We start from the raw sequence: 114112 nt of genomic DNA, 5'->3' as shown, positions 1-114112 counted from the left end.
GCCCTGGTATGCCCGGCTTGCCCGGGCGGAAGTGCTGGTGCTGCGCGGCCAGCCCTATGTCGAAGCGGCGCGGCTTTCCGGCGTTTCGCATCCGCGCATCATTCTGCGCCACATCCTGCCCGCCACCGGTCGGCCGCTCACCGTGCAGGCGGCGCTCGACGTCGGGCCGGCGCTGCTCACCGCCGCCGCCCTCTCCTTCCTTGGCCTCGGCGTGCTGCCGCCCATCGCGGACTGGGGCCAGATGGTCGATGCGGGCCGGAAATTCTTCCCCGCGCGCTGGTGGTATTCGGCCATGCCCGGCATGACGATCTTCATCATCGCTCTCGCCTTCAGCGTACTCGGCGATGCCCTGCGCGACCACAAGCGAGGTGCTGCCCGTGCCTCTGCTTGATATCAGGAACCTCTCCGTCAGCATTCCGACGCCGGAGGGCGACGTGCATGCGGTGCGCGCGGTCAACCTCGAAATCGAGCGCGGCGAGATCCATGGCGTCATCGGCGAATCCGGCTGCGGCAAGACCATGACCGGCATGGCCGTTCTCGGTCTCGTGCCGAAGGGCGCGCGCATCACCGCCGACCGCTTCCATTTCGATGGCGAGGACCTGCGCGACAATGCAGTGCGCCTGCGCGGCCGGCGGATCGGACTGATTTCGCAGGACCCGGCGGCAGCGTTGAACCCGGTGCTCTCCATCGCCCGCCAGATGGACGACGTGATCCGCGCCCATCGCGACATGCCGCGGGCGGCCCGCCGCGCGGAAGCAACCGCCCTCCTTGCCGCAACCGGCCTTCCCGATCCGGAACGGGTGCTGAAAAGCTATCCGCACCAGCTGTCGGGCGGCATGCAGCAGCGCGTGGTGATCGCGCAAGCGTTGGCAACCGGCGCCGATTTCCTGATCGCCGACGAGCCGACGACGGCGCTCGATGTGTCCGTCGGCGCGCAGGTTCTCGCGCTTCTGCGCAAGCTGGTCGCCGAGCGCGGCCTGACCGTGCTGATGATCACCCATGATATGGACGTGATTGCGGAGGCCTGCGACCGCGCAACGGTGCTCTATGCCGGACGCTCCGTGGAGACAGGGCCGGTCAAGGCGGTGCTGCAAAGCCCCGGCCACCCCTATACGCGCGCCCTGCTTGCGGCCCTGCCCGATGCCGGCCCGCATGGCGCGCGCCTTGCCGCCATCGAGGGCTCCATTCCGCCGCCGCGCGTTGCGATACCCGGCTGCGCCTTCGCCCCGCGCTGTCCGAGTGCCATGCCGGTCTGCGCGGCCGAACCGCCGCCGGAGCGTGCCAGTGCCGCCCATCGCTGGCTGTGCCACCTGCCGGAGGACGCGGCATGACATCCACCCCGATGCTCAACGTCGACAGGCTCGTCATCCGCTACCGCGCCGGCCTTTTCGCGCCGCGCCCGAAACCTGCCGTCAACGGCGCGAGCTTCCGGCTTGCACGGGGGGAGACCCTCGGCATCGTCGGGGAAAGCGGTTCGGGCAAGACGAGCCTGTTGCGCGCCATCCTGCGCCTGCTGCCGGTGGAGAGCGGAACGGTCCGCCTTGACGATCAGGACTGGCTGGCGTTGAAGGGCGATGCACTGCGCCAGGCGCGCCGGAAGATCGGCGTCGTCTCGCAGAACCCGTTCCTCTCGCTGAGCCCCCGCCTCACCATCGCCGAGATCCTTGCCGAGCCCTTGCTGGCTGCCGGCGAGCGGCAAGGCCCCGCCATGCGCGAGAAGATCGCGGGTCTCCTCTCCGACTGCGGCCTGCCGGCGGACTTCCTCGACCGGCGTGCGCGCGAACTCTCCGGCGGCCAGGCCCAGCGCGTGGCCATCGCCCGGGCGCTAGCGCTGGAGCCCACCCTCCTCATTCTCGACGAGCCGACCTCGGCGCTCGACGTCTCCGTGCAGGCGCAGATTCTCAATCTTCTGTCGGACTTGAAGGAAAGCCGTGGCCTCTCGATGCTCTTCGTGACCCACAACCTGAAGGTCGTCGCCCACATTTCCGATACGCTCCTCGTCATGCGCCGGGGCGACATCATCGAATTCGGCCAGACGGAGGACGTCATCCGTGCGCCGGCCGAGGCCTATACCCGCGAGCTGTTGTCCTTCGGCCGCAACGCGGCAGCGGACTGAGGCAGCCGGAACGGCATCAGTGGATGGGCGCCCAGCGCGGCGGCAGTTGCCGTGAGAGTAGGCGGGCGCTCAGTTCCGCCGGATCGGGCGCGGGCGTGCCTGCCGCTACTTTCGGCCGGCCCACCTCGTCTGCGATATTCCCCACCGGCTGGGGCCTGCCATAAAGGAACCCCTGAGCCTCCGCACAGCCTTCGGCTTGCAGGAAATCGGCCTGTTCCTGCCGCTCGACCCCCTCCGCGATGACCGACATGCGCAGGCTGGCCGCCAGTAGGATCGTCGCCTTCACGATCGCCGCCGAAATCTCGTTCGTCGTTACCCCCTCGATGAAGGAGCGGTCGAGCTTGACCTTGTCGAAGGGAAAGGTCTGCAAGGTCGACAACGAAGAATAACCCGTGCCGAAATCGTCCATGGCTATCGTGACGCCCAGCGCCTTCAACTGGCGGATGACATGCAGGGTGCGGTCGCGGTCCTCGATGAGGCTGGCTTCGGTGATTTCCAGTTCGAGCCGCGATGCCGACAGTCCGGTGGCGATCAGGGTCTCGTGCACGATCTTTGGAAGGTTCGCCTGGGTCAATTGCGCGGATGCGATATTCACGGCGATCCCGTAGGGCTTGGCCCATCCTGCCACCTCGGCGCAGGCCGTGCGCAGCACCCATTCACCGATCGGGATGATCAGGCCTGTCTCCTCGGCAATCGGGATGAACTCGGACGGCGGGACGAAGCCGCGCGTGTGGTGCTTCCACCGCAACAGGGCCTCATATCCCCGAATCTGGCCGGTACGGATGTCGAGCTGCGGCTGGTAATAGAGTTCGAACTGATCGCGCTCGATGGCGTAGCGCAGCTCCATGGCAAGCGAGCTGCGTTCGCGGCGGCCTTCATCCATCGACGGTTCATAGTAGCAGATCGTGTCGCCAAGCGACCGCTTCGCCCGGTACATGGCGAGATCAGCCCTGCCCAAAAGCTCTTCCGCCAGCCCGGAATCCCTGGGGGAAAGACTGATGCCGACGCTTGCACCCACCGACAGCGCGGTGGCACCGCATTGCACCGGCGCATGAACGCAGGCAACCAGACGGCGCGCGAATTCATCCACCGCGGCCCGGTCCATGACCTGTTGCTTGATGGCGATAAACTCGTCGCCACCGACGCGGGAGACCAGTTCATCCGGTCTCAGACACAGCGCGAACCGTTCGGCCAGCGTCTGCAACAGCAGATCGCCGGCATGATGCCCGTGGACGTCGTTGATATCCTTGAACCGATCGAGATCGATGACGAGGACGGCCGTCAGCTTTCCGAATTGCTGCTCCTGCATCAGGATGGCGGGCAGGTATTCGGACAGGAAGGCGCGGTTCGGCAAGCCGGTCAGCGGATCATGCCGCGCCGCATGCCGGAAGCTCTCGATCAGCTCGCGCTGCGAGCGTGTGTCCATCACATAGAGGATCAGGCCCGCAACAACCGCCATCGTCGCCAGGATAAGCACGGCGAGGAATTCGTTCGGCACGGCATTGGGTGAGACGGCGACGGATGGGTCCGGCACCAGGGTCGCCGCCCCCATTGCCGTGAAATGCATCGTACAGATGCCCAGCACAAGACTGAGCATTGCCATCGGCCGGCTCCAGCCGGCTGTGTATCTTGCGAGCAAATGGACGGTCAGAGCGCCGAAGCCGAGTGCAAACATCACCGATGCGAAGACGAGGTTGCCATCCCACTCGATGCGGCCGGCGCTGTTCAGTCCAGCCATTCCGACAAAGTGCATCGCAACAATGCCGACGCCCGTCACGAGACCGCCAGTCTCGGCGGGCAGGCTCCTGGGCGGCTCAACGGCCAGATAAAAACCGCAAGCCGTAGCTCCGATTGCAATCACCAGCGAGGCGATCGTCAGCCCCACATGGAATGCATGATCTACGGGAATCTGGAAACCCAGCATCGCGACGAAATGGGTCGTCCAGATCGCTGCGCCCCCCGCCATGCCGGACAGCACGATCCAGGAGAGGCGCCGACCGGACGGGATACGCCCGGCACGATCGAAAAGGCGCACTGTCATCACCGAGGTCATGACACATACGATCGCCGCCGCAATGACGAAGGTATAGTCGTGTTCGTACGCCAGGCACGAAATAACTCTCAGCATAGGACGCCCCACTATCTGGTGTGCCAGTCAAGGCTAACCTACATGTGGAAACAAACCCTAAAATCCTTCTGGCCAATTTCATTGGCTCGCGCAGGGCCTTGCAGCGCCTCCACCATCGAGATTGCCGTGCGACCGCAGGCGACATTGAGCCGCCCGCGTGACACGGTGTGACTACAACTGGCGGACGACGATCTCTTCTTCTCCGGCGACGGCAAGGGGATTGCGCAGCGGCAGACCGAAACCGTCCGCGCCGATCTCGAACACGTCACCCTCCTGCGTGCGGATGCCGTCACCGAAGGACAGCGTGGCGGTGCCGAACATGTGGACGTGGATGTCGCCGGGCGCGCGGAACAGCCCGTACTTGAAGTGGTGGTATTCGAGGTTGGCGAAGGTGTGCGACATGTTCGCCTCGCCCGAGACGAAGGGCTTTTCCCACAAAACTTCGCCGGCACGGATGATGCGCGAGAAGCCACGGATATCGTCGGGGGCCGCACCGACCCGGATTTCAGGTCCGAAGCTTGCCTGCCGCAGCTTCGAATGGGCAAGGTAGAGATAGTTGATGCGTTCCGTCACGTGATCGGAAAACTCGTTCGACACGGCAAAACCGATGCGGAAGGGCGAACCGTCTGCGGCGATGACATAGATGCCCGCCATTTCCGGCTCCTCACCACCATCGAGCGCAAAGGATGGCGAGGTGAGCGCGGCGCCCGGCGCGACGGCTTGCGTGCCGTTGCCCTTGTAGAACCATTCGGGCTGCACGCCCTTTTCGCCGGCCTTCGGCTTGCCGTTCTCAAGGCCCATGCGGAACATCTTCATCGAGTCCGTCAAAGTCTCTTCGGCGGCTTCCGTCGTCTTCTTGTGCATGGAATCGCGTGTTGCGGCCGAGCCGAGATGAGTGAGGCCCGTGCCGGTCAAATGCAGGTGCGCGGCATCCGGGTGAGTGATCGGGGACAGAAGACGACCGGCCGCATAGGCCTCTTCCAGATCGACCTCGTCTCCGAGACCCCTGGCGTCGATAACGGCCTTCAGGGAGCGGCCGCTATCGGCAGCTTCAAGCGCGAGCGCATGGACGCTGGACGCGCCCTGTACAACACGACCCTTGCCGCCGTCCTCGCGGCAGACGACCGAGATGGTGCTGTCGGAATTCCTCACCTGGGACAAAAGCATCGCCAAACCTTCCTTCATATGAAACCCTGCCGGCAAGGCGTTCTGGTGCCTTCACGCGCATCGCAAACCAGCTGATGGCACCTAACACGTCGGAATATTGCCTGCAATAGTCATTATTTTGAGCCACTCAGATGATGAAGCTGGTGGCGTCAGGCCGGCAGGTTCTGCGCACCGTTTCCGCCCGCTCGACCACCTTGGGCTGCGAGGCACGGATATGGCTGCGCATGGCCAGCACCAGTCCTTCCCGATCCCGCCGCCGCATCATGCGGAAAACAGCGATATGCTCGGCCAGGAAAGGCTCGTATTCCGGCATTTCCATCTGGATGCCGAGCACATGCTTGTTGAGGGTGAGGACGCAATGGGTGCGCTGCAGGACCTTGAGCAACTCCTTGTTCGGGCACGGCTCGATGCTGCGCACGTGAAGATCGAGTTCCAGATCGTACATTTCGGCGGCCGATACGTTCGGATAGGCCGCAAGCGACTGGGAAAGCCGCGACAGCATCCGATCGATCCACTCGTCGGAAAGAGCGTCCATCGCGTGGGCCAGCGCCGCCGGCTCGATATATTCGCGCATTTCGTAGAGGTCGGCTATGCGCTGCTCACCCAAGGGAACGATCGCCCAGCGGAAGCTCTCGTCCTTCTCGATGATGCCAAGGGATTCGAGCTTGAGCAGCACGTCGCGCGCGACGGTCCTGCCGACGCCGTAATGCCTTGCCAGTTCGATCTCGCTGATGCGGAACCGGCCGAAAAAAGAGCGATTGACGACCACCCGCTCGACATCCTCGTACAAGGCCTGCCAGGCGAACATCGGCCGGTCCTGCGCCTGGCTGAGATGGCCGAGGCTTTCGGCAAGATCCACCCGCCGCGCCGGCGTTCCGGCAGGCCCGACGACAAATCCCCTACCCTCGAAGCGGCTGATCAGGCCGTCTTCGGCGAGAAGCTGAAGCGCTTGACGAACCGGCGCACGGCTGCTTCCCAAAATCTCGGCCAACGGGCCTTCGGTCAGGACAATGCCCGCAGGAACGCGGCCTTGCGAAATGTCGCTCTTCAACCGCTCATGCAGTTCCTCGTAGAGAGATCGCTTTCTCGAAGCGATTGAAGGCTCAAGAATGCCGTCCGTCATTGTCGCAAGAATCCCGTTCGCTCGCCGCCGCACAAGCCTAGAAAATAATGCATATTGCGCGCAATATCTATTTCCTGACAGAAGCCGGCGCATCCTGACGCCGCCTCTTTGAGATCAGTCGTAGAGATGCTGGTGGAGATCGCGCAGCAGGTTCTTCTGCACCTTGCCCATCGTGTTGCGCGGCAGTTCGTCGACGATGAGAATCCGCTTGGGCAATTTGTAGCGCGCGAGCCGTTCGCCCAGCATGGCGAGCATATCCTTCTCGACGAGCGACGCACCGGGCTTTACGACAACCGCAGCCGTCACGCCCTCGCCGAAATCCCTGTGCGGAACACCGAAGACAGCGCTCTCGAAAACGCCGTCTATCTGGTCAAGCTCGGTCTCGACTTCCTTCGGGTAGATGTTGTAGCCGCCGGAAATCACCAGATCTTTCCCGCGCCCGACGATGTGGACATAGCCCCGCTCGTCGATGATGCCGAGATCACCGGTGATGAAGAAGCCGTCGTCGCGGAATTCAGCCTTGGTCTTTTCCGGCATGTTCCAGTAGCCCTGAAACACGTTCGGCCCCTTGACCTCCAGCATCCCCGTTTCCCCGGCCGGCAACGCGTCGCCGGTCGCCATGTCCACGACACGAACGACAACGCCCGGCAAGGCAGGCCCGACCGTGCCGGCGATCCTGTCTCCGTCGTAGGGGTTGGAAGTGTTCATGTTGGTTTCCGTCATGCCGTAGCGTTCCAGGATGGCATGCCCCGTCTTTTCCCGGAACGTGCGGTGGGTCTCGCTCAGAAGCGGTGCGGAGCCGGAGATGAACAGCCGCATGGCCGCCGTGCTCTCACGGTTCACCCGCGCGTCCTCGCACAGGCGGACATAGAATGTCGGCACGCCCATCAGCACCGTTGCCCGCGGCAGAAGCGCAACGATCCGCTCGAGGTCGAACTTCGGCAACAGGAACATCGACGCGCCGGAAATCAGCGTGACATTGCTGGCGACGAACAGGCCATGGGTGTGGAAGATCGGCAGCGCGTGGATGAGGCGATCGGCAGCGGTAAAGCGCCAGCTGTCCTTCAGCGTCCGCGCGTTTGACAGCAGATTGTCATGGCTGAGCATGGCGCCCTTGGAGCGCCCGGTGGTGCCGGAGGTATAGAGGATGGCGGCAAGATCGGCCGGTCCGCGGTCGACATCGCTGAACGTATTGCCGGCCTCCTGCGCGCGCGCCATCAGCGTGCCGCCGCCCGTATCGTCCAGGGTTTCGAGCACCGCGCCGCAGGCGCTGACGACGGCTGCAAGCTTGTCCGCATCCTTTGGCGTCGCAACGACCAGCGCAGGCCTTGCATCGCCGAAGAAATAGTCGAGCTCGGCGACCGTATAGCCGGTGTTGAGCGGCAGGTAGACCGCACCGCAGCGCAGGCACGCCAGATAGAGCACCAGCGCCTCGGCGCTCTTTTCCACCTGCACCGCAACACGGTCACCCGGCGTCACGCCACGTTCGACCAGCACATTGGCAAGGCGCGCCGACAAACCCAGCGCATCCGCAAAGGTCCACACGCCCCCTTCCGGCGTTTCGATGAAAACGGCTTGCGGTGCGGTGATCGCATTGGCGAAGGCGTCGAACAGATGATTGGGCATGCGTTTCCCCGGGATTTGCAGGTTCTGGCTGGTCTGCACGGAAGGCCATTTGCGGACATCCGGCGAAGCGCCGACGCTCGCCGAACATGGCCTCATCGTCAAGGCCATCCTGAAGGGCATTGCCATACAGCAGGACCGTCAGTAACCACTTGGTCACATTGTTCCCGGCAAATAGTCCCTCATCGGTAAAATCAATTGGACGCCTGGCCTGTTTGCTTTCTATAGCGGATGACCGCACCGAAAGGGTGCGAAATCTGATGCAAACTCAATCACAGCGATACATCGTGACAGCATAATGACAGACATTCCCGTAATCGAGACCGAACGCCTTCTCCTGCGTGATTTCCGGCCTGACGACCTCGGCGCGATGACGGCGATGTGGGCCATGCCCGAGGTCGTGCGCTTCATCGGCGGCACGCCGCTCTCTCGCGAACAGTCCTGGCAGCGCCTCGTGCGCCAGATAGGCATGTGGCGCATCATGGGCTTCGGCTTCTGGGCGATCATCGAGAAGAGCAGCGGCGCGCTTATCGGCGAAGGCGGCTTTCACGAGATGCGCCGCACCCTGACCCCGAGCATAGAAAACACGATGGAGGCCGGCTGGGGCCTGATCCCCGAGGCGCAGGGGCGCGGCTATGCCAGCGAAGCGCTGAGCGCCATGCTCGGCTGGGCCAAGGCGACCCATCCTGGCCACCCCATCACCTGCATCATCGACGAAGACAACGAGGCGTCCCTCAACTTCGCCCGCAAGCACGGCTTCGAGGAATTCGCAAGGACGCAATATGCTGGCTCGGAGGTCAAGGTACTGAAGAAGAAGGCCTGACTGGGCCGCCGTCAGCCCAGGAGGCCCTCCACCGCAGCGGCGACGGCAAGGACGCGCGCGTCGCTGTTCTTCGGCCCCGACAGAAGGAGCCCGACGGGCATGCCCGCCGCTCCCGTGCCGCAGGGCAGCGAGACGCCGCACCAGTCGAGGAAATTGCCGACCAGCGTGTTGCGCAATGTCTTGCCGTTCGTCTGGAAGAACAGGTCCTCGTCGTCGATCAGCGGCTGGACCAGCGGCGCGACAAGGGGAAGCGTCGGGCTGAGCAGGATGTCGTTCGGTCCGAGCTGCGCCTCGAAGGAAGCCGTCAGCGCCTCGCGGACGGCCAGCGTTTCAAGATAGCCCGAGAGCGTGATCTTCTCGCCGAGCAGCGTGCGCTTGACGACGCGGGGATCGATCTCGGCCGCCGCCGGGCCGGTGATGCGCTCGCGGTGAAGCACGAAAGCCTCGGCGGTGACCAGCGCGCCGTGCTTTGCCATCACGTCGAAGATCGCGGAAAATTCCGGGAACGCCTGCCGACGGATGCGTGCGCCCGCCTTCGCCAGTTGTTCGACGGCCATCTCGAACGCGGCGACGACTTCGGGCTCGGCCCCGTCGAAGAACACGGTCTCGGGAACAACGAAGGAAAGGTCGGTCGGGCTCGGGCGTAAAAGCGCCTCGGCGGCCGTCAGCCCGCGCATGGCGGCATCGATCCAGACCGCGTCCTGCACGGTGCGGCAGAGCGGACCGAGGGAATCGAGGCTCCTTGCCAGCGGGAAGACGCCCTCCATGGAATAGCGCCCGCGCGTCGCCTTGTAGCCGACGATGCCGTTGAAGGCGGCGGGAATGCGCACCGAGCCACCGGTATCCGTGCCGATGGAAACAGGCACAAGACCTGCTGCGACCGCAACCCCAGAGCCGGACGAGGAGCCGCCCGGAATGCGGTGCTCGCCGGCGGGCGAAGCCGGGTTGCGCGGCGTGCCGTAATGCGGATTGATACCAAGGCCGGAAAAGGCGAATTCGCTCATGTTCACCCGTCCGACGCTGACCATGCCGGCGCCGGAAAGCGCCCGCACCACCGCCGCATCGCGGCTTGCCGGCGCGCTGTCCTTGAGCACGGTGGAGCCAGCGGTCGTCGGCAGGCCTTCGATATCGAAAAGGTCCTTCCAGGCAACCGGCACGCCATCCAGCATGCCGAGCGAGCGGCCTTCACGAAGCCGGCGGCTGGCGGCCTGCGCTTCCGCCATCGCCCGGTCTTTCAGGAGGCAGGTGAAGATGGCCGCGTCCGGATGCGCCTCAATGGCGGACAGGGTTTCTTCCGCCAGCGCGACGGGATCGAGCGCGCCGGATTGCAGGAGCACGGAAAGCCGGGCGATAGAGCGCGGTTCTGTCGTCATCGTCAAGTATCCTTTTCTGCTCGTGCGACGCAGTGCATCCAGCGATGGCAAGACCCGCCACCGGCGACGGCCTTCCCGGCCAGCGCGGAGGCATTGAAGGACCGTTTCAACAGGTTCGGATCGGGACCGTCAACAGGAAAGAAGCACGGCCGGTCGCTGCGTATCATATCCGGCAAAGGGCATATGCCCTCATCCAAAAAGCCGCGTCAAAGTCCGCACGGAACGGCCCTAGGATGCGAAAGGGCGGAGCAACGCCCGGCAGGGGGCCAGAATGCAGATCGTCAACATCATGCAATGCACGGAACTCGGCGGCATGGAGCAATCCGCCTTCCGTTTGATGCGCGGTCTCCAGAGCCGGGGACATCAATGCAGCGTCGTCTCCCTGACACCGCTCGGCAAGCTCGGCCCCTATCTGGAAGAGGCGGGCATACAGGCGATCGGCCTTGCCTATAGGGGCAAGCTCGGTTGGCGCAGCTTTCCCGAACTGCGGCGCACCTTGAAAAGCCAGAATGCGGATGCCCTCATCATGACGGGGAGCAATCTTCTCGCCATGTTCGCGCTCGGGCGTCTTGCGGCGGGGCGGCGATTGCTGGCCATGCATTTCCATCACGGCGTCCGGCCGGCTTGGCAATGGCACCTGTTCTACCGCATCGCGTCTTCCCGCTTCGACGCCATCAGCTACCCCTCCGATTTCCTGCGCACGGAGGCCGTGGACATCGCTCCCTTCGCCTCCTCGATGTACCACACCATCCGCAACCCCTTTGCAGCGCCGGACATGCCGCAAGAAACCGAGAGACAAAGGGCACGGGCGAGCCTCGGCCTACCCCGCAATCTGCCCCTCGTCGGCAATGCCGGCTGGCTGATCCCGCGCAAGCGTTTCGATGTCTTCCTCAACGTTGCGGCAAGCGTCTCCAAGGTCATGCCCGCCGCCCGGTTCGTGATCGCCGGAACCGGTCCGGAAGAAGATCGGCTGAAGGCCCTCGCGCAGGAATTGGGTATAGCCGACAAGGTAATCTGGCTCGGCTGGGTGGAGGACATGAAGAGCTTCTACATGAGCCTCGACACCCTCCTGTTCAATTCGGATTGGGATGCGTGGGGCAACACGGCCGTGGAGGCCATGGCTTTCGGGGTGCCCGTCGTCGCCTCGGTGCTGAACGGCGGCCTGAGGGAAATCATCAGCCTTCCGGCCTACGGCACGCTCCTCGACGTCCATGATGTCAAACGCCTTGCCAGCGGCGTGCTCGCCCAGCTTCGAGGGGGAGACGGCAACACGGGTGCGGACGGCCGCAAGCGCTCTGTCGGCATGAGCGATCAGTCGCGTATCGTGGGTGAAGTCGAGAGCCTGCTCAGGCTTGCGGCCTGACGGCGCCCAGCCTGCGTGCCGGGCGTGCGGATCCGCGCGAACAGCAGGCACGGCAGCATGAACATCGTGATGTGCAGCCAGGCGATGACGATTTCGTTCGTGAAATGCGTCACCACAAGCATGGCTGGCATCGCGGACAGCATGTAGAGCAATTGCATGGCCGTGTTGCCCTGCATCGCGCATCCGTAGATGCCCGCGAGCACTGCCGCCACCAGGGCAAATTTCAGGCAGCCGAAATACGAGAACGATCCGAACGCATCCATCATGCCCATCGGCGTCGAACCGGCGGACGGCTCATAATCGAGCGAATAGTGCAAGGGCGTACTTATATACAGGGATTCCTTGAGCCCGGATCCGAAAATCTGGGCGGGGAAATAGGAATGGACCAGCGTGTTCCAATGGGTTGCGCCGAAATCATAGGCGTTGTTTTCCGACACGTAGGACATGGAGAAGGCGAGGTTGCGGAACTCGGGGCCGCCCTCCTCGATGAGCTTGCGCCAGTTTTCCGCGGGATTGATCTCAAGGACTGCCTGCCAATCCGGTTCGCCGCCGCCATAATAGGTGGCCGCACGGTATTCCCCCGCGGAAAGCAAACCGGCAACGGTAAAAACCAGGCTCAGGGCGACGACGGAACGAGGGACAGCGCGACGGCGCTGAAACCACAAGGCAAGGGCGACCATCAGGGCCAATTCCGCCGCATCGCCGCGGCGTCCGGCGATGACGATCCGGTCGAAATAAAAGATGCCGTCGAACAGAATGATCCAGAGCGCCGCCAGCGACGGACGGCGCGCAAAACAAAGAAGCGCGATTGCGAGCCCATAGGTCAGCAATTTGGCGAAGAAGAGATAGGCGACCGCGGTGCCCGTCAGAAAGCCCCGCAAGCGTTCCTCATCGGCAAGCTGGCCAAACTTGTGAAAGAAATAGGCGCCCACGAGCGACAGAGCACCGGAATAGATCAGCAGCCTCTTTTCGCTGAATGCGGTATCCCAGCCGATTCGAGAATGCCGGCCAAGCTCCCAGCCGACCGCGCACATCACAAGGCACAACCAGGAGAAGAATACGGCGCGCGTCATTGCACCGTCCTGCGGCATGAAGCGGTCGTTGATGAGCCCGGGAATCTGCGGCAGAACGAATGTGAGAAACATTGCCGCGGCGAGGAACGGAAAGCCATAAAATCCGCCGCGCTTCCACAGCCCGCTGCCGAGAAGGGCAATGGACGTCAGCAAGAGAAGCACTGTGCCGATCCATACCATGGCAGACCTCTGGCCGTTGGTATCGGCATGATTGCCGCGTAGCGCCGGCCGGGGCAACACGGCCGTTAGGCGTAGTGACTGGCCGATCGACGGCCAGCGCTATCGCCAGCGTTGCGAAACGTCGCCGCGCCCGGCGGGGCGGCGCTTCCTTTGCGGTTGCGAAGAAGATCGAGGGAGAACTACGCGGCCTTGACCACCGCATTTTCCGCGCGACGCTCGACATGGGCGATCAGGTCTTCGATGGTGACGAGCGGTAGCTGGTGCAGCTCGGCGAAGGCGATCAGTTCGGGCAGCCGGGCCATCGTGCCGTCGTCATTGGCGACCTCGCAGATGACGCCCGACGCAACCATCCCGGCAAGGCGGGCGAGGTCGACGGCGGCTTCCGTGTGGCCGGGGCGCCCGCGCACGCCCTGCGGATGGGCCCGCAGCGGGAAGATATGGCCTGGACGCGCGAAGTCTTCGGGTGCCGCCGCGGGATCCATCAGCGCCAGAACGGTCGCTGCGCGATCAGCGGCGGAAATGCCCGTTGTCGTGCCGGGCAGGTAGTCCACGGAAACGGTGAAGGCCGTCTTGTGATATTCGGTGTTCTGCGGAACCATCAGGGAGATGTCGAGCGCATCGAGCCGCTCGCCCTCCATCGCCACGCAGATGAGGCCGCGGGCATGTTTCATCATGAAGGCGATCGCCTCCGGCGTCACCGCTTCGGACGCGACGATGACGTCGCCTTCGTTTTCGCGGTTTTCATCATCGACGACCACGATCATGCCACCACGAGCGAGCGCCGCGACTGCGTCTTCAATTTTCGAGAGTGCCATTTCATTGCCTTTCAAGGGTTGCCGCTATCGGCGTTTCATCCCTTGGGCGAACAGACCCGCACCCCGCTCCCGAAAGAGCGGTTCTGCAGACATGTCCTCTTCCATCCGGACTCTAACCGTCGGCTCCGGCATCGCACCGGATCTGCTGACCTTCCATTCTCATGGAAGCGCTCGCGGGCTCCCGGATTGCTCCGGATACCGCCGGTGGGGAATTTCGCCCCGCCCTGAGAACAGGCCTAGATAAGTAATTCCCACGGCATAATGCAAGAGGCCGGTTCGTTGATAGTCGTGAGCGCGTCCCGCGAGCCTCTTCCCGGTACGCATTGAGGTGCTACAAGGCATGTCAAACTGGTCCCGCTCGTCCGGGACGATCATGCGTCGAGAAGCGGGAATGGAATCGATGACCTTGGATATCAGGCTGCCGGAGAGTGACCTCATGGCTCTGGCGAACGATTTTCTTGTGGCGCAAGGGCTGAATGCACCACAAGCCCGGTCACTGGCCGCAATCCTCGTCGCCGCGCAGCGCGATGGCAGCTGGTCGCATGGGCTGCAACGGCTGCCGGGGACGCGGGACACGATGGCGCATCCGCAGTTCAACAAGCAGGCCGATCCGCAGCCCGAAAGCGTCTCTCCGGCTGCGGTGCGGGTCGATGCCAGGTTCGGCTTTTCATGCCTTGCCGCCGAGAGGGGCATCGCCGTCCTGATCGAGAAGACCAAAGCCCTCGGCATTGGCCTGCTTGCCGTCAACAACGGCTTCCATTCAACTGCGCTGTGGCCGCTTGTCGAACGCATTGCCGATTCTGGCCTCGTCGGTCTTTCCATGAACCCGACCCATGCCTGGGTCGCTCCAACGGGTGGCACAAAGGGTCTGCTGGGCACCAATCCCCTCGCCTTCGCCTGGCCGCGCAAGAACAATCCGCCTTATGTGTTCGATTTTGCCACCTCGGCGGCCTCCCGCGCCGACATCGCCATGCGCCGCAACAATGGCCAGGATATCCCAGATCACTGGGGATTGAACGCGAAGGGCGAGCGAACGACCAATCCGGCTGAAGTGCTCGCCGGTGCCATGCTTCCGTTTGGCGGGCACAAGGGCTCGGCGATCGCAACGATGATTGAACTGATGGCCGGCCCCCTCATTGCAGACCGCACCAGCCGGCAATCGCAGGTCTTCGATGAGGGCGTCAGCGCGGCTCCGTGCCATGGCGAACTGCTGCTGGCCTTCTCCCCCGATATTCTGGGAGGAGCGGATGCCTTTGCCGACGCAGAGACGGTTTTTGCCGGATTTTCTGAACAGGGCGCACGCCTGCCCGGTGATCGGCGCTACCAGAACCGGATGAAAAGCGCTGTCGAAGGCATTTCGATATCCCGTGAACTGCTGGACCGCATCCGTGCGCTAATGGGGTAAGACGACGCCTGTTCATTGCGCCTCTGCGCCGGCGGCGAGAATCACCCTCTTTACGTGCATTTCCGGCACAGATCCGCCGCGAGCGCGCAAACAACACCGGCCTAATCACGCCGGTGGACACTCCTTGCTTCCCGCAGGCATGCCGGCGCCAGGTGCCGCATCGGCGCGGCCGTAAGAGACCAGCATATCACATTGATATTATTTTATTTTGCATTCAATCCTCGCGTAACCGTTTAAAACAAAATGCAATCATCAAGAGAATATTCTTGCATGTACCCTTTATAGGTTAACTAATTTCCTATCTTCGACTTAACTCCCTCGGTAGCATATGCTATATAAATTCAACCGGAGGTGATATCTCAATGGTCGAATCCGATAGAGACGCGAAGTACGGAAGCTCTGCGAGTAATACACCCTATGGTAGAGAATTATTGACGCCGCCTGCCCTTTGCCCGGCTTCGGATATGGAGGCTGCGCTGGAGGGAGCGGCAACGGTGAGCGCAAGGGAACTACCGCCGGTCCCCCGGGCTTTGGTCGGCGGGCTCGCCATTGCGGCAATCGACCGTCAGGCAGCCACAGCGCTGATGATCGCGGCGGCGCGGCGGCGTGGCAAACGCCCCTTCTACTTTACCTCCGCCAATGGCGAGGTCATCGCCCGGGCTCATTCGAGCAGCCACATTGCCGGGCTTTTCTCCGAGGCTGACCAGATCCTGGCGGACGGACAGCCGCTGGTCTTCGCCTCGCACTGGCTGTGCCGCCACAGGCTTCCCGAACGGGTCGCCACGACCGATCTCTTTCACGACGTGGCAAGACGGGCGGAGCGGGAGGGGATCAGCTTCTACCTTCTGGGCGCAGGCGAGGTGAGGTTTCCCGGCCTTGGCGGGTTCGGCCCCTTTGGCATATTTCGGCCCGACCCCCGCAAAATAGCGTCCGACGAGACCCGGCACCGGCGCACAGGCATCCACGATGCCGAACAACCTTCCGCTTCGCAGCAAATGACGCCCGAGCGCGCCGGCGCAGCGGCCGAGATCCTAATGCGACCGGCAATAGATGACCTGGCTGCATGGCACGAGCCCGCGCAGCACGCGCCGCTGCTTGAAGACGAAGGGATGGACCGCCCCTTCTTCAAGGCAGATCAGGGCATCGCAGCCAAGCGCGGCATGTTCCAGGAGAATGAAGCGCTCGCTTTGCGTCAGCCCCTCCAGTTCGGGAAGGTCCGGCCTTGCCGCCAGCACCCGTGCGCCCTGTCGCGCCGGGCTGAGGATCGGCATGAAGGCGTGCTGGCCGTCGGCAAACCGCTTGAACCGCAAGGCTTCCGTCACTTTCAAGGTCACGGGTGCTGGCGTGATGCTGAGATAGGTCACGTCGCGGCGGCGCATCGCCGTCATGACGAGCTTGCCGGCATAGGCGCGAAAATCCTCGTCGACCGCCCAGCTCGACAGGTTGCATCGGATGGGCGTTCCCGCCTCGCCCGAATGGCGGAAGAACAGCGTCAGCATGACGCCGACAATGTGTTCCCTGTTTTCCAGCGCATAGCCGTAGCGCGGCAGGTCGTCCACCAGCGGCCGCCCGGCCATGCGCGCCAGCGCGTCCCGCCAGTGTTGGCGTGGGCGATCTGGAAAGCCTCTTTCAAGACATTCGACAACTCCGGCAAGATCCGCTTCCCCGATCGGGCGACAGACAAGACCTTCCGGAAGCGCTCCCAGGATGCTCATGGTCGCTCCATATTAAATGAAATCTCAGGTTGTATTTATTCATGCTGCCACTTTCTCTACAGCTCGCAACCGATTTTCCTCGCTGCGCGTCACCGGCAGACGCGCAGAAATGGGGTGTGGAATGCACGAAAGCGCAACGAATGCGACGGGGCCTACGGCGAAAGGTCCTGGCATAGGCCGATTGCACGAGGGCGAGCATGCCGACTCTGTCTTGACCGGGCCTGCCAATGCGCGCAATGCCAATCGGCATGACGCGCGGGCCGAGCGGCAACGTCGCTGGCAGGGAGGCAGACTTGACCGACATCACCATCATCGGCGGCGGCATCGTCGGCATAGCGACGGCCTATGAGCTACTGCGCCGCTTTCCGGGCATTTCGCTCGAAGTACTCGAAAAGGAAAGCCAGCTCGCCCTGCACCAGACCGGTCGCAACAGCGGTGTCATCCATGCGGGCATCTACTATGCGCCGGGCAGCCTCAAGGCGGATTTCTGCCGTCGCGGGCTCGAGGCCACACTCCGCTTTTCGGCCGAGCACGGTATCGCCTATGAACAGCCGGGCAAGCTTCTGGTCGCAACCTCGCCCGTCGAAATGGAGCGCCTTGCCGCGCTGGAGGGGCGGGCGCGGACGAATGGCCTTGCGGTGCGCCGCGTCGATGTGGCGGAACTGCGCGAAATCGAGCCGAATATCGTCGGCCTCGGCGCGCTGCTGAGCCCGACGACCGGCATTGCCGACTACGGCGCCATCGTGCGGCGCATGGCCGCGCTGGTCGATGAACTGGGCGGGCAAGTGACGTGCAAGGCGGAGGTGCGCAACATCGAGGAGCGGGCGAACGACGTTCGCATCACGCTTGCCGACGGCAGCATCCGCACGACGCGGCACCTCGTCGTCTGCGCCGGCGTCATGGCCGACCGGCTCGCCGCCATGTGCGGGCTCGGCGGCGACTTCGCCATCGTGCCGTTCAAGGGCGAGTATTTCCGCCTTGCCGCCCGGCACGACCATGTCGTGCGACACCTCATCTATCCGGTGCCCGACCCCGCCCTTCCCTTTCTCGGCATCCACCTCACCCGTATGATCGGCGGATATGTGACGGTAGGGCCGAATGCCGTGCTGTCTCTTTCACGCGAGGGCTATGGAAAACTTGCCGCAGACCTGCGGGATCTACGCGACATGGCGCGCTTTCCCGGTTTCTGGCGGACATTGCGGGCCAATCTTTCTTCCGGGCTCGGGGAGGCCGCCAATTCGGCGTTCCGTCACCATTACCTCAAGGCCTGCCAGCGCTATTGCCCGTCGCTCGAGCTGGAAGACCTGTTGCCGCATCCACCGGGTATTCGCGCGCAGGCAGTCCTGCGCGACGGCACGTTGCTGCACGATTTCCTGATCCGCAATTCGGCCCGCACGATCCATATCTGCAATGCGCCCTCGCCCGCCGCGACCTCGGCAATCCCGATAGCCGGGCACATCAGCGACCGGGCGGCCGACGCCTTCGGTCTGAAGCCAGAAGGTGCGCTGTCTCGTTAACCTTTTGTTAACCATCCTCTCCCACCCTGCCCCTGGGGCACCATGATGTGGAAGAGAGAAGAGACCCATGAGGCTCATCACGGTACCGGACAAGATCGTGCGCAACAATCATCACACGTTGCTCGTCATGCGTGACGGCAGCACCTGCCAGGTGGTCTGCGTGGTGAACGACGGCGCGATCGGCGATGTCTCGTCCAAGCTCGGCCTGATCGAGACGATCGCCAGCCGCAAGCTCGACGGCGGCGAACTCGCCTTCGACGGCCGCGTCTGGATCACGCCGGCCGACATGCCGGCAGCAATGCACACGCGCCGCCATTGAGACAGAGAGGCTTCGGCCTCGTTCAACCGGGCGGCCCGCCAGCCCTCGCGATCATGCGACGATGGCGGCCAGCACGCTGACGCAGTCGCCGGGTTTGACGAGGCCCGGGAAATGCCGGGCGGCAAGGATGCCGTCCATCCTGGCCTTCACCTCCAGCGGCGCCGCGCCCGTGCGCCCCAGCGGATAGATGCGGGCAACGACCTCACCGCTCTTCACCGCATCGCCGAGGTCGAACAGCGGCTCGATCAGCCCGCCATCCTCGGCGAAGGAGAAGCAGTTGCCATCCGGCATATCGAGCCAGATGGTCTTCGCCGCCGCGACCGCGCCTTTGAGGATACCCGCCGCCTTCAGCACGTTCGCAACGCCCGTCCTGGCGATGCCCGCGCTCTTTGCCGTCGCCGTGCCGCCACCGCCCAGTTCGGTGGTGATGAAGATCTTGCCCATTTCCTCGGCCGCCGTGTCGTACATGCCGACTGCATCGATCTCCAGCATCTTCATCGACCAGGGCGCGCCGAAGGCGCTGACGAGATCGAAGGCCCTCGCCTCCTGCGCCTTGTCGGGCAGGATGTGCGCGGCGCAGAAGGGCAGGAAATCCAGCGTCTTGCCGCCCGAATGAAAGTCGAGAACGATATCGGCAAGCGGCAGCAGTGTGCGCTGGAAATAGTCGGCGATCTTGGGCGTGACCGTGCCATCCGGTGCGCCCGGAAAGCTGCGGTTCATGTTGCCCCTGTCGATCGGCGAGGTGCGCGTGCCGGCAAGGAAGGCCGGGTAATTCATCGCCGGCACGATGATGACGCGGCCGGAAACATCCTCCGCCTTCAGCGTGCGCGCGAGATCGAACAGTGCGATCGGCCCCTCATATTCGTCACCATGGTTGCCGCCGGTGAGAAGGGCCGTCGGCCCCTCCCCGTTCTTGACCACCGTCACCGGGATCATCACCGAGCCCCAGGCGGAATCGTCGCGGCTATAGGGCAGGCGCAGGAAGCCGTGCTGCACGCCTTCGGCCGAAAAATCGACCGTGGGGGTGATCGGCGACGGGCGCAGGGTGCGTTCCGTCATGGCTCAATCCTTCACGAGAAGCTTGCGCGGCACGTCAGCCAGGCATTCAACGCCGGTTTCCGTGATCAGGATGCTTTCCGTCGTCTCGAAGCCCATGTCCTCCAGCCAGAGGCCAGTCATGAAGTGGAAGGTCATGCCGGGCTTCAGCTCACTCCTGTCGCCGGGACGGAGGCTCATGGTGCGCTCGCCCCAGTCCGGCGGATAGGAGACGCCGATGCCGTAGCCGGTGCGGTTGTCCTTGACGATGCCGTACTTCTTGAGCACCGCGAAGAAGGCGTTGGCGATGTCCTCGCAGGTGTTGCCGGGTTTGGCGACCGCAAGCCCCGCCTCCATGCCTTCGAGCGTCGCCTTCTCCGCATCGAGGAAGGCCTGCGTCGGCTTGCCGAGGAAGACGGTGCGTGACAGCGGCACGTGGTAGCGGTGGTAGCAGCCGGCGATCTCGAAGAACGTGCCTTCACCCGATTTCATCGGCCGGTCGTCCCAGGTGAGATGCGGTGCGGACGCCTCGACGCCGGACGGCAGCAGAGGCACGATCGCCGGATAATCGCCGCCGATGCCTTCCACACCGCGCGTGCCGGCATCGTAGATTTCCGCCACGAGATCGCATTTGCGCATGCCGACCTCGATCTTGTCGAAGATGCGCTGGTGCATCTTTTCTACGATGCGCGCCGCGTTGCGCATGTACCTGATTTCCGTCTCGCTCTTGACCGCGCGCTGCCAGTTGACGAGCGCGGTGGCATCGACGAAGCGGGCATTCGGCAGGTGCTTCGTGAGCGAGGCGAAGGCGGCCGCGGAGAACCAGTAATTGTCCATCTCGACGCCGATCGTGAGCTTGTCGAGGCCGCGCTCGGCAAGCTTGGCCGAGAGATAGTCCATCGGGTGACGCTCGGTGGATTGAACGTAATGATCGGGATAGCCGATGATGTTCTCATGCTTCAGATAGGCGGTGAACTTGGCACCGTTGGCGTCCTGCCCGCGGCCGTACCAGATCGGCTCGCCCGTCGGCGGCACGACGACGCACTGGTGCACGTAGAACGACCAGCCGTCATAGCCCGTCAGCCAGTTCATGTTCGACGGATCGCTGCAGATCAGCACGTCGATGCCCTTGGCTTCCATGGCTTTGCGCGTCTTCTCAAGGCGCGCTTCATACTCCGGAAGTGAGAACTTCAGGTTCGCTTGTTTCATTCTATTTTCCTCTATACCCGGCGAGAAGCCGGTCTCAACTCTCGAAGGTCGTGCCGGCATCCGTTGCGGCCGCGCGGGCGGCGGCAAGGGTTGCGATGGCCGTATCCTGGATGCCCGTGCCGGTGAGATCCGCCACGGTGATCTGCTCGGGGCCGGTGCGGCCCGGTTTGCGCCCGGCGATGATCTCGCCGAGCTCTGGAAAGCCTGTTCCCTCCGTCACGAGGCCGGCCGCAATCGCATGGTGCAGCTCGCCGAGCAGGCGCGTCTGCCGGAGGCTGTCGGCGACATAGAGCCCGGCGCCGGTGATGATAGCGGGCTCGATCTCGTTCTTGTGCTCGGCATCCGAGCCCATCGCGGTGACATGCTGGCCGGGCCGGAGCCATTCGGCCTTGAGGATCGGCGTTTCGGAAGGCGTGGTGGTGACGATGATGTCGGCGCCATCGACCGCCGCACGGCCATCCGCCTCCGCGCGAACGGCAAAGCCGAGCTTCTCCGTCAGCTCCTCGGCCGCCGCTTCAGCCTTCGCGACATCGCGCGCCCAGATACGGGCCTCGCGGATGGGGCGCACGAGGCTCAGGGCTTCAAGCTGCAACTTCGCCTGCATGCCCGCGCCGAAAATAGCGGCGACGGAAGCATCCGGCCACGACAGGTGCCGGGCCGCAACCGCTCCGGCGGCGGCCGTGCGCACGTCCGTCAGGTAGCCGTTGTCGAGCAGCACGGCCTGCACGAGGCCGGTCTTCGTCGAGAACAGCACCATCAGGCCGTTGGTGCTCGGCAGGCCGATCTTCGGATTGTCGAAGAAGCCGGGGCTGATCTTGATAGCAAAACCGTCGAGGCCGGGCACATAGGCGGTCTTCACATCCACCTCGCCCCGCTGCTCGGGCATGTCGACCCGCAGGATCGGCGGCATGGCGACCGCCTTGGTGGCAAGCGCATGGAAGGCATCCTCCACGCAGGAGATCGCCTCGAGGTCGAGCGGCACGATGCGCCGCAGTTCCGCCTCGGTGAGGATTTTCATCTTCGTCATGCCGCGTCCTCCGCAAACGGATCGGTCTCGCCATTGATGGCCCGCCGGTGCAGGCGCATGTCCACGTTGCGGCCGGACAGGATGACGGCGACGGGTCCTTCCAGCCGTCCGAGCCGGCCGGACAGCAGCGCCGCGATGCCGACCGCTCCCGCGCCTTCGATCACCTCACGCTCTTGCGTATAGGCATGGCGCATGCCGGCGGCGATCTCTTCCTCGGAAAGCAGGATCACATCGTCGAGCAGGGCGCGGCACATGGCGAAGGTCACGGCATTGGCGAGACCGATGCCGCCGCCAAGGGAATCGGCAAGGCTCGCCACTTCCTCCACCTGCACCGGCCGGCCAGCTTCGAGGCTCGCCATCATCGCCGCGCCGCGCTCCATGGTGAGGCCGATCACGCGGGCCTTCGGCAGGCGGCCCTTGACCGCCGCCGCAACGCCCGCCGCCAGCCCGCCGCCGGAGAGCGGCACGAGCACGGTCGCGACATCGGGCATAACATCGACAATCTCCAGCCCGAGCGTACCCTGCCCCGCCACGACGGCGGTGTTGTCGAAAGGCGGCACCATGACGAGGCCGTCCTCAGCGACCAGACGATCGGCCTCCAGCTGCGCTTCGTCCTGCGACCGGCCGACGATGCGGACCTTCGCGCCGAGCCGGCGGATTTCCGCCACCTTGTTTTCCGGCACCAGCCGCGACATGCAGATCGTCGCAAGCGATCCTTCTGCCTTGGCGGCATGGGCGAGCGCCCGGCCGTGATTGCCCGTCGATGCCGCCACAACGCCTCGCGCCCGCTCATCCGACGAGAGCGACAGCACCGCATTCGTCGCGCCGCGCAGCTTGAAGCTGCCGGTCGTCTGATGGTGTTCGAGCTTCAGGCCGACCGGCACGCCGCAGCGTTCGGTGAGCGACGGCGAGAGCGTGAAGGGCGTGCGCAGGACGCGCCCTTCGATGCGCCGGGCTGCCACTTCGATATCCGCTAATGTCACGGGAAGGGTTTCGTTCGCCATGACTTACAGACCCGGATAGACAAGCGTCATCAGCCGGCCGAGCTCAGGCCTTGCGGTCGCATCGCCGCAAAGGCGCAGGCAGGCCCAGGCGGTGGCGAGATTGCTGGTGACGACCGGCTTGCCGATGGCCGCCTCGATCTTAGCCGCGACGCCCGCCGCCCGCACCGCCGTGCAGGAGATGAAGAGCGCGTCAGAATCCGGCGCCATCGCTTCCTTCGCGAAGGCGACGATCTCGGACAGGGAAATGCGCGCCATGTCGCGGTCATCGGTGAGACCAAGGCAGGTGAAGCGGGCGATGTCGAAGCCGAGACCTTCGAAATAGTGGGCCATCGGCCTGCTGGTTTCGAGCGTATAGGGCGTCAGCACGGAAATGCGTCTTGCGCCGAGCGCCTTGAGGCCGGAAACCGCCGCGGCGGTCGGCGTCACGACGGCGGCCGTCGGCTTGGCGGCCTTCACCGCCGCCGTCACCTGCCCATTACCGATGACAACGGAGGCGGAGGTGCAGGAATACATGACGACGTCGAGCGGCTCGTCCGGCAGGATGAGCGCCGCGCCGGATGTCAGCGAGGGCTGCATGGCCCGCAGGTTCTCCGGCGTCACCGGATTGGCATAGGGGATGCGGGTCGCGTAGACGCCGATGCGGTCGCTTGCAACCATGCGCTGGAAGTCGACTTCCGTCGTATGGTCTGTCGCAAGGATGATGAGGCCGATGCGCTTTGCCAGCGGACGGTCGTCCAGCTTCGGAGCGCGGGAGGCAAGGGAAAGGTCGAGCGTCTTCATCAGCGTTCCTCCACGCGGGCGTAGCGTTCCTCCAGCCAGCGCAGGAAGACGACGGAGATCAGGCTCATGATCAGGAAGAACACCCCAACCAGCGTCATCGGCTCGATATAGCGGTAGCTGCTGTTGGCCACGATTTTGGCCTGGTTCATCAGTTCGAGCACCGTGATGGCAGAAAGCAGCGGCGTCTCCTTGAACATGGCGATGAGATAGTTGGCGAGCGCCGGAATCATCGGCGGGATCGCCTGCGGCAGGATCACATGGATCCAGGTCTGTCGGCCCGTGAGGTTCGTCGCCTTGGCCGCCTCCCACTGGCCGCGCGGCACGTTCTGGATGCCGGCGCGATAGACCTCAGCCGCATAGGTGCCGTAGTGCAGGCCGAGGCCGATGACACCGGCGAGCAGCGCCGGCAGGCGGATGCCGATATCCGGCAGCACGAAGAAGATGAAATAGAGCTGCACGAGCAGCGGCGTGCCGCGAATGAACTCGACGATGAAGCCCGTCACCCTGGCAATCGGCTTCGGCGCGGTCATGCGCAGGATCGCAAAGACGAGACCGACGACCGCCGCGACGGCGGCACCGAGCAAGGTGGCCAGAAGCGTGATCTTCAGGCCCTGCAGGAGGGTCGGCATGATTTCCCAGACGAAGTTCCAGTCCCATTCCATCGTCAGGTCCTCACACCGTCGAGGCCGCGGGTGACCCGGCGTTCCAGCCAGCGCATGCCGTAGGAGATGGCGAGCGCCATCAGGAAATAGAGCACGAGGATGACCGTGAAGGGGATCAGCGTGCTGCCGGTCTGGGCGCGCACGACCTGCGCCTGGAAGGTCATGTCGGTCAGCGAGATCAGCGAGACGACGGCGGTGCCCTTCAAAAGCTCGATCGCATTGTTGCCGAATGTCGGCAGCATCAGGGGCAACGCCTGCGGCAGGATGACGTGGCGCATCGCCTGGCCGCGCGTCAGGTTCAGCGCAATGCATGCCTCGCGCTGTTCCCGGCCGATGGCCTTGACCGCACCGCGCACAACCTCCGCCCCGTAGGCCCCGACATTGAGACCGAGCGCCAGCACGCCGGCCTGCAGCGGCGAGAGCGTGACGCCGGCAAAGGGCAGCACGAAATAGACCCAGAAGAGCTGGACGAAGATCGAGGTGCCCCGGAAGAACTCGATATAGGTGGTGGCGAGCGCCCTGACCGCCATGAAGCGGCTGACGCGGCCGAGCCCGGCGACAAACGCCATGACGACGGCTAGCACCGAGCCCATCACGGTAAGCTGAAGCGTCACGAGCGCCCCTTGCAGGATCAGCCCTATATAGCCGGACCAGTCGGTCATCGTCTTCCCGTTCGAGAATAGTTGGAATAGCGCACTCCCTTGGTAAGGGAGTGCGCGACGTTGGGGTCGCCGCTCTACTGCGCCGCGCAGAGCTTTTCGCGGGTCGTCGAGATCGCCGCCGCCGCGGAGAAGCCGTAAGGCTCGATGAGCTTGGCGAACTCTCCGGACTCCTTCAGCTTGGCAAGCTCGACGTCGAAGGCGTCGCGCAGCGCCTCGTTGCCCTTCTTGAAGGCCGCGCCGTCGCAATAGACCGGCGCACCTTCGACCGGGGCCACCACTTCGATATTCGGATCGTTCGCCTTGGAAACGAGGTCGTTGATCGACAGAACCGGCAGCGAATAGGCGTCGATGCGCCCATCCTGCAGCATCTTCAGGCCGCTCTGACCATCCGGCACCACGATGACGCGATCGCGCGGCACGCCGGCTTCGAGCGCCAGCTTCTCTTCCGTGCCGCCGCCCGGCGCGCCGATCTTGGCATCCGGATTGTCGGCAATGTCCTTGTAGCTCTTCAACCCGAGCGGATTGCCCTTCTTCAGCGCGAAGGCTTCCGCGTCACACAGGATCGGCTCGGAATAGGCGACCGCCGCGCAACGCTCCGGCTTCATGAAGAGGCCCGCGGTGATGACATCGTGACGCCCGGCCTGGAGGCCCGGGATCATCGCGCCATATTCCGAGATCGAAGCGACAATGTCCTCAACGCCGAGGCGCTTGAAGACTTCGCGCGCCACATCGGGCGCGGCGCCCGAAACCTTGCCATCGGCGGCGACGGCCGTGAACGGCGGTTCGTTGGCGATGGCGACACGGGCGAAACCCTGCTCCTTCAGCGCCTCCAGCTTGCTGTCATCGGCAAAAGCCGGCGCGACGGCGACGGCTGCCATCAGCGCGCTCGCGCCGGCCGCCATGGTCAAAAACGTCCTCATGCTCATTGTTCCGAACTCCTCTGGCTGTCCTTGGTTGTTGTTTGGGGCTTTGTTTCCGAGCGGACGAACCACTCAAACGCGGTGCCCTGCCGCGATGATCTTGCGCAGGAAGGTCTGTGTGCGCTCCTGCCTGGGATTGTGGAAAATCTCGTCCGGCTTGCCTTCCTCGACGATCTTGCCGCGGTCGAAGAAGAGCACGCGATCGGCAAAATCGTGGGCAAAGCCCATCTCGTGGGTCACGAGCAGCATGGTCATGTCGGTCTCGGCGGCAAGCTTGCGCATGACGTTCAGCACCTCCTCGACCAGTTCCGGGTCGAGCGCCGAAGTCACCTCGTCGAACAGCATGATCTTGGGCGAAAGTGCGAGCGCGCGGGCGATGGCGACGCGCTGCTTCTGTCCGCCGGACAGTTGGGCGGGCATGTTCTTCGCCTTGTCGGCGAGGCCCACCATGTCGAGAAGCTCCATCGCCCGCGCCTCGGCCGCCGCCTTCGCCACGCCCTTGGTCAGCATCGGCGCAAGCGTGACATTGTCGAGAACGCATTTGTGCGGAAAGAGGTTGAAGTGCTGGAAGACCATGCCGATCTTCTCGCGCATCCTGTGCAGGTGGCGGTCGTCCGCCGGTACGAGGCTGCCGTTCTTCGGCATGTGGTAGAGCTGCCTGCCGTCGACCTCGATATGGCCGCCGCTGATCGTCTCCAGCGTCATCAGAATGCGCAGGATCGTCGTCTTGCCGGATCCGGACGGGCCAATGAGGGCGAGTTTTTCGCCCGGCAGCACCTCCATCGACAACCCGTCGAGCACGGTCAAGGCACCGTAGCGCTTGGTGATGTTGTCGATGCGAATGATCGGTGCGGCCATGCATGCCTCTCCCTGTTGAGACAGTGAGGCCTAACGATGCGCGGCGATCTAAATCATGTCAATCCGAATAATAATATCATTACAATTATTGTTTCCGTGCCCTTTTCGCAGGCATTTCTCTCAGATCGCGAGCAGCAGCGCCTCGGGATTTCCGCTGGCGAGCGAAGCCAGGATACCGAGGCCGGTGCGAAGTTCCTGCTCGGTCGTGGAACCGAGCGAGATGCGCACCGCCGGGTGCCAGGACTGGTCGCAGGTGCGGAAAGACGAACCAGGCGCGATGGCGACGCCCCGCAGGCGCGCCTGCGAAACGAAGCCCTCCTCCGTATGCCCCTCCGGCAGCGGCAGCCAGACATGCAGGCTCTGCGGATGCGTGTGATAGGGCAGGCCCGCAAAGGCCTCCTGCGCGATGGCGTGGCGCAGGGCCAGCGCCCCGCGCTGCCAGTTGACGAGTTCCATGGCCGTGCCGTCGCTGACCCAGCGCGTGGCGATCTCGGCAATCGAGGGCGTCGCTATCCAGTTGGAGACGAGGTGCCGGTTGGCGACCGCCGCGACATAGCGGTCGGGCGCGGTGAGATAGCCGATGCGCAGGCCCGGCACCGTGATCTTGGTGAAACTCGTGATGTAGAGCGTGCGCTCCGGCGCATAGGCCGCCAGCGGCGGCGGCCGATTTTCCACCAGCGGGCCGAGGATATCGTTCTCGATGATCGCGATGTCGTGCCGCCGCGCGACCTCCGCCAGCGCCTGCCGGCGCTCGGCGCTCATCAGCGTTGCAGTCGGATTGATGACGGAGGGCTGCAGGAAGACGGCGCGAATGACGCCCGTGCGGCAGGCTTCGTCGAGCGCTTGCGGGATCATGCCGTCGTCGTCGATCGGCAGACCCTCGAGATGCAGGCCGAGATAGGAGGAAAGCGGCACCAGCGTGTGATGGCTGATCGCCTCCGTCGCGACTGTCGCGCCGGGCGGGGCGACGCTCATCAGCGCCACCGTCATGCCCGAGGTCGCGCCGTTGGTGAGGTTGATGTTGAGCGGCGAGATGTCGAGGCCGCAGCGCGCCAGCCATTCGGCCCCGACGGCCCGATGGCGCGGGAAAACCATGTTCGGCCTGAAGGAGAGCGCCGAACTCGACGGCAGATTTTCCGCAAGCCACCCGAAGGCCTCGCGCATGCGCTCCAGATGGAGCTGTTCGCAGACCGGCTTGAGGATCGACAGGTCGACCAGTTCGCCGAGACGTTCCGGCAGATAGGGTGGATCGGGCTCCTTCGGCCGGGTCTGCACGAAGGAACCACGGCCGACCTCGCCGGAAATGAGACCGCGCCGGATCAGCTCGTCATAGGCCCGGCTGACGGTCTGCACGGAAAGTTTCAGGTCGTCAGCGAGCTTGCGATGCGGCAGAAGACGTGTACCGTTCGGCAGCAACCCTTCCTGGATGGCGCGGGCGATCTGCTCGGCCAGGGAGAGGTAGGCCGGCCGGCGCAATTGGGAGATATCGGGTCGCCAACTTGTCATGATTTCAACACTGCTCAAATTCAGTTCAATTGACAACGTCAAAATGCCTTTCCATTGTCTTTTTCCAAGCCTTGACATGATTTCCGCCCGGAGTGCGCTTCTATGAAACTCGACGCCATTGACCTGCGCATTCTGGAGGCGATCCAGGAGAATGGTCGCATCACCAAACTGGCGCTGGCGGAAAAGGCGGGCCTCTCGCCGACGCCCTGCTGGCTGCGCCTGCGCAAGCTGGAAAAGGCCGGCATCGTCTCGGGCTATCATGCGCGCATCGCGGTGCGGCGCGTCGCCCCCGTCGCCAGCGTGATGATGGAGGTGACGCTCTCCAACCACCGGCAGAGCGATTTCGACCGTTTCGAGCGGGCCGTGGCCGTGACGCCGGAAATCGTCGCCTGCTGGTCGGTCGGCGGCGGCGTCGATTACATCCTGAAGATCATGGCGGCCGATATCGACGCCTATCAGCGCCTCGTCGACAGCCTGCTCGATCGCGAACTCGGCATCGACCGTTACTTCACCTACATCGTCACCAAGACGGTGAAGGAGGAGATCGCGCTGCCGCTTGCGACGCTCCTGCCCGCCTCCGGGTAGAGAGATTGTCTACGGATGCCCGGGAATTTGGCCAATGTCTCTGCGGCCTGCCCCGGCAATAGACAATCTGTCGCCCGTCCTCTGGCAGACTTCCTCCACACAGCCAGAGGAGGCCGCAATGACCGCCCTATTCGCCCGGACCACGTTCCACGATGCGCTCACGCGCCTCGCCGACCCTCACCTGCTGCGTGGTCTCTCCTATGTCGGTGGCCGCTGGGTGGCGGGCCGCGACGGCAACAGTTTCGAGGTCACCGATCCCGCCACCTCGGCGACGCTCGCCTGGGTCGCCTCGCTCGACGGCGACCAGACTGCGGAGGCGGTCACGGCCGCGTCGAATGCCTTCCCGGCCTGGCGGGACATGCTGCCGCAGCAGCGCGCCACGATCCTGCGCAAATGGCACGGGCTGATGCTGGAGGCGCGCGAAGACCTCGCGCTGCTGATGACACTCGAACAAGGCAAGCCGCTCGCCGAATCGCGCGGCGAGATCGACTATGCCGCCTCCTTCATCGAGTGGTATGCCGAGGAAGGAAAGCGCCTCAATGCCGAAGGTGTTACGAGCCACCTGCCCGGCGCAGAAATGATCGTGCGCCGCGAGGCGCTCGGCGTTGTCGGCATCGTCACCCCGTGGAACTTCCCGTCCGCCATGATCACCCGCAAGGCCGCCGCGGCGCTTGCCGCCGGCTGCACGGTCGTTGCCCACCCCTCCAGCGAAACGCCGCTCTCGGCGCTTGCCCTTGCCGAACTCGGCGAACGGGCGGGCCTTCCCGCCGGCGTCTTCAACGTGGTGACGGGGGACGCCGCCACCATCGTCGGCCGGATGAATGCGGATGCTCGCGTACGGGCCCTCAGCTTCACCGGCTCGACGCAGATCGGCAAGCTGATCGCCGGCCAATGCGCGCCGACCATGAAGCGCCTCGTGATGGAGCTTGGCGGCCATGCGCCGCTGATCGTCTTTGCCGATGCCGATATCGACAGGGCCGCCGACATCGCCGTCAATGCCAAATTCGCGACCTCCGGCCAGGATTGCCTCGCCGCCAACCGCATCTATGTCGAGCGCCCGGTGCTCACCGCCTTCACCAAGGCCTTCAAGGCGCGCATCCAGGCACTGAAGGTCGGGGGCGGGCTTGAGGCAGACGTCGAGATCGGTCCCCTGATGCATGAGCGCGCCATCGCCAAGGTGGAAGAACAGGTCGCCGATGCGCTGAAGCGTGGCGCAAGGCTTCTTACCGGCGGCAAGCGCCACGCGGCCGGCGCGCTGTTCTTCGAACCGACGCTGCTGGCAGATGTCGCCGACGACGCGCTGATCATGCACGAGGAGACCTTCGGCCCGGTCGCCGCCGTCAGCGTCTTCGACAGCGAGGCCGAAGTGGTCGCCCGCGCCAACGACACCGAATACGGTCTCGTCGCCTATGTCGTCACGGAAAACGGCGCACGCCAGATGCGCCTTGCCCGCGCGCTGGAATACGGCATGGTGGCGATCAACCGCGTGAAGATCACCGGCGGGCCGATCCCCTTCGGCGGCTGGAAACAGTCCGGCCTCGGCCGCGAGGGCTCGCGCCACGGCATGGAGGCCTTCACCGAACTCAAATATCTCTGCATCGACACGGCTGCCTGATCCCGGGCACCGAAATACCGAAAGGAAAGACCATGTCCGACAGACGCAATGAACTCACCGCCTGGGACCGCGATCACTTCTTCCACCCCTCCACCCATATGGGCATGCATGCCCGCGGCGAGACGCCGACGCGCGTCATCGACGGCGGTGAAGGCGTCTATATTACCGACACGAACGGCAAGACCAGCCTCGATGCCTTTGCCGGCCTCTATTGCGTCAATGTCGGCTATGGCCGTCAGAAGATCGCCGACGCCATCGCCGAGCAGGCCAAGAACCTTGCTTATTACCACGCCTACGTCGGCCACGGCACGGAAGCCTCGATCACGCTTACCAAGATGATCATCGACCGCGCGCCGGAAGGCATGAGCCGCGTCTATTTCGGCCTTTCCGGTTCCGATGCCAACGAGACCAACATCAAGCTGATCTGGTACTACAACAACATTCTCGGCCGGCCGGAAAAGAAGAAGATCATCTCGCGCTGGCGCGGTTATCACGGCTCGGGCATCATGACCGGCTCGATGACCGGTCTTCACGTCTTCCACAATGCCTTCGACCTGCCGCGCGCGCCGATCCTCCATACGGAAGCGCCCTATTTCTTCCGCCGCCCGGATCGTTCGATGGACGAGGAGCAGTTCTCCCAATATTGCGCCGACAAGCTGGAGGAAATGATCCTTGCCGAAGGGCCGGACACCGTCGCCGCCTTCATCGGTGAACCGATCCTCGGCACCGGCGGCATCGTGCCGCCGCCGAACGGCTACTGGCGAAAGATCCAGGCCGTGCTCGACAAGTACGACATCCTTCTCGTCGCCGACGAGGTGGTGACGGGCTTCGGGCGCCTCGGCACGATGTTCGGCTCGGACCATTACGGCATGAAGCCGGCACTGATCACCATCGCCAAGGGCCTCACCTCCGCCTACGCGCCGCTGTCCGGCACCATCGTCTCGGACAAGGTCTGGGACGTGCTGGTGAAGGGCTCGGATGAACTCGGCCCCATCGGCCATGGCTGGACCTATTCCTCGCATCCGATCTGCGCCGCCGCCGGCGTGGCCAACCTGGAACTCATCGACGAACTCGGCCTGGTGGAAAATGCCGGTTCGACGGGTGCCTATTTCCGCGCCGAACTGGCCAAGGCCGTCGGCGACCACAAGCATGTCGGCGAAGTGCGCGGCGACGGCCTGATGGCCGCCGTCGAATTCGTGGAAGACAGGGACGACCGCGTCTTCTTCGATCCGGCCCGGAAGATCGGCCCGCAGGTCTCCGCCGCCCTGCTGGAGCGCGGCGTCGTCGGCCGCGCCATGCCGCAAGGCGATATCCTCGGCTTCGCTCCGCCGCTGTGCCTGACGAAGGAAGAAGCGGATATCGTGGTGAAGGCGACAGCTGAAGCGGTGAAGGCCGTTTTCGGCTGATCCGGCTTGCAATGGGCGGGGCAGCGGCTACGTTGCCCCGCACCGCTTCCTTCTCTCGACAAGGCTTGCCATGACATCCCCAAACGATCGAATCATCACCGCCGTCGACCGGCTTTTCGACGATCAGGTTCGGTTCCTGGAAAGACTTGTGGGCTTGCGGTCGCTGCGCAACGAGGAAGCGGCAGCACAGGATTTCATCGAGGCGGCGCTGCAGGAGCGCGGCTATGACGTCAGCCGCTTCCGCACCGATGCCTCCAAAATCGGTGAGCACCCGGCCTTCTCCCCCGCGACGGTGGATTATGCTGAAAGCTGGAACGTTGTCGGCCGCAAGGCAGCGACGGGCACCGGCGGAAGGTCGCTTGCCTTCAATTCCCATGTCGATGTGGTTCCGGCGGGGAGCAACCATCGCTGGACCTCTCCGCCCTTCGAGCCCTTCCGCGACGGCGACTGGCTCTATGGCCGTGGCGCGGGCGACATGAAGGCCGGCCTCGTCGCCTCCATCTTCGCGCTCGACGCCATCGCCGCCGCCGGCCTTTCGCTGCGCGGCGAGGTTCAGGTGCAATCGGTCGTCGAGGAGGAAATCACCGGCAACGGCGCGGCGACCGCCTTTGCGCTCGGCTTTACCGCCGATGCCATTGTCAGCCCCGAACCGACCGACGAGCAACTCGTGCGCGCCAATGCCGGCGTCATCAAGTTCCGGCTGGAAACCAAGGGTCGCCCGGCCCATCCGCGCGAGCCGGAATCGGGACAGAGCGCCATCGACCTGATGATCCGGCTGATCGGGCATCTGCGCGGCCTCGAGCAGAAGTGGATCGCCGAACGGCAGGACAAGCCGCTGTTTCGCGACATCGCCAATCCGGTCGCCCTGACGATGGGCACAATCAGCGGCGGCGACTGGATCGCCTCAATACCGAGCGATTGCGCGGCGGAAGGTCGGATCGGCTTTTATCCGGGTGAGGACCCCAAGGTCCGTGCCGCCGAATTCGAGGCCTTCCTCGATCGGATCCAGACGGAAGACCCCGCCTTCGCCAGCGAGCGACTGGTGAGCCTCAGCTGGGTCGGCGTGATGCATGCCGGCTATGAACTGCCGGAGGGCACCGACGCCGAGGCGAGCCTTCGCGCCGCCCATGCGGCCATCCATGCGGGCAATGAACTGCCGTCCTACGTCATGGCCTGCTATCTCGACGCGGCCGTGTTCTCGGTGCACGGCAATATACCCTCGCTCGTCTATGGCCCGATTGCGGAAAACATCCACGGCATCGACGAGCGTGTCAGCCTTGCCTCGCTGCGCCGCGTCACCAAGACCCTCGCCCTGTTCGCAGCGGACTGGTGCGGGGTTCAGGAAGCCTGAGGCCCTGTAAAAATCCGGCGGAAAACACCTGTCTCGAACCGGAAAAAGCGATAAGCATCACGCGCGGATTCCTCATCGTGTTCGCCAGCCCGGCCCCCGCCAGCCGGCAAGGACAGCATACGCCCGGAAAGAATGCCCATGGCCCGACCCGACTTCATCTGCATGCTGACGCGCAACGACCGCACGGTCCCGGACGCGCTGGATCACCTTCCCTCCGTGCTCGCCGCCGGCGTGCGTCATATCGGGTTCAAGGATGTCGGCCTGCCCTTCGAGGCGCTTGCCGGCCTCAATCGGGCCATCCGGAACGCGGATGCGAAAAGCTATCTGGAAGTGGTGTCATTCGACCGCGACAGCGAAGTGGCCTCGGTGCGGGCCGCCATCGAGCTAGGTGTCGACTATCTACTCGGGGGAACCCATGTCGATGACGTGCTGCCGCTCCTCAAGGACACCGCTATTCGATATTACCCCTTCCCCGGCCGCGTAACCGGCCATCCGAGCGTGCTTGAAGGGTCCATCGAGGAGATCACCGCCAGCGCCCGGTCGCTTGCCGCCCGTGACGGCGTGCACGGACTGGACCTGCTTGCCTACCGCGCCGCCTGCGATGTTCCCGCATTGATCGCCGCCGTCTGTTCGGCCGTGGAAAAGCCCGTCATCGTCGCGGGCTCGATCGACCGGGCAGAACGCATCGCGGCGGTCAGGAAAGGTCGTGCCGCCGGCTTTACCGTCGGCACCGCCGCGCTCGATGGCGCCTTTCCCGCCGCTGTCCCCGGCCTCACGCAGCAATTGCGGGAAATCGCGTCACTTGCTGCGAAGGCGGGGTAGCGCCAGACAGGAACCTTACGCGGCCTTGCGCCTGCGGAACGGGCCATGCGGGATTTCCGGCGGTGCAAAGCTTTCGGCGCCGGCGCGATCCCAGCGATCATGCCAGTCGGCCAGCTCCGGGATTTCCCCGCCCGACACGAGGAAGCCCTCGGGAAGATAGGGATAGGCTTCATTGCCGTCGAGGAACTCGTTGTCCTTCTGCCGGAACATGAAGTGGTAGGGCATGAAGTCGCTGGGATTGCTGAGGCCGGCTGCGCCCGCGATCTCGCCCAGCGCCCGCATGGTGTTGCGATGGAAGCGGGCGACGCGATCGCTCTTGTCGCCGACATCGATGGCGCGCTGGCGCAGGGGATCCTGCGTGGCGATGCCGACCGGGCACTGGTTCGTATGGCAGGACTGCGCCTGGATACAGCCGATCGCGAACATGAAGCCGCGCGCCGCGTTGCACCAGTCCGCGCCGAGAGCCAGCGTGCGGGCGATATCGAAAGCGGAGACGATCTTGCCCGCCGCGCCGATCCTGACCTGGCTGCGGATACCCGCGCCGCGCAGCGTGTTGTGAACGAAGGTGAGGCCTTCCAGCATCGGCATCCCGACACGGTTCGCGAATTCGACCGGGGCTGCCCCTGTCCCGCCTTCCGCGCCATCGACCACGATGAAATCGGGAACGATGCCGGTCTGAAGCATGGCCTTGACCATGCTCATGAATTCGCGCCGATGGCCGATACACAGTTTGAAGCCCACCGGCTTGCCGCCGGAAAGCTCGCGCAACTGGCCGACGAACTGCATAAGGCCGATCGGCGTCGAAAATGTGCTGTGCGCGGCAGGGGACGTACAGTCGACCCCCATCGGAATACCACGCGCCTCAGCGATCTCGGGCGAGATCTTCGAGGCCGGCAACATACCGCCATGACCGGGCTTTGCGCCCTGGCTCAGCTTGATCTCGATCATCTTGATCTGCGGATCGGCGGAAAGGACGGCGAATTTTTCCGGCGAGAACCCGCCATCGTCGCCGCGGCAACCGAAATAGCCCGATGCGACCTGATAAATCAGGTCGCCGCCGCCCTGGCGATGGTAGCGGCTGATGCTGCCTTCACCCGTATCATGGGCGAAACCGCCCTTGCGCGCGCCGTTGTTGAGGGCAAGGATGGCATTGGCCGATAGCGAGCCGAAGCTCATAGCCGAGATATTGTAGAGGCTTGCCTCGTATGGCTGCCTGCAGGCCGGGCCGCCGACACGCACGCGGAAATCCGTATCGGCGATCGTGACCGGCGTTGCGGAGTGAGTGAGCCACGCATAACCGGACCCGTAGACATTCTCGATGGTTCCGAAGGGGCGCTTGTCTTCAGCGCCCTTGGCGCGCTGGTAGACGAGGCCGCGATCCTGACGATTGAATGGCACGGCGTCGTTATCGCTCTCGATCATATACTGGCGGATTTCCGGGCGGATGCTCTCCAGGATGAAGCGCAGATGTCCGACCACCGGGTAGTTGCGCAGGATCGAATGCTTGTGCTGGCGCAGGTCGTGCAGACCGAGACCGAACAATGCGCCGCAGATCGCGGCAAGAATGAAGAACCAGCCGCTATATTGCAGAGCGGCCCAGAGCGAAGCAAAAGCGGCCACTCCAAAACCGAGAAAAATTGCATAGCGCTGATAGGAAACGAGAGCCTTTACCATGATGTCTGGTCCGAGATTCGCAGGTATCGAGGGAGAATCGGTGTATCGGGGCGCTCGCACGAACACGGCAGCGAACGACGCAGTCACCCCGATAACATCCTTCTGTAACCGAATGTTTATCGGAAGGTCAAAGAAACCCGTCGTTCGCCGCCAGTTCAGGCGCTTAGAAGCTTGCGCCTTCCAGCTTGCCGATCAACGCAACGCGATCCTCGGCCGATTTCAGGCGCACCGTCAGGGCCGTGCTCTTGACCGGGACCTGCGGCGGCAGGGACACGGCGACGCCCGGCAGGTTCTCGAGCGCCCACTGCTTGAAACGGGGCAGCTTGTTCGGGCCGCTGATCGGGAACGTGTGGAGATACTTGAAGCTCATTGCTGGTTCTTTCTGAAAATGGGCAATGAACCGGCGCATGGAAGCGTCCGGCATTGCTTTGCAGGTTTCAATCTCGGATTGGGGGCTCATCCTGGCGCCACTCTTGCTGTCGCAGTTAGTGACGCCAGGCTGTCAGCGTTCGAGGCTGACCCTGCGAAACAGGAGGGTGGGGTTGCGCCGGTGCCGTCGCCGGCGTGCGAGGGGACCTGCCGAGAACATCGACATTCCCTTATCTCGTGCCTTCCAGCCGCTCGCCGGAGGAGCGCTTCAATCGCGTCCAGCCTTCGGTCGGCTTGAGACGCGCCGGCGTGGCATCGAGTGTCCGCACGAACGCGGCAAGTTCCTCGTCGTCGAGCCTGTCTGCCGCCGCATCGAGGGAAAACCACCGCCGCTGCCTTTGCGCCTTCTCGCGCCAATGGCTCAGCGTGCCGCGCACGTTCATGCCGAACACGGTGACGCGACAGGGAACCTGCGAGCCGTCGTCCAATACCTTCATGTATCGATACTCGATCATCGGCGTCGGGCCGATATCGCCGACGATCCCGGCCTCCTCAAAGGCTTCGCGCGATGCCGCGCCAACCAGCGAGCGCCCCTCCATGGGCCATCCCTTGGGCACGATCCATCGACCCTGCCTGCGCGAGGTGATGAGCAATATCATCGGCTTGCCATCCCGCCGGATGCGCCAGGGAAGAACCCCGACCTGCTGCAACTCATCCGTGGCGCCGGCTTCAAGGGCGCGGTCGGCGATCTTCGTTGTGCTGGTCATTGGCCACCCCCTTCGCAAAGCAGGGATGACGCCGGACCGCGCACCGGACGACCGCGAGCGGCGCCGGAACCGGAGGAAACGGCAATGACGAGAACGGGCTTCTTGCACCACGGGCAACGGCTCGCCGCGCGCGGAAGGTGCCGGTCACAGGTGACGCAGATCGGGCGGGATCGAAAGAATGGCATGGATACGCTCCATCAATACGCCGCACGGAGGCGACGTGAATGAACCGCGCTTGTTCGATAGCGTGGGTTCCCGGAGCGGCGAGATTTTGTGGCGGCGTTTACAGGTTCAAGGCAGCCAGCTCCGGGTCAGGGAGCACGCTTGATCGCGAAGCCTCGAAGTTCTGATAGAAGTTTCCATGCACATGGCCCTAATCTGGCCATTCACAGAGGTAATTTCAAGAGGGGCGCTACTTTCCGTCGCAGGCCCGGAATACTGCAAAATCAACCCTAGCGTTCATTTTTTCCACACTCGCCTCAATATTTGACGAATTTCCTGCCGCAAAACGTTCATCTATCGTGGAAAACGCTGCATCTCTGATGAATCAGCGCATTGCGAAGTGCGTTCATCAGCTATAGGTTTCCTTCGCGGCAATGGGCTGTTGAATCGTTAAGGATAAGCATATGGCGACTGGTACTGTTAAGTTTTTCAATGGCGAGAAGGGTTTCGGGTTCATCACGCCTGAAAATGGCGGAACGGATGTATTCGTGCACGTGTCCGCTCTTCAGGGTGGCTCTCTCAGCGAAGGCCAGCGCGTAAGCTACGACGTGGGCCAGGATCGCAAGACTGGAAAGTCCAAGGCGGAAAACGTCCGGGTACTTTGACCTGCAAGTTCTCTTCAGGCGTCCATTGCGGCGCCTGAAGAGAATTCCGGCCGGGCGAGCAGGGCTTGTCGGGCCAAAGACAGACATATCGTCGTCAGGTCAGCGCAATTTCCCGCAGGTTTGACGAGCGCTTTTTCTATGCCGGCTTTTTATAGCCTCGGTGTATTCCGGCATGCCATGGTATGGCCATGCCGCTCATATCGCGCCATCACAGGCGTTCTCTGATCACACAACCATTGAAGCCAGCCACGCCCTCGCTTTCCTGCGCCGGCCCCTGCCCTCGGTGAACCCGATAGCCGGAACCATTCCGGCTCGTTCAGGTCCCGCCTCATCAAATCAGACGCCCCGATCTCCAGCCTTATGACGGATCGGCCGGCATGGGGCTCCATGCCGGCCGATCCACGTTTCATGTCAGGGGAACCCCTGGCTCAATGGACGCTGGGGGTGTTCATCACCCCGGCGAAATCCTCGGCGACCAGTTCGCTGACAGCGATCAGGATTTCCTCGCGCGAAAAGCCGGTCTTGAGTGCACCTGCAATAAGGTCCTGCAAATCCGGCTCGATGACGTCGCGGCAATCTTCCAGTCGCTCTTCACAAATCGACAGGCTGCTCAGTTCTTCCATTCATTCATCCTTTCAGGAATGCTTTTGCCGAAAGCGTTCAGCCGGTCGGCGGAGGTCCGGGCCTATCGCGTGGCAACCTTGCGCTTCGGCCCCGGGATCAACCCTTCGCGCTGCATTTGCTTGCGCGCGGCCTTGCGATGGCGGCCAATGGCCTGCGCCTTTTCCCGGACACGGCGTTCGGACGGCTTTTCATAGGCGCGGCGTTCGCGCATTTCGCGAAACAGCCCTTCGCGCTGCATTTTCTTTTTCAGAACCCTGAGAGCCTGCTCAACATTGTTGTCTCTGACGAGTACCTGCATCATGTTCTCCTTGTGGCTAAGCTTTTGCCGTTCAGCCGAGTTGATCGGCGACCAGATCCTGCATTTCACGGCGCGTGAGCAGGCAGGGATACGGCTTCCAGTTCTTGTCCGGCCGGTATCCGGCCTCGCCGCACTCTCGCGGCTTCACGGCCGCGGACGCGGCAGCGATCATCATCGTATTCAATTGGTTTCCTTTGCCGGCCCAGAAGGCGGGCATTGTCGTTGTTGCAGCAGATGGCCATCTGTGTGCCATCGGGGCATCAACAGACGAACAACCCGTCTGGCGGGCCAAGAGCTGCCTGGGTTTTTTAGTATCCCGACAATATAGGCCCCCGACGCGCCTATTTCAACCTTCAGGGGGCCAATGGCGGCCGCCGCACGAATTTCGAGCAGTCAGGGGTCGAAAATGAAAAGGCGCTCGACCCTTTCGGGGAGCGCCTTTCCGGCCCGGACAACCTCGAACGCGCGGCAATCGCCACTGCAGGAAGCTATCGAAACGGGCAGAGCACACTAGATGAGGTGCCGATGCACCGAATTCAAGGCCGGCGGCGCGCCGACAGCCACCACAATGCCGATAGTCGCTGCCGTAAAATCCGCCGTCCATTGCCTGTTTTTTGCGCAAGTCGCTCCTTCCTTGCGCGAACGAGCAGCGCCGCCAGCCTTCCGTCCCCATAAAAAGGTGATTTTCTCAAGGGTCGGACGAGAGACTTCAAACTGGCACGGTTCCTGCGTGTTCTGTAGCGATTGCCGGTCGATGCCCGGCGGCCCTTGAATCCAGCACGACGTGAGAGAACGACATGACAAAGTACAAGCTCGAATACATCTGGCTCGACGGTTACAAGCCCACCCCGAACCTGCGCGGCAAGACCCTGGTCAAGGAATTCGACGCCCTGCCGACGCTTGAACAGCTTCCGCTCTGGGGCTTCGACGGCTCGTCGACGATGCAGGCCGAAGGCAACAGCTCCGACTGCGTGCTGAAGCCGGTGGCCGTTTATCCCGACCCCGAGCGCAAGAACGGCGTGCTGGTTCTCTGCGAGGTCATGATGCCGGACGGCAGGACGCCGCATCCGTCGAACACGCGCGCGGCCATCCTTGACGATGAGGATGCCTGGTTCGGCTTCGAGCAGGAATATTTCTTCTACAAGAACGGCCGTCCGCTCGGCTTCCCGGAAGTCGGCTTCCCCGCCCCGCAAGGCCCCTACTATACGGGCGTCGGCTACAGCAATGTCGGCGATGTCGCCCGCAAGATCGTCGAGGAACATCTCGATATCTGCCTCGCCGCCGGCATCAACCATGAAGGCATCAACGCCGAAGTCGCCAAAGGCCAATGGGAATTCCAGGTCTTCGGCAAGGGCTCCCGCAAGGCTGCCGACGAAATCTGGCTCGCCCGCTACCTGCTGCAGCGCCTCACCGAAAAGTATGGCGTCGATGTCGAATATCATTGCAAGCCGCTTGGCGACACCGACTGGAACGGCTCGGGCATGCATGCCAATTTCTCGACGAAGTACATGCGGGAATTCGGTGGCAAAGCCTATTTCGAGAACTTGATGGCGGCCTTCGCGGAAGCGCGCGCCGACCATATCGCTGTCTACGGACCGGACAACCACATGCGCCTGACCGGCAAGCACGAGACCGCCTCGATCCACCAGTTCAGCTACGGCGTGGCCGATCGCGGTGCATCGATCCGCGTTCCCCACAGCTTCGTCCAGAACGGCTATTGCGGCTACCTCGAGGATCGCCGCCCGAACTCCAAGGGCGACCCCTACCAGATCGCTTCCCAGATCCTGAAGACGATCTCTCTGGTTCCGACCGACATCGAGAACCGCGCAGCCGCCTGATTTCCGGCAACCGGCAATAGAAGACACCCCGCAGCTTGCGGGGTGTTCTGTTTCAGACGCGGCCCGCCTACATCTTGGTCCGCAGGGCCTTGGGATCGTAAGCCGGCACAAGATGCGCCGTCACCTCGAACCGCTCCCCGGCAAGCTCCACCTCGAAACGCCCCGTCTCCAGGAAGGCCTTGTCCACGCCGTCCTGATGCTCGATGAGCGCCAGGGCGACAGAGCGGCCGAGCGTGTGGCCGTAGGCGGCCGAGCGAACCTCGCCCACCGGCTTGCCATCGCGCAGGATCAACTCGCCGCCCCAGAGCATCGGCTCGGAAGCGTTCACCGTGAACTGCACGATGCGGCGGCCGGGAACACCCTTCGCCTTTGCCGCAACGAGGACATCCCGGCCGATGAAGCCATCGGCCTTGTCGAGGGAAACCGCGAAGGCAAGGCCGGCCTCGTAAGGCGTGATGTCCGGCGTCAGCTCGCGGCTCCAGGCACGGTAGCCCTTTTCCAGACGAAGCGCCTCGAGCGCATAGTAACCGCAGTCGATGAGGCCGAAACCGGCTCCCGCCTCGTGCAGCGCCTCGTAGACACCGACCGCGAACTCCGTCGGCACGATCAGTTCCCAGCCGAGTTCGCCGACATAGGTCATGCGGTTGGCATAGGCGGTGGCATAGCCGATATCGATTTCGCGGATCGTCGAGAAGGGGAAGCCTTCGTTGGAAAGATCGGCGGAGGTAAGGCCGGCAAGAATATCGCGCGACTTCGGCCCCATGAGCGCCAGTACGGAATAGGCCGACGTAACGTCGGTCAGCGTGACATGTGCATCAGCCGGAATGTTCTTGCGGATCCAGTCGGCATCATGCACCGCCTGCGCCGAACCGGTGACGATGAGGAAACGGTCTGCTGCAAGGCGCATCACCGTCAGGTCGCTTTCATAGCCGCCCCGCCCGTTCAGCAGGCCGGTATAGACGGAACGGCCGACCGGGACATCGATCTCGGCGGCGCAGAGACGGTTGAGCGCCGCCACCGCATCGCGCCCCTGCACGAGCAGCTTGGCAAAGGAGGTCTGGTCAAAGATGCCGGCCGCCTCACGCGTCGCCGCCATTTCGCGCTTTACCGCCTCATGCCAGTTCTGCTTGCCGAAGGCGTATTCCGTCACGGGTTTTTCGCCTGCGGCGGCAAACCAGTTGGCGCGTTCCCAACCCATCTTCGAGCCGAAGCAGGCGCCGCGCGCGGCAAGCCGGTCATAGAGCGGCGAGCGGCGGAAGGGGCGCGCCGTGTCCAGCTCCCGGTTCGGCCAGGGCATGGCATAGTGCAGGCCGAGGGTTTCCTTGACGCGGTCGTGCAGCCAGCGCGGATTGTTGTTGAAATTCGCGAAGCGACGGATATCGACGGGCCAGAGGTCCATGGTCGCCGCACCGTTGACGATCCATTCCGCCAGCGCCCGCCCTGCCCCGCCGGCGCTGGCGATACCCATGGAGTTGAAGCCGGCGCCGACATAGAAATTCTTCAGCTCCGGCGCTTCGCCGAGGATGAAGTTGTTGTCCGGCGTGAAGCTTTCCGGGCCGTTGTAGAATTTCTTCACTTCGCTGGTCGCCAGCTGCGGCACGCGCTGCAGCGCGCTGTGCATGAGAACCTCGAACTGGTCCCAGTCGTCCGGCAGCAGGGCGAACTCGAAATCATCAGGAATACCCGCCATGCCCCACGGCTTGGCCTCCGGCTCGAACCCGCCCATGACGAGGCCGCCGACCTCTTCCTTGAAGTAGATGTAACCGTCCGGGTCGCGCATCACCGGCAGATCGGGATGGACGCCCTCGATCAGGCCAGTGACGATATACATGTGCTCGGCCGAGTGCAGCGGCACGGAGACGCCGCACATCTGGCCGACCTTGCGCGCCCACTGGCCCGCGCAGTTGACCACGATCTCGGCCTTGATCGCCCCACGATCCGTCTCGACGCCGGTGGCCACGCCGTTGGCGACGGAAATGCCGGTGACCCGCACCCGTTCAAAAATGCGCGCCCCTCGGCTGCGCGCGCCCTTGGCAAGCGATTGCGTCAGATCGGTGGGATTGGCCTTGCCGTCGCCGGGCAGCCAGACCGCGCCGGCAAGATCGTCGATCGCCATGACAGGCCAGAGATCCTGCGCCTCTTTCGGCGAGATCACTTCGATCTCGACACCCTGCGCGCGGGCGGAAGCGGCGGTGCGCTTCAGCACGGTCATCCGGTCCGCCGTGCGCGCGACGGAAACCGAGCCGCAGTTTTTCCAACCCGTGGCAAGCCCGGTCTCGGCCTCCAGCTCGCTGTAGAGCTGCGTCGAATATTTGATGAGGCTCGTCATGTTGGCATGGCTGCGCAGCTGGCCGACGAGCCCGGCCGCGTGCCAGGTGGTGCCCCCACTGAGCTGACCCTGCTCCAGCAGGACCACGTCCCGCCAGCCGAGCTTGGTCAGGTGATAGGCGACCGAGCAGCCGATAATACCGCCGCCGACAATGACGACCTGTGCCTGTGTTGGAAATTCCTGCGCCATGTGGCGACCTCCCCGAAACCATGGAAGACCGCACGATATCAAAACGCCGCCAAAGAACAAGACAAAAGGTTACATATTCTTACATTTTACGTCGCGACAATCAGACTCGGGCCCCGGCGCTCCAGCGCCTCGCCGATTGCCGCTGGTGGAGGCCGATCGACGATCACGCCGGCCGCCAGCTCGAAACGCGGAATGCGCAGGGGCGTCAATCGGCCGAACTTGGAACTGTCGAGCAGGAAATAGGCCTTGGCCGCCGTCGCCGCCATGCGGGAGCGCTGCTCGGCGCCGTTGCGGGTGAAGTCGGTGATCTCACCGTCCGGCGACAGGCCGCCGCCGCCGAGAAAGGCGACATCGACCCTGAAATGGCTGATCGCCTCCAGCGCATCGATGCCTACGGCGGCTCCTTCGTCTGGATCGATCTCACCGCCAAGCATATGCACGCGCACCAGCGGCTGGCGGCACATCAGCAGGGCGATGGAGAGCGAAGTGGTGCAGATCGTAAGGTTTTTCCGTTCCGTCAGGGCCTGCGCCACGGCCAGCGTCGTCGTACCGGAATCGAGGAAAACCACCATGCCGTCGCGCACCAGGTCGGCGGCGGCCCGGCCGATTGCCGCCTTCGCATCGGCATTTTCCTCCTGCCGCTCGGTGAATGCCGCTTCGGTCGGCTCGAACAGGGTGGCCCCGCCGTGGACGAGATCAAGCTGACCACGATCGGCGAGCAGCTTCAGGTCTCGCCGGATGGTTTGCCGCGACACATCGAAGAAATCGGCAAGCTCCGTGATGCTTACCGTACCGTCGGCGGCAAGACGGCGCAGGATTTCGCCATGGCGGCGCGGTGCGAGGGCTCGGGCGCTTTGAGAGTCTGACATCCGGCTATCTGCGTCCATTTTTGTTGCTTTGACAAGTCAGGCAGGAAAATTGCGACATTCGGGCAGGCTATGAACCTCCAGAATGGTGACTTCACCGAAGATGGATCGATTTTCGCCTTGGCAACGTTCTTTTATGTTGCATAATGTAACTATTCTTTCCATCCTGTATCGAGCGCCGCTTCACGGCGAAGGAGGGGACAATGCATCAGGCGGGGCATCAGGCGAGCGCGCAAGGCAGCCGTTTCACCTTCTATCTGCTCGATGGCTTCGCGCTGCACGCTTTCTCCGCCGCACTTGAGGCGCTGCGCCTTGCCAATGACGTCGCGGGTATTGCCGCCTATGACTGGCGCATCGTGACGGCGGACGGGCGGCCGGCGCAGTCCTCCTGCGGCATGCGTGTCGCGGCCGACTGCTCGCTCATCGAAGAGCGGGATCGGGTATACCAGACCGGACGGCCACGGTTCGTCGCCGTTTGCGGCGGCAGCACGGTGCCGGCGTCGGACCGGTCGCTGGAGGCCTGGCTTCGGCTTTGCCGGCGCAACCGGGTTCCTCTCGCCGGTTTTGCCGGCGGCCTCTACGCGCTGGCGCGCTCCGGCCTCGTCGATGGGCACCGATGCGCCGTGCATTGGGAGCATTTTCCGGATTTTTCCGAACGGTTCTTCACCGCGAAGGCGCGCCAGAGCGCCTTCGAGATCGATGGAGATCTCTACACCTGCGCCGGCGGCAACGCCCCGTTCGACATGCTCCTGCGTATCATCGAGGCGGAGCTTGGCACGGACGTCGCCAACCGCATTTGCGAGATCGCGCTCTGCGAGCGGCTGCGTGATGCCGGCGAGCGCCAGCGCCTGCCGCTGCAGGCCCGCCTCGGCATCGACAACATACTGCTGATCCGGATCATCGAGCAGATGGAGGCAAACCTCTCCGAACCGCTGAAACTGGCCGACATATCACCGGCTGGCGGCATGTCCAGACGCCAGATGGAGCGCCTGTTCCGCAAGGAAATGGGTCGCACGCCGGCACGATACTATCTCGATATGCGGCTGGAGCGGGCACATCTGCTGCTCGTCACCACCTCCCTGCCCGTCATCGAGATCGCCATGTCCTGCGGCTTCTCCACCGCCTCGCACTTTTCCCGAACCTATCGCGAGCGCTACGGCTGCACGCCGCAGAAGGCACGCATGACGGAGACCGAGCGGCGCAATGCCAGCTACCGGGGCCATGATGCCGGCCGTCATTCAGCCGAGGAGCGGCGCGTCGCTTGACGAGGACGCCTAGCCGCGCCGCGCCCGGCCTCCAGCAATCGACATTCCATTCAGGCGCAACGAAAAAGACGAATTCCCGCGATCCGGGGCGTAGCTCCGGAAGCGCGGGAAATCGCTATTGGCAGGCCCGGCAAGGGCCGGCAGGCGATGGAACCTATCGCCAGGCCTGGGTGCGGGCGAGCAGGCTGCGCGCGATCAGCGCATGGATGAGCTTGGCCGCGACATTCGTGTAGAAAATCATCATGCCCATGGCCGCCGCCGGGGCGATGTCGCCTGCATCGTCCATGTTGAGCACCGCGACGGAGGCCAGCTTCGTGTCGGTGGAATAGAGGAAGACCACCGCCGAGACCGTCGTCATCGCATTGACGAAGAGATAGATCGCGATGTTGAGGATCGCCGGCAGGCAGACGGGAACGGTGACCCGGAAGAACAGCCGGTGGAAGGGCTGCTTCAGCGAGGCGGCGACGGATTCGAATTCCGGGTCCATCTGCTTGAGGGCCGTCAGCGCCGTCAGGTGCGCGACCGTGTAGAAATGCGTCACCGTCGAGACGACGAGGATCGTCATCGTGCCGTAAATCGTGTTGAGCGGATTGGCCGGGTTGTTGAAGAAGAAGATATAGGCAAGGCCGAGCACCATACCCGGTACCGCCATGGGCATCATCGCCAGAAAATGGAAGATGCCGCGACCGAAGCGGAAGCCATCCGCCTTCTCGACCATATAGGCGCCGGCGAAGACGACGACGGAACCGAAGAACGCCGTCAGCAGCGCCAGCCGGATCGAGTTGCCATAGGCCGCCCAACCGCCGCCGTCCATGAGATCGAAGGCGAAATTCTTGGTGGTCAGCGAAAGGTCATAGGGCCAGAACTTCACGACGGCGGCGATCTGGCACATGGCGATCATGCCGAGGATGAACAGGCTGATGAAGCAGGCGAAGGCGAAGCAAACCGCATCCGTGCGGGCGTTGGGCTTTGGCGCGTAAGGCACCGCGCGGGCCGAGAGCAGGGCCACCTGGCGCTTCTGCATGTGCCGGTCGACAGCGAAGGCCAACACGGCCGGCACGAGGAGGATGACGGAAACCACCGCCCCCATCTCGAAATTCTGCTGGCCGATCACCTGCTTGTAGATATCGACGGCGAGCATGCCATATTGTCCGCCGATCACCTTCGGCAGGCCGAAATCGGTGATGACGAGCGTGAAGACGACGAAGGCCGCCGAGACGATGCCGTAGCGCGCGCCCGGAACCGTGACGGTCGTGAAGGTGCGCCACTTGCTGGTCTTGAGCGAGGCGGCCGCCTCGTAGTGCCGGGCGTCGGCAATGGACAGCGCCGTCAGAATGATAAGGAAGGCGTGCGGCAGGGTGAAGAAGACCGAGCCGATGACGATGCCGATCGGACCATAGATGGAGTAGCCCATCAGCCAGTCCTTGAAGATGCCCTGATTGCCGAAGAGATAGACCAGCGCGATACCGGGCAGCAGCGACGGCACGAGGATTGGGATCGTCAGGACGCCACGGAACAGGCCCTTCAGGGGCATGCAGCTTCGTGTCAGCCCGAAGGCGAGCGCAAAGGCGATGGAGACGGTGAATACCGTGCTGATCGCCGCCATGAGCACGGAGTTGTAGATCGACTGGGCCAGCGCCGGCGTGGAGAAATAGGTCGCGAAATTTTCGACGCCGATGGCGCGGGCCGGCCGCAGCACGACGCGCCGGAAAGTGCCGGAATCGTATTCGCGCCACTCGGTGCCTTTCTCCAGCGTCGAGCCGACGAGGAAGGCGGTCGCGTCCGTCGTACCGCGAATGCGGTAGTGCACAGGGCTGCGGAAACTGAATTCCGGAAAGAATTTGGTCGCGGCGAGCCGGCCGTCCGAGCTGGTGGAAAGCTCCTCTCGCGTGACGGCGTTGAGCTGCCGGTTCAGTTCCGCCGCGCTGACCACCGGCCCGAAGTTCGCGCCGGTCTCGTCACTCACCTGGAATTCGAAGGCGGCAAGGTCGAACCGGTAGGTCGAAAGCGACTTCGACAACATGATGGCAAGCGGCGCGCCAAGCGCGATGATCAGATAAAGGCCGATGACGGCCATGAAGCCGAGCTTGATGCGATCATCACGGGAAGTTTCCTGCCGCAGCCGTTTTCCGGTGGGCAGCAGGAGCGGTGCTTCGAGGGCAATGTTCATTGTCACGCGTTCCTCGGATAGAGCAGCAGGCGTTCGCGCGGAATTTCCACCTGGATGACACCGCCCGTCTCGATGCTAAGGCGGCGGACAGCGTTGACGGAGAAGTCGGCTACGAGCGTGCGCTCGCCGAGCCGTGGCGCAGACAGGCGCGTGCGCCAGAACATGCCGAGGAACTCCATTTCCCGCACTTCTGCATCGATCAGATTCTGCGGCGTCGTCGGCCGGTCGGTGGCGTTGACGGCATGGGCATCCGCGCCGTGCGGGATAATGTCGACCGGACGCACGACGGCTGTCGCCGTCTCGCCTGTCGAGAACTCCTCCGTCGAGCAGCAGAAGGCCGAATGGCCGATCTCGACCTCGCCATCCTTGAGAATCTGCGCTGGGAACTGGTTGGTCTCGCCTATGAAGTCGGCGACGAACAGGGTTTCGGGATGGCGGTAGATATCGGTAGGCGAGCCGACCTGCTCGATGACGCCGTGGTTCATCACGACGATCCGGTCGGCCATGGCGAGCGCCTCCTCCTGGTCATGCGTGACCATGATGGTTGTGACGCCGAGCTTTCGCTGCAAAGCCTTGATTTCATGGCGAAGGTGCACCCGGACCTTGGCGTCGAGCGCCGAGAGCGGCTCGTCAAGCAACAGCAGGCCCGGCGAAATGGCGATGGCGCGGGCAAGCGCGATGCGCTGCTGCTGGCCGCCGGAAAGCTGGGCCGGATACTTTTTGCCATGCGCCGTCAGGCCGACCGTCTCCAGCAACTCGGCGACGCGGGCGGCAGTCTGCGCCTTCGAGCGGCCGGCATTTTCCAGGCCGAAGGCGATATTCTGTTCAATGGTGAGGTTCGGAAACAGCGCATAGGACTGGAAGACAATGCCGTAGTCGCGGCCGGAGGCCGGCAGGGTCGAAATGTTGCGGCCAGCCTGCAGGATGGTGCCCTGCGACTGGAGATCGAGGCCGGCAATGGCCCGTAGAAGCGTCGTCTTGCCGCAGCCGGAAGGCCCTAGGAAACAGATGAACTCGCCTTTGGCGATGCTGAGCGATATGTCGCGCAACGCGACGAAATCGCCATAGGCCTTCCAGAGATTGGTGATTTCCAGATAGGGGGCCGACTGCGCGTCTGTATGATCGGCGGCGCCGGGAAGGCTCGTGGGCGTCGTTTCGATCGACAGGGCATGTCTCATCTGCAAGCTCCGCTGGCTTCAGGAATTTCTTGGCAATGCGAAGGGCGGAGCACCAGCGTGCCCCGCCCGGTCGATTGTCAGCTCTTGGGCTCGGACTTGGCGTCGTAACGCTTCTGCCACTCCTTCAAAATGGCGATGCGATTGTTCGCAGCCCATTCGAAGTCGTTGTCGATCATCTTGGAAGCGATGTCGTCGGGCAGGTGTTCGACCTTCTTGGCCACGCCCGGATAGGCGACGACGGAATAGCCGACATTGTACATCTCGTTGGCTTCCTTCGTGACCGACCAGTCGACCAGCGTCTTGGCGGCATCGAGGTTCGCCGTGCCGGCGATGATGGCCGTTGCCTCGGCCTCCCAGCCCGAGCCTTCCGACGGGAAGATGATGTCGATCGGTGCACCGGCGCTCTTGGCTTTGGCGCCCGGGAACTCGAAGGAAACCCCGATCACCGCCTCGCCGGCGCCCGCCATCTTGCAGGGCTTCGAGCCGGAATGGGTATAGGCGGAAATGTTTTCATGGAGCTTGTCCATGAAGCCCCACGCCTTCTCCTCGCCCCACATCTGCATCCAGCCGGAAACATCGAGGAAGCCGGTGCCGGAAGACGCCGGGTTCGGCATCACGACATGGCCCTTGTATTCAGGCTTCGTCAGGTCTTCCCAGCTCGTCGGAGCGGTCAGGCCGAGCTTTTCGCCTTCCACCGTGTTGTAGCAGAGCGCAGCGACATAAGCGTCCATGCCGACCCAGCTCGGCGGGGAATCCTTGTCGACAAACTTCTTGTCGAGCGCTTCGACACCCTTGGGTGCGTAGGGCTCCAGCATGCCTTCCGTCTTGAGCAAAAGCAGCGAGGTGGCGGCAACGCCCCAGACAACATCGGCCTGCGGATTGTCCTTCTCGGCAAGCAGTTTTGCCGTCATGACGCCGGTGGAATCGCGCACCCAGTTGATCTTGATACCGGGATTGGCTTTCTCGAAGGTCTCCTTGTAACGATCGAGATCGACGGCTTCGACTGCGGTGTAAACGGTAAGCTGGGTTTCAGCCAATGCAATGGCGGGCAGCACGGCGGACATGGCGCCGGCAAGCATAAAAAGCATGCGTTTGTTCATGATTGAAAATCTCCTCTGAAGGCCTGGAAAAAGCTCCGGGAAGCACGGCGGACGATCTTGAGCGTCGTCCTTGTAGATCGGCTTCGGGAGGCATTCTGCGCAGGGGTTTTCGGTAAGTAAAATTTATTATTCTTATCGTTCGGAAGAAAAAATCTATGAGTAATTCCGCCCTTGGAACAGGCGGTTTCGCACCTGTCGCCGACACAGATGGCAGCTTCTGCACGAACAGTAGGCAATAAAAAAGGGAGCTGCACGAGGCAGCTCCCGGAAGGGGTGATCATGCATGGGGATTGCTCGGATCACCAAGGCAGAGAGAATGTCTTGACGTTCGTGAAGCTCTTCATGGCCTCGATGACACCTTCCTTGTAGCCGTTGCCGGAATCCTTGATGCCGCCGAAGGGGCTCATCTCGATGCGGTAGCCGGGCACCTCCCAGATGTTCACCGTGCCGACCTTGAGACCGGCAATGTATTTCTGCATGCGGCGGAAGTCGTTGGTGCAGACGCCGGAGGACAGGCCGAAGGCGGTGGAGTTGGAAAGCGCGATCAGCGCGTCATCATCATCAGGCGCGCGGACGATCGGGATGATCGGACCAAAGGTCTCCTCCATCACCAGCTCGCTCGAATGGGACACCCGGTCGACGACGATCGGCGGCAGAAGCGCACCCTTGCGGCCGGGATCGTAGAGCACGTCCGCCCCCTCTTCCGCCGCCTTGTGAACGCGCCGCTCGAAGATTTCCGCAGCCTTGGCATGGACGACCGTGCCGAGGTCCGTCGCCCGGTCCATAGGATCGCCGAACTTCAGCTTCTTCGCACGCTCCAGCACCATCGGCACGAACCGGTCGGCTACGCGCTCCTGGCACAGGATACGCTTGACGGCGGTGCAGCGCTGACCGGAATTCTTCGTGGCACCGGCCACCGCCAGATCGGCGGCGCGTGCCAGATCGTCGTCCGACAAGTCGTTGAGGACGATCAGTGGATCGTTGCCGCCGAGCTCCAGCACCTGGCGCTTGTAATGCGCATGGGCCGCGATCAGCTTGCCGACCGGCACGGAGCCGGTGAAGGTGATCAGGTCGAAGTTCGGATTGGTGATCATCTCCATGCCGATATCGCCCGGCCAGCCGGTGACGACGGAGAGCATTTCCGGCGGCAGGCCCGCCTCGTAGAGGATGTCGGCCAGTACCAGGGCCGTCATCGGCGTCAGTTCCGTCGGCTTCAGCACGACGCAATTGTTCGTCGCGATGGCTGGCGCGATCTTGTGCGCCACCATGTTGAGCGGGTGGTTGAAGGGCGTGATCGCCGAAATGGCGGTCAGCGGCTCGCGGGTGGTGAAGATCTTACGCTGCTTGCCGTGCGGCGTGAGATCGCAGGAAAATATCTCCCCGTCATCATGGATGCACATCTGGCCCGACAGCGTGAAAACGTCGAAGGCGCGGCCGACCTCGTAGAGCGAGTCCTGCTTGGAGATACCGAGCTCCAGCGTGATCAGGTCGGACATTTCCTCCTTGCGGGCGACAAGCAGTTCGGCCGCCCGGAGCAGGATACGCTGGCGCTCGTAGCGCGTCAGCTTCGGCTGGTAGGCGGCGGCGATCTCGAAGGCCTTGCGGGCGTGCTCGGCATTGCCGGCCGGAACGGTGCCGATGACGGCATCGTTCCAGGGATAGTGCACATCGATGACGCCTTCGGTATCGACCATCTTGCCGGCGATGCGCATCGGCTCGTGGCGGATGGCGAATGTCGTTTCCACTTTGGTCATCGCCCCCTCCTATTGCGCCGGCTGCGCCGCCGCGGCGAGCGCATAGAAGAAGGCGTCGAAGTTGCGCAGCGTACCGGCCGAAAGCAGTTCGGGCAGCTTGCGGTTGGCGATGAAAGGCACTTCCTGCTCGGTAAGGCCGCCGTGGGAACGCAGCGGCTCGTTCAGCGCGGCAAGGTCATGCCGGTGCTCGCTGGTGCCGAGCGTCTTGTTCTCCGAGGAGACGAGCACGATGTCGCCGATGCGGTCGTCCGGCAGTTCGAAGCGCACGCAGGCCTCCGGCCGCGACAGCACGACATCGATGCCCTCGATCACCTTCAGCCGCTCGATGATCTCCTCCTTGTCCGTACCCTCCGGCAGATAGGCGGTGGCGAAGGAGCCGAGCGCGCCGTGATGCACGACATAGGGATCGGTGATCGGCAGGATGACACGGGCGGCGTCCTTGCCGAGCCACTCGTCGAGCAGATCCTGCACATAGACGACGTCCGGCGTGCCGTCCGCCTTGTGCTTCGGCTTCATGCCGTGATCGGCGGTAACGATGATCGCCGCGCCGAGCGCATCAAGTTCCGTCAGGTACTTGTCAAACATCTCGTAGAAGTCGTTCGCCTGCTTCACGCCGGGCGCATATTTGTGCTGCACGTAGTCGGTGGTCGTCAGGTACATGACGTCCGGGCGGAATTCCTTGAGCAGTTTCACACCCGCGGCGAAGACGAATTCGGAGAGGTCGGCCGAATAGACTTCCGGCACCGGCAGGCCGAGCCAGGCAGAGGCGTTGTCGATGCCGTGTTCCGCCTTGGTCGACTTGTCGGACTTCTCCGAGGAGAAGCAGACCGCACGACCGTCGTCGAACTTCAGGCCGTGGCCGAGCAGAGCGCGCAGCTTGTCCTTTGCCGTCACCACCGCCACCTTGGCGCCGGCATCGTAGAACGCCTTGAAGATGGTCGGCGCGCGCAGGAAGCGCGGGTCGTTCATCATCACTTCCTTGCCGGTCGCCGGCTCATAGAGATAGTTGCCGCAGATGCCGTGGATCGCCGGCGGGCGGCCGGTGGCGATGGACAGGTTGTTCGGATTGGTGAAGCTCGGAATGACGCTGAGCGCCGTGCGTTCCGTGCCCGTCTTGCGGATACGCTCCAGCGTCGGCATCAGGCCGGCCTTGATCGCCTCATCGAGATAGGCCGGCTCGCAGCCGTCAAGGCAGATCGCAATGGCCGGAACGTTCGGCCAGGGATAGGCGCGACGGTTGGCGGTGACGGTGACGGTGAGCTTGGACATCTGGTTCATCGGGAATTCCATTCTTCGTTAGGCGGCAAGACGGCTGCGTTCTTCAAGGGCGATGGCCGGTGGGGCGGCGCTATCGACGCCCATTTCGGCAAGCGAGGAGCGGGCGGCGTCGACCACGCGGCGCATGACATGCTCGTCCATGCGGCCGATACAGCCGACGCGGAACGAATCGACCACCGTCAGCTTGCCCGGATAGATGATGAAGCCTTTGTCCTTCATGAGACCGTAGAAGCGATCGAAGGCGAAGGCCGGATGGGCCGGGCTGAAGAAGGTGACGATGATCGGCGAGAGCCAGCGGTCTGCCAGCAGCGTCTCGAAGCCGGCCTCGCGCATGCCGGCCACCATGACGTCGCGGTTGCGGGCGTAGCGTGCGCCGCGGCCGGCGACGCCGCCCTCTTCGCGGTGAAGGCGCAGCGCTTCGAGGAAGGCCGCGACCACATGGGTCGGCGGCGTGAAGCGCCACTGGCCGGTCTTGTTCATGTAGTCCCACTGCGCATGGATATCGAGGCTCAGCGAGTGGCTGCGGCCCTTGGCGGCTTCCAGTTCGCTTTTGCGGGCGATGACGAAGCCGAAGCCGGGCACGCCCTCGATGCATTTGTTGGCCGAGGAGACGATGGCCTCATAGCGGAAGTCGGCAATGCCGGCCGCGACTGCGCCGAAGGCGCTCATCGAATCGACCAGAAGCTTGCGGCCGGAAGCATAGACAGCCTCGGAGATTTCTTTCAGCGGATTGAGGATGCCGGAGCTGGTTTCGCAGTGAACCACGACGACATGGCTGATGGCCGGATCGGCGTCGAGCGCAGCTGTGACTTCCGGGCCGCGCGGCGGCATGTAGTCGCCCTTGTCGATCGTCACATGATCGCGGCCGAGATAGCCGAGCGTCTGGGCGATGCGCTTGCCATAGGCGCCGTTGCCCAGCACCAGTACCTTGCCGTCCCGCGGAACGAAGCTGCCAAGCATGGCCTCCACGGAGAACGAACCGCTGCCCTGCATCGGCACGCAATCGAATTCGCCAGCCGTATCGCCGGCGATGTCGAGAAGCTGGCGGCGCAGGTCCGCGGTCATGGCGCGAAAGTCACCATCCCACGACCCCCAGTCCCGCAGCATCGCCTCCTTGACCGAATAGGCCGTCGTGAGCGGGCCGGGCGTCAGAAGGTAGGGCTCGCCCAGTCTTGGCGATTCCAGCGGCGCGGTGGTTGTGTTCTCTGGCATGGTCCGTCCTCACGTTTGGCATATCCGGGGACGACAATGGGATGGAAAGATATATATGTAAAATCGTTCTTTTGTATCAACATATAGACTAAACTTATGAAAATGACCGGACCGCAGAGAAACCCTGTCTTCGACCTTTACATAAGCTGAATCGTTCGTATGATTGAAATCATCGTCATAATCGATTGAAATGGAGTGCTCGCATGCGCTATGTCCAGCTTCGCGCCTTCCACAATGTGGCAATCCACGGCGGTTTTTCGCGCGCGGCCGAAGCGCTGTTCCTCACCCAGCCCGCCATTTCCGACCAGGTGCGCAAGCTGGAGGAGGAATATGACGTCCTGCTCTTCAACCGGAACAAGAAGCAGGTGACGCTGACCCAGGCCGGCCAGCAGTTGCTGGAAGTCACCCGCCGCATGTTCGATGTCGAGCAGCAGGCACTGGACCTGCTTTCCGAGTCGCGCGCCTTGCGCGCGGGGAAACTCAGGATCGTCGCCGACGCCGCCCACCATCTGCTGCACATTCTCGCCGCGTTCCGGCAGGCCTATCCGACCGTCCAGGTCTCGATCGACACGGGCAACACCGAGTCGGTCATTACCAGCCTGCACGCCTATGAGGCGGATATCGGCGTTCTCGGGGAGGTTCCGCAGGTGAAGGATTTCGAGGTGCTGAAGCTCAACTCGACGCCCATCATCGCCTTCACCAGCCGCGACTATCCCCTGGCCGGGCAGGACAGGATAAGCTTCGCCGACCTCGCGAAACACCCGCTCGTCATGCGCGAGCGCGGCTCGAAAACCCGTCAGAAGCTCGAAGCGATGGCCACGCAATGCGGCGTGACGCTGACGCCCCTGATCGAGGCGGAAGGCCGCGAGGCGGTTCGCGAGATCGTCGCGGCCGGCGGCGGGATCGGCTTTGTCTCCTCGGCGGAATTCGGCCAGGACACGCGGCTGGTGCCGCTCCAGATCGATGCACCGGAAATGCTGATGGACGAGGCGCTCATCTGCCTGCGCGAGCGCAGCAATGGCAAGCTCGTGAGCGCATTCTACGATCTGGCCCGCAAGCTGGCGCACACGCCGGACTGAGCGGGCGGGCCGAATGCGCCGCCCGCAGATGAGCGCAATCGACAAAGAACGGCAGGATTGTCGGAACCTCGCTTCGCCAGTCGTCTTCAAGACGATAAGTCAGGGAGAGAAACGATGACCATCATCATTACTGCCTTTGAACAGTCGCCCGATCTCGGCCAGGGCCAGGCGCGGGACATGCGCGTTCGCTGGGCGCTGGAGGAAGTGGGCCAGCCCTACGACGTGCGCCTCGTGTCGTTCAGAACGATGAAGCAAGCCGCGCATCTGGCGCTTCAGCCGTTCGGCCAGATCCCGACCTACGAGGAGGGCGATCTCGCGCTGTTCGAATCCGGCGCCATCGTGCTGCATATCGCGCAGCGTTATCCTGGTCTGCTGCCGGACGATGGAAATGCAAGGGCGCGGGCGATCGCCTGGATGTTCGCGGCGCTCAACACCGTGGAGCCGCCGATCGTCGATCTCGAGGTGGCAGAGTACACCGAGCAAGACAGGAACTGGTACGCCGAGCGGGTGCCCATGATCGAGCGCCACATCCGCGACCGGCTGGATCAGCTTTCCAGCCGGCTTGGCGATGCCGACTGGCTCGATGGCGCATTCAGCGCCGCCGATCTCATGATGGTGACGGTGCTGCGCAGGCTGGAGGGGTCGCATATCCTCGACCACTACCCTTCCCTCGCCGCCTATATGGCACGGGGGAAGGCGCGCCCTGCCTACCAACGTGCATTCGCCGCTCAGCTCGCGGTTTTCACCGCCGGATCGCGCTGACGGCAAAGACGACGCACGGCCTGCAGGCAACCGGCATTGGCAATGCAGACGCCAACACCTACATATAGATTAAACTTATAGATCGATAGAAACTTTAAAATTGACGAATGATCTGCATTCGGCCGACTGTCTCTTGCTGGCCATGTCGGGATGTTTTCGACAGAAAGGGAATGTACCGATGCACCTCTCCGCCGTCCTCCTGCACCTTGCCGGCGCCACCATGCTGTTGCTCTTTGCCGTCCATCTGGTGCGAAGCGGCATGGAGAACGCCTATGGCGGCGCGCTGCGCTCCATGCTGGGCGCTGCCCGGCAGGGCCACGGCAAGGCTGCGGCCGGCGGAACCGCCATGGCCATCCTGCTGCAAAGCTCTACCGCCGTCGCCATGCTCGCCTGCGGTTTTGCCGCAAACGGCATCCTTGCCGTTTCGACGGGACTTGCCCTGCTGCTTGGCGCAGATCTCGGCTCGGCGCTCGTCGTGCGGGTGCTGTCCTTCGATCTGAGCTGGCTTGTTCCGGTCTGCCTGTTTGTCGGCGGAGTGCTGCATCTGAAATTCTCCGGCAGACGAACGCGCGAGATCGGCCGCATGGTGCTGGGCGTCGGCTTCGTGCTTCTGTCGCTGCGATTGATCGGAAACGCGACGGAGCCGCTGCGGGATGGGGCCATGCTGCCGTCGCTGTCGGGCTATCTCGCCGAGGACTACATGACGGCCTTCTTGATCGGCGCGCTCTTCACCTGGCTTGTCCATTCAAGCGTGGCGGCGATCCTGATGGTCGCGACCTTTGCCGGACAGGGACTGGTGCCGCTGGAGGCTGCCGTCCCCCTGGTGCTCGGCGCCAATCTCGGCGGCGGTCTGATCGCCTTCTGGCTGACGCGGGGCATGCCGCCCACCGCCCAGCGCATTCCCGTGGGTAACCTCATCTTCCGCGCAATCGCCGCCTTTGCAGCGCTTGCCATCATGGAGACGACCACGCCGCCGGTCGCTGCCCTCGGCAACAGGCCGGCAGAGGCACTGGTCAATTTCCATGTGCTCTTCAATGCGGCGCTCGTCCTGGCAAGCCTGCCCTTCGTTTCGGCCATGACCCGCCTGACGCGCCGCCTCCTGCCGGACGCGGAGGCAAAGCCCGCGAGCGAGGATCCCCTGCAGAACCGCGTTACCGCGCTCGACCGCTCCGTCATCAACACCCCGCGGCTTGCCCTTGCCAGCGCCACCCGCGAACTTCTGCGCATGGGGGAACTGGTCGAGGTGATGGTGCGCCCGGTCATGGACCTGCTGCGCACCGGAGAACGCCCGGACATCGCCCGCGTCCGCGACATCGACAGCGCCGTCAATCAGGCCCATACCGACATCAAGCTCTATCTCGCAGAAATGAACCGCGACCCCATGACGGCGGAAGAGGCGTCGCGCAGCATCGAACTCACCGACTTCGCCATCAATCTCGAACATGCCGGCGATATAGTCGCCAAGAGCCTCCTCGATCTGGCCGAGGAGCGGGCGGATCGGAACTACCGTTTTTCAAGCGAAGGCTGGTCCGAGCTCCTCGAACTGCATGCCCAGGTCGTCGAGAACATCCACCTCGCCCTCAATGTTCTCATTTCGCAGGATCCGCCTTCGGCGCGCCAGCTTGTGCTGGAGAAGGAGCGAATGCGCGAAATGGCCCGAGACACGCATGACCGGCACCTGCGCCGCCTGCAATCCGGCATGCCCGAAAGCATCCAGACGAGCGGGATGCATATCGAGGTCGCGCGTGGCCTGAAGGAGATCAACTCGCTTCTCGTCACCATCGCCTATCCGATCCTGACCCGCAGCGGCGACCTGCTGAACAGCCGTCTGGTCAACACGAACCACCGCTAGAATTTTTTCAGGCGGAGGCATTCGCCGCAGGGAGAATATGGATCGCGCCACGTTCCGCCTCACGTTTCCAGCGCACGGAGCGCGCCTCCCATGGCTGGATGATCGCATGTTCCACGACCAGCATGACGCCGACGAAAGCGATGGAATAGGCGATCACATGGGCGGTCTGGAACTGCTGGAAATACAGGTGGATGCGAAAGCCGACGCCGCTGGAGCGGCCGAGGAATTCGACGACAAGGACGATCTTCCAGATGACCGCGATGCCGTTGCGCGCCGCCACCGCCAGCCATGGCGCCAGTTGCGGCAGGACGAGATGGCGAAGCCGCTCGCGGCGCGACAACCGTGAGACGAAGGCCAGATCGTCCAGCGCCGGATCGAAGGACTGCACGCCCTGCCGCACGGTGACCAGCACCATCGCGGTCTTGTTGAGCGTGACGGCGACGATTGCGGCAACTTCGTTGAGCCCGATCCACAGATAGCACAGCACGATCAGCACCAGCGCCGGCAGGTTCAGGAAGATCGTCACCCACGGATCCGCCCAGCGGTCGAGCCTCCTGTAGCGACCCAGCAGGAGGCCGAGCAGGCAGCCCGCCGTCATCGCCAGGCCGAAAGAGACGGCCACGCGCAGCAATGTGGCGAGCAGCGCATCCGGCAATCGCCCGGCAACGAGCTCCGACCAGAAGACATGCGCGACTTCTACCGGCCCGGGAAGGACGGTCGGATCGGCCTTGACGGCCGCGAGCGCCGCCCAGAACAGGCCGAACAGGCCGAGGGAAAGAAGAAACACGCCCCCTTGCAGGCGGTCTTCGAGGCTCTTGAACGACATGTGAATTCTCCCGGAACAACTATAGCCGCAGCGCCCTCCGCCCGATCCGCGACCTTGGTCGTATGGCGGGCTTTGCCCCAGCGCATAGAAATCGGGACAGGAGGATTGTGCCATGGGAAGACGCCTGGCCCTGCTGAGCTTTCTCGTTTTCGGCATGCTCATCTGCGCCCGTATCGCAGCAGCGGAACCACTCGATCGCAACGCGATTGCAGACATGATCGTGCCGCCCTACGCGCTGGGAGAGCCGGTGAACGAGAACGGCGTCTGGACGTTGCTGAATTCCGGCGGCGCGGAGGCCGGCTATGTCTTCGAGACCGGCCCGCTCGCGCCGCTTCCGGGTTTTTCCGGCGCGCCCATCAACATGCTCGTGACAATCGACCGGGACGGCCGCTTCCTCGATGTCCGACTCGTTGCGCATAACGAGCCGATCTTCGTGTCCGGCCTCGGGGAAGCGCCGCTGCGCGCCTTCCTCGAACAATATCGCGGCCATTCGATCCGCGAAGCGCTCGTCGTCGGCACGCCCTACGGCGCGACGGGGGGCGGCTCCGACCTTGTCTATCTCGACGGGGTGACCAAGGCCACCGCATCCGTCCGCATCGCCCATGAATCGATCCTTGCCGCAACGCTGGCCGTCGCGCGCGAGAAGATGCAGGGCGTGGCAAGCGGCCCGCCGGTGCATCCCGATCCGTCGATCGATGAAAAACTCGACTGGACGGCGCTCGTCGAACGAGGGTTGGCGCGGAACCTGAAGGTCACAAATGCCGAGCTCGACAACGGCTTCAAGGGCACGATCTGGGCCCATGACGACCCGGAAGCTGCAGACGATCCGCAGGGCCTCTTCCTCGATCTGTGGGCGGTCGATATCGGCCCTCCCTCTGTCGCGCGGGCGGTCCTCAGCGAGGAAAGTTTCGCCGACCTCCAGCGCCTTCTGCGCGTATCGCCCGACGACGAGCCCATGCTGGTCATCGATGCGGGGCGTCACGGGCTCGTTTCGGCGGATTTCGTGCGCAACACCGCGCCGGACAGGCTTTCGGCCGTGCAGGACGGCCTGCCCGTCGCGCTGCGCGATGCCGACCTCGCCGTCGAAACGAAGCCGGACGTGCCGGAGGGAACGACGATGATCCTCAGGGTCGACCGTCGGCTCGGCTTCGACCCGACGCGCGACTGGACGCTCTCGGCCCAGGCGGTCCGCGCCCATGGCATGCTGCAGCCGGAAATGGGCTCCGCCCACTTTCCTCTCACCCTGAAGGCGGATGCCGCCTTCTATGTCCGCCCGGAAATATCCGTTGCGCTGCCGCCCTGGCAGGCGGCCATCGTCGACAGGAAATGGGACCTTGCGGGATTGGGCATTCTGCTGGTGGGCCTGCTCGGCGCGGTTGGCCCCGGCATGCACCGGCTCGCCGCGCCGACGGTGCTGCGCCCGGCCCGGCTTGCATTTCTCGCCGTCATGGTGGGCTTTGTCGGCTGGTGGGGACAGGGGCAGCTTTCCATCGTCACGCCGCTTGCGGCCCTTCGGGCTGCGAACGGCGGCGGCAGCCTGGCGGTCCTGCTGTATGACCCCTTCTCCCTCCTGGTCTGGGGCGCGGCCATCGTCGGTTTCGTGCTGTGGGGCCGGGGCCTGTTCTGCGGCTGGCTCTGCCCGTTCGGCGCCATGCAGGAACTCGCCCATCATGCCGGCCGCCTGCTGCGGCTGCCACAATGGAACCCCTCCCCCGTCTGGGACCGGCGGCTGAAGGCCGGCGCCTGGCTCTCCCTTGCCGGGCTGGTCGCCGTCACCTTCCTTGCGCCCGACAAGATCGAGACCGCCGCCGAGATAGAGCCCTTCAAGACCGCCGTCACCACGCTGTTCCAGCGCGAGTGGCACTATGTCGCCTATGCCGTGTTCTGGCTGGTTCTCGCCGCGATCACCTTCAAGGGCTTTTGCCGCTATGTCTGTCCGCTTGGCGCAGTGATGGCCATCGGCGGGATGCTGCGCACCCGAAGCTGGATACCGCGCCGCGCGGCATGCGGCTCGCCCTGCCAGCTCTGCCGGGTGCGCTGCCCGTACGGCGCCATTCGCAAGACCGGCAGCATCGCGTACAGCGAGTGCTTCCAGTGTCTCGATTGCGTCTCGATCCACGACGACAAGACGCAATGTGTGCCGCTGGTGCTGGCGAGCCGTAAACGCACGGCGGCCCCGGCGCGCGCCAAGATGGAGATACCGGCATGAAACGCCGCCGTTTTCTGTTTATCGCCGCGGCAGTGGCCTTCTCGGGGGCCGCCCGCGCTTCGATCACCACCTGGCAGGCGGATATGTTCGGCGGCACCGTGCGGGTGGACCTGCGCGGCCCGCGCGGCCTTGCGCAAGCCGTGTCGCAAGGCATCGCCGACACGATCGCCGAGATCGAGGCGGCTGCCAGCCTATTCAGGACCGGTTCTGCCCTCAACAGGCTGAACGCCACCGGCCGTCTCGACGATCCGCCGCCTGCCCTTCTCGACCTGCTCCATCTGGCCGGTCAGGTGCATGGGATGACGGGCAGACGGTTTGACCCGACGGTGCAGCCGCTCTGGCGCGCGCTTGCCGAAAGGCGCGATACCGCGAAGGCCCAGGCCGCCATCGGCTGGGAACGCGTGCAGATCGGTCCACCCGCAAGGCTGGACGCAGGACAGGCACTGACCCTCAACGGCATCGCACAGGGCTATGCGGCCGACCGCGTGCGCAGCCTGCTGCTGGCGGCGGGTTACGCTCAGGCACTCGTGGAGATGGGGGAATTCGCAGCCATCGGCGGCCCGTTCAGCGTGTCGGTGGAAGATCCTTCACTGGGCCAGATTGCCACCCGCCGCCTTGCCGGCAACGCCATCGCGACCTCCAGCCCGTCGGCCATGATGCTGGGCACCGGCTTCCACATTGTCGGCCCGCATGGCGAGCCGGCACGCTGGTCGACGATCTCGGTGGAGGCGCAAAGCGCCGCTATGGCCGACGGCCTTTCCACCGCTTTCTGCCTGATGCCGGCAGATGAAATCAGCGCGCTGCTGAAGCAGGCCGGCGGCGTGACGCGCGTGACGGCGGTAGATCCCGCCGGCAATGTCTCGACCTTCTGAGACCTATCGCTCGGGCGGCGTGTAGGCCAGGCCGCGCTCGGTGAAGATGCGCTCGATCTCGCCACTGGCAAGCGCATTCTCGATCGCCTCGTCGACGGCGTAGGCAAGATCCTTGTGCTGGAAATTGACGCCGACGCCGACGGTCCAGCTGCTCCGTGCAAAGCCGACGAGCGGCGGAGAATGCGTTTTCAAGCCGCTCTCTTTGTGGCGCGCAAGTGCCGCCTCCAGTTCGGCGCGCGGTCCCATCGCGGCCTTGGTGTCTCCTGCCGCAAGCCCGTCCACAGCCGCCGCGGTCGAACGGAAGCGATGGATCTTGTCGACGGGGCCGATCAGCGAGGTGAGATAGAAATCGGCAATCGAATCGTTCTCGACGGCAACCGCATCGAACCGGAAGACGGGCGGCGTGGGCCCCTTCTCCTCATAGTCGGAGGCGCGATAGGCGATTGCGATGTTTTCCTTCGCATATTGCCCCGTGAATGTGACCTGCTCGATCCGGCAGACAAGCGCGCTGTCATAGGGGACGTGCAGCATCACATCGCTGACACGGCCGCCGACGACCGCGCCTTTCCAGACATAGTTCAAGAGATCGGCTTCGAGATTCTCGCCAGCCGCGACGAGGCGGAACTTCGCCTCGACACCGAGCGCCTTGGCGACCAGCCGGCCGATCTCGACATCCACGCCGACCGCCTTGCCCTTCTCCTCGTAGGACCAGGGGGCATAGTTCTCGTAGACGGCAAATTCGATCCAGCCGTCCTCGATGATCGTGTCGAACTTGCGCCCGACATCCTGCGCGAAGGTGTTCTGTGGCTTGGCCTGGGGTACATAGTCCTCGCAACGCGCAAAGGCACCGCCCGGAAGGGCGATGCCGATTGCGAAGGCCAGAAGGGTGCGGCGCTTCATGGCTGTCCTACTGCGATGCGGAAAGGCCGACCGTCAGCACTTCCGCCGCCTTCTTCCAGCTTTCGGGCTTGTCCGAGAGAACCCGCGCGGCCTCAAAGGTGACGCTGTCGGAGACGGGTGCGCCGGAAGCCGTCTTCACCTCGGCGGAGATGGTCTCCAGTTCCTTCTTCAGCGCCGCAGTGTCGGCCACCTTGCCGCTGGCGAGTTCGTTGCGGATTTCGTGCAGGCGCGCTGCATGCGCATCGAGCGCGCCGTCTTCCGGCCGTGTCTCCACATAGGTGCGGATGGCCCAGGCCGCCTTCTGGCCAAGGATATCGCCGAAAGCCGGCATCTTCGTGGTACCGTCCTGGGTATAGCCATGGCGGAACCGCTCCATGAACCATTCATCGCCGACCTCTTCAGCCTCGAGGAAGCGCAGGTCCGGTGCAAGGCCGCCCGATACAGCGCCAAGGCCGTGACAGCGCGCACAGTTCTGGGTATAGCCCGAGGACCCGATCTCGACGGCCTTCAGCCAGACATCGGCGCCGGCTTTCGCCTCGCGATAGGGGTTTTCGGTCAACCACTCCTCGCCCACTTCCGGCAGCGCATCGGTGTTGACAGGTTGCGGTGCGACATCGCCATGAGCGATCACCAGGCTTGTCGTCGCCATGAGGATGACTGCGGCAATACCGCCGCGAATGATATTGGCCGACATAGGGACCTCCCTCCATTTCCAGCTGCGTTTTTTTACGGCAGTACGGATGCGGCAGGCTATGCGACCTAGGTCGCGACGCCCTATGGCACCAAGGTCGTATTTCGGGCGCGCCGTCCTCCAGCCATCCTGATTTCGGGAGGACTGGACATGAGGGAAAGCGTCAAAGCTTGGCGGGGAGGCGTATGCCTTGCCGTCGCATTAGCCTGTTGGGCTCCATCGGCCTCGGCGGAAATCGCCATACCGATGACCTACCTGCGCCAGGAGGTGGAACCGCCGCCGGTGCTTTCCAATCTCGATCCGATCCCTGAAGATCGCGGCATTGCCGGGGCGGAGGTGGCGCTTACCGACACCAAGACCACCGGCAGCTTCATGGGCCACGACTACAGCCTCGCGCTCGTTTCGATCGAGCCCGGCGGCGATTTGCTCGATGCCGCCCGCAAGGCGCTTGCAAGCTCCAAAATCATTTTCATCGACGGCTCGCCGGAGGAAATCCTTTCCATCGCCGATCTGCCGGAAGCCCGGGGCGCGCTGCTGTTCAACGTGTCATCTGGCGCGCGCAGCCTGCGCGATGCCGATTGCCGCGCGAATGTGCTGCACACCATGGCGGAAGACGCCATGCGCACCGACGCGCTGATGCAGATGCTGAAGGCGCGGCGCTGGACGCGCACCGTGCTGGTCGTCGGGCCGAAACCGGAGGACCAAGCTTTTGCCGAGACGCTGCGCGCCTCCGCGGGGAAATTCGGCGTGGAGATTCTCGCCTCCAAGGACTGGAGCTTCGACACGGATCTGCGCCGCGCGGCAGGACAGGAAATCCCGCTCTTCACGCAGGATTTTCCCGATCACGACGTTCTTCTGATCGCCGACGAGGCCGACGACTTCGCCCGCTACGTGCAGGACAATACCTGGCTGCCCCGCCCGGTGGCCGGCTCGGACGGCTTGCGCGGCGAAGGCTGGGCGCCGGTGCTGGAACAGTGGGCCGCCGTGCAGCTCCAGAATCGTTTCGAAAAGACAGCTGAGCGCGAGATGAACTCGCGCGACTATGCCGCCTGGACGGCATTGCGCAGCATCGGCGAGGCTGTGACGCGAACCAACTCCGCCGACCCGAAGGTGCTTCGCGACTTTATCCTCTCGGACAAGTTCGCCCTCGACGGCTTCAAGGGCCGCAGCCTCACCTATCGCGGCTGGAATGGCCAGCTCCGCCAGCCGATGGCGGTCGTCAATGCCCGCGCGCTCGTCGAACTCGCGCCGCTCGACGGCTACCTGCACCAGACCAATGAAATGGACACGCTGGGCCTCGACCGGCCCGAAAGCACCTGCACCGCCTTTGGAGGATGAGATGAGATTTCCAGCCCTGCTGATCGCGCCCATGCTGGCTGCATTGCCTCTTCAGGCAAGCGCCGGCGAAATCTGGGTGACGAATGAAAAGGACGACACCATTTCCGTCATCGATACGGAGAAGCTGGAGGTGGTTCGCACCATCAAGACCGGCGAACGGCCGCGCGGCATCACCTTCAACTCCGACCATAGCCGCGTCTATATCTGCGCTTCCGACAGCGACACGGTCCAGGTCATGGATCCGGCGACCGGCGAGGTGCTGCACGATCTGCCCTCGGGAGAAGATCCAGAACAGTTCGTGCTCGCCCCGGATGACAGGCATCTGTGGATCGCCAACGAAGACGACGCGGTGACGACCGTCGTGGACGTCGAGACACGCAAGGTCGTGGCGCAGATCAATGTCGGCATCGAGCCGGAGGGCATGGCGGTTTCGCCGGACGGCAAGATCGTCATCACCACGTCGGAAACGACGAACATGGCGCACTGGATCGATACAGACACGAAGAAGATCTTCGCCAACACGCTGGTCGATTCCCGGCCCCGCCACGCCGAATTCGCCAAGGGCGGAACGGAACTTTGGGTCTCGTCGGAAATCGGCGGCACGATCACCGTCTTCGATGTGGCGACACAAGCGGAAAAGTCCAAGATCCGCTTCGAGATCACCGGCGTCAACGCCGACCTCATCCAGCCGGTCGGCTTCGAATTCACGCCTGACGGCAAGACGGCCTTCGTCGCGCTCGGCCCGTCCAACCATGTCGCAGTGATCGATGCCGATACGTTCGAGGTCAAGAGCTATATCCTCGTCGGCCGGCGGGTCTGGCACCTCGCCTTCTCGCCCGATCACAAGCAGCTCTTCACCACCAACGGCGTCTCGGGCGACGTGACCGTCATCGACGTCGCCTCGCTCGAGCCCGTGAAATCCATCAAGGTCGGCCGCTTCCCCTGGGGCGCGGCGAGCCGGCCATAACAGCGAAAGAGGAGAACATGATGAAAAGAGCGATCCTGGCAGCCATAGCGCTTGTCGCCGTACCGTTTGTCGCGCTGGCCGATGACGATGACGCAGCAAAGCCCGAGGCAGAAATGGGCCTTGCAGGCCTCCTCTCCAAGTCCAATCGCGAGAAACTGCCGGAACTCACGCTCTCGGCCGGCCAGCCGGTATCGAGCGGACCGCTGACGCTGAAATCCGGCAAATATTACACGCTGGAGATCAAGGCGGACGGCAGCCAGGAACTGGCGCTTGAGGGAGCCGGGTTCTTCCGGGCCATCTGGATCAACGAGATCGTCATCGAAGGCATCGAGATCCGCCCGCTCGGCATCGATTCCCTTGAGTTCGACGAAGCCGGCGAGGCGGAGATCAGCTTCATCGCGATCAAGCCCGGCAGCTACCAGCTCAAGGTGCCCGGCAGCACCGGCGATACGCAACAGGTGTCCATCACCATAGAATGAGCAGCACATGAGCGGCTTGACGGTAAAGGGTATCAGCCACGACTGGGGCGCACGGCCTGCGCTCGATGGCGTCTCCTTTTCCGTCGGGCGCGGCCGCTTCTGTGCCCTGCTCGGGCCGAACGGCGCAGGCAAGTCGACGCTGTTCGGCATGCTCACCCGGCTCTTCGTACCGCGTGCCGGACGCATCGCCATTGCCGGCTACGACATCGCGCAGGCGCCCCGCGCCGCGCTTTCCCGCATGGGCGTGGTGTTCCAGGCCTCGACGCTCGATCCGGACCTTACCGTCAGGCGCAACCTGCTCTATTTCGCCGCCCTGCACGGACTGTCGGGGCGGGAAGCGGAAACGCGCGCCATGGCGGCACTCGACAGGCTCGGCATGGCGGAGCGGGCGGGAGAGAAGGCCGCCAAGCTCAATGGCGGCCACCGCCGGCGCATGGAGATCGCCCGCGCGCTCATCCATCGTCCCGAGGTGCTTCTGCTCGACGAGCCGACCGTCGGGCTGGACGCAGCCTCGCGCGCCGCCATCACGCAGCATGTGCACGACCTTGCGGCCGAGGGGCTGACGGTGCTGTGGGCGACCCATCTGGTCGACGAGGTCTGGCCGCAGGACCGGCTCGTCATTCTCCACCGTGGCCGGGTGCTGGCCGATGGCGAGGCCGGCGAGATCGGCGGCACGGACCTTACCGGCCGCTTTCTGGCGCTGACGGGAGACCAATCATGACCGTGGAGGCAGGCACCGGTTTCTTCTCCTCGCACCCGGTCATTGCGCTGCGCGCGATCGTTCACCGGGAAGCCCTGCGGTTTCTCGGCCAGCGCGGGCGGCTCATCGCGGCGCTCGTGCGCCCGCTCGTCTGGCTCTTCGTCTTCGCGGCCGGGTTCCGGGCCGCGCTCGGCCTCTCGATCACGCCGCCCTACCAGACCTATATCACCTACGAGATCTACATCGTGCCGGGACTGGTGGGCATGATCCTGCTGTTCAGCGGCATGCAATCCTCGCTGAGCCTCGTCTACGACCGCGAAATGGGATCAATGCGGCTGTTGCTGACCTCACCCCTGCCGCGCTGGTGGCTGCTCTTCTGCCGCCTGCTTGCCGGTAGCCTGATCGCCGTGCTGCAAGCCTATGCCTTTCTGGCGATCGCGGCGCTCTACGGCATCCGCTTTCCCTGGGCCGGCTATCTGCTGGCGGCCCCGGCCATGGCCGTTGCGGCCATGATGCTCGGCGCGCTCGGCCTGCTGCTCTCCTCCTTCATCCGGCAGCTGGAGAATTTCGCCGGCGTGATGAACTTCGTCATCTTCCCGATGTTCTTCCTCTCCTCCGCGCTCTATCCGCTGTGGAAAATGGCGGAGGCCTCGCCGCGGCTGCGCGACCTTTGCGCAATCAATCCCTTTACCCATGCCGTCGAACTGATCCGCTTCGCGCTCTATGCGAAGGCAAATCCGACCGCGCTCGCCATCACCCTCGCCGCCTTCCTGCTCTTCGGCCTTGTCGCCGTCTGGGGCTACGATCCGGCGCGCGGGATGACGGCGCGAAAGGCCTGACCCGGCTACTCACACCAAGGAAAACTGCCATGCGCCTTGCCACTGCCACCGCCGGCCTTCTTTTCGCTTTCGCCCAGCCCGCCTGGTCACAGACCGACGCGGACGGCTCACTCAATCCCGAGGAGCTGACGCTCAACCGCGTCATGAAGGATGTGAGAGAGGGGCGCACCAGCATGACCATCTGCGCCACCGGCTACTACATTACCAAGTCTGGCCGGCACGAGATGGCGCGCGAGCTTTTCGAGCGTTGCGCCGCAGCCGGCTGGACCGGAGCAATGACCTGGATGTCGCAGCTCGACGACAACGGGCTCGGCGGTCCGGAAGACCCCGACAGCGCCGCCGAATGGGACCGCCGGGCAGCCGAGGCGGGTGACCCGATCGGCAAGTTCAACTACGGGCTCGACCTGATGCGTGGGCGCGGCGTCGTGGAAAACCGCGCGCTCGGGCGCAAATATATCGACGACGCGGCCAACAGCGGCCTCGCCCCGGCCCAGCGCCTGAAAGCCGCCGACTACGATCTCGATGTCGTAACCCCGGATGCCGACGACTGGAAATACGCGCCGGGCTTCTGATCTTCCTCGATGATTCGCGCCGGGCGTCCCTCGAGCCGAAGCGTGCGGGAGGCGAGTCTCTCGGCTTCAGCGCGCACATGCGTAACGAGTAGGGTGGCGCAGGGCCGCCTTGCCATCAGGTGCTCGAACAGGCCCATCATCTCCGAGGCAAGCGCCGGGTCGAGACTGACGAAGGGTTCGTCCATCAGGAGAAGATCGGGTGCCGACGCGAAGGCGCGCGCCAGCGACAGGCGGCGCTGCTGCCCGAGCGAAAGCATGCCGGGATAACGCTCGCCCAGTCCCCCCAGCTCCACGTCCTCCAGCCAGCGGCTGGCCTCCTCGCGCGAAACGCGCGCAATAATCGTGAGGTTGTCCAGTGCGGTCCGCCACGGCAGGAGAACGGGCTCCTGAAAGACCATGGCGAGCCTTTCCGTCGCCTCGCGCCGCCCGTTGAAGCTGCGGTCGAGCCCGGCGACAACGCGCAGCAGAGACGTCTTGCCGACACCCGACGGACCGGTGAGCGCCACCGTCTCGCCCGGCGCCAGCGAAAGCCTCATGGGGCCGAGAACGCCGCCCGGCCCGCCGCGCTCAAGATCGAGCCGCAGAACCGGCTCAGTTTTCGGGGTGATGGAAGACGCCACCGGGCAGGTCCTTCAGGTCCCCGACCAGATCGGCACCGCCGAGTTCGGTCATCAGCTTCAGCATTCGCGCAGCGGCTTCTTCATCCACCGCGCCCTCGCCCGGCGCGCCGGCGAGGAACGCCGCTTTCAGCGCCTCGAACTCCGCATCGGTCTCCGCCCGCATTATCGGCCGGATGCGCTCCCAGGCCGCCGGATCGGCGGCGAGCCGCTGTTTGGCCTGCCGTGAGGCTGCGGCGATCGCTTCGCCTAGCCCCGGATGCGCCTTTAGAACATTGCCCCGCACCACATAGCCGACAAGCGGCGTCTGCGGATCGAGCCCGAGGGCTTCGGCCGCCTTGTCGATGGGAAGAAGCGTGCGCATCCCGGCCGCCTGCATGCGGGCGCCAAAATTCCAGAAATTCAGGGCGCCCTGCACCTCGCCGTCGAGCGCGGCCTTGTAGACGAGCGGCGGCGCGCCGAAGACCTGGTCGGTCGTTTCGGCCAGATCGAAATTCTCGACCTTCCGGGCATAGGCACGCAGGATCAGCCAGCTCTTGTCGATCGGGCTTCCGGCGACGCCGATCTTTTGCCCTTTCAGGTCTGCCAGGCTCCTGGCCGCGCTGTCGGCAGGCACCATCAGTCCACCGACGGCGCGCGAATATGGAATGAAGACGACGTCGCGGCCGGCGGCCCGCTCGCGCGCCACCCAGAGCCAGTCGGAGACGATCATGTCCACCTCGCCACCGATCAGTGCAATCTGTGCGGCGGGAGCCCCGGCGATATCGGTCACCTCCATGCGGAAGCCGTTCGCCTTATCGAGGCCATAGTGGCGGATGGTATCGGCCTCCCAGCTCACGGTGCCGGAAAGCTGGAGGGCCGCACGCACAACCGGAGTCTCGGCGCAGACCGGCAGGCTGGAAAACAGCGCAACGACCACCGCGCCGACGAACGACTTCAGGAATGTCATGGGCTCTCCTCCCCTTGCTCCCGTGATCGTATCCGCCGCGCCGGCGCGCCGATATACGACCTAAAGAGGGGGGGCTCAGACACGCGGGAATCCGGCTATTACGACCAAGGTCCAATTCATCCTGCCGGCAAGTAGGCGGATGATCCGCACCATGGAGCCCGCATCCATCTGCGGGCATGGAGTGGGAGGATGTTATGAGGAGTGTCGTGCTGGCCACTGTGGCGGCCATTGCCTGTGCGAGTGCCGTACAGGCAGGAGTAACGGAAGAAGATCTCGCGAAGGACGCGGAAACCGTCGGTGACGTCCTGACAAACGGCATGGGACGCGACCTGCAGCGCTTCTCGCCGATGGAAACGCTCAACACGAAGAACGTCAAGCATCTGGTGCCGGCCTGGGCATTCTCACTCGGCGGCGAAAAGCAGCGCGGCCAGGAAAGCCAGCCGATCATCTATGACGGCATGATGTACATTACTGGCTCCTACAGCCGCATCTATGCCATCGACATCAAGAGCGGCAAGGAAGTCTGGCAGTACGACGCACGCCTTCCGGAAGGCATCCTTCCCTGTTGCGACGTGGTCAACCGCGGTGCGGCGATCTTTGGCGACAACATCTATTTCGGCACTCTCGATGCGCGCCTCGTGGCGTTGAACCGCAAGACCGGCGATGTCGTCTGGAACAAGAAGCTCGCCGACTACAAGGAAGGCTACAGCTATACTGCCGCTCCGCTGATCGTTGACGGCCTTGTCGTTACCGGTAATTCCGGCGGTGAATTCGGCGTCGTCGGCGAAGTACAGGCACGCAATGCCGAGACCGGCGAACTCGTCTGGAGCCGCCCCGTCATCGAAGGCCATATGGGCACCCTCAATGGCAAGGAAAGCACCATGACCGGGACGCTGAACGCGACCTGGCCGGGCGACATGTGGAAGACCGGCGGCGGCGCGACCTGGCTCGGCGGCTCCTATGACCAGGACACCAAGACGCTCGTTTTCGGCGCTGGCAACCCCTCGCCCTGGAACAGCCACCTGCGCGGCGCCGGCAAGCCGGTCGAAGGCAACAAGGGTGACAACCTCTATGCCGCATCGCGTCTCGGCATCGATCCGGCAAACGGTGAGATCAAGTGGCACTTCCAGACCACCCCGCGCGAGGGCTGGGATTTCGATGGTGTCAACGAGGTCGTGCCTTTCGTCGACAAGGACGGCAACAAGCGCTTCGCAACGGCCGACCGCAACGGCTTTTTCTACATCCTCAACCGCGAGGACGGCAAGTTCGTCGCCGCCCACCCCTTCGTGAAGAACATCTCCTGGGCAAAGGGCATCGACGAGACCGGCCGGCCGATCTTCAACGAGGAGAACCGTCCGGGCGACGCAGCAGCTGCGGCCGACGGCGCGAAGGGCCAGCAGGTCTTCTCTGTTCCCTCGTTCCTCGGCGGTAAGAACTGGATGCCGATGGCTTACAGCCCGAACACCGGACTGTTCTATGTTCCTTCCAACGAATGGGGCATGGACATCTGGAACGAGCCGATCACCTACAAGAAGGGCGCCGCCTATCTCGGCGCGGGCTTCACCATCAAGCCGCTCTTCGAGGATCACATCGGCAGCCTGAAGGCGATCGACCCCAATAGCGGCGAGATCAAGTGGGAATACAAGAACGGCGCTCCGCTCTGGAGCGGCGCGATGACCACCGCCGGCGGCCTCGTCTTCTTCGGAAACCCGGAAGGTGATTTCATCGCCCTCAACAACGAGACTGGCGAGGAACTCTGGAAGTTCCAGACCGGCTCGGGGATCGTCGGGCAGCCGGTTACCTGGGAGCAGGACGGCGAGCAATATGTCTCGGTGATTTCCGGCTGGGGCGGCGCGGTCCCGCTCTGGGGCGGGGAAGTTGCCAAGAAGGTCAACTATCTCAACCAAGGCGGCACGGTCTGGACCTTCCGTCTACCCAAACAACTGGCAGCGCTAGACTAGGAAAACGGGCCGGGCGGAAACGCCCGGCTTCCTTCTTTTCAAGGTGGCCAAGCAAGGCCTGTGAAGACGGACGAATTCGATGCTAAGCTATCGCCAGCCCTTTCGGGAATTTCGCATGATGCCAGTTCCAGCCAACGAGACACCCGTGCGTACATTGAAATCGGCGTTGATCGTCGATGACCACCCGTTGTTCTGCGATGCACTGTCGATGACCCTGACAGGCCCTGTCGGCATTCCCGAGGTGGAGGCCGTCGGCACGCTGGAGGCGGCGCTCACCAGGCTCGAGACCGGCCCCCTGCCCGACGTCGTGGTCCTCGACCTCAACCTTCCAGACGTCAACGGGCTCGACGGGGTGGTGCGGCTGCGCCGCGCCCTGCCGGAAACGCCGATCGTCGTCGTCTCGTCGCTCGACGAGGTTCGCATCGTGCGGGCTGTGTTGAAGGCGGGCGTGAACGCGTTTGTTCCCAAACACGCTTCGCGCGAGGAGTTTCGCGAGGCCTTCTCGGTCATCGCGCGCGGGGAAATCCATGCGAGCCGCATGGCGCTCGAGGCTTCTGCGCCGACACCGTCCGAAGAAGCAGTCAAGCGACTGGCCCTGCTGACGCGCCAGCAGGCCCGCATTCTTCAGCTCGTCTGCGCCGGCCGGATGAACAAGCACATCGCATACGAGCTATCGATAGCCGAGACCACGGTGAAGGCGCACGTCACCGCCATCATGCGCAAGCTCGGCGTGCAAACACGCATGCAGGCCGTTCTCTTCGCGCAGGAGGCGAGTTTCAGCACGATGGTGACGTCGCCCGAAGGATGTTTCCTGGAAGAATGAAATGCGCACTGGTGCCAGCGCGCCGCGGATGCTCTAAGCTTTAGGCGGGGGAAGCGTCGGAGGAGGCCATCGCCCGTGGACGAACATTTCATTACGCGCGCCTTCGTATCCGCGCATGACGACCGCGCGGTCGAGCGGCTGGCTGCACGCCTCGGCCCCGGCCCTTTTTCGCTCGTTCTGCTTTTCGTTTCGCCCGAAGCCGACGTTGCGGCATTCGTTGCCGATGCCACCCGGATCTGGCAAGGCGCACGGATCGCCGGCTGTACCACCGCCGGAGAAATCTCCGGCGCCGGCTATGACGAAGGAAGCATCGTCGCCATCGGTTTCCATACGCGCCATTTCGCGGCCGAGACACTGCTCATTCCCGATCTTTCGCAGCTGGTTGCAAAGGATCTGTCGGAGGCATTGCTCCAGATCCGGCACTCGCTCGCCCGCGACCATGGACACCTGCAGGAAGAATTCGCACTGCTTCTGGTGGATGGGTTGTCCGCGCGCGAGGACGAGCTTGCCTCGGCGCTTGCCGCCGGCACCGGCACGATGCCGCTGATTGGCGGGTCGGCTGGAGATGGCGTCAATTTCCGCGAAACCCTCGTCTTCGACGGCAAGCAAATTCTGGCGAATGCAGCGGTGATTTCCATCCTGCGCGGTGCCTGTCCCCTGCAGGTTTTCAAGATGGACCATATCAGGCCCACCCAGCGCCGGATGGTTGTCACGCAGGCCGATCCGGCCAGCCGCATCGTGCGGCAGATCAATGCCGAACCTGCGGTGCACGAATATGCCCGCCTCATCGGCATGCAGCCGGAAAGCGTCAATATCCTCACCTTCGCGATCCACCCGCTGACGGTGCGCATGGGCGAGCGCCATCATGTGCGCGCCATCCAGCGCGTCCTGCCGTCCGGTGAACTCCTGTTCTTTGCCGCAATCGACGAGGGCATGGTGCTGACCATCGCCGAGCCGGAGGATCTGGTGGATCATCTGGGGAGCGAGTTGCAGGCATTGAGGCAGCCCGGCGATCCCATCGCCGTGCTCGGCTTCGACTGCATCCTGCGACGGATCGAGGCGCAGGAAAAACAGATGACCGGCCGTGTTTCGAAGCTTCTGCGCGAACATGGAGTCATTGGATTTTCGACCTATGGCGAACAGATCGGCCCGATGCACATCAACCACACGATGACCGGCTTTGCCTTCTATCCGCCCGGCACGGTCATTCCAGGAAGCGACCCATGAACAGTCCATCCAAAGGATTGCTCGACCCGGCCGATGGCGAAACGCGAAATCTCGAAAAAATGCTCGTCATCGCCGATGCTCTCATGCGACATGTCGAGCAGAGTTCCGGTGACAGGGGAGATGCCTTCGAGCAGTTTCGCCGCGCAGCCGTGCTGGAAGACCGTGTGCGACAGCGCACGCGCGACCTCGAAACGACGCTGAGACAGCTCAACGACGCCAACAGCGCCGCCGAGCGGGCCAGACGCGACCTCGCCCAGGCGTTCGAAGCCGTCGATGAAGGTTTCGCCCTTTTCGACCCCGCCGACTACCTCGTTCTTACCAATTCCCGCTTCTGTCGCGACCTTGCCGATATCCGGCCGAAGCTCTTTCCCGGCACCACCTTCGCGGAATATGTACAGATCGTCAGCCGGTCCACGATGCTCGCCCTGCCCGAGGGCGTGACAACGGATGCCTGGATGGCCGAGCGCATCCGCCTGCACCGGACGCCGCAGGTCTTCAATGTCGGGCTTACCGGCGATCGCTGGCTCCAGGTAAGCGAACAGCGCACCCCCGATGGTGGCACTGTCATCCTCCAGACTGACATTACCGACATCATCCGCATGGAGCGCTCGGAGCGCGGCAAGCTGCTGGACGACCAGGCCCGGATGATCCGAGCAACGCTCGAACATATCAAGCAGGGGGTTCTCATCTTCGATGCCAACCGCCGGCTGGCGGGCTGGAACAGCCGCGCCGCGCAGCTATTGGACATCTCGGCACGGCTGCTGCACCGCGGAACACCCTTCGACCTGCTGGCCGAGCGCATCGCCCGCTCGCTAACCATTAGCGAGGGCTTTAACGCCGAAAGCCTGCACATCTGGATTGCCGGCGGGCAGCCGCGCGAACCGCTGTCCTTCGAGATCCAGCACGAATCTGGCGTGATCCTTGATGTCTTCGCGCAGGAAATGCCGGGCCGCGGCTTCGTCATGTCCTTCGCGGACGTGACGCGTGAACGCCTTGCCATTCACGCCATGATCCGCGCCAACACTTCGCTCGAGGCCCGGGTGGCGGAACGCACCGGAGACCTTGCCGCCGCGCTTGCCGAGGCCGAGCGCGCCAATTCCGCCCGCGTCCGCTTCGTCGCCGCGGCAAGCCACGACCTTCTGCAGCCGCTCTCGGCGGCGAAACTCTTCGTGGCGGCAGCGCGCGACGACGCGGAAGCCACGCCGATGTGCGGGACGCTGGAAAAGGCGCACAACGCGCTTGTCAGCGTCGAGGGAATACTCGGCGCCCTGCTCGATATTTCCCGCCTGGAATCGGGCGGTTCCGCAGTCGATATCGGGCCAGTGCCCCTTTCGGTTCTGCTCCGCCAGCTGACCGACGAATTCGCGCCCATTGCCGCGCGCAAAGGGCTGAGGCTCGATATACTGCCCTGCGGCCTCACCGTATCGAGCGATCCGACCTATCTGCGGCGCATCCTGCAGAACCTCATCAGCAACGCCATCCGCTACACGCGCTCCGGCCGGGTCCTCGTCGGGCCGCGCCGGACAAACGGCCAGGTGCGCCTCGAAGTGCATGACACCGGGCCCGGTATCGCAGCCGACCAGCAGCAATCGATCTTCCGCGAGTTCCATCGCATCCAGGGCTCGGCCTCCGCATCCGAGGGCATGGGACTTGGTCTGGCGATCGTGGAGCGGGCATGCGGACTGCTCGATCACCGGCTCACGCTTCGCTCGGAACCGGGACGCGGCACCTGTTTTGCCGTGGATCTCGCCCTCATGCCGCAAAACGCAAAGCCCGCTTACCTGGAGGCCACGCCGACGATCCCGGACGAGCCCGGCGACAACAGCGACCGCATCGCGCTTCTCGTGGAAAACGACGGGGACCTGCGCCGCGCCATCGCGTTGCTGCTGGAGCGCCGAGGGGTCAGCGTACTGGAGGCGGCAAGCGGCGAGGAAGCGCTCTCCCTTCTGGAGGAAATCGGGATCGTGCCCGATCTCTACCTGATCGACCAGCAGCTCGACGGAGCGCTCACCGGCATAGAAACCGCGCTGGCCCTGCATACCGAATACGGCGAGCGCCCGACCCGCATCCTCACTGCCAACCGCACGCCGCAGACGCGCCTCGCCGCGGACGCCGCGGGTATCGAGATCATGTACAAACCGATCGCCGCCGACGCTTTGGAGGCCTTCGTGCTGTACGCCGGCTGATTCTGCACCAAGGTCGCATTGCAGTCGAGCGCGCCAGATGGAACATCCCCACCACCCGAATTGGAGGAGGATGGACATGAAGAAGCTACTCGTGACGACCGCCCTGCTGATCCTTGCAAGCGGCCCGGCATATGCCGCCGAGCACATCGTCAACATGTTGAACAAGGGCGAAAGCGGCGCCATGGTTTTCGAACCGGCTGCCATCGCCGCTGCGCCCGGCGATACGATCCGCTTTGTCCCGACGGACAAGAGCCACAATGTCGAGGGCATCAAGGGCATGCTTCCGGAAGGGGTAAAGCCCTTCAAGAGCAAGGTGAACGACGAATACGTCCTGACCGTTACCGAGCCCGGTTTCTACGGCGTGAAATGCTCGCCGCACTACAGCATGGGCATGGTCGCCCTCATCCGTGTTGGCGACGGCTCGCCCAATCTGGACGCTGCGAAAGCGGTGAAACTGCCGAAGAAAGCCGGAGAGCGGATGACGGCCGCCTTCGAGACGCTGGCCGGCGCTCAGTAACCGGGCTCTGGCGGATCGAGACCTTGGTCGCATTGTGAAGCCGCCTCGAAGAGATCAGCCTGAGCACGTCAACAGCCCACGTTCTGGAGGAGAAGCAAATGGCCTGGAAGAAACCCGTCGTCAAAGACATCGCCTGCGGCATGGAAATCAACATGTACGGCCCGTCGGAAGATGACCCGCGTCCCGACCATCCGTTCTGAACAAGGCGCTATGCGTCTCGTTACTCTCGGGGCAGGCGCCGGTGGCGGCCTGCCCCAATGGAATTGCGGCTGCGTACAGTGTAGCGCGGCGCGCGCGGGGCTGATCGCCCCGATGACGCAGAGTACGCTGGCCGTCAGCGTCGACGGTCGTGATTGGGTGCTGCTCAACGCATCCCCGGATCTGCGACAGCAGCTTGCCGCCTGTCCATCGCTGCACCCGGCCAGCCTTCGCGGCAGTCCCGTCAAGGCGGTGGTGCTGACCAACGGCGATGTCGATCATGTCGCGGGGCTCCTGACGCTGCGCGAGAAGACAGGCTTCACCCTCTACGCGACCGAAGCCACGCATCGGATCCTGTCGGACAATTCCGTTTTCGGCGTTCTCGATCCGGCTCTTGTCGAGCGCCGGACCATCATCCTCGACCAACCCTTCAGCCCGCTTGCCGGCTTGACGATCACGCCCTACGCGGTTCCCGGGAAGATCCCGCTCTATCTCGAAGGCGAGACACCGGAGCTGGACATGATGGGCGAGCAGACCGTCGGACTGCGCCTTGAAGGCGGGGGACGCACGGCGCAATACGTACCCGGCTGCGCGGCCCTCCCGGACTGGCTTGTCGAGCGGCTGACACCGGCCGATGTCGTGCTGTTCGACGGGACGATCTGGAGCGATGACGAAATGCCAAGCTCCGGCACCGGCAACAAGACCGGCGCGCGTATGGGCCATGTGTCAATGAGCGGGGCGAACGGCTCGCTCGCTCGCCTTTCCCGGCTTCAGGGACGGCGCATCTACACGCATGTGAACAACACGAATTCTGCACTGATGCCGGACAGCCCGGCCCGGGCGGCCATCACCGCCGCCGGATGGGAAATCGCGACGGATGGCATGGAGGTTGTCCTGTGAACACCAGCCCGAGGCACGAAGACTGGCCCTTGAGCCGCGCGGAATTCGAGGCGCGCCTGCACCGCATCGGCGAGGAACGCTATCACGACAAGCATCGGTTTCACGATCGGCTGCACCGCGGCAACTGTACGATGGACGAGGTGCAGGCCTGGGTGATCAATCGCTGGCAGTACCAGTCGTCCATCCCCATGAAGGATGCCGCTTTCCTGTCGCGCTGCCGGGATCCGGACCTGCGCCGCATCTGGCGGTCCCGCATCGAGGACCACGACGGGGAGGTCGAGGACGGAGGCGGCATCCGGCGCTGGCTGAAGCTCGCCGAGGGCGTGGGCCTCGATCCCGTCTATGTCGCTTCCGGGCGCGGGGTGATGCCGGCCACGCGCTTCATCGTCGACGCCTATATCCGCTTCGTTCGTGATGAGCCCCTGATCGCCGCCATGGCAAGCTCGCTCACCGAAATGTTCGCACCGGCCATCCACACGCAGCGCATCGCCGGCTTGCTGGAGCACTACGAATTCGCCGATCCTGAAACGATCGGCTATTTTCGCCACCGCCTGACCGAAGCGCCGAAGGATGTCCGCTTCACGCTGGACTGGGTGCTGACCCATGCCGTGACCCGCACCGACCAGGAGGCGGCGATTGCCGCCCTGACCTTCAAGACCGACGTCTTGTGGGCGCAGCTGGACGCGCTGTGGAGCGGCTATGTCGAGGGCTATATCCCGCCGGGCGCCTGGCGACCCGGAGAGGGACAGATGGCGGGCCGGTCATGAACACCGATCCGGTTCCCCTTCTGCCGCGGGGTACGCGCCTGCATCACGACCGGGTGCGCGACACGATGGTTCTCCTCGTCCCGGAACGGGCGCTGCTGCTCGACGAGATCGGCACCGCCATCCTTCAGGAAGTGGACGGACGCTCGACGCTCGCGGCGATATCCGCCCGGCTGGCGGAGCGTTACGGCGCACCGCTGGAGGATGTGGCCAGCGACGTCCGCGGTTTTCTCGACGGGCTCGCGGCCCAGCGGCTGGTGGACTACCAATGACAGAGCGTCCTTCCCCACCGATCGCCATGCTTGCGGAACTGACGCATCGCTGTCCTCTGTCCTGTTCCTATTGCTCCAACCCGCTCGAGCTGACGGCGCGCGACAAGGAGTTGACGACGGAGGCCTGGGCGCAGGTGTTTCGCGAGGCGGCCGATCTCGGAATTCTGCAACTGCACCTTTCCGGCGGTGAACCGGCATCGCGGCGTGATCTGGAAGAGCTGGTCAGGGCCGCGCGGCAATCGGGGCTCTATGTGAACCTCATCACCTCGGGCATCGGGCTGACGCCCGCCCGTCTCGATGCCCTTGAGGAAGCCGGGCTCGATCATGTGCAACTCTCGCTACAGGCAACCACCGCCGAAAAAGCCGACTGGATCGGCGGCTATAGCGGCGGCTTTGCGCGCAAGGTCGCCTTCGCCGCCGAGGTGCACCGGCGCGGCATTCCGCTGACGGTCAATGCCGTGATGCATCGCCACACGATCGACGACCTCGACGCCGCCATTGCCTTCGCCGCCGATCTCGGCGCGCGCCGCATCGAGGTCGCCTGCGTCCAGTTTTACGGCTGGGCACTGGCGAACCGCGCAGCGCTGCTGCCCTCACGAGAACAGGTGGTTCGCGCGAAGGACACCGTCGCCGAGGCAAGGCGAGCCTATGCCGGCCGCATGATGATCGACTTCGTTCCCCCGGATTACTATGCCGATTACCCCAAGGCCTGCATGGGCGGCTGGGGCTCCACCGGCATCAACATCGCACCCGACGGCACCGTCCTGCCATGCCATGCCGCAGCGACGATACCGGGACTTCAGTTCGACCGGGTAACGGACCGCGACCTCGCCGGGATCTGGTATGACGGATCGGCCTTCAACGCGTTTCGCGGCCATGAATGGATGCAGGAGCCCTGCCGTAGCTGCGCGCGCCGTGACCGGGACCATGGCGGCTGCCGCTGCCAGGCGATGGCGATGGCAGCCGATCCGGCCGCAACCGATCCGGTCTGTCGCCATTCTCCGGTCCGCCCGCTGGTCGATCGCATCATATCCGAACAGGCTCAGGACCCGCCGCAGTTCATCTACCGCACCCAGCGGTCTGCGTTTCCGCTCGGCTGAGGCCGCCGGAGCCCCTTACCGGAGGGCTGCGCCGACCTCCCACAGGTCACGCACCATCCGGCGAAGCATAAGCGCCTCGCCCCAGCGGTCCGTCATGTCGTTGCCGTCCCTCCCCGTGATGGCATAGGGTTTTGGCCCCAGTTCGCAGGTGAAGACGAGCGCCGCATCTGCCACGGCGCGGGCCCGCCAGGCCCGAAAGCCGTAGTCCCACCAGTCGAGAAAGAGATCGAGCCAGGGGCGGTGATGCGGAAAGGAGATTTCGATCTGCACCTGTTCGCGCGAAGCGACACGGCCGTGAAAGGCGTGGCTGTTGTCGAGGATGCGCCGGATCAGCGCATGGTTTTCTTCCTCGACCGGAAAGGCGAATTCGCGACCGACGAGAAAATGCGACAGGTCGGCAAGAAGCGGCAGCTCGGGCCGCCGGTCGAGCAGATCGAGCGTGAAGAACAGGTCCGTCGTCATCCGGTCGCGATGCGTCTCGATGAAGACGGGGATTCCGGCATTCTCGGCAAGCCGCATCCAGCCATCGAGCAGCGGCAGGCAATCCTCCACCCGGCGCAGGCGGACATCCGGTTGCAGATTGATGTGCCTGACCGGAAACTCACTCGCCAGCTCGAGCGGCAGGCGCAGGTCTTCGACAGAGCGCGGGAAACACACGCCCTCTATCTCAAGGCCGGAACCCCGGACGATCTCGTTCAGGCGGACGACATCGGCGCGGTTCGTGTAATGCGCGCTGATGCCCTTGAAGCCCGCCTCCGCGATCATCGCGATGTTGTCATGGAGACTGCGCTCGTTGCCGTCCGTATGACGGCGCTCCATGGCCCACAGCGACTGGAAAACGAGCAGTTCCTGCATCAGGCTGCCCTCGCGCTCTTGAGGAGTGCCTTCAGGTTCACTGCCGGGTCGGCAAGGTTGGCAGGATCAGGGCTGATGCCCGCCGCGATCAGCATCTCCGCCAGCTTGATCTCCCTGGCAAGACTGGTGCCGATACCGAGGCCTGCCGCGGCGACGAGACGGCCGCCGTCAAGATAGAATTCCAGTGCGCCCTCCCCGAGACGGCGAAGGACGATCCGATATTCCGGCAGCGGCAGGCCCGCCACCTGCAGGCCGAGATCGTACTGGTCGGACCAGAACCAGGGGATTGCGGCGAAGGTCTCGCTTGCGCCTGTCATGTTCCGCGCTGCCGTTTCGGCCTGGCTGCGGGCATTGCGCCAGCTTTCGAAGCGCATGTGTCCACCATCCGGCTGGGCAATCGCCGCGCAGTCACCGGCCGCCAGGATATGGGGGTCGCTCGTGCGCAGAAAGGCGTCCGTCAGGATGCCGTTGCTGACGGCGAGCCCCGCCGCTCCGGCAAGCGCCGTATCCGGCACGACACCGATGGCGGCGACGACGATATCGGCCGGCACCCGCGTACCATCGGCGAGCACCACCGCATCGGATGCGATTTCCCCAACGCCCGTACCCAGGTGGAACCGCACGCCTTCCTCAAGATGTCGGGCATGCAGGCTGGCGGCAAAACGGGCCGGCACCGCCCGGCCAAGCGGCTTTGCGGCCGCCTCGATGATACTGACGGACATGCCCCTGACGCGCAACACTGCCGCAAGCTCCATGCCGATCAGCCCGCCGCCGATGATCGCAACGCTTCCACCGGCATTCGCGCGGGAAAAGATCGCCGCGGCATCAGCAAAGGTTCGCAAGTCGAGCGCCCGTTCGGCACCGTGACAGGCCAGACGGCGCGGGCGAGCGCCCGTTGCAAGAAGCAGGCTATCATAGAGAATCGTCCGCCCGTCGCCGAGGAGGAGGTGGCGACGGGCGGTATCGATCTGCGTTACCGGCACGCCGGGAAGATAATCGATGCCGGCAGCCTTGAGTGCCGCGGCCGAGCAGATCGTTTTCATCTGGACGGCACCGTCCAGGGGCTTGGAGAGCGGCGGACGCTCGTAGGGCAGATGAGGCTCGGCACCGGTGAGCGTGACTGGCCCGCAGAACCCCGTCTCACGCAGGGCGAAAGCAGCGCGGGTGCCTGCTTCCCCGGCGCCGATGATGACCATCCCGTTCATGCGTTCTCCTTTGAAATTGGCCGGCGCATCCACAGACGCACCGGCCGGGGAGGATCAGTTCTTGCTGGCGTAGTCGGCCATGTTCTTCGGCGTCACCAGTTCGAAGGGCACCCAGACCTGCTTTTGGACGGGTTCGCCGCGCACCAGCGCAACGGCGGCATCGACCGCGCTTGCGGACTGACCCCGGGCATTCTGGAAAACGGTCGCATCGAGATCGCCTGCGGCCATGGCGGCAAGTCCATCCTGGGTGGCATCGATACCGATGACGATCACGTCGTCCATCGACACGCCCGCCGCCTTCAACGCCTGGATGGCACCGATTGCCATCTCGTCATTATTGGCAAAGACGACATCGATCGGCTGGCCGGCGGTGATCCAGTTCGTCGTCGTGTCCATCGCGTTGGTGCGCGCCCAGGCGCCGGACTGTTCGTCCGCGATGGTGGCGCCCTTGCAGTCCCCGGCGGCCAGCATAGCCTTGAAGGAACTGGTGCGATCGCGTGAAGCCTGGTGCGCAAGGTCGCCCATCAGGATATAGACCTGCGCATCGGAAGCCTTGCCCTTTTCGGCCAGGAGCGAACAGGCCGCTTTCGCGCCGAGTTCGCCGGAATCCGTTTCCCTGGAGCCGACATAGGCCTGCTTTTCCGGCAGGTTGCCGAGATTTTCAGGCTCGAGATTGAGGAAGACCACCGGAATGCCGGCCTTCGTAGCAGCATCGCTGATGCCGGGGGCAGCCGACGTATCGGTCAGCGTCATGATGATGGCATCGACACCGGCTGCGATGAAGTTGTTCACCTGGTTGAGCTGCTTGGAAATGTCGGTCTGTGCATCCTCGATCTGCACATTGACGCCGTCCGCCTCCGATGCTCTTGCGCTGATGCCTTCGCGCAGAAGCGTCTGGAAATTGTTGTCGAAACTCTGCATCGAGACGCCGATGGTCTCCGCAAAGGCAGCGCTTCCCATCATGGCGGCCAGAACGGCCGCCAGGTACATGGATTTCATGTCGTCCTCCCAAATGGGTGCCGGCTCACCCGATCGCACGCCGGAGGCCCGAAGGGCCCGGTCCGTCATGCATGGCCTCAGGCGAGGGCCACGCGCACCTCTCCATCGACCACTTCGGCCGGATAGGTCCTCAGGTTCTCGCAGGCGGGAAGCCGGAGGGCCTCGCCGGTGCGGTAATCGAACGCGCCGGAATGCTTGGGACATTCCACCTCAAAATCCATCACGAGCCCATCTGCCAGATGGATTGCCTCATGGGTGCACAGGCCCGCCGTGCAATAGATGCCGTCATCCGGGCCGCGATAGATCGCGTAGGTGCGGCCGCCATGGTCGAAGCGGATGGCGCCTTCCTGCTCGATGTCCTCGAACCTGCAAACGGAAACCCAGTTCATTCCGCAGCTCCCTGCGCCTGGTTGCCGGTTTTGCGGGCGGCAAGCTTTTCCTTGCGCTTGCGATAGCGCTCCTGCATGAGGGCCTCGCCCTCGGGGGAGCCGTCGTGCCAGGTGCCAAACCACTTATCGAGCGGGATCAGGGCGTCTCCGTAGTTCACCTCGAAATACTTGTGGTGCAGGTAGTGCGTATAGGCATGGCTATCGACCAGCTTTTCCTCGCCGACCTCCACCTTGTCGAAGCCGACATGGCCGGGGATTGCCCCAAAGCCTGCATAGTGGAGCTGATAAAGCATGAGGATCGGATTGGACGGCAGGACAAGGTGATAGAAGGCCGTGCCGAGATAGAGGAAGTGTTCCACCGGATGCATCGACAGAGACGACCAGGGTGAAGGATTGACCGAGTTATGGTGAACCGAATGCACCCACTTATAGAGGAATGGAACGTGGATGAGCCGGTGGATGCAGAAGAAGTGGAATTCATGGATGATCGGCACGACAAGCGCTACGAGCGCCAGCGTCCACGGATTTTCGGCAAAGCTCAGCCAGGGCGCATAGCCATTGGCATAGGCCCAGAGCATCACGACCTCAATGCCGGTCCAGATGGTCACGCCCGATAGGAACGTGCGCAGCATGTTGTCGATGTTCTGGCGATCGAACCAGAAGACGCTGTTCTTCTGGTCGGCCGGGAACTTGCCGTTGTACTTGAAGCGGTTTTCCTGCCGCTTCAACACATAGAGGTGAAGCTCGAACGCGCCGTAGAACAGGAATACGCAGACCGCGTTCACCGCATAGAGCCAGAGCGCCCAGCCGATATCGAGCGTCTGCATCGTCTCGACAGAAGGGATAACCCATGCCCAATAGGCCACGGCCGATGCCGCGAAGATGGTATTCCACGGAAAGAAGTAGTGTGGCAGCCACTTTACGACCGCCATCAGCTTCGGCGGGAATACGAAGAGGGGCGCGGTCTCGACCGGCTGGTTCGGCGTCCAGTCGCCGCGCTTGTTCCGCTTGCCATACTGCAGGTCATCCATGACGCTCTCCTTCGGGCGACTCTCGCGCAATTCGATGCAAGGAGAACGCATGACGCGCCTTATCCGTGTCGCTGCTCACGGCACGCCGGCTCTCCTCCTGACTTGAAAATTATCAGGAACCTGCCCCGGTCGCGAAGACTTCATTGATCAAAACAGATCAAAGACTTTCAGCAGTAATGGTGATGAAGCGAATGGGATTGCGGTCCGGCTCCACCGCGGTCAGTCCGACCCGGCGCAGGACAATATCGAGCGCACGCTGGGCCTGTGCCTCCGGCGCCTGATCGAGCACCACATCCATGATGCCCTCGCGCAAGGCCGACCGCGTGTAGTCGGTCAGTTCGTGCCCGATGAACAGGATGTCCTTGCCCCGGCTGTGCCGCCGGAGCACCTCGATCAGCGCCGCGTTGGCGCCGCCCGCATTGTAGAGGCCGACGAGATCCGGATATTTTTCAAGCGCGATCGACAGACTTTCCGCGCCGAAATGCTCTTCGTCGCGGGTGAAGCCAAGCCATTCGAAGCCGATGCTACCGGGACGGTCGCGAAAATATTCGGAGAAGCCGCGAATGCGGTCGCGGTGAACCTGATAGATCGGGTGGCAGAGCGCGACGACCGGGCCTTCTGCCCGAGCCATGCGGGAGATGAAATGTGCCGCCGTGCGTCCTGCGGCGTAATTGTCGATCCCGACGAAGTCGACCCCGTCTTCGGACGCGCGTGTCACAACATGGACGACCGGAACTCCTTGCGCGACCACCTTCTCCACCGCCGACCGGATCAGCGGACTGTTGGGAACGGCAAGGATGAGGCCCGCGCGTGGAACATCCGCGGCTGCTATGTGCCTGGCGATATCCTGCGGGTTCATTTCCTCGGCAAAGCGCCGGTGGACCACCACCAGCGGATCAAGGGTTGCAGCTATCCGCTCGAACGCTTTCGACAGTCGTCGATAAAACGTGGTTTCGGGACGCACCATGAGCACGTCGATACGGAGCAGACCCCGATGGGCATCTGGAAGAACGCGCGGATAATTCAGGCTACGCGCGGCGGCGACGACCTTCTCGACCAGTTCAGGTCGAACGCCCCCGCGCCCGTTCAGAACCCGCTCGACCGTCGCGGTTCCTACCCCTGCCCGGCGAGCGATGTCCTTGTAGTTCGACCTGCCCACCTTGCCCCCGAAGATAGCCTTTGATTGCAGCAACCGGGCTCATGAAACAGCGGAATGCCCAAGCTTTGCAAAACTGTAGCGTTCCGGAAGAGCCAAGCCAATGCCTGCCGGGCGACGACTTACGTCGGCTCGGCAGGCAGGCGTCATCGATCGCGCCTGTCCGAGCCGCGGTCATAGATCCTTTGCAAGGCGCAATGCATCATAGATGGCCGCATGCGTGTTTCGGGCCGCGACCGCATCGCCGATCCGGAACAGCTGGTAGGTGCCGGCCGGATTGCGCTCGACGGTCTGCGGCGCGCCGGACAGCAATTCGTCATAGGAGACTTCGCCGAGATTCTTCGATCCGGGCTTCAGCTCGAAATAGAGATCGTCCAGCGGGATGGTGCCGTGATTGACGACGATCTGGTCGACCGTCCGCTGCCGGGAAACGCCGCCGTAGTCGCTGCCGACATGGGCGACGATCTGGTTGCCGTTCTTCTCCGCCGCTTCCAGCCGGTAAGTCACGGTGAAAGTGGCGTCGAGCTTCTGGAGCGAGCGCATGTAGGGAACGAGGTTCATGGCCATGACTTCCGGCGCGAAGGCGCGGTCCGGTGTCATGATCTCGACCTTGGCGCCGGTCTTGGCGATGAACTCCGCCGCCTGAAGGCCGGCATGGTCGCCCGCATCGTCGAAGATCAGGACATTCGTGCCCGGCTTCACGTCGCCCGAAATGATATCCCAGGAGGAGACGACAAGCTCGTTGCCCTTCGACAGGACTTCGGTATGCGGCAGGCCGCCGGTGGCGATGATGACGACGTCGGGATTTTCCGCCGCGATCGTATCGGCATCCGCCCATGTGTTGAAGTGGAAGGTGACGCCGCGCTTCTCGCACTGGCTCATGCGCCAGTCGACGATGCCGATCATCTCCCGCCGGCGCTCGCTCTGTGCCGTAAGGCGGATCTGGCCGCCGGGATTGTTCGCTGCCTCGAAGACCACGACCTCGTGCCCGCGTTCGGCCGAGACGCGCGCCGCCTCCAGACCCGCCGGCCCGGCCCCGACGATCACCACCTTCCGGCGCACCGCTGCCGGTGGAATTTCATGCGGCATGGTTTCCTCGCGGCCCGTCGCCGCGTTGTGGATGCAGAATGCAAGGCCGCCCTGGTAGATGCGGTCGAGACAGTAGTTCGCGCCGACGCAGGGACGTATATCGTCCTCGCGCTTTTCGATGATCTTGCGCAGGATATGCGGGTCGGTCATGTGGGCGCGGGTCATGCCGATCATGTCCACCTTGCCCGCGGCGATGGCGTGGCGCGCCGTCGCCACGTCCTGGATCTTGGCGGCGTGGAAGGTCGGGAAACTGGTCGCGGCGCGAACATCGCCGGCAAAGTCGAGATGCGGGGCGCTCGCCATGCCCTGGATCGGGATGACGTCGGTGAGACCGGGGTCCGTATCGATATGGCCGCGAATGACGTTCAGATAGTCGATGAGGCCACTTTCCTTCAGGCGGCGGGAGATTTCCAGGCCTTCGGCCTTTCCGGTCCCGCCGGGAAGACACTCGTCCGCTGTGTAGCGCACGCCGAGGATGAAATCGTCGCCGACCCTTTCGCGCATCGCCCTGAAGACGTCGAAACAGAAGCGCAGGCGGTTGTCGAGCGAGCCGCCATAGGGACCGTCCAGCTCATTGGTAAGCGGCGAGGTGAACTGGTCGATGAGGTGGCCATAGGCCTCCAGTTCGACGCCGTCCATGCCGCCCGCCTTCATGCGTTCGGCGGCATCGGCGAAATCCTTGATGATGCGCTCGATGTCCCAGTCTTCCAGCTTCTTGGGAAAGGCGCGATGGGCCGCCTCGCGGTGATGGGACGGGGCGACGACGGGCAGCCAGTCGCCCTTGTCCCAGCGCGTGCGGCGGCCGAGATGGGTGAGCTGGATCATGATTGCCGCGCCCTCTTCGTGCACGGCGTCCGTCATCTCGCGGATCCACGGGACGATCTCGTCCTTGTAGGCGAGCAGGTTGTTGAAGACCGGAGGGCTGTCCTTCGAGACCGCCGCCGAGCCGGCGGTCATCGTCATCGCCACGCCGCCCTTCGCCCGCTCGACGGTATAGGCCCGGTAGCGCTCCTTCGGCATGCCGTCCTCCGGATAGGCCGGCTCGTGCGAGGTGACGATGATGCGGTTGCGCAGGGTCAGGTGCTTCAGCTGGTAGGGCTGCAACAGCGGATCGTTCGACATGCCACGGGCTCCCGTCTAAGGACATTGATCGCAACGCTAAGCGGAAATGTACACATGTGTCAATAATCGCAAACAAGACGGTCCGGAGTATCGACACATATGTACATTTCATTTGTCACGACGGGACGGATTTGTTAGGATTCAATCATGGAACAGGCGATGACTGACAGCGGCTGGCGCGGATCCCACGAGGGATGGCTGGAGGCAGCCTACGAATCCCTACTCGAATCCGGCGTGGACTCGGTGAAGATCCTGCCCCTCGCCAAGCGGCTCAATCTCTCCCGAACCAGCTTCTACTGGTTCTTCAAGGACCGCGAGGAATTGCTCGGCGCGCTCATCTCGCGCTGGCGGGAGAAGAACACCGGCAATCTCATCAGGCAGTCGGAGGCCTATGCGGAATCGCTGGCCGAAGCGATGCTGAATGTCTTCGACTGCTGGCTGAACAAGGAACTGTTCGATTCCCAGTTCGAGTTTTCCGTTCGCAGCTGGGCCCTGCAATCGCCGGAGATCCTGGCCGAGGTTCAAAAAGCCGATCAGGCGAGAGTGGAAGCGCTGGGCCGCATGTTCATGCGCTTCGGCTATGAGGAAGGCCCCGCCGACGTTCGGGCACGCACGACCTATCTGGTCCAGATCGGCTACATCTCGATGCAGTCAACGGAGGATCTGGCCCTCCGCATGAAGCGCATCCCCGACTATATCGCGATCTATACCGGCGAGTTCCCGCAGCAGAGGGAACTCGCCCGCTTCTTCGCGCGGCACGGCTACAAACCGGAGTGAGAACAGGGTGGAAACAGGCAGGGGATTGAGGATTGGCGTGATCGGCGGGGCCGGTTGGCTCGGCAGCGCGATCGCCGGCGCGCTCCTGGATACCGGCGTCGTCGAGCCTCGAAACCTCTCGTTCTCCTACCGCAGCAAGCGCCCTGACCGTTTCCCTGACGCTTTCTGGACCTCAGACAACCAGACCCTTGCCGACCGCTCGGACGTCATCATTCTTTCCGTCCGGCCGGCCGACTGGCCCGACCTGACCGTCGATGCCGGCGGCAAGCTCGTCATCTCCGTCATGGCCGGTATCCGCCTCGCCTCGCTCTGCGAACAGCACAAGACCACGCGTGTCGTCCGCGCCTTGCCCAATGCCGCCGCGGAGGTTTGCAAGTCCTATACGCCGTGGACCGCCTCGGCCGGCGTCAGCGAAGCGGACCGGGCTGTCGTGCAGGCGATCTTCGATGCCTGCGGGGTTCAGGACGAGGTTCGCACCGAACGGGAAATCGACTATCTCACCGGCCTTTCCGGCTCCGGCCCGGCTTTTCCGGCGCTGCTTGCCCAGGCGATGATGGCGGACGCCATCGCCCATGGCCTTGATCGCCCGGTCGCGCAGCGTGCGGTCAACACGCTGATCGTCGGCGCCGGCCGGCTGCTGGAACAACGGGACGACTGTCCCGCCGAAACGGTCCAGACCTTCCTCGACTATCGCGGCACCACGGCCGCCGCGATCCAGGAAATGGCGACGGCCGGGTTCGGCACGGCCGTTGTGCGCGGTCTGGCGGCAGCCTTCCAGAAATCGGTGCGCATGGGGGACACCTCCTAGCGCCCGCAAGGGCGGGTTCATGCGGCACCCCGCTCCGTACAAGACGCCGCAACAGAGGGAACGATAATGAAGAAACTACTTGCATCGACATGTCTGACTTTCGGTCTTCTTTCCGGCGCCTCGATCGCCAGCGCCGCGGAATGCGGCGACGTCACCATCGCCAGCATGAACTGGCAGAGCGCCGAAGTCATTTCCAACCTGGACAAGCTCATCCTCAATGAGGGCTTCGGCTGCAACGCCGAGATCACGATCGGCGACACGGTTCCGACGATCACCTCCATGGCCGAGAAGGGTCAGCCCGACATTGCTCCGGAGGCCTGGATCGACCTGCTTCCCGACGTCGTGAAGAAGGGAACGGAAGAAGGCCGCATCGTGCAGGTCGGCTCTCCGCTGCCCGATGGCGGCGTTCAGGGCTGGTGGATCCCGCAATATGTCGCCGAGGCCCATCCGGACATCAAGACGATACCGGACGTCCTGAAACACCCCGAGCTGTTTCCCGACGCTGAGGATGCCAGCAAGGGCGCGATCCTGAACGGGCCGCAGGGATGGGGCGGCACGGTCGTCACCTCGCAGCTCTTCAAGGCGCTCGAAGGCGAAAAGGCAGGGTGGAAGCTCGTCGACACCGGTTCGGCCGCGGGCCTCGACGGTTCGATCGCCAAATCCTACGAGCGCAAGGAGAAATTCGTCACCTATTACTGGGCACCCACCGCGCTTCTCGGCAAATATCAGATGGTCCGCCTCGAGGAGGGCGTGCCGAACGATGCGGCCGAATGGAAACGCTGCAACACGGTCGAGGCCTGCACCGACCCCAAGCCGAACGGCTGGCCGGTCGATACCATCGTCACGCTGGTTGCCAAGCCGTTTTCCGAGCGGGTTGGCCCCGAGGTCATGGACTATCTGAACAAGCGCTCCTGGAGCAACGAGACCATCAACAAGCTGATGGCCTGGATGACCGACAACCAGGCAAGCGGCGAGGACGGCGCCAAGCAGTTCCTCAAGGAAAATCCCGACATCTGGAAGAGCTGGGTGTCGCCGGAAACTGCGGCCAAGGTAGAAGCCGCGCTCTGAGCCAAAGAACCAACGCGAAGTGCGATGTGCCAGCCGGCACATCGCATTTTCCATGCGGAGCACAGGACAGCGAAACTCAGGCGGGACGCCGGCCTGTCGCCGCGCTCAACACGGGCCGCGGGACCGGGCCGCGAAGGGCGCGGCGAAAATCCCAGAGGAACAGCGCCCATCCGGCCATCCATGACGTCGCCGCGATCTGCAGCATCGGCGCGTGCTCGACAAAGGGCGCGCAGAGCCGGATCGGCACAGACAGACAGACGAGGCCGAAACCGGCCGCAAGCTCGAAAGAAACCAGAAGCCGCGTGCCGCGCCGGACCATCGCGGCCCGCCCCATGATCGCCAGCATCATGGTGCCCATCGCCCCCATGGTCAGCGCATGCAGCGCCGCCGCCGTGTCCTGTTCCGGCAGGGAATAGCCCATCAGGACAAGGCCGATGCCCAGCCAGAGCCACGCCAGATGAAGAAGCAGAAGGGCGGGATATGCAAGCGCCCGCCAGCTGCGCCAGAGGAAAATGCAGGCAAGATGCAGAATGCCTGACGCCATGGCCAGCAACCCGGCCATGCCCGGCGCATTGAGGAGGACACCGCCGATCGCCGCGACGAGCGTGAGGCGAGCCCCCAGCCCCGTCCAGCACGGATTGCAAATCCCGTGGCCAGCCCCCTCGCGCCCGGCCCAGTGAATCGTGAAAGCCGTCAGTGCAGGGCCGCCGACAAGGCTGATCAGCAGCGCATGAAGGAGCGGCAGGAGGCGCGTCACCGCCGCCTCGTCGATAAAGCCCGCCGCCTGCTGCCCGGCCAATGCGGCAGTGCCAAATCCAAGGGGCGCGGCCGCAAGCAGGAGACGCCGCCACGCCTTCGCACGGACAATTCGCTGCAAGAGAAAGACGCCCAGCGCCCCGAAATATCCGGCCGTTGCCGCCGAAGCGACGGCGGCGTGCAGGCCCGTTGCAAAGGTGAGCCGGGCCACAAGCCACAGCGCGACGATCAGGCGGGTTGCCTGCGGCGAAACCGGTCCGTCACCTGTCCATGCCGCAAGCGCCGTCAGGAGATAGCCTCCGACCGCTGCCCCACCCATGCCATACAGCATTTCGTGGCGGTGCCAGGCCACCGGCTCCGGCCCGAGCCCCTGCGGAAGCAACCAGACAAGCGGCACCAGGAAGGCCCAGAGGCCGGCCAGCAGGAAGAAGGGCCGGTGCGGCGCCAGCCACAGGGGATGGTGGCTGCGCCAGACCTGTAGTGTCACGCGCCGGCGGTCGTGCCGGATGCCTCGAAACGCGGGAAGAGGATCGTGTTCTCGATATGCATGTGCGCCACGAGATCGTCGACTAACTTCCGCAGCCCCGTATAGAGCGCGGTCCATGAACCGCAGGCGCCGGCAGGCGGCGCCATGCCGTGCGCAGCGTGCTCGATATCGCGCAGGAGCCGGGCGGCATCGTCGTGCTCCCGGCGCATCTGCGCGATCGGCTGGGAAATCCGCCCGCCCTGCCCTTGGCGCATCATGGGAAACAGGATCTGCTCCTCGTTCATCATGTGCCCTTCGAGCTCGTCGCCGAGGGCGATCAGCGCCGCGGCAAGCCCCGACGGTGCGACCGGATGATCGCCATGCACCCGCTCGACCTTCTGGGCCAGCGGGATCAGGAAGGCGAGCTCCCGGCGATGGGTTTCGTGATAGCGCGAGACGAGATGATCGAGCAGGGGCTCGGTCTCCTCGGGCGCATCGCGCCCCGCGGCCCGCTCGAGCGCTTCCAGTTCGCCAAGCAGGTCCGCCGGCGACAGGCCGGCCCGTTCGGCCGCCGCGCGAAGCGGGACATTCCCGCCGCAGCAGAAATTGATGGCCGAGCGGCGAAACAGGTCGGCAGCGCCGGGCAGTTCCGCTGCAATCGTCGCTACGGTCATGTCGAGGGAAAGCGTCTGCATGCTGGCTCCTTTTGCTGGAAACGGCTCTTCCGGTTCATGGGTGCCATCTGTGGGGACGGGGAAGCCTCATGTCTTTGCGCCGGCGCAAAGAGAAGCAGTGCACGCGCGTGCCCGGGACGCACGATTGCGATTGAAATTGTCATGCATTTCGACCAAATGAATACATGGCAAAATGGCAACCCGATGCGGGCCTGCTACGGCGACCCGTCTACATTTCGCTCGCAGACCAGTTTTCGGCCGCGATCAAGAGCGGCCGCCTTGCAGCGGACGAGAAGCTGCCGCCGCACCGGGAACTGGCCTATGACCTGAAGGTCTCGATCCAGACCGTCAGCAAGGCCTATGACATTCTGGCGCGGCGCGGCCTGGTGTCCGGCGAGGTTGGACGCGGCACATATGTCAAGCCGAGCGGCCCGTCCCTCCAGCCGCCCTATCTGGCCGAGCGGCTGGCGAACATGATCGACCTCTCCATCGTCATGCCCGTCTGCTCCGCCATGCAGCTCGACCGCACCAAGGCCGCCCTGCATCGGCTCGCGGACACCCTGCCTGCCGCCGCCGTGCTGTCGTTTCGCGCCAATACCATCTTTCCGCGCCACACCGAGGCGGCCGCCTCCTGGCTTGCGGCCCTCGGAGTGCAGGTCCCGACGCAGAATGTGCTGCTGACAAACGGCTCGTCCTCCGCCTTTACGGTCGCGCTCATGTCCGCGGCCGGGCCGGGTGCGATCCTTGCCGCCGAGGAAGTCTGCTACCACGTGATACGCCCGCTTGCGGACTATCTCGGCACAAGGGTCCGCGCGATACCGGCCGACGCTGACGGCATGCTGCCCCAAGCCCTTGAAGAAGCGTGCATCCGGGAACAGATACGGGCCGTCACGCTCCAGCCCAACCTCGCCAACCCGACGGCAGTGTTGATGCCGGGGAGCCGCCGGCGCGCCATCGTCGACGTCGCCCGCAAGCATGATCTGGCGATCGTCGAGGTCGATGTCTTCGGCCCCCTGCTCTCCAACCGCCTGTCACCTATCGCGGCCCTTGCCCCGGAGCGGACCATCTACGTGACGGGCTTCAGCAAAGTCGCAATGCCCGGATTGCGGATAGGCTATGTGGCCGCGCCGGACCAGCTTGCCGCCACTATCGCCAATCGCCAGTTGATGACCAACTGGATGGCGACGCCGATCATGGCTGAGCTGGCGACGCTCTGGCTCGGCGACGGTACCATGGACATGCTGGTCAACTGGCAACGCGACAGGCTGCGCGCGCGAAACCGGATCGTCACGGCATCCCTCGACGGCCTGTCCTTTCGCACCCACCTCGAGGGACTTCACGTCTGGCTGCCTTTATCGCCCGATCATGACGAGGTGGCCTTCGTCTCGCAGGCACGGGCGCACGGGGTTGCGGTCGCTCCCAGCACGCCGTTCTGCCTTTCCGGCGCGCCGGTCGGCGCCGTCCGGGTATCTGTCGGGGCGACCGAGGAAGACGAGCTGCGCGCGGGCCTCGATATTCTCGCGTCGCTTCTGCGCGCCGCCCCGGACCGCAACGTGCTTTCGCTCTAGCAAATTGACACGTATCTTTTTACCAGATTGACATGCTTTCAACGGCGCGGCTCAATACGGCAGAAGCCTTCGGAGCGCGCATGATCGACGAATTTCAGCCACGGTGGACACTGGATGATCGCCCCGCTTCACGGCGCATCGGACTGATTGCGCTTGCCACCGACCACACGGTGGAGGCCGATTTCCGCCGGCTGGTGGCAAGCGACGACATCGCCGTCCATGTTGCGCGCGTTCACTACGCCAATCCGACCACGCCGGAAAACCTGCGGGCCATGCATCCGCTCCTGACAGAGGCGGCAGCACTCATCCTGCCGGGCGAAGACCTCGACGCCATCGTCTATGGCTGCACTTCGGCGTCGGTGGTCATCGGCGAAGAGGCGGTTGCCGCAGCCGTGCGGGCCGGCAAGCCGGGAACGCCGGTGATTACGCCTGCCGGTGCGACGGTCCGGGCCCTGCGCGCCCTTCGAGCCGGACGCATCAACATCCTGACGCCCTATGTCAGGCAGACGGCGGAGCCGATGCACGCCTTTTTCTCCGAGCGGGGCTTCCAGATCGATCGCCTCGCCTGTCTTGGCATGGAGGACGACCGCGAGATGGCGCGCCTGCCGCATGAGGAGATCGTCCGACTGGCGGTCGCAACGATCACGCCGGGCGCGGAAGCGCTTTTCATCGCCTGCACCGCGCTGCGGGCGGCGCAATGTGCGCCCGAAATCGAACGGCGCACCGGCCTGCCGGTCGTCACCAGCAATCTTGCGGCCGCCTGGGCAAGCCTCCGGCAATGCGCCGTCGCCCCGGATCCGGCCGCCGCCTGCCGCCTGCTCACCCTAGCCGACACCCCATAAACCAGCCCATCGAACAGGATGCGTTCTTCATGATCGAACTTCCCTTCGCACTTTCCGAATACAAGGCCCGACTTCAGGCCATCCGTGCGGAAATGGCGCGCCGAAACCTCGACCTGCTGATCGTCAACGACGTTGCGAACCAGCACTATATCACCGGCTATGACGGCTGGTCCTTCTACACGCCGCAGGTCGTGCTCGTGCCCATCACCGACGAGGAGCCCGTCTGGATCGGCCGTGCGATGGATGCTGCCGGCGGCCTGCTGACGGCATGGATGAAGCCTGAAAACGTCGTCGGCTTTCCGGAAGACCACGTGCAGCGCGCCGACCGTCACCCTATGGACTGGATTGCCGCCTGGATCACCCGCAAGGGCTGGGGTCGCGGCAATATCGGCATCGAGCTGGAGGCCTATTATTACTCGCCGAAGGCGCATGCCCGCCTCATTGCCGGCCTGCCCAATGCGACCGTCCACGACGCGGACCTGCTGGTCAACTGGATCCGCAGCGTCAAGTCCGAAGCCGAGATCGACTATCTGCGCAAGGCTTCGCGCCTTGCCGAAGCGGCCGTGACTGCGGCCTATGACGTCATTGCGCCTGGCGTGCGCGAATGCGACGCCATTGCAAGGATCCAGGCCGCGCAGATCGCCGGCTCGCCAGATTTTGCCGGCGACATCACCGCCCTGCCCCCGACAATTCTCGCCGGCGAGAACGCATCCGCACCCCATGTCATGTGGAGCGACCGCCGGTTTGGCGAAAACGAGACGGTCGCGCTTGAACTTGCCGGCGTGGTCCGCCGCTACACGGCGGGCCTTGCCAGAACACTCCAGCTCGGCAAGATGCCCACCAAGGTAAGCGACACGAGCAAGGCGGTTCTCGAGGGCATGGAGGCGGTTCTTGCGACCGTCAAGGCGGGTGTGACGGCGGAGGAGGTCGAGGCCAGCTGGCGCCAGGTCATCGAGCGCCACGGCCTCAAGAAGGAATCGCGCATCGGCTACTCCATCGGCGTTGCCTATCCGCCGGATTGGGGCGAGCACACGATCAGCCTGCGCCCCGGTGACAAGAGCATCCTCAAGCCGGGCAACGTGCTGCATTCCATCCTCGGCATGTGGATGGACGGCTGGGGCATCGAGGTCAGCGAAACCTTCCTCGTGACCGAGCGCGGCTGCGAAACGCTCACCAACTTCCCGCGGGAAATCCATGTCAAGGCCTGAGCACCAGGTCACGGCGATGGAGCCGTCGCTGGAACGCCGGATGATAGACATCCGGCGTCATCTTCACCGCAATCCGGAATTGTCGAACGAGGAACGCGAGACGCAGGCCTACCTGAAGCAGGTGCTTGAGGAGGCGGGGTTCGAGAATGTCCGCCCCGTCGCCGGCTTCGGTCTTGCAGTCGACATTGTCGGGACGGCCAGCCCTTCCAACCGCAAGGTCGTTATCCGCGCCGACATCGACGCGCTGCCGATCAGGGAAGCATCCGGCGTAGAGTTCACGTCGCAGCGGCCGGGCGTGATGCATGCATGCGGCCACGACGCCCATGCCGCAATGGGCTATGCCGCCGCCGTCCTGCTGGACCGGCAGAAGCAGTTCTTCAGCGGCACGGTCCGGCTCATCTTTCAGCCCGCCGAGGAAGCCGAGCCGCTCGGCGGCCGCCGCGTCGTCGCGGAAGGCCTGCTCGACGACGTGGATGCCGCGATCGGCATTCATGTCGATCCCTACACACCGGCCGGCCGGATCGCCGTCGGTGCCGGGCCCTATACGCTGGCCTGTGATATCTTCGACGTCGTCGTGACGGGCAACTCCGCGCATGCGGCAAAGCCCTCGGACGGGGTGGACGCGATCGCGGTCGCCTGCTCGATGGTAACGGAGCTGCAAAAGATCGTGTCGCGGGAAATCGATCCCTACGATCCGCTGGTCGTTTCCATTACCGGCATCGAGGGCGGCGGCGCGTACAATGTCATCGCGCCGGAAGTCCGGCTGAAAGGCACGATCCGCAGCGGCCACGAGGAAACACGGCAGAAGGCCTGGCGCCGGCTGCGGCAGGTTCTCGAAGGAATCGCAGCGGCCCATGACGCCAGCGTCGAGGTGAACCTCCAGCGCGGCGAGCCGCCGGTCGTCAACGCCCCCGAAATGGTCGATATCGTCAGGCATGCGGGGGCCGAAGTCGTCGGACGGGACCATGTTCTCAATGCGCCCGGCTGGACCGCGGCGGACGATTTCGCCTTCTACAGCGAACGGTGCCCGTCGGTCTATTTCCGCCTCGGCATCCGGAACGAGGCGATCGACGCGATCTATCCGCTGCACCACCCGAAATTCCACGTCGACGAAACAGCCCTTCCCATAGGAGCGCAGGTGCTCGCCGCCGCCGCAAGGAGGTACCTCGCCGACCAGGGAGCGGTTTGACGACGCAGAATGGATCTCGCTGCATCAGCAATCTGCGGCGTTTGACGGAGTTGCACCGACGCCTTTTGGGGCCGGCATTGCTTCTGCAGGCGGGTGATGAAATGTTCGCGCCAAGATGCATGATGACCAGATACACATAGACGCCGACATCGCGCGTTCGATGCTCCGGGAACAGTTTCCGCAGTATCGTGATGAGCCGGTCGTTCCCCTTGCGGGCACGGGCACGACCAATGCCATCTTCCGGGTCGGGCGGCATGCTGCGGCGCGGTTTCCCCTGCGCGCCGCCGAGCCGAACGAATGCAAAACGACCCTGCGTCACGAGGCGCGCGCCATGGCGGAATTCGCAGGGCATTCGCCCGTTGCTGCACCGGCACCACTCGGCATCGGGGCGCCGGGGCCGCACTTCCCGCTGCCCTGGTCGCTGCAGAGCTGGATCGAGGGCAGCGTCGCCACACCGGACAACCTTGCCGCTTCATCCGCCTTCGCGAATGACATTGCGGGGCTGATCATGCGTCTGCGCCATGTGGACACGCAGGGCCGCGGCTTTGCCGGCCAGGGACGCGGCGGCCATCTTCCCGACCACGACACCTGGATGGCGATCTGCTTCGACAAGAGCGAAGGCCTGCTCGACGTGCCCCGTCTTCGCGATGTCTGGAGCCGGCTGAGCAGGCTGCCTGCCGCCTGTCCGGACTGCATGACCCACGGCGACCTCATCCCTGCGAACCTGCTGGTGCGGGACGGACGCCTTGCGGGTGTGCTCGACACCGGCGGTTTCGGGCCGGCTGATCCGGCGCTCGACCTCGTCGCGGCGTGGCATCTCTTCGACGCAGATCGGCGCGGCATTATCCGCGCGCGGCTCGCATGCGGCGAGATCGAATGGAAGCGCGGCGCTGCCTGGGCGTTTCAGCAGGCTATGGGGCTGGTCTGGTACTACCGTATCAGCAATCCCGCCATGGCCGCGCTCGGCCGCAGTACGCTCACGCGCCTGCTTGACGACGCCAGCCTCTGAGGCCTCCGGCGGTCAGGACGGTTCTCTCTGCGCAACGCCGCCCCGTGCGGCGGTCAGAAGCCGTTCGGCCCAGGGATAGGCGCTGACGATCAGGATGCCCAGCAGCACGCCCGCCGTGCCGATGGCGAATTCCGGCGTCAGCGGTTCGCCGAGCAGGAGGACGCCGAGCAGGACCCCGAATACCGGCGTCATGAACGAAAAGACACCGAGCTGTGATGCGCGGTACTTCGTGAGCAGCCAGAACCACGTCAGGAAGCTCAGGAAGGAGACGATGAGCGCCTGGAAGGCGATATTGAGCAGCAGCGGCGGCGCGGGAACGAAGGTCGTCTCGCCGGCGAGCACGGCAGCGCCCGTCAGGATGACGAAGGCGATCGCCAGCTGGTAGAACAGGACATGGGTTGCGGGGATGGAACTCAGTCGCGTCGTGCGGATCAGGACCGTCGTCAGGCCCCAGCCCGCCCCTGCCAGAAGCGCCAGCCCGTCGCCCCACAGCATGGCACCGAGATTGCCGGCCGTTTCACCGCCGCCGCCCTGCGGTGCGAGAAAGGCGAAGGCGATACCCACCGCGGCCACGCCGATGCCGCCCCACTGGACCGCGGCAAGGCGCTCGGACGGCAGCTTCCAGTGCAGGCAGAGGGCCGCGAAGATCGGAGCGGTATAGAGGAAGACGACGACGTGGGAGGCCGAGGTGTGCTTCAGCGCCTCACCGACCGCGAAGAACTCGGCGGCGAACAACAGGCCCGCCAGCGCGCCAAGCCCGGCCGTCCTTCCGTAGAGCTCCATCGACTGGCCGCTCAGCCGGACGAGTGCGAAGACACAGACGGCCGCGATGCCGGACCGCAGGCCGATCTGGAGGACGGGCGCTGCAAAGACGGTCGTGGATTTCAGGCCGATCGGCTGGAAGGCCCAGATAAGGCAGATGCCGACCATGAGGCCGACGGCTGTGATGTCGATGGATTTGCGGCTGTCCAAGATCGTCGCTCCGATTGTGCCGCTGCAATAGCATTTGGCAGGAATGGCGGATATAATGATTTCATGACAATCGGTATCGAAACCCTGACAGACAGCAAGCCGGGCCGCAGCGCACACTTTCGCGACGTGCCGTTCCGCGATGCGCTTCCCTATCCACTCTACTTCCGCTCCGCGCAGATGCCCGAGAACGCGACCTATCCGCGGCACAGCCATCAGTGGGGCGAGTTCGTCTATTCCTACAGCGGCATGATGGAGGTCAGCCTCAACGATGCCCACTACCTCGCCCCGCCGCAATATGCCGTGTGGCTGCCGCCGCATGTCGAGCATCGGGGTCTCAACCGCCACGCCGCCGTCCATTGCTCGCTCTATGTCGCGCCGGCGCTATGCGCCAATCTGCCGGGGGAAACGACGGCGATCGAAGTCAGCCCGCTGCTGCGGGCGATGCTCGAGCACCTGCGCGAACAGGGCGACGAGGATCATGGTGCGGCCGCGCACCTTCGTTTCCTGCAGGTGATCATCGACCTCGTGGCGTCGGCGCCAAAGGTCGGCACCTACCTGCCCTGGTCCACCGATCCGGTACTCGAACAGGTGCTCGCCCGCCTCCAGAAGAACCCTGCCGACAATCGCTCGCTGGCCGAACAGGCAAGGCTCGCAGGAACCGCGGAACGAACCCTGATCCGCCGGTGCCTTCGCGATCTCGGCATGCCCTTTGCCGAATGGAAGCAGCGGTTGCGCGTCGTCAAGGCGATGCCGATGCTGGAGGCGAACGACACCGTCGAGCGCGTTTCCGTCGCCCTCGGCTACAGCAATGCATCGTCTTTCATCGCCATGTTCAAGCGCATGACGGGCATGACGCCGGACGACTACCGGGCGTCGGCCCGATAGCACCGGACATATCGGGCCTTTCGCTCCGCGGTGACGAGCGCATTCCACCGATATTGGGATGTCCTCGATGCAGCCGCCATGTTACGAGGCCCTCAAACAACGAATGAGAGGCCCCCATGCTTCCCTGGATCCAGTTAGATCGCGCAACAATTCCCGGTGACGGCGGCGAGCTACGCCTGAAACAGCGCGGCAGCGAGTTTTCCATCATGCTCGGCTCGACGGAGCTGATGAACAGCCGGTTGAGCGGCTCGGAAGAGGCGCTGGCAACGCTGAGCTGCGAGCGGATCGCGGGCCGGAAATCCCCGAGCATGCTCGTTGGCGGCCTTGGCATGGGGTTTACCCTGCGGGCCGCTCTCGGCGCATTGCCGCAGGACGCCCGTGTCGTTGTCGCGGAGCTCGTGCCGGCAGTCGTCGACTGGGCGCGCGGACCTCTGGCGGAAATCCACAAGGGCACGCTCGACGATCCACGGGTCGCTATCCATGTCGGCGATGTCGGCGCGCTCATCCGCTCGAAGAAAGCCGCCTATGACGCCATCCTGCTCGACGTCGACAACGGCCCCGACGGGCTGACGCGCGTCTCGAACGACAATCTCTATAGCCACAACGGTCTTCGTGCCGCCATGCAGGCGCTGCGGCCAAACGGCGTGCTCGCCGTCTGGTCGTCCGCGCCCGACAGCGCCTTTACCCGCCGGCTGCGCGACGTCGGCTTTGCCGCCGACGAAGTGCCTGTGCGCGCCAACAGCAAGAACGGCGCCCGCCATATCGTGTGGCTGGCGACCAGACGTTAGGGAAATTCCGGTAGAAACCGGATCATAAAATTGCTCCAGGGTTTTGTTTTCGCCGCATTATCCGACGCCGAAGCGATGCCAGACGCCTATTCGGTGTCCGATGCAGACTTTTCCCGCAACATGTTGATGATGCCGGAGAAATCCTTCTCGCCGCCGCCCTCGTCCGCGAAGAGCTGGTAGAGCAGCGCGGCCTTGGCGCCGAGCGGCGTCATCGAGCCCGTATCTTCCGCCGCCGCCTGCGAAAGATTGAGATCCTTCAGCATCAGCGCCGCTGCGAAACCCGGTTCATAGCCATAGTTTGCCGGCGAGGTCGGCACCGGTCCCGGCACCGGGCAATAGGTGGTCAACGACCAGCACTGGCCCGAGGAGACGGAGGCGACGTCGAACAGCGCCTGATGCGACAGGCCGAGCCGTTCGCCGAGCACGAAGGCCTCGCCCACGGCAATCATGCTGATGCCGAGGATCATGTTGTTGCAAATCTTCGCGGCCTGACCGGCGGAGGCGTCGCCGCAGTGGATGATCCTCCTGCCCATCGCCTCCAAAACCTGTTTTGCCTCGGCAAAGACCGCCGCATCGCCCCCCACCATGAAGGTGAGCGTGCCTGCCGACGCACCGCCGGTACCGCCGGAGACCGGGGCATCGAGCGCCGGGCAGCCATGCGCCGCTGCCAGCGCATGGGCCTTGCGGGCGCTGCCCATGTCGATGGTGGAGCAATCCATGAGAAGCGTGCCCGGCGGCACGATGGCGACCAGCTCCTGCCAGACCGCAAGCACATGCGCCCCGGCCGGCAGCATGGTAATCACGAGACCGGCTCCCGAAACGGCCTCGCCAACCGACGCCACGGTCGTCACGCCGCCTGCACGGGCAAGTTCGAGCGAGGCGGGCGACAGGTCGAAGCCGCGCACGGCATGGCCGGCCTTCACGAGATTTGCGGCCATCGGGCCGCCCATATGGCCGAGACCGATGAATGCGATGGCGCTCATATGCGTTCTCCTTTCGCTTTTTCCGCTGCAAAAAGCGGCGCTGCCGAAGGCTCGAAGAAGGCGGCGACGTCCCGTTCGGCAACATCGCCCAGCAGCGCCGGTCGCCATTGCGGATTGCGGTCCTTGTCGACCACCGCGGCCCGCACGCCTTCGTAGAAATCATGGCTGCGAAGCACGGCGGCGGTGGCGGCGAACTCACGCTCAAGACACGCCTCAAGCGAGCTTTCCCTCCGTCCGAGGCGCAGCAGGCGCAAGGTCACCTTCAGGCTGAGCGGCGATTTCGCGCGCAGGACGCCGCGCGTCCTTTCGGCGAAGTCCGATCCGTCGCGGGCCAGCGCCTCGAAGATTTCCTCCACCGTGTCGAAGGCGAAAAGGCGGTCGATCGACGACTGCTGCCCGGCCACCTGCGCCGTCGGCGGCGTCTTCGCAAACGCGGCAACAACCGCCGAGACATCGGCCCGCGAGGCGGTGGCCGGCAGGCGGGACAGCGTCTCTGCCAGCGCCGGCAAGTGTTCCGACGGGACGTAGCTGTCGGCAAGGCCGAGGGCGATCGCGTCGCCGGCTGCAAGCTGTTCGCCCGTTAGCGCGGCATAGGTGCCGAGTTCATCCGGCTGGCGCGTGAGGAACCACGAGGCCCCGACATCCGGGAAGAAGCCGATGCCGGTCTCGGGCATGGCGAGCCGCGTCCGTTCGGTCACGATGCGGTGGCTGCCATAGACCGAAACGCCGACGCCGCCGCCCATGACGATGCCGTCCATGAAGGCGACATAGGGCTTTTTGAGCCGGCGGAGGCGCGCATTCATGCGGTATTCCTCGCGCCAGAAATCGACGGGTTCCCTAGAGCCCGCCTTGCCGCCATCATAGATCATGCGGATATCGCCGCCGGCGCACAACCCGCGCTCGCCCTCGCCGGTGACGAGTACCGCAGCGACCTCCGGATCGGCTTCGTAGACGTCCAGCGCCCTCTCGATGTCGCGAACCATCCTCAGGGTCAGGCTGTTGAGCGCCTTCGGCCGGTTGAGGCGGATCCGCCCGAGCGCGCCCTCGCGGCCGATCAGGGTTTGCGCTTCCGGGTCAGATATGGATGGCATGGCCAAGTGCTTTCGCTGCGGCTTCCTGCAAGCCTTCGCTGCGGGTCGGGTGGGCGTGGATGGTGCCGGCGATGTCCTCCAGCCGCGCGCCCATTTCGAGCGCCAGCGAGAAGGTGCTGGAGAGTTCCGATACACCGGCACCGACCGCCTGCAGGCCAAGAATCAGGTTCGTATCCGCACGCGCCACGGCGCGCACGAAACCGTCTTCCGACTGGGTCGTCATGGCCCGGCCATTGGCATTGAAGGGGAAGAGGCCGGTGCGGATTTCATAGCCCTGGGCGCGGGCTTCGTCAGGCGATAGGCCCGCAGTGACGATCTCAGGATCGGTGAAGCAGACGGCCGGGATGGCGCGCTTGTCCCAGACACGCTTGCGGCCGGCGACGATCTCCGCCACCATTTCGCCCTGCGCCATGGCGCGGTGTGCCAGCATCGGCTCGCCGGTCACGTCACCGATGGCGTAGACGCCGCGCATGGAGGTACGGCAGCGCTCGTCGATGCGGATGAAACGGCCGGCGCGATCGAGATCGAGTTCTTCCAGCCCCCATCCCTCCGTGCGCGGCTTGCGCCCGACCGTGACGAGCACCTTGTCCGCGGCAATCCGCTCCTCCTTGCCGGAGGCGGTCTCGACCACCAGCGCCTCCCCGGAATAGCTCTTCGCCTTAGCGCCGGTCAGCACGCGCACGCCGAGATCGTTTAGGCGTTTGGCGACAGGCCGAACGAGTTCGGCGTCATATTGCGGCAGGATCTGTGCCATCGCCTCGATCACCGTGACCTCGGCGCCCAACTTGGCGAAGGCAGTGCCGAGTTCGAGACCGATATAGCCGCCGCCGACGACGGCGAGCGACTTGGGAACGGCTGGCAGCGACAGCGCGCCGGTGGACGAGAGCACTGCGCCGCCGAAGGGCAGCGACGGCAGCTCGACCGGCTCGGAGCCGGTGGCGATCACCACCGTTTCGGCGCGGATGATCTGGGCTCCGGTCTCGGTCTCCACCTCGACGGTCTTGCCGTCGCGAAACCTCGCCTGCCCATGCACGATCTTGACCTTGGCCTTGCGCAGGAGGCCGAGCACGCCGCTGTTCAGGCGGCCGACGATGCCGTCCTTCCAGCGGATGGTCTGGGCAAGATCGAGCTTCGGCGCCTCGACCGTGATGCCGAGCACATTGGGGCTCGCCATGTGACGGACCTTGTCGAACTCCTCCGCCGCATGGATCAGCGCCTTGGACGGGATGCAGCCGACATTGAGGCAGGTGCCACCCGCCTTTGTGGATTCGACGATTACCGTATCGACGCCGAGCTGGCCTGCCCGGATGGCGCAGACATAGCCGCCGGGGCCGGCGCCGATGACGAGAAGCTTGCAGACGATCTCTTTCATGTCATCAGCCTTCGATGAAGATCAGGGCGGGGGTTTCGATGAGCGCCTTGACGCGCTGGACGAAGACTGCCGCATCCCAGCCGTCGACGATCCGGTGGTCGAAGCTCGACGACAGGTTCATGATCTTGCGCGGGATGAACTGGGTACCGTCCCAGATGGGCCGCATCATCATCTTGTTGACGCCGACGATCGCCACTTCCGGGTGGTTGATGATCGGCGTCGTGACAATGCCGCCGAGCGCGCCGAGCGAGGTGATGGTGATGGTGGAGCCGGAAAGCTCCTCGCGCGCTGCCGTGCCATTGCGGGCGGCTTCGGAAAGACGCGTAAGCTCGGCGGCGCTGTCCCAGATCGAGCGGGCCTCCGCATGGCGCACCACCGGCACCATCAAACCGGAGGGCGTCTGCGTGGCGATGCCGATATGGACCGCACCGTGGCGGGTGACGATACCGGCATCGTCGTCGAAGGTGGCGTTGATGCCCGGCTGTTCGCCCAGCGTCCTGACCAGCGCCCGCATCAGGAATGGCAGGATGGTCAGCTTCGGCTGGTCGGGCTTGCGGCCGGCATTCATCGTCACGCGCAGGTCCTCGAGGTCGGTGACGTCGACCTCCTCGACATAGGTGATGTGGGGAATGCTTGCGCTGGCGAGCCGCATCTTCTCCGCGATGCGGCGGCGCAGGCCCGTGATCTTGATTTCCTCGGTCGCGGTCTTGCGGGAAAGGCCGGCCGGTGCGGCGGCAGGCTGCGCGCCACGCGCGACGAACTGGTCGAGATCGTCATGGGTGATGCGGCCGGCAGGTCCCGTCGCCGGCACCTGACGAAGATCGACACCGGTCTCCTGGGCCCGAAGCCGTACGGCAGGCGAGGCCAGCGGCCGCTCCGCCGGCTCGTGGTTGGCCGGGCGGGCGACCGGCTTTTCCGGGGCAGCTGCCTTTGCTTCGGTTGCCGGCATGACAGGCGAGGCAACCGGCGTGCCGGCCGATGGTTCGGCCTTCGCAGGCGGCGCCTCAACGACCGGCAAGGCCACTTCGGCAGCATCCTCCACCTCGCCGTCGCTAGCGACCGCGATACGCAGCAGCGGCGCCTTGACGGCGACGATGTCGCCGACTTCCGCACCGAGCCACAGCACGATGCCGTCCACCGGGGAAGGAATTTCCACCGTCGCCTTGTCGGTCATCACGGCGGCGAGCACCATGTCCTCGCGCACCGGATCGCCCGGCTTGACGTGCCATTCGACCAGTTCGGCCTCGGCTACCCCTTCGCCCACATCGGGCATCTTGATGACGAACTCGCTCATCTTCAGCCCTCCATCACTTCTTTGAGCGCCCGCCCGACGCGGGCGGGGCCTGGGAAATAGTCCCATTCCTGTGCATGCGGATAAGGCGTATCCCAACCCGTCACGCGCACGATCGGCGCCTCCAGGCTGTAGAAGCAGTGTTCCTGAACCAGCGAGGCGATCTCGCCGCCAAAGCCGGAGGTGAGCGTCGCCTCGTGCACGACAACGCAGCGGCCGGTCTTCTTGACCGATTGGACGATCGTGTCGAGGTCGAGCGGCAGGAGACTGCGAAGGTCGATCACCTCGGCATCGATGCCCGTCTCTTCCGCCGCCGCCAGCGCCACATGCACCATCGTGCCATAGGCGACGACGGTGACGGCGCTGCCGGGCCGGCGGATTTCAGCCTTGCCGATGGGGATCGTGTAGTGCCCCTCCGGCACCTCGCCGAGTTCGTGCTTCGACCAGGGCGTCACCGGCTTCTCGTGGTGGCCATCGAACGGACCGTTGTAGAGGCGCTTGGGTTCGAGGAACATCACCGGGTCCGGGTCCTCGATCGCCGCGATCAGCAGGCCCTTGGCATCGTAGGGGGTGGAGGGCACGACCACCTTCAGTCCGCAGACATGGGTGAACAGTGCCTCCGGGCTCTGGCTATGCGTCTGGCCGCCGAAGATACCGCCGCCGGTCGGCATGCGCACGACGATCGGGCAGGTGAAATCGCCGTTGGAGCGATAGCGAATACGCGCCGCCTCCTGGGTGATCTGATCATAGGCCGGATACATGTAGTCGGCGAACTGGATCTCGACGCAGGGCTTCAGGCCATAGGCCGCCATGCCGATCGCCGTGCCGAGAATGCCCGATTCATTGATCGGCGCGTCGAAGCAGCGCGTCTTGCCATACTTGGCCTGGAGCCCCTGCGTCGCGCGGAAGACGCCGCCGAAATAGCCGACGTCCTCGCCGAACACGACGACATCGTCATCGCGCCCCATCGACACGTCCATGGCACTGCGCACGGCCTCGATCATCGTCATTCTTGCCATGTCAAAACCCTGCCTTCTGCCGCTGACGGCGGATATGGGCGGGCATTTCCGCATAGACGCCCTCGAAAATATCACGCACCGATGGCTTGCCGCCCGCATGCAGCGTGCCGTGGCTTTCGGCCTGCTTCTGCGCCTGGATCACCTCATCGAGGATTTCGGCCTCGGCCTGGACGTGGCGCTCCTCCGACCAGACGCCGCGCACGATCAGGTGCTTCTTCAGCCGCAAGACCGGATCGCCGAGCGGCCAGGCTTCCGATTCGGTTTTCGGGCGGTAGGCGCTCGGATCGTCCGAGGTGGAGTGAGCCCCGACCCGGTAGGTGACATATTCGATCAGCGTCGGGCCAAGATTGCGCCGCGCGCGCTCGGCTGCCCACTTCGCGACGGCATAGACCGCCAGATAGTCGTTTCCGTCGACGCGCAGTGCCGGGATACCGAAACCCAGGCCGCGCGCGGCAAAGGTGCCGGAGCCGCCACGGGCGATACCCTGGAAGGTCGAGATGGCCCACTGGTTGTTGACGATGTTGAGGATGACCGGCGCCTTGTAGGTCGAGGCGAAGACGAGGGCGGAATGGAAGTCGGATTCGGCGGTCGAGCCGTCGCCGATCCACGCGGCCGCAATCTTCGTGTCGTTCTTGATGGCCGACGCCATGGCCCAGCCGACGGCCTGAACATATTGCGTGGCAAGGTTGCCGGAGATGGTGAAGAAGCCGTGCGCCTTCGACGAATACATGATCGGCAATTGCCGACCACGCAGCGGATCGGCCTCGTTCGAGTAGATCTGGTTCATCATCTCGACCATCGGGTAGTCGTCGGCGATCAAAAGCCCCGCCTGCCGGTAGGTCGGGAAATTCATGTCGCCCTTGTTCAGCGCCTTGCGGAAGGCGGAGCTGACCGCCTCCTCGCCAAGATGCTGCATGTAGAAGGAAGTCTTGCCCTGCCGCTGCGCCATCAGCATGCGGGTATCGAAGGCACGCAGCTTCATCATGTTGCGCAGGCCCGTCAGTAGTTCCTCGTCGGACAGCAGCCCGGCCCATGGGCCGACCGCCTCGCCATCACGGTTGAGCACGCGGATGATGGAATAGGCAAGGTCGCGGATGTCCTCCGGCGCCACATCCACCTCCGGGCGCGGCACCGCCCCGGCCTTGGCGATCTTGACGGTGGAAAAATCCGGCTGGCCGCCGGGCCGGACTGCCGGCTCGGGGACGTGCAGGCTCAGATGCGGAACCTCGTTCATGTCCTGTCATTCCTCCCTGTCGACCGCCCCGCCCGCTCTCCCCGCGGTGGCACGGCCCAAACACTACAGCCAAACGTTACAGATTGCGCGCGATGACGATGCGCTGGACGTCGCTCGTTCCCTCGTAGATCTGGCAGATGCGGACGTCGCGGTAGATGCGCTCGACCGGGTAGTCCGCCATGTATCCGTAGCCGCCATGGATCTGGATCGCATCGGAACAGACTTTTTCGGCCATTTCTGAAGCGAACAGCTTGGCCATCGACGCTTCGGTGAGGCAGGGTTGCCCCTCCTCCTTCAGCTGGGCCGCATGCAGCACCATCTGGCGGGCCACCTCGATCTGCGTCGCCATGTCGGCAAGCCGGAAGGCCACGGCCTGGTGATCGATGATCGGCGTGCCGAAGGCCGTGCGTTCGCGGGCATAGTCGCGCGCCGCCTCGAAGGCCGCCCGCGCCATGCCGACGGATTGCGCGGCAATGCCGATGCGCCCGCCTTCGAGGTTCGACAGGGCGATCCTGTAGCCGTCTCCTTCCCCGCCGAGCCGCTGACCGGCAGGAATGCGCATGCCGCTGAAGGCGATCTGGCATGTGTCGGAGGCGTGCAGGCCGAGCTTGTGCTCGACGCGCACGACCTCGTAGCCGGGCGTGTCGGTCGGCACGATGAAGGCAGAAATGCCCTTCTTGCCCGCATCGGGATCTGTGACGGCGAAGACGATGATGACATTGCCGTTCTTGCCCGAAGTGATGAACTGCTTGGCACCGTCGATGACATAGTGATCGCCGTCGCGCCGGGCGCGGGTCTTCAGGTTGGAAGCATCCGAGCCGGCCTGCGGCTCGGTGAGCGCGAAGCCGCCGATCCACTCGCCGCTGGCAAGACTGGGCAGGAAGCGCTGCTTCTGTTCCTCGCTGCCATATTTCAGGATCGGCACGCAACCGACGGAGCTGTGCACGCTCATGATGGTCGAGCAGGGGCCGTCGCCGGCGGCGATCTCCTCCAGCGCCACGGCATAGGCGATCGTGCCTGTGTCAGACCCGCCAAAGGCCTCCGGCACGAGCATGCCGAGGAAGCCGAGTTCGCCCATCTCCTTCAGCTCCTCGCGGGGAAAACGGCTCTTCTCGTCGCGCTCGGCCGCGCCCGGCGCCAGCCGCTCGCGGGCGAAATCGCGCGCCATGTCGCGGATCTGGATCTGCTGTTCCGTCAGGATCATCGGCCGGCCTCCTCCCGCAAACCGTTCAATGCAATTCGATGGCCATGGCAGTCGCCTCGCCGCCGCCGATGCAGAGTGTCGCCATGCCGCGCTTCAAACCGTAGCGCTGGAGCGCTGAAAGCAGGGTGACCAGCACGCGGGCACCCGATGCGCCGATCGGATGGCCGAGCGCGCAGGCCCCGCCATGGATGTTCACCTTGTCATGCGGCAGGTCGAGGTCGCGCATCGCCGCCATGGCGACGACGGCGAAGGCCTCGTTGATCTCGAACAGGTCGACATCCTTCAGGCTCCAGCCGGTGCGCTCGCCAAGCTTGTGCAGCGCGCCGATCGGGGCGGTCGCGAAGAGATTGGGGGCCTGCGAATGGGTGGCGTGGCCGACGATGGTGGCAAGCGGCGCAATGCCCTCGCGCTCGGCCGTCGAGCGCCGCATCAGCACCAGCGCGGCCGCGCCGTCGGATATCGAGGAGGCGTTCGCCGCAGTCACCGTGCCGCCTTCGCGGAAGGCCGGCTTCAGCGTCGGGATCTTCTCCAGCCTCGCCTTGCCGGGCTGTTCGTCGCGGCTGACCACCGTCTCGGACCGTCCCGCCTTCACGGTGACGGGAACGATCTCGGCGTCGAATGCGCCCGTCTCGATCGCCTTGCGGGCGCGGGTCAGCGAGGTGACGGCATAGTCGTCCTGTGCGGGACGGGTGAACTGGTAGGCCTCGGCGCAGTCCTCGGCGAAGGTGCCCATCAACCGCCCCTTGTCATAGGCGTCTTCAAGCCCGTCCAGGAACATGTGATCGATGACGCGGCCATGCCCGAGCCGGTAGCCGCTGCGGGCGCGGTCGAGCAAGTAAGGTGCGTTGGTCATGCTCTCCATGCCGCCGGCCACGGCAATCGAAGCGCTGCCGGCAGCGATGAGGTCATGCGCCAGCATGACGGCCTTCATGCCCGAGCCGCACATCTTGTTGACGGTGGTCGCCCCGGCGGCAAACGGCAGGCCCGCGCCGATCGCTGCCTGCCGGGCGGGCGCCTGGCCCTGACCGGCCGGCAGCACGCAGCCGAACACCGTCTCCTCGACAATTTCCGGATTGACGCCGCCGCGCTCGAGCGCCGCACGGATCGCGCTGGCGCCGAGTTCAGGCGCGGTGGCATCCTTCAGGTCACCCTGGAAGCCGCCCATCGGGGTACGGGCCGAACCAACGATGACGATGGGGTCCTGCAGCAGCATATCGAAATCTCCCGGATGGAGCCTACTCAGCGCGGCGCCATGCGCAACGCGCCGTCGAGGCGGATGACTTCACCATTCAGCATGACGTTCTCACAGATATGGCGCACCAACGCGGCAAATTCCGCCGGCTTGCCGAGGCGCGACGGAAAGGGCACGCTCCGCCCGAGTGAATCCTGCACCTCCTGCGGCATGCCGGCCATCATCGGCGTCTCGAAAATCCCCGGCGCGATGGTGACCACCCGAATGCCGGAACGGGCAAGCTCGCGGGCTATCGGCAGCGTCATGGCGGCCACGCCGCCCTTGGAGGCCGCATAGGCCGCCTGGCCGATCTGGCCGTCGAAGGCCGCGACCGACGCCGTGTTCACGACGATGCCCCGCTCTCCGTCTGCCTCCGGCTCCTGCCGGGCGATGGCCGCTGCGGCAAGCCGGGTCATGTTGAAGGTGCCGACGAGATTGATGCCGATCGTGCGGGCAAAGCTGTCGAGACGGTGCGGGCCGTCGCGGCCGAGCACCTTCTCGCCGGGCGCAACGCCTGCGCAATTGACCAGCCCGTGCAGGTTGCCGAAGCGCTCCAGCGCCATGTCTATGGCGGCCTGCCCGTCCTTTTCCTGCGTCACATCGGTTTGGATGAAGGCTGTGCCGGCACCAAGAGCACCGGCAATGCCGGCGCCGGCATCGGCGTTGACATCGGCGATCACGACATTCGCGCCCTCGCCCGCCAGCATCCGCGCCACGGCGGCACCGAGGCCAGAACCGCCACCGGTCACGACAAAGGTCTTTCCGCCGATCAGCATGGCTGTTCTCCTCCAGCGCATCCGATTTGCCCATGGCCGGCTCGAAGCGTCATGCAGTCCTCCCAGAGCCACATTCCGTCGGCAGAGGCGATTGCCCCGTCCGTCTTGCTTTAGTCTATGACGGCGCGATATTGCATGCGATGACCGAAGCGTCTCGACCTATCGGCCAGTTTTACCACATCCCGCAGGACATGACGATGACGGAAACCGGACGGCGGATGATATCGCCCTTCTTCGTGGAAGAGGCGCTCGACTGCCTGAGACGCCGCGGGAAAACGCCCGAGCCGATGCTGGCGGCGCTCGGCCTGCCCGCCCGGATCGACGCCCCCATTTCGGCCGAAAGCTACGGCGCTCTCTGGCTGGCGATCGCGGCGGAGATGGACGACGAGTTCTTCGGCATGGGCGGCAGGCCGATGCGACGCGGCAGCTTCACACTTCTCTGTCACTGCATCCTGCACGCCAGGACGCTCGACCAAGCGCTGCGGCGCGCGCTGCGGTTCCTGAACCTGATGCTGGAAGACCCGGAAGGGCGTCTCGAAGTCACGGACGGCTTGGCGCAGATCGTGCTGGCGGACCTGACCGGTGCGCGCTCCGCCTTTGCCTACCGGACCTACTGGATCCTGCTGCACGGCATCGCATGCTGGCTCATCGGCCGGCGCATTCCCCTTCGGATGGTCGATTTTTGCTGCGCCGAGCCGGATCATGGCGCGGATTACCGGCTCTTCTTTGGCGCGCCTGTGCGCTTTTCGCAGCCGGTGAGCCGCCTCGCCTTCGATGCTTCCCTGCTGAAGCTGCCGATCGCGCGCAGCGAGCAGGCGCTGAAGCAGTTCCTGCGCAACGCGCCCGCCAATATCCTCGTGCGCTACCGCTACGATGCGGGTCTTGCCGCCGGCGTTCGCAAGCGGTTGCGGCAGGTGCCGCCCGCAGCGTGGAGCGCGTTCGACGATCTGGCCGCGCAGATGCGCATGTCGCCCTCGACCCTCAGGCATCGCCTACAGGCCGAGGGCCAGAACTACGCCGCCATCCGCGATGAAATCCGGCGCGACCTTGCCATCGAGATGCTGCAGACGACGGCGCTCGGGGTCGGCGAGATCGCCACACGCCTCGGCTTCTCCGAACCAAGCGCCTTCCACCGCGCGTTCCGGAAATGGACTGCAAGAAGCCCGGCTGCCTTTCGCCGCGACACGACGGTACAAAACCGGTGAAATACTGAAGAGAAACGTAAAGGGCGACGTGGACATCTGCGGGTGTTACAGGCTCCACTTGACTCTCGTTGCAACACAAATGACTAATGCATTGGTCAGATGGAGCCCACTATGGCAGACAAAGCAAACCCGGTTGCGAGCAAGGAAACAGTGGTAGCCGCACGAAGTGCTGCCCCTGCTCTGGCAAGAGCGAAGTCACGCCGGCACTCGGAAAGCGAGAAAGCGGAAAAGCTCGCTCAAATCGAGCGCCGCCTGCGCGAAGGCTCGACCTTGAAGGCCGCAGCCGAAGAAGCCGGCATTTCCGATCAGACCTACTACCAGTGGAAGCGGCCCGCCTCCCCTTCCAAGGCGAAAGCCCCAACCAAGGCAAAAACCGTCACGCGCCCGGCGCAAGGCGATAGCCTGGCGGAACTCGAAGCCGAGAACTTGCGCCTTCGCGGCCTGCTGGCAGACAAGCTGCGCTCGGAAAATGCCGCGCTCCGCAAAAAGCTCGCGTTGGACTGACCGTCCGGACGCCGATCCACACATGGACCTTCAGCGCATCCCCTGATGCGCGCTGAACGAGCGATTCATCCCCACCACCTGAAACGCCTTGCGGAAAAGGCATCGAGCGCGCCGCTTTCACCGCCGCCCGAGACCAGATCGGCGATCATGCGGCCGGTCACGGGGCCGCTGGCGAAACCGACATGGCCGTGGCCGAACGCATAAAGAACCTCCGGCGAGCGGCGGGAAGGGCCGATCACCGGCAGCCCGTCGGGCGTCGAGGGACGGTTCCCCAACCAGCGGCGAACCTTCAAGTCTTCCCGCTTTTTTAGCGCCGGATAGGTGTCGCGCGCATGGCGCAGGAGGATTTCGACACGGTCCCAGTCGGGCGGCGCATCGACACCGGCCAGCTCCACCTGTCCCGCCAGACGCAGGCCTTGCGCCGTTGGAGTATTGGCCATGCGCCCGTCGCTCGGCATGACGGGAAAGCTCGGGCCGTCCGAGTGCCCCTCGATTTCGCCGTGGTATCCTCGCTCCGATTCAAGCGGGATCCGGTCGCCCGCCTGCCGTGCGAGCGTCTTCGACCATATCCCGGCCGCGATGACGACACGGTCGCAGGCAATCGTTTCACCATCGCCGGTTTCGACGCCGGAAAGCCGGTCTCCCGCAAGGACGAGCCGGCGGCAGGAGCTGCGCACGAGGCGCGCGCCACGCGCCACCGCCGTTGCCGCAAGCTGTGCCACATAGGCGGACGGATCGACGCAATGGGCCCCATCCTCGACCAGCAGGCCGAGCCGATAGCGTGTGGCGAGATTGGCTTCCCGCTCGCGAAGCGCAGCCTCGTCGAGCTCCTTCCAGTGCAGCCCGGTCATGCGGCGAAGGCGCCATCCCAGTGCATCCGCTTCGAGCGCTTTCCTGTCGGGATAGGCGTAGAGCAGCCCCTCGCGGCGGATCAGGTCAGGTCGCCCGATCTCGTCGGCAAGCGTGCGGTGACGCTGCGGACTGTCGCGCAGCAAACGCGCCAGCGCCATCGCCGTCCTCTCCACTTTCGCCACGCTCGCGCCGGCCAGCAGGAAGCGCGCAAGCCACGGCGCCAGCCTTGGAAGATAGCGCCAGCGGATGGTGAGCGGCCCTTGCGGATTGAGCAGGTAGCCCGGCACCCGGCGCCACAGGCCCGGCATGGACATCGGCACCACCGAGGCCGGGCTGATCCAGCAGCCATGGCCATAGCTGGCCGCCTGCTCGCCCCCCGGCTGGCCCGGCTCGACGATCGTGACGGCGTGGCCGTCGCGAATCAGCTCCAGCGCACAGCTCGCACCGACAATGCCCGCGCCGACGACCACGACATGAAGGCGGTCCCTTCGGCCGTCATTTGCGAAGCCATCCTGCAAGGCCATTTCTTTCTCCCCAGTGCGAGCGGACCCCGCATTAAGGTCATCATGCAGCGGAAGAAGCTTTAACAAAAACCTTGAAAAGTTCGTCTATCATGACTTTTATTCATGATGCACAGACTCACCAACAGGTCCCCGCAATGCGCCGTTTCCTGCCCTCCCTGTCCGCATTGCACGCTTTCGAGGCGGCGGCGCGCTATCTGAGCTTCACCCGGGCGGCGCAGGAGCTGGGCATCACGCAAAGCGGCGTCAGCCGGCAGATCAGGAAGCTGGAGGAATTCCTGGGCGTTACGCTCTTCCAACGTTCGGGCCCCCGCCTCGTGCTGACGGAACTCGGCGCGGCCTATTATCGGGACCTTGCGGTGATACTCGACAGGCTTCAGGAAATCTCGATGGATGCGGTACGCGGGCGTTCGACCGAAACGTCGCTGTTCATCGGCACGCACCCGACGCTCG

The 114112-nt window shown here is 64.3% G+C and carries 107 protein-coding genes, 1 pseudogene and 1 riboswitch (2 of these 109 cut by a window edge); of the genes and pseudogenes, 51 read left to right on the top strand and 57 right to left on the bottom strand.

What is annotated here, in order from left to right; all coding sequences use genetic code 11:
* The 3 genes in view from WA950_RS20285 to WA950_RS20275 are tightly spaced (each overlapping or abutting the next) and all read left to right on the top strand, a layout consistent with a single transcriptional unit that may run on beyond the window.
* Positions 1-391, top strand: the 3' end of a protein-coding gene (locus WA950_RS20285) for an ABC transporter permease (protein ID WP_424553527.1). 449 nt of this gene lie to the left of the window's left edge; only the last 391 of its 840 coding nucleotides appear in the window; the start codon falls outside the window, past its left edge; the stop codon is at positions 389-391.
* Positions 378-1331: an ABC transporter ATP-binding protein gene (locus tag WA950_RS20280; RefSeq protein WP_424553526.1), complete on the top strand. Its 954-nt coding sequence runs from the start codon at positions 378-380 to the stop codon at positions 1329-1331. Before WA950_RS20285 ends, WA950_RS20280 begins: the two co-directional genes overlap by 14 nt.
* Positions 1328-2116 (top strand): ABC transporter ATP-binding protein, encoded by a 789-nt coding sequence (locus WA950_RS20275; RefSeq protein ID WP_424553525.1) that lies wholly within the window; start codon positions 1328-1330, stop codon positions 2114-2116. The genes WA950_RS20280 and WA950_RS20275 overlap by 4 nt, the downstream gene beginning before the upstream one ends.
* A 16-nt stretch (positions 2117-2132) precedes the next feature.
* On the opposite strand, the gene WA950_RS20270 is transcribed toward WA950_RS20275, so the two are convergent.
* The 4 genes from WA950_RS20270 to WA950_RS20255 all read right to left on the bottom strand — a co-directional run bounded on the left by WA950_RS20270 (position 2133) and on the right by WA950_RS20255 (position 8160).
* A complete protein-coding gene (locus WA950_RS20270) occupies positions 2133-4244 on the bottom strand; it encodes a putative bifunctional diguanylate cyclase/phosphodiesterase (protein ID WP_424553524.1) in 2112 nt (703 codons plus the stop codon).
* Positions 4245-4415: 171 nt separating this feature from the next.
* Positions 4416-5411 carry an AraD1 family protein gene (gene araD1, locus WA950_RS20265; RefSeq protein ID WP_424553523.1) on the bottom strand — a complete coding sequence of 332 codons (996 nt, stop codon included), beginning with the start codon at positions 5409-5411 and terminating at the stop codon, positions 4416-4418.
* A 127-nt stretch (positions 5412-5538) separates the two neighbouring features.
* On the bottom strand, positions 5539-6534 hold the full coding sequence (locus WA950_RS20260) for a GntR family transcriptional regulator (RefSeq protein ID WP_424553522.1): 996 nt from the start codon (positions 6532-6534) through the stop codon (positions 5539-5541).
* 114 nt (positions 6535-6648) lie between these two features.
* Positions 6649-8160 (bottom strand): malonate--CoA ligase, encoded by a 1512-nt coding sequence (locus WA950_RS20255; protein WP_424553521.1) that lies wholly within the window; start codon positions 8158-8160, stop codon positions 6649-6651.
* A gap of 295 nt (positions 8161-8455) precedes the next feature.
* Between WA950_RS20255 and WA950_RS20250 the strand changes: the two genes are divergently transcribed.
* Positions 8456-8980 carry a GNAT family N-acetyltransferase gene (locus tag WA950_RS20250; protein WP_424553520.1) on the top strand — a complete coding sequence of 175 codons (525 nt, stop codon included), beginning with the start codon at positions 8456-8458 and terminating at the stop codon, positions 8978-8980.
* 11 nt (positions 8981-8991) lie between these two features.
* Here the strand turns inward: WA950_RS20250 and WA950_RS20245 are convergent, their stop codons facing one another.
* Positions 8992-10353, bottom strand: a complete 1362-nt coding sequence (locus WA950_RS20245; RefSeq protein WP_424553519.1) for an amidase — start codon at positions 10351-10353, stop codon at positions 8992-8994.
* A 271-nt stretch (positions 10354-10624) separates the two neighbouring features.
* On the opposite strand from WA950_RS20245, the gene WA950_RS20240 reads away from it, so the two are divergent.
* Positions 10625-11716, top strand: coding sequence for a glycosyltransferase (locus WA950_RS20240; protein ID WP_424553518.1), 1092 nt, complete (start codon positions 10625-10627; stop codon positions 11714-11716).
* Here the strand turns inward: WA950_RS20240 and WA950_RS20235 are convergent.
* Both WA950_RS20235 and ribB read right to left on the bottom strand, forming a co-directional pair.
* Positions 11665-12969 carry a hypothetical protein gene (locus WA950_RS20235; protein ID WP_424553517.1) on the bottom strand — a complete coding sequence of 435 codons (1305 nt, stop codon included), beginning with the start codon at positions 12967-12969 and terminating at the stop codon, positions 11665-11667. The two genes, WA950_RS20240 and WA950_RS20235, sit on opposite strands and share 52 nt — an antisense overlap.
* A 179-nt stretch (positions 12970-13148) precedes the next feature.
* Positions 13149-13784 carry a 3,4-dihydroxy-2-butanone-4-phosphate synthase gene (ribB, locus tag WA950_RS20230; protein ID WP_424553516.1) on the bottom strand — a complete coding sequence of 212 codons (636 nt, stop codon included), beginning with the start codon at positions 13782-13784 and terminating at the stop codon, positions 13149-13151.
* Between the two features lie 89 nt (positions 13785-13873).
* Positions 13874-14020, bottom strand: a riboswitch (FMN riboswitch).
* Positions 14021-14184: 164 nt separating this feature from the next.
* On the opposite strand from ribB, the gene WA950_RS20225 reads away from it, so the two are divergent.
* Together WA950_RS20225 and WA950_RS20220 are read left to right on the top strand one after the other, a co-directional pair.
* Positions 14185-15189, top strand: a complete 1005-nt coding sequence (locus WA950_RS20225; RefSeq protein WP_424553515.1) for an Ldh family oxidoreductase — start codon at positions 14185-14187, stop codon at positions 15187-15189.
* Between the two features lie 362 nt (positions 15190-15551).
* A pseudogene (locus tag WA950_RS20220) lies at positions 15552-15986 on the top strand (hypothetical protein); the annotation flags it as partial.
* A gap of 234 nt (positions 15987-16220) precedes the next feature.
* On the opposite strand, the gene WA950_RS20215 reads toward WA950_RS20220, so the two are convergent.
* Positions 16221-16904 carry a hypothetical protein gene (locus WA950_RS20215; RefSeq protein ID WP_424553610.1) on the bottom strand — a complete coding sequence of 228 codons (684 nt, stop codon included), beginning with the start codon at positions 16902-16904 and terminating at the stop codon, positions 16221-16223.
* Between the two features lie 293 nt (positions 16905-17197).
* Between WA950_RS20215 and lhgO the strand changes: the two genes are divergently transcribed.
* On the top strand, positions 17198-18421 hold the full coding sequence (gene lhgO / locus WA950_RS20210) for an L-2-hydroxyglutarate oxidase (protein WP_424553514.1): 1224 nt from the start codon (positions 17198-17200) through the stop codon (positions 18419-18421).
* Positions 18422-18488: 67 nt separating this feature from the next.
* Positions 18489-18740: a hypothetical protein gene (locus WA950_RS20205; RefSeq protein ID WP_424553513.1), complete on the top strand. Its 252-nt coding sequence runs from the start codon at positions 18489-18491 to the stop codon at positions 18738-18740.
* Between the two features lie 51 nt (positions 18741-18791).
* Here the strand turns inward: WA950_RS20205 and doeB are convergent, their stop codons facing one another.
* The 10 genes from doeB to WA950_RS20155 all read right to left on the bottom strand — a co-directional run bounded on the left by doeB (position 18792) and on the right by WA950_RS20155 (position 28439).
* Positions 18792-19799 carry a N(2)-acetyl-L-2,4-diaminobutanoate deacetylase DoeB gene (doeB, locus tag WA950_RS20200; protein WP_424553512.1) on the bottom strand — a complete coding sequence of 336 codons (1008 nt, stop codon included), beginning with the start codon at positions 19797-19799 and terminating at the stop codon, positions 18792-18794.
* 3 nt (positions 19800-19802) lie between these two features.
* Complete coding sequence (gene doeA / locus WA950_RS20195; protein ID WP_424553511.1) at positions 19803-20984, bottom strand: ectoine hydrolase DoeA; 1182 nt, start codon at positions 20982-20984, stop codon at positions 19803-19805.
* A gap of 34 nt (positions 20985-21018) precedes the next feature.
* Positions 21019-22011, bottom strand: coding sequence for an ectoine utilization protein EutC (eutC, locus tag WA950_RS20190; RefSeq protein ID WP_424553510.1), 993 nt, complete (start codon positions 22009-22011; stop codon positions 21019-21021).
* Positions 22008-23015: a hydroxyectoine utilization dehydratase EutB gene (eutB, locus tag WA950_RS20185; RefSeq protein ID WP_424553509.1), complete on the bottom strand. Its 1008-nt coding sequence runs from the start codon at positions 23013-23015 to the stop codon at positions 22008-22010. The genes eutC and eutB overlap by 4 nt, the downstream gene beginning before the upstream one ends.
* Before the next feature lie 3 nt (positions 23016-23018).
* Positions 23019-23795: an ectoine utilization protein EutA gene (gene eutA / locus WA950_RS20180; RefSeq protein ID WP_424553508.1), complete on the bottom strand. Its 777-nt coding sequence runs from the start codon at positions 23793-23795 to the stop codon at positions 23019-23021.
* Positions 23795-24457: an ectoine/hydroxyectoine ABC transporter permease subunit EhuD gene (gene ehuD / locus WA950_RS20175; RefSeq protein WP_424553507.1), complete on the bottom strand. Its 663-nt coding sequence runs from the start codon at positions 24455-24457 to the stop codon at positions 23795-23797. Before ehuD ends, eutA (WA950_RS20180) begins: the two co-directional genes overlap by 1 nt.
* A gap of 2 nt (positions 24458-24459) precedes the next feature.
* Positions 24460-25119, bottom strand: a complete 660-nt coding sequence (gene ehuC, locus WA950_RS20170; protein ID WP_424553506.1) for an ectoine/hydroxyectoine ABC transporter permease subunit EhuC — start codon at positions 25117-25119, stop codon at positions 24460-24462.
* 74 nt (positions 25120-25193) lie between these two features.
* Positions 25194-26039 carry an ectoine/hydroxyectoine ABC transporter substrate-binding protein EhuB gene (ehuB, locus tag WA950_RS20165; RefSeq protein WP_424553505.1) on the bottom strand — a complete coding sequence of 282 codons (846 nt, stop codon included), beginning with the start codon at positions 26037-26039 and terminating at the stop codon, positions 25194-25196.
* Between the two features lie 72 nt (positions 26040-26111).
* Positions 26112-26897: an ectoine/hydroxyectoine ABC transporter ATP-binding protein EhuA gene (gene ehuA / locus WA950_RS20160; protein WP_424553504.1), complete on the bottom strand. Its 786-nt coding sequence runs from the start codon at positions 26895-26897 to the stop codon at positions 26112-26114.
* A gap of 120 nt (positions 26898-27017) precedes the next feature.
* Entirely contained in the window at positions 27018-28439 is a 1422-nt protein-coding gene (locus tag WA950_RS20155; RefSeq protein WP_424553608.1) for a PLP-dependent aminotransferase family protein, read from the bottom strand.
* A gap of 66 nt (positions 28440-28505) precedes the next feature.
* On the opposite strand from WA950_RS20155, the gene WA950_RS20150 reads away from it, so the two are divergent.
* From WA950_RS20150 to WA950_RS20130, 5 genes are all read left to right on the top strand, one after another.
* A complete protein-coding gene (locus WA950_RS20150) occupies positions 28506-28988 on the top strand; it encodes an Lrp/AsnC family transcriptional regulator (protein WP_424553503.1) in 483 nt (160 codons plus the stop codon).
* A gap of 118 nt (positions 28989-29106) precedes the next feature.
* Positions 29107-30603 carry an NAD-dependent succinate-semialdehyde dehydrogenase gene (locus tag WA950_RS20145; RefSeq protein WP_424553502.1) on the top strand — a complete coding sequence of 499 codons (1497 nt, stop codon included), beginning with the start codon at positions 29107-29109 and terminating at the stop codon, positions 30601-30603.
* Positions 30604-30635: 32 nt separating this feature from the next.
* Positions 30636-32009, top strand: a complete 1374-nt coding sequence (locus tag WA950_RS20140; RefSeq protein ID WP_424553501.1) for an aspartate aminotransferase family protein — start codon at positions 30636-30638, stop codon at positions 32007-32009.
* A gap of 70 nt (positions 32010-32079) precedes the next feature.
* Positions 32080-33360, top strand: a complete 1281-nt coding sequence (locus WA950_RS20135) for an ArgE/DapE family deacylase (protein ID WP_424553500.1) — start codon at positions 32080-32082, stop codon at positions 33358-33360.
* 138 nt (positions 33361-33498) lie between these two features.
* Positions 33499-34182: a 4-hydroxythreonine-4-phosphate dehydrogenase gene (locus WA950_RS20130; protein WP_424553499.1), complete on the top strand. Its 684-nt coding sequence runs from the start codon at positions 33499-33501 to the stop codon at positions 34180-34182.
* A 15-nt stretch (positions 34183-34197) separates the two neighbouring features.
* Here the strand turns inward: WA950_RS20130 and WA950_RS20125 are convergent, their stop codons facing one another.
* The 3 genes from WA950_RS20125 to WA950_RS20115 all read right to left on the bottom strand — a co-directional run bounded on the left by WA950_RS20125 (position 34198) and on the right by WA950_RS20115 (position 36992).
* On the bottom strand, positions 34198-35856 hold the full coding sequence (locus tag WA950_RS20125) for an FMN-binding glutamate synthase family protein (RefSeq protein ID WP_424553498.1): 1659 nt from the start codon (positions 35854-35856) through the stop codon (positions 34198-34200).
* Positions 35857-36019: 163 nt separating this feature from the next.
* Positions 36020-36226: a hypothetical protein gene (locus tag WA950_RS20120; protein ID WP_424553497.1), complete on the bottom strand. Its 207-nt coding sequence runs from the start codon at positions 36224-36226 to the stop codon at positions 36020-36022.
* A 229-nt stretch (positions 36227-36455) separates the two neighbouring features.
* A complete protein-coding gene (locus tag WA950_RS20115; protein ID WP_424553496.1) occupies positions 36456-36992 on the bottom strand; it encodes an NUDIX hydrolase in 537 nt (178 codons plus the stop codon).
* A 626-nt stretch (positions 36993-37618) separates the two neighbouring features.
* Between WA950_RS20115 and WA950_RS20110 the strand changes: the two genes are divergently transcribed.
* Positions 37619-37819 (top strand): cold-shock protein, encoded by a 201-nt coding sequence (locus tag WA950_RS20110; protein ID WP_069063067.1) that lies wholly within the window; start codon positions 37619-37621, stop codon positions 37817-37819.
* 428 nt (positions 37820-38247) lie between these two features.
* Here the strand turns inward: WA950_RS20110 and WA950_RS20105 are convergent, their stop codons facing one another.
* The 3 genes from WA950_RS20105 to WA950_RS20095 form a co-directional block, all read right to left on the bottom strand.
* A complete protein-coding gene (locus WA950_RS20105; protein ID WP_424553495.1) occupies positions 38248-38442 on the bottom strand; it encodes a hypothetical protein in 195 nt (64 codons plus the stop codon).
* 62 nt (positions 38443-38504) lie between these two features.
* Positions 38505-38741 carry a 30S ribosomal protein S21 gene (rpsU, locus tag WA950_RS20100; RefSeq protein WP_424553494.1) on the bottom strand — a complete coding sequence of 79 codons (237 nt, stop codon included), beginning with the start codon at positions 38739-38741 and terminating at the stop codon, positions 38505-38507.
* Positions 38742-38772: 31 nt separating this feature from the next.
* Positions 38773-38916, bottom strand: a complete 144-nt coding sequence (locus WA950_RS20095) for a hypothetical protein (protein WP_424553493.1) — start codon at positions 38914-38916, stop codon at positions 38773-38775.
* Between the two features lie 622 nt (positions 38917-39538).
* Between WA950_RS20095 and WA950_RS20090 the strand changes: the two genes are divergently transcribed.
* Positions 39539-40579: a glutamine synthetase beta-grasp domain-containing protein gene (locus tag WA950_RS20090; RefSeq protein WP_424553492.1), complete on the top strand. Its 1041-nt coding sequence runs from the start codon at positions 39539-39541 to the stop codon at positions 40577-40579.
* Between the two features lie 67 nt (positions 40580-40646).
* Here WA950_RS20090 and WA950_RS20085 read toward each other — a convergent pair whose 3' ends face one another.
* Entirely contained in the window at positions 40647-43097 is a 2451-nt protein-coding gene (locus tag WA950_RS20085) for a GcvT family protein (RefSeq protein ID WP_424553491.1), read from the bottom strand.
* An 86-nt stretch (positions 43098-43183) separates the two neighbouring features.
* Complete coding sequence (locus tag WA950_RS20080; protein WP_424553490.1) at positions 43184-43966, bottom strand: DeoR/GlpR family DNA-binding transcription regulator; 783 nt, start codon at positions 43964-43966, stop codon at positions 43184-43186.
* A 200-nt stretch (positions 43967-44166) separates the two neighbouring features.
* Here WA950_RS20080 and WA950_RS20075 point away from each other — a divergent pair, with 200 nt between their 5' ends.
* Positions 44167-45228 (top strand): GlxA family transcriptional regulator, encoded by a 1062-nt coding sequence (locus WA950_RS20075; protein WP_424553489.1) that lies wholly within the window; start codon positions 44167-44169, stop codon positions 45226-45228.
* Between the two features lie 154 nt (positions 45229-45382).
* Here the strand turns inward: WA950_RS20075 and WA950_RS20070 are convergent, their stop codons facing one another.
* The 6 genes from WA950_RS20070 to WA950_RS20045 all read right to left on the bottom strand — a co-directional run bounded on the left by WA950_RS20070 (position 45383) and on the right by WA950_RS20045 (position 53920).
* A complete protein-coding gene (locus tag WA950_RS20070; RefSeq protein WP_424553488.1) occupies positions 45383-47398 on the bottom strand; it encodes a putative 2-aminoethylphosphonate ABC transporter permease subunit in 2016 nt (671 codons plus the stop codon).
* A 2-nt stretch (positions 47399-47400) separates the two neighbouring features.
* On the bottom strand, positions 47401-48576 hold the full coding sequence (locus tag WA950_RS20065) for a putative 2-aminoethylphosphonate ABC transporter ATP-binding protein (RefSeq protein ID WP_424553487.1): 1176 nt from the start codon (positions 48574-48576) through the stop codon (positions 47401-47403).
* A 77-nt stretch (positions 48577-48653) separates the two neighbouring features.
* Positions 48654-49676 carry a putative 2-aminoethylphosphonate ABC transporter substrate-binding protein gene (locus WA950_RS20060; protein WP_424553486.1) on the bottom strand — a complete coding sequence of 341 codons (1023 nt, stop codon included), beginning with the start codon at positions 49674-49676 and terminating at the stop codon, positions 48654-48656.
* A 299-nt stretch (positions 49677-49975) separates the two neighbouring features.
* Complete coding sequence (gene phnY, locus WA950_RS20055; RefSeq protein ID WP_424553485.1) at positions 49976-51430, bottom strand: phosphonoacetaldehyde dehydrogenase; 1455 nt, start codon at positions 51428-51430, stop codon at positions 49976-49978.
* Between the two features lie 9 nt (positions 51431-51439).
* Entirely contained in the window at positions 51440-52708 is a 1269-nt protein-coding gene (gene phnA, locus WA950_RS20050) for a phosphonoacetate hydrolase (RefSeq protein WP_424553484.1), read from the bottom strand.
* Between the two features lie 18 nt (positions 52709-52726).
* Complete coding sequence (locus WA950_RS20045; RefSeq protein ID WP_424553483.1) at positions 52727-53920, bottom strand: 2-aminoethylphosphonate--pyruvate transaminase; 1194 nt, start codon at positions 53918-53920, stop codon at positions 52727-52729.
* 203 nt (positions 53921-54123) lie between these two features.
* Here WA950_RS20045 and WA950_RS20040 point away from each other — a divergent pair, with 203 nt between their 5' ends.
* The 3 genes from WA950_RS20040 (at position 54124) to WA950_RS20030 (ending at position 57613) form a co-directional block, all read left to right on the top strand.
* Positions 54124-54999: a LysR substrate-binding domain-containing protein gene (locus tag WA950_RS20040; RefSeq protein ID WP_424553482.1), complete on the top strand. Its 876-nt coding sequence runs from the start codon at positions 54124-54126 to the stop codon at positions 54997-54999.
* A gap of 114 nt (positions 55000-55113) precedes the next feature.
* A complete protein-coding gene (locus WA950_RS20035; RefSeq protein WP_424553481.1) occupies positions 55114-55761 on the top strand; it encodes a glutathione S-transferase family protein in 648 nt (215 codons plus the stop codon).
* Positions 55762-55939: 178 nt separating this feature from the next.
* Complete coding sequence (locus tag WA950_RS20030) at positions 55940-57613, top strand: Na/Pi cotransporter family protein (protein WP_424553480.1); 1674 nt, start codon at positions 55940-55942, stop codon at positions 57611-57613.
* 7 nt (positions 57614-57620) lie between these two features.
* On the opposite strand, the gene WA950_RS20025 is transcribed toward WA950_RS20030, so the two are convergent.
* Positions 57621-58439 (bottom strand): ABC transporter permease, encoded by an 819-nt coding sequence (locus WA950_RS20025; RefSeq protein ID WP_424553479.1) that lies wholly within the window; start codon positions 58437-58439, stop codon positions 57621-57623.
* A 112-nt stretch (positions 58440-58551) separates the two neighbouring features.
* On the opposite strand from WA950_RS20025, the gene WA950_RS20020 reads away from it, so the two are divergent.
* Positions 58552-60648 carry a 4Fe-4S binding protein gene (locus tag WA950_RS20020; protein ID WP_424553478.1) on the top strand — a complete coding sequence of 699 codons (2097 nt, stop codon included), beginning with the start codon at positions 58552-58554 and terminating at the stop codon, positions 60646-60648.
* Entirely contained in the window at positions 60645-61520 is an 876-nt protein-coding gene (locus WA950_RS20015; RefSeq protein WP_424553477.1) for an FAD:protein FMN transferase, read from the top strand. The genes WA950_RS20020 and WA950_RS20015 overlap by 4 nt, the downstream gene beginning before the upstream one ends.
* A gap of 3 nt (positions 61521-61523) precedes the next feature.
* Here WA950_RS20015 and WA950_RS20010 read toward each other — a convergent pair whose 3' ends face one another.
* Together WA950_RS20010 and pedF are read right to left on the bottom strand one after the other, a co-directional pair.
* The gene (locus WA950_RS20010; protein WP_424553476.1) at positions 61524-62420 is read right to left on the bottom strand and encodes a transporter substrate-binding domain-containing protein; all 897 of its coding nucleotides are present in this window, start codon (positions 62418-62420) and stop codon (positions 61524-61526) included.
* A 7-nt stretch (positions 62421-62427) separates the two neighbouring features.
* Positions 62428-63114 (bottom strand): cytochrome c-550 PedF, encoded by a 687-nt coding sequence (gene pedF / locus WA950_RS20005; RefSeq protein ID WP_424553475.1) that lies wholly within the window; start codon positions 63112-63114, stop codon positions 62428-62430.
* Positions 63115-63357: 243 nt separating this feature from the next.
* On the opposite strand from pedF, the gene WA950_RS20000 reads away from it, so the two are divergent.
* The 6 genes from WA950_RS20000 to WA950_RS19975 are packed head-to-tail and all read left to right on the top strand — an operon-like array spanning position 63358 to position 68006.
* A complete protein-coding gene (locus WA950_RS20000) occupies positions 63358-64449 on the top strand; it encodes an ABC transporter substrate-binding protein (protein ID WP_424553474.1) in 1092 nt (363 codons plus the stop codon).
* A gap of 1 nt (position 64450) precedes the next feature.
* Positions 64451-65416 carry a YVTN family beta-propeller repeat protein gene (locus tag WA950_RS19995; protein ID WP_424553473.1) on the top strand — a complete coding sequence of 322 codons (966 nt, stop codon included), beginning with the start codon at positions 64451-64453 and terminating at the stop codon, positions 65414-65416.
* A 20-nt stretch (positions 65417-65436) separates the two neighbouring features.
* The gene (locus WA950_RS19990; RefSeq protein ID WP_424553472.1) at positions 65437-65895 is read left to right on the top strand and encodes a hypothetical protein; all 459 of its coding nucleotides are present in this window, start codon (positions 65437-65439) and stop codon (positions 65893-65895) included.
* Positions 65896-65902: 7 nt separating this feature from the next.
* Positions 65903-66616, top strand: a complete 714-nt coding sequence (locus WA950_RS19985; protein ID WP_424553471.1) for an ABC transporter ATP-binding protein — start codon at positions 65903-65905, stop codon at positions 66614-66616.
* The gene (locus WA950_RS19980; protein WP_424553470.1) at positions 66613-67434 is read left to right on the top strand and encodes an ABC transporter permease; all 822 of its coding nucleotides are present in this window, start codon (positions 66613-66615) and stop codon (positions 67432-67434) included. Before WA950_RS19985 ends, WA950_RS19980 begins: the two co-directional genes overlap by 4 nt.
* A gap of 29 nt (positions 67435-67463) precedes the next feature.
* Positions 67464-68006: a tetratricopeptide repeat protein gene (locus WA950_RS19975; protein ID WP_424553469.1), complete on the top strand. Its 543-nt coding sequence runs from the start codon at positions 67464-67466 to the stop codon at positions 68004-68006.
* Here the strand turns inward: WA950_RS19975 and WA950_RS19970 are convergent.
* Both WA950_RS19970 and WA950_RS19965 read right to left on the bottom strand, forming a co-directional pair.
* Positions 67946-68626, bottom strand: a complete 681-nt coding sequence (locus WA950_RS19970) for an ABC transporter ATP-binding protein (RefSeq protein WP_424553468.1) — start codon at positions 68624-68626, stop codon at positions 67946-67948. The two genes, WA950_RS19975 and WA950_RS19970, sit on opposite strands and share 61 nt — an antisense overlap.
* Entirely contained in the window at positions 68598-69572 is a 975-nt protein-coding gene (locus WA950_RS19965; protein ID WP_424553467.1) for an ABC transporter substrate-binding protein, read from the bottom strand. The genes WA950_RS19970 and WA950_RS19965 overlap by 29 nt, the downstream gene beginning before the upstream one ends.
* A gap of 194 nt (positions 69573-69766) precedes the next feature.
* Between WA950_RS19965 and WA950_RS19960 the strand changes: the two genes are divergently transcribed.
* The 10 genes from WA950_RS19960 to pqqE all read left to right on the top strand — a co-directional run bounded on the left by WA950_RS19960 (position 69767) and on the right by pqqE (position 79520).
* Entirely contained in the window at positions 69767-71533 is a 1767-nt protein-coding gene (locus WA950_RS19960; protein ID WP_424553466.1) for a PQQ-dependent methanol/ethanol family dehydrogenase, read from the top strand.
* A 115-nt stretch (positions 71534-71648) separates the two neighbouring features.
* The gene (locus tag WA950_RS19955; protein ID WP_424553465.1) at positions 71649-72356 is read left to right on the top strand and encodes a response regulator transcription factor; all 708 of its coding nucleotides are present in this window, start codon (positions 71649-71651) and stop codon (positions 72354-72356) included.
* Between the two features lie 75 nt (positions 72357-72431).
* Entirely contained in the window at positions 72432-73583 is a 1152-nt protein-coding gene (locus WA950_RS19950; RefSeq protein WP_424553464.1) for an FIST N-terminal domain-containing protein, read from the top strand.
* On the top strand, positions 73580-75769 hold the full coding sequence (locus tag WA950_RS19945; protein ID WP_424553463.1) for a PAS-domain containing protein: 2190 nt from the start codon (positions 73580-73582) through the stop codon (positions 75767-75769). Before WA950_RS19950 ends, WA950_RS19945 begins: the two co-directional genes overlap by 4 nt.
* Before the next feature lie 76 nt (positions 75770-75845).
* Positions 75846-76286: a pseudoazurin gene (locus tag WA950_RS19940; RefSeq protein WP_424553462.1), complete on the top strand. Its 441-nt coding sequence runs from the start codon at positions 75846-75848 to the stop codon at positions 76284-76286.
* A gap of 98 nt (positions 76287-76384) precedes the next feature.
* Entirely contained in the window at positions 76385-76486 is a 102-nt protein-coding gene (pqqA, locus tag WA950_RS19935; RefSeq protein WP_319316463.1) for a pyrroloquinoline quinone precursor peptide PqqA, read from the top strand.
* Positions 76487-76496: 10 nt separating this feature from the next.
* Positions 76497-77384, top strand: coding sequence for a pyrroloquinoline quinone biosynthesis protein PqqB (gene pqqB / locus WA950_RS19930; protein ID WP_424553461.1), 888 nt, complete (start codon positions 76497-76499; stop codon positions 77382-77384).
* Entirely contained in the window at positions 77381-78151 is a 771-nt protein-coding gene (gene pqqC / locus WA950_RS19925) for a pyrroloquinoline-quinone synthase PqqC (protein ID WP_424553460.1), read from the top strand. Before pqqB ends, pqqC begins: the two co-directional genes overlap by 4 nt.
* Entirely contained in the window at positions 78148-78420 is a 273-nt protein-coding gene (gene pqqD / locus WA950_RS19920) for a pyrroloquinoline quinone biosynthesis peptide chaperone PqqD (RefSeq protein WP_424553459.1), read from the top strand. Before pqqC ends, pqqD begins: the two co-directional genes overlap by 4 nt.
* Positions 78417-79520, top strand: coding sequence for a pyrroloquinoline quinone biosynthesis protein PqqE (gene pqqE, locus WA950_RS19915; RefSeq protein ID WP_424553458.1), 1104 nt, complete (start codon positions 78417-78419; stop codon positions 79518-79520). The genes pqqD and pqqE overlap by 4 nt, the downstream gene beginning before the upstream one ends.
* 15 nt (positions 79521-79535) lie before the next feature.
* Here the strand turns inward: pqqE and WA950_RS19910 are convergent, their stop codons facing one another.
* From WA950_RS19910 to WA950_RS19880, 7 genes are all read right to left on the bottom strand, one after another.
* Positions 79536-80375, bottom strand: coding sequence for a sugar phosphate isomerase/epimerase family protein (locus WA950_RS19910; protein WP_424553457.1), 840 nt, complete (start codon positions 80373-80375; stop codon positions 79536-79538).
* Positions 80375-81580 carry an NAD(P)/FAD-dependent oxidoreductase gene (locus tag WA950_RS19905; RefSeq protein ID WP_424553456.1) on the bottom strand — a complete coding sequence of 402 codons (1206 nt, stop codon included), beginning with the start codon at positions 81578-81580 and terminating at the stop codon, positions 80375-80377. Before WA950_RS19905 ends, WA950_RS19910 begins: the two co-directional genes overlap by 1 nt.
* A 54-nt stretch (positions 81581-81634) precedes the next feature.
* Positions 81635-82579, bottom strand: coding sequence for a substrate-binding domain-containing protein (locus WA950_RS19900; RefSeq protein ID WP_424553455.1), 945 nt, complete (start codon positions 82577-82579; stop codon positions 81635-81637).
* A 77-nt stretch (positions 82580-82656) separates the two neighbouring features.
* A complete protein-coding gene (locus tag WA950_RS19895; protein WP_424553454.1) occupies positions 82657-82968 on the bottom strand; it encodes a MocE family 2Fe-2S type ferredoxin in 312 nt (103 codons plus the stop codon).
* On the bottom strand, positions 82965-83999 hold the full coding sequence (locus WA950_RS19890; protein ID WP_424553453.1) for a sterol desaturase family protein: 1035 nt from the start codon (positions 83997-83999) through the stop codon (positions 82965-82967). The genes WA950_RS19895 and WA950_RS19890 overlap by 4 nt, the downstream gene beginning before the upstream one ends.
* 157 nt (positions 84000-84156) lie before the next feature.
* Positions 84157-85188, bottom strand: coding sequence for a LacI family DNA-binding transcriptional regulator (locus tag WA950_RS19885; RefSeq protein WP_424553607.1), 1032 nt, complete (start codon positions 85186-85188; stop codon positions 84157-84159).
* Between the two features lie 141 nt (positions 85189-85329).
* Positions 85330-87366, bottom strand: a complete 2037-nt coding sequence (locus WA950_RS19880) for an NAD(P)-binding protein (protein ID WP_424553452.1) — start codon at positions 87364-87366, stop codon at positions 85330-85332.
* A gap of 147 nt (positions 87367-87513) precedes the next feature.
* Here WA950_RS19880 and WA950_RS19875 point away from each other — a divergent pair, with 147 nt between their 5' ends.
* The 3 genes from WA950_RS19875 (at position 87514) to WA950_RS19865 (ending at position 90019) form a co-directional block, all read left to right on the top strand.
* Complete coding sequence (locus tag WA950_RS19875) at positions 87514-88143, top strand: TetR/AcrR family transcriptional regulator (protein ID WP_424553451.1); 630 nt, start codon at positions 87514-87516, stop codon at positions 88141-88143.
* 25 nt (positions 88144-88168) lie between these two features.
* Entirely contained in the window at positions 88169-88951 is a 783-nt protein-coding gene (locus WA950_RS19870) for a pyrroline-5-carboxylate reductase family protein (RefSeq protein WP_424553450.1), read from the top strand.
* Positions 88952-89017: 66 nt separating this feature from the next.
* Positions 89018-90019, top strand: coding sequence for an ABC transporter substrate-binding protein (locus WA950_RS19865; RefSeq protein WP_424553449.1), 1002 nt, complete (start codon positions 89018-89020; stop codon positions 90017-90019).
* Between the two features lie 76 nt (positions 90020-90095).
* Here the strand turns inward: WA950_RS19865 and WA950_RS19860 are convergent, their stop codons facing one another.
* Both WA950_RS19860 and ric read right to left on the bottom strand, forming a co-directional pair.
* Complete coding sequence (locus tag WA950_RS19860; protein ID WP_424553448.1) at positions 90096-91262, bottom strand: NnrS family protein; 1167 nt, start codon at positions 91260-91262, stop codon at positions 90096-90098.
* Complete coding sequence (gene ric, locus WA950_RS19855; protein WP_424553447.1) at positions 91259-91936, bottom strand: iron-sulfur cluster repair di-iron protein; 678 nt, start codon at positions 91934-91936, stop codon at positions 91259-91261. The genes WA950_RS19860 and ric overlap by 4 nt, the downstream gene beginning before the upstream one ends.
* Before the next feature lie 164 nt (positions 91937-92100).
* Between ric and WA950_RS19850 the strand changes: the two genes are divergently transcribed.
* The 5 genes from WA950_RS19850 to WA950_RS19830 all read left to right on the top strand — a co-directional run bounded on the left by WA950_RS19850 (position 92101) and on the right by WA950_RS19830 (position 97731).
* Entirely contained in the window at positions 92101-93483 is a 1383-nt protein-coding gene (locus WA950_RS19850; protein WP_424553446.1) for a PLP-dependent aminotransferase family protein, read from the top strand.
* Between the two features lie 80 nt (positions 93484-93563).
* Positions 93564-94325, top strand: coding sequence for an ectoine utilization protein EutA (gene eutA / locus WA950_RS19845; protein WP_424553445.1), 762 nt, complete (start codon positions 93564-93566; stop codon positions 94323-94325).
* Between the two features lie 29 nt (positions 94326-94354).
* Complete coding sequence (locus tag WA950_RS19840; RefSeq protein ID WP_424553444.1) at positions 94355-95533, top strand: M24 family metallopeptidase; 1179 nt, start codon at positions 94355-94357, stop codon at positions 95531-95533.
* Positions 95520-96722 (top strand): M20 metallopeptidase family protein, encoded by a 1203-nt coding sequence (locus WA950_RS19835; RefSeq protein ID WP_424553443.1) that lies wholly within the window; start codon positions 95520-95522, stop codon positions 96720-96722. Before WA950_RS19840 ends, WA950_RS19835 begins: the two co-directional genes overlap by 14 nt.
* A 160-nt stretch (positions 96723-96882) precedes the next feature.
* The gene (locus tag WA950_RS19830; RefSeq protein WP_424553442.1) at positions 96883-97731 is read left to right on the top strand and encodes an aminoglycoside phosphotransferase family protein; all 849 of its coding nucleotides are present in this window, start codon (positions 96883-96885) and stop codon (positions 97729-97731) included.
* 12 nt (positions 97732-97743) lie between these two features.
* On the opposite strand, the gene WA950_RS19825 is transcribed toward WA950_RS19830, so the two are convergent.
* Complete coding sequence (locus WA950_RS19825) at positions 97744-98703, bottom strand: DMT family transporter (RefSeq protein WP_424553441.1); 960 nt, start codon at positions 98701-98703, stop codon at positions 97744-97746.
* Between the two features lie 63 nt (positions 98704-98766).
* Here WA950_RS19825 and WA950_RS19820 point away from each other — a divergent pair, with 63 nt between their 5' ends.
* Both WA950_RS19820 and WA950_RS19815 read left to right on the top strand, forming a co-directional pair.
* Positions 98767-99588, top strand: a complete 822-nt coding sequence (locus tag WA950_RS19820; protein WP_424553440.1) for a helix-turn-helix domain-containing protein — start codon at positions 98767-98769, stop codon at positions 99586-99588.
* Positions 99589-99704: 116 nt separating this feature from the next.
* The gene (locus WA950_RS19815; protein ID WP_424553439.1) at positions 99705-100376 is read left to right on the top strand and encodes a hypothetical protein; all 672 of its coding nucleotides are present in this window, start codon (positions 99705-99707) and stop codon (positions 100374-100376) included.
* Positions 100377-100462: 86 nt separating this feature from the next.
* Here the strand turns inward: WA950_RS19815 and mmsB are convergent, their stop codons facing one another.
* The 9 genes from mmsB to WA950_RS19770 form a co-directional block, all read right to left on the bottom strand.
* A complete protein-coding gene (gene mmsB / locus WA950_RS19810; RefSeq protein WP_424553438.1) occupies positions 100463-101359 on the bottom strand; it encodes a 3-hydroxyisobutyrate dehydrogenase in 897 nt (298 codons plus the stop codon).
* Positions 101356-102450, bottom strand: coding sequence for an enoyl-CoA hydratase/isomerase family protein (locus tag WA950_RS19805; RefSeq protein ID WP_424553437.1), 1095 nt, complete (start codon positions 102448-102450; stop codon positions 101356-101358). Before WA950_RS19805 ends, mmsB begins: the two co-directional genes overlap by 4 nt.
* A complete protein-coding gene (lpdA, locus tag WA950_RS19800) occupies positions 102434-103822 on the bottom strand; it encodes a dihydrolipoyl dehydrogenase (RefSeq protein WP_424553436.1) in 1389 nt (462 codons plus the stop codon). The genes WA950_RS19805 and lpdA overlap by 17 nt, the downstream gene beginning before the upstream one ends.
* Positions 103823-103826: 4 nt before the next feature.
* Positions 103827-105116 (bottom strand): dihydrolipoamide acetyltransferase family protein, encoded by a 1290-nt coding sequence (locus tag WA950_RS19795; RefSeq protein ID WP_424553435.1) that lies wholly within the window; start codon positions 105114-105116, stop codon positions 103827-103829.
* A 2-nt stretch (positions 105117-105118) separates the two neighbouring features.
* A complete protein-coding gene (locus tag WA950_RS19790) occupies positions 105119-106132 on the bottom strand; it encodes an alpha-ketoacid dehydrogenase subunit beta (protein WP_424553434.1) in 1014 nt (337 codons plus the stop codon).
* A 1-nt stretch (position 106133) separates the two neighbouring features.
* A complete protein-coding gene (locus tag WA950_RS19785) occupies positions 106134-107366 on the bottom strand; it encodes a 3-methyl-2-oxobutanoate dehydrogenase (2-methylpropanoyl-transferring) subunit alpha (protein WP_424553433.1) in 1233 nt (410 codons plus the stop codon).
* 76 nt (positions 107367-107442) lie between these two features.
* Complete coding sequence (locus WA950_RS19780) at positions 107443-108570, bottom strand: acyl-CoA dehydrogenase family protein (RefSeq protein WP_424553432.1); 1128 nt, start codon at positions 108568-108570, stop codon at positions 107443-107445.
* A 25-nt stretch (positions 108571-108595) separates the two neighbouring features.
* A complete protein-coding gene (locus WA950_RS19775) occupies positions 108596-109783 on the bottom strand; it encodes an acetyl-CoA C-acyltransferase (RefSeq protein ID WP_424553431.1) in 1188 nt (395 codons plus the stop codon).
* A 26-nt stretch (positions 109784-109809) separates the two neighbouring features.
* On the bottom strand, positions 109810-110577 hold the full coding sequence (locus WA950_RS19770; RefSeq protein WP_424553430.1) for a 3-hydroxyacyl-CoA dehydrogenase: 768 nt from the start codon (positions 110575-110577) through the stop codon (positions 109810-109812).
* A 197-nt stretch (positions 110578-110774) separates the two neighbouring features.
* On the opposite strand from WA950_RS19770, the gene WA950_RS19765 reads away from it, so the two are divergent.
* Complete coding sequence (locus WA950_RS19765; RefSeq protein ID WP_424553429.1) at positions 110775-111782, top strand: AraC family transcriptional regulator; 1008 nt, start codon at positions 110775-110777, stop codon at positions 111780-111782.
* Positions 111783-111881: 99 nt separating this feature from the next.
* Complete coding sequence (locus WA950_RS19760) at positions 111882-112286, top strand: transposase (RefSeq protein ID WP_424553428.1); 405 nt, start codon at positions 111882-111884, stop codon at positions 112284-112286.
* Positions 112287-112351: 65 nt separating this feature from the next.
* On the opposite strand, the gene WA950_RS19755 is transcribed toward WA950_RS19760, so the two are convergent.
* Positions 112352-113662, bottom strand: a complete 1311-nt coding sequence (locus WA950_RS19755) for an NAD(P)/FAD-dependent oxidoreductase (RefSeq protein ID WP_424553427.1) — start codon at positions 113660-113662, stop codon at positions 112352-112354.
* Positions 113663-113796: 134 nt separating this feature from the next.
* On the opposite strand from WA950_RS19755, the gene WA950_RS19750 reads away from it, so the two are divergent.
* Positions 113797-114112, top strand: partial view of a LysR substrate-binding domain-containing protein gene (locus tag WA950_RS19750; RefSeq protein WP_424553426.1) — the 5' portion only. It continues 596 nt past the right edge of the window; 316 of the gene's 912 nt are visible here — the first part of the coding sequence; its start codon is at positions 113797-113799; its stop codon lies beyond the right edge, outside the window.

This window comes from Shinella sp. (genome assembly GCF_049651085.1).
Classification (GTDB): Bacteria; Pseudomonadota; Alphaproteobacteria; order Rhizobiales; family Rhizobiaceae; genus Shinella.
The sequence above is the reverse complement of the archived record's forward strand: the minus strand, read 5'-3'. Positions and strand labels throughout refer to the sequence as shown.

Excerpts from the sequence above, each read along its gene's own strand:
- mmsB (WP_424553438.1), bottom strand. The coding sequence starts at position 101,359 with ATGAGCGCCATCGCATTCATCGGTCTCGGCCATATGGGCGGCCCGATG.
- WA950_RS20025 (WP_424553479.1), bottom strand. The coding sequence starts at position 58,439 with ATGTCGTTCAAGAGCCTCGAAGACCGCCTGCAAGGGGGCGTGTTTCTT.
- phnA (WP_424553484.1), bottom strand. The coding sequence starts at position 52,708 with ATGAACCAGATGTCCAAGCTCACCGTCACCGTCACCGCCAACCGTCGC.
- pqqD (WP_424553459.1), top strand. The coding sequence starts at position 78,148 with ATGAACACCGATCCGGTTCCCCTTCTGCCGCGGGGTACGCGCCTGCAT.
- WA950_RS20070 (WP_424553488.1), bottom strand. The coding sequence starts at position 47,398 with ATGAACATTGCCCTCGAAGCACCGCTCCTGCTGCCCACCGGAAAACGG.
- WA950_RS19895 (WP_424553454.1), bottom strand. The coding sequence starts at position 82,968 with ATGAACTGGGTTTCCGTTTGCAGGTTCGAGGACATCGAGCAGGAAGGC.
- eutA (WP_424553445.1), top strand. The coding sequence starts at position 93,564 with ATGATCGACGAATTTCAGCCACGGTGGACACTGGATGATCGCCCCGCT.
- WA950_RS19945 (WP_424553463.1), top strand. The coding sequence starts at position 73,580 with ATGAACAGTCCATCCAAAGGATTGCTCGACCCGGCCGATGGCGAAACG.
- WA950_RS20260 (WP_424553522.1), bottom strand. The coding sequence starts at position 6,534 with ATGACGGACGGCATTCTTGAGCCTTCAATCGCTTCGAGAAAGCGATCT.
- WA950_RS20215 (WP_424553610.1), bottom strand. The coding sequence starts at position 16,904 with ATGAGCATCCTGGGAGCGCTTCCGGAAGGTCTTGTCTGTCGCCCGATC.
- WA950_RS19900 (WP_424553455.1), bottom strand. The coding sequence starts at position 82,579 with ATGAAATCCATGTACCTGGCGGCCGTTCTGGCCGCCATGATGGGAAGC.
- WA950_RS20090 (WP_424553492.1), top strand. The coding sequence starts at position 39,539 with ATGACAAAGTACAAGCTCGAATACATCTGGCTCGACGGTTACAAGCCC.
- WA950_RS19830 (WP_424553442.1), top strand. The coding sequence starts at position 96,883 with ATGCTCCGGGAACAGTTTCCGCAGTATCGTGATGAGCCGGTCGTTCCC.
- WA950_RS19850 (WP_424553446.1), top strand. The coding sequence starts at position 92,101 with ATGGCAAAATGGCAACCCGATGCGGGCCTGCTACGGCGACCCGTCTAC.
- WA950_RS19790 (WP_424553434.1), bottom strand. The coding sequence starts at position 106,132 with ATGGCAAGAATGACGATGATCGAGGCCGTGCGCAGTGCCATGGACGTG.
- WA950_RS20145 (WP_424553502.1), top strand. The coding sequence starts at position 29,107 with ATGACCGCCCTATTCGCCCGGACCACGTTCCACGATGCGCTCACGCGC.
- WA950_RS19755 (WP_424553427.1), bottom strand. The coding sequence starts at position 113,662 with ATGGCCTTGCAGGATGGCTTCGCAAATGACGGCCGAAGGGACCGCCTT.
- WA950_RS20060 (WP_424553486.1), bottom strand. The coding sequence starts at position 49,676 with ATGAACAAACGCATGCTTTTTATGCTTGCCGGCGCCATGTCCGCCGTG.
- doeB (WP_424553512.1), bottom strand. The coding sequence starts at position 19,799 with ATGACGGAACGCACCCTGCGCCCGTCGCCGATCACCCCCACGGTCGAT.
- WA950_RS20120 (WP_424553497.1), bottom strand. The coding sequence starts at position 36,226 with ATGAGCTTCAAGTATCTCCACACGTTCCCGATCAGCGGCCCGAACAAG.
- WA950_RS19960 (WP_424553466.1), top strand. The coding sequence starts at position 69,767 with ATGAGGAGTGTCGTGCTGGCCACTGTGGCGGCCATTGCCTGTGCGAGT.
- WA950_RS20130 (WP_424553499.1), top strand. The coding sequence starts at position 33,499 with ATGGCCCGACCCGACTTCATCTGCATGCTGACGCGCAACGACCGCACG.
- WA950_RS20275 (WP_424553525.1), top strand. The coding sequence starts at position 1,328 with ATGACATCCACCCCGATGCTCAACGTCGACAGGCTCGTCATCCGCTAC.
- WA950_RS19965 (WP_424553467.1), bottom strand. The coding sequence starts at position 69,572 with ATGACATTCCTGAAGTCGTTCGTCGGCGCGGTGGTCGTTGCGCTGTTT.
- WA950_RS20085 (WP_424553491.1), bottom strand. The coding sequence starts at position 43,097 with ATGGCGCAGGAATTTCCAACACAGGCACAGGTCGTCATTGTCGGCGGC.
- eutC (WP_424553510.1), bottom strand. The coding sequence starts at position 22,011 with ATGACGAAGATGAAAATCCTCACCGAGGCGGAACTGCGGCGCATCGTG.
- WA950_RS19940 (WP_424553462.1), top strand. The coding sequence starts at position 75,846 with ATGAAGAAGCTACTCGTGACGACCGCCCTGCTGATCCTTGCAAGCGGC.
- WA950_RS19995 (WP_424553473.1), top strand. The coding sequence starts at position 64,451 with ATGAGATTTCCAGCCCTGCTGATCGCGCCCATGCTGGCTGCATTGCCT.
- WA950_RS19785 (WP_424553433.1), bottom strand. The coding sequence starts at position 107,366 with ATGAACGAGGTTCCGCATCTGAGCCTGCACGTCCCCGAGCCGGCAGTC.
- WA950_RS19955 (WP_424553465.1), top strand. The coding sequence starts at position 71,649 with ATGATGCCAGTTCCAGCCAACGAGACACCCGTGCGTACATTGAAATCG.
- WA950_RS20115 (WP_424553496.1), bottom strand. The coding sequence starts at position 36,992 with ATGACCAGCACAACGAAGATCGCCGACCGCGCCCTTGAAGCCGGCGCC.
- WA950_RS19880 (WP_424553452.1), bottom strand. The coding sequence starts at position 87,366 with ATGTCGAACGATCCGCTGTTGCAGCCCTACCAGCTGAAGCACCTGACC.
- ehuB (WP_424553505.1), bottom strand. The coding sequence starts at position 26,039 with ATGAGGACGTTTTTGACCATGGCGGCCGGCGCGAGCGCGCTGATGGCA.
- WA950_RS20270 (WP_424553524.1), bottom strand. The coding sequence starts at position 4,244 with ATGCTGAGAGTTATTTCGTGCCTGGCGTACGAACACGACTATACCTTC.
- pqqA (WP_319316463.1), top strand. The coding sequence starts at position 76,385 with ATGGCCTGGAAGAAACCCGTCGTCAAAGACATCGCCTGCGGCATGGAA.
- WA950_RS20045 (WP_424553483.1), bottom strand. The coding sequence starts at position 53,920 with ATGCCAGAGAACACAACCACCGCGCCGCTGGAATCGCCAAGACTGGGC.
- WA950_RS20235 (WP_424553517.1), bottom strand. The coding sequence starts at position 12,969 with ATGGTATGGATCGGCACAGTGCTTCTCTTGCTGACGTCCATTGCCCTT.
- WA950_RS19905 (WP_424553456.1), bottom strand. The coding sequence starts at position 81,580 with ATGAACGGGATGGTCATCATCGGCGCCGGGGAAGCAGGCACCCGCGCT.
- WA950_RS19760 (WP_424553428.1), top strand. The coding sequence starts at position 111,882 with ATGGAGCCCACTATGGCAGACAAAGCAAACCCGGTTGCGAGCAAGGAA.
- WA950_RS20140 (WP_424553501.1), top strand. The coding sequence starts at position 30,636 with ATGTCCGACAGACGCAATGAACTCACCGCCTGGGACCGCGATCACTTC.
- WA950_RS20065 (WP_424553487.1), bottom strand. The coding sequence starts at position 48,576 with ATGAGACATGCCCTGTCGATCGAAACGACGCCCACGAGCCTTCCCGGC.
- WA950_RS19890 (WP_424553453.1), bottom strand. The coding sequence starts at position 83,999 with ATGGATGACCTGCAGTATGGCAAGCGGAACAAGCGCGGCGACTGGACG.
- araD1 (WP_424553523.1), bottom strand. The coding sequence starts at position 5,411 with ATGCTTTTGTCCCAGGTGAGGAATTCCGACAGCACCATCTCGGTCGTC.
- WA950_RS20035 (WP_424553481.1), top strand. The coding sequence starts at position 55,114 with ATGACCATCATCATTACTGCCTTTGAACAGTCGCCCGATCTCGGCCAG.
- ric (WP_424553447.1), bottom strand. The coding sequence starts at position 91,936 with ATGCAGACGCTTTCCCTCGACATGACCGTAGCGACGATTGCAGCGGAA.
- pqqB (WP_424553461.1), top strand. The coding sequence starts at position 76,497 with ATGCGTCTCGTTACTCTCGGGGCAGGCGCCGGTGGCGGCCTGCCCCAA.
- WA950_RS19980 (WP_424553470.1), top strand. The coding sequence starts at position 66,613 with ATGACCGTGGAGGCAGGCACCGGTTTCTTCTCCTCGCACCCGGTCATT.
- ehuA (WP_424553504.1), bottom strand. The coding sequence starts at position 26,897 with ATGGCCGCACCGATCATTCGCATCGACAACATCACCAAGCGCTACGGT.
- WA950_RS19875 (WP_424553451.1), top strand. The coding sequence starts at position 87,514 with ATGGAACAGGCGATGACTGACAGCGGCTGGCGCGGATCCCACGAGGGA.
- WA950_RS20010 (WP_424553476.1), bottom strand. The coding sequence starts at position 62,420 with ATGAAGCGCCGCACCCTTCTGGCCTTCGCAATCGGCATCGCCCTTCCG.
- WA950_RS20245 (WP_424553519.1), bottom strand. The coding sequence starts at position 10,353 with ATGACGACAGAACCGCGCTCTATCGCCCGGCTTTCCGTGCTCCTGCAA.
- pqqE (WP_424553458.1), top strand. The coding sequence starts at position 78,417 with ATGACAGAGCGTCCTTCCCCACCGATCGCCATGCTTGCGGAACTGACG.
- WA950_RS19765 (WP_424553429.1), top strand. The coding sequence starts at position 110,775 with ATGACGGAAACCGGACGGCGGATGATATCGCCCTTCTTCGTGGAAGAG.
- ribB (WP_424553516.1), bottom strand. The coding sequence starts at position 13,784 with ATGGCACTCTCGAAAATTGAAGACGCAGTCGCGGCGCTCGCTCGTGGT.
- WA950_RS20150 (WP_424553503.1), top strand. The coding sequence starts at position 28,506 with ATGAAACTCGACGCCATTGACCTGCGCATTCTGGAGGCGATCCAGGAG.
- WA950_RS19775 (WP_424553431.1), bottom strand. The coding sequence starts at position 109,783 with ATGCTGCTGCAGGACCCCATCGTCATCGTTGGTTCGGCCCGTACCCCG.
- WA950_RS19815 (WP_424553439.1), top strand. The coding sequence starts at position 99,705 with ATGCTTCCCTGGATCCAGTTAGATCGCGCAACAATTCCCGGTGACGGC.
- WA950_RS20240 (WP_424553518.1), top strand. The coding sequence starts at position 10,625 with ATGCAGATCGTCAACATCATGCAATGCACGGAACTCGGCGGCATGGAG.
- WA950_RS19985 (WP_424553471.1), top strand. The coding sequence starts at position 65,903 with ATGAGCGGCTTGACGGTAAAGGGTATCAGCCACGACTGGGGCGCACGG.
- WA950_RS19805 (WP_424553437.1), bottom strand. The coding sequence starts at position 102,450 with ATGCCATCCATATCTGACCCGGAAGCGCAAACCCTGATCGGCCGCGAG.
- WA950_RS19910 (WP_424553457.1), bottom strand. The coding sequence starts at position 80,375 with ATGCAGGAACTGCTCGTTTTCCAGTCGCTGTGGGCCATGGAGCGCCGT.
- WA950_RS19795 (WP_424553435.1), bottom strand. The coding sequence starts at position 105,116 with ATGAGCGAGTTCGTCATCAAGATGCCCGATGTGGGCGAAGGGGTAGCC.
- rpsU (WP_424553494.1), bottom strand. The coding sequence starts at position 38,741 with ATGCAGGTACTCGTCAGAGACAACAATGTTGAGCAGGCTCTCAGGGTT.
- lpdA (WP_424553436.1), bottom strand. The coding sequence starts at position 103,822 with ATGAAAGAGATCGTCTGCAAGCTTCTCGTCATCGGCGCCGGCCCCGGC.
- WA950_RS20095 (WP_424553493.1), bottom strand. The coding sequence starts at position 38,916 with ATGATGATCGCTGCCGCGTCCGCGGCCGTGAAGCCGCGAGAGTGCGGC.
- WA950_RS20015 (WP_424553477.1), top strand. The coding sequence starts at position 60,645 with ATGAAACGCCGCCGTTTTCTGTTTATCGCCGCGGCAGTGGCCTTCTCG.
- WA950_RS19990 (WP_424553472.1), top strand. The coding sequence starts at position 65,437 with ATGAAAAGAGCGATCCTGGCAGCCATAGCGCTTGTCGCCGTACCGTTT.
- WA950_RS20040 (WP_424553482.1), top strand. The coding sequence starts at position 54,124 with ATGCGCTATGTCCAGCTTCGCGCCTTCCACAATGTGGCAATCCACGGC.
- WA950_RS20000 (WP_424553474.1), top strand. The coding sequence starts at position 63,358 with ATGACCTACCTGCGCCAGGAGGTGGAACCGCCGCCGGTGCTTTCCAAT.
- WA950_RS20225 (WP_424553515.1), top strand. The coding sequence starts at position 14,185 with ATGACCTTGGATATCAGGCTGCCGGAGAGTGACCTCATGGCTCTGGCG.
- WA950_RS19865 (WP_424553449.1), top strand. The coding sequence starts at position 89,018 with ATGAAGAAACTACTTGCATCGACATGTCTGACTTTCGGTCTTCTTTCC.
- ehuD (WP_424553507.1), bottom strand. The coding sequence starts at position 24,457 with ATGGAATGGGACTGGAACTTCGTCTGGGAAATCATGCCGACCCTCCTG.
- doeA (WP_424553511.1), bottom strand. The coding sequence starts at position 20,984 with ATGAAACAAGCGAACCTGAAGTTCTCACTTCCGGAGTATGAAGCGCGC.
- phnY (WP_424553485.1), bottom strand. The coding sequence starts at position 51,430 with ATGACCAAAGTGGAAACGACATTCGCCATCCGCCACGAGCCGATGCGC.
- WA950_RS20080 (WP_424553490.1), bottom strand. The coding sequence starts at position 43,966 with ATGTCAGACTCTCAAAGCGCCCGAGCCCTCGCACCGCGCCGCCATGGC.
- WA950_RS19780 (WP_424553432.1), bottom strand. The coding sequence starts at position 108,570 with ATGATCCTGACGGAACAGCAGATCCAGATCCGCGACATGGCGCGCGAT.
- WA950_RS20125 (WP_424553498.1), bottom strand. The coding sequence starts at position 35,856 with ATGGTAAAGGCTCTCGTTTCCTATCAGCGCTATGCAATTTTTCTCGGT.
- WA950_RS20020 (WP_424553478.1), top strand. The coding sequence starts at position 58,552 with ATGGGAAGACGCCTGGCCCTGCTGAGCTTTCTCGTTTTCGGCATGCTC.
- WA950_RS20030 (WP_424553480.1), top strand. The coding sequence starts at position 55,940 with ATGCACCTCTCCGCCGTCCTCCTGCACCTTGCCGGCGCCACCATGCTG.
- eutB (WP_424553509.1), bottom strand. The coding sequence starts at position 23,015 with ATGGCGAACGAAACCCTTCCCGTGACATTAGCGGATATCGAAGTGGCA.
- WA950_RS20110 (WP_069063067.1), top strand. The coding sequence starts at position 37,619 with ATGGCGACTGGTACTGTTAAGTTTTTCAATGGCGAGAAGGGTTTCGGG.
- WA950_RS19835 (WP_424553443.1), top strand. The coding sequence starts at position 95,520 with ATGTCAAGGCCTGAGCACCAGGTCACGGCGATGGAGCCGTCGCTGGAA.
- ehuC (WP_424553506.1), bottom strand. The coding sequence starts at position 25,119 with ATGACCGACTGGTCCGGCTATATAGGGCTGATCCTGCAAGGGGCGCTC.
- WA950_RS20250 (WP_424553520.1), top strand. The coding sequence starts at position 8,456 with ATGACAGACATTCCCGTAATCGAGACCGAACGCCTTCTCCTGCGTGAT.
- WA950_RS19820 (WP_424553440.1), top strand. The coding sequence starts at position 98,767 with ATGACAATCGGTATCGAAACCCTGACAGACAGCAAGCCGGGCCGCAGC.
- WA950_RS20075 (WP_424553489.1), top strand. The coding sequence starts at position 44,167 with ATGCATCAGGCGGGGCATCAGGCGAGCGCGCAAGGCAGCCGTTTCACC.
- WA950_RS20135 (WP_424553500.1), top strand. The coding sequence starts at position 32,080 with ATGACATCCCCAAACGATCGAATCATCACCGCCGTCGACCGGCTTTTC.
- pedF (WP_424553475.1), bottom strand. The coding sequence starts at position 63,114 with ATGTCGGCCAATATCATTCGCGGCGGTATTGCCGCAGTCATCCTCATG.
- WA950_RS20205 (WP_424553513.1), top strand. The coding sequence starts at position 18,489 with ATGAGGCTCATCACGGTACCGGACAAGATCGTGCGCAACAATCATCAC.
- WA950_RS19975 (WP_424553469.1), top strand. The coding sequence starts at position 67,464 with ATGCGCCTTGCCACTGCCACCGCCGGCCTTCTTTTCGCTTTCGCCCAG.
- WA950_RS19840 (WP_424553444.1), top strand. The coding sequence starts at position 94,355 with ATGATCGAACTTCCCTTCGCACTTTCCGAATACAAGGCCCGACTTCAG.
- WA950_RS20105 (WP_424553495.1), bottom strand. The coding sequence starts at position 38,442 with ATGGAAGAACTGAGCAGCCTGTCGATTTGTGAAGAGCGACTGGAAGAT.
- WA950_RS19770 (WP_424553430.1), bottom strand. The coding sequence starts at position 110,577 with ATGCTGATCGGCGGAAAGACCTTTGTCGTGACCGGTGGCGGTTCTGGC.
- eutA (WP_424553508.1), bottom strand. The coding sequence starts at position 23,795 with ATGAAGACGCTCGACCTTTCCCTTGCCTCCCGCGCTCCGAAGCTGGAC.
- WA950_RS20255 (WP_424553521.1), bottom strand. The coding sequence starts at position 8,160 with ATGCCCAATCATCTGTTCGACGCCTTCGCCAATGCGATCACCGCACCG.